We start from the raw sequence: 114576 nt of genomic DNA, 5'->3' as shown, positions 1-114576 counted from the left end.
CACCTCGATCCGCCGGATCAACCGGCAGGCGACCTCCGCGCTCCTGGAGACGTTCGAGCAGGTGAGGACCAACTTCCACCGCACCTTCGACACCCTCTTCGAGGGCGGACAGTGCGATCTCCGGTTCGAGAATCCCGATGACGCCCTTGACTCCCCGATCGAGATCTCGGCCAGCCCCCGCGGCAAGAAGACGCAACGGATCCACCTCCTCTCCGGCGGCGAACGGGCCCTGACCGCGCTCGCGCTGCTGTTCGCGATCTACCTCGCGAAGCCGAGCCCGTTCTGCCTGCTGGACGAGGTGGACGCGCCGCTGGACGAGACGAACATCCTGCGGTTCGTCCGCATGCTGAAGGAATTCAAGGAAGAGACCCAGTTCATCGTCATCACGCACAATCCGCGAACGATCGAGAACGCCGACTGGATCTACGGCGTGACGATGCAGGAGGCGGGCGTCTCCTCGATCGTCGGCGTGGAGCTCAACTCCGCCACGCAGAACTCCGCCACGCAGGTGGCGTGAGCGAGACCGAACCCGCGGGGCACGGGCCGGCCGGAAGGGCCGGGGCCGAGCTGGTCGTCGTCGGGTGCGGCACCGTCGTCCCTGAAGCGGACCGGGCCGCCTCCTCCTACTGGGTCTCGTCCCCGGGTACGGGATCCGCGGCACCCGCGCACGTCCTCTTCGACTGCGGTCCCGGAGCCCTGCAGGCGCTCGCCCGCCTCGGCCTGCCCTGGGGGGAGGTCACCGACCTCGCGATCACCCACTTTCACGCGGATCACGTCGGCGCGCTGCCGGGGCTCTTCTTCGCGCTGAAACACGGCCTTCCCCGGCCCCGCAGCCGGCCGCTCACGGTGTGGGGTCCAGCGGGCGCCCGCGGGTTCCTCGCGAGGCTTGCGGGCGCCTATGGGGACTTCATCCTGGCCCCCGGTTTCCCCGTCCTCATCGAGGAACTCCCGCCGGGCGCAGCCCGCGACCTGGGCGGAGGCCGTCGGCTCGAAGCCCACAAGACGCCGCACACCGAGGAGAGCGTCGCGTGGCGGCTGGAAGGCGAGGCGTTCAGCTTCGGGTACACCGGCGACTCGGGGCCGTCCGCGGAACTGGGCCCGTTCATGCGCGGGGTGAGCGCCCTCGTCTGCGAGTGCTCGATCCACGACTCGGAGGCGGCGGACAACCACCTGTCGCCCGCCCGCGTCGCCGAGTTGGCGACCGCCGCGCGCCCGCGCCTTCTCGTGCTCACGCACATCTACCCGCACTTCCGAACGCAGCACGACGTCGCCCGTCTCGTGGCCGAGGCCGGATACGACGGAGATGCCTGCATCGCGAGGGAGGGGCTCCGGGTCTCGTTGACGAACGGGTGACACCAGTGGAGTATCCTGCTCCTGCCGGCGCCGCGCGGAGCGGGCCGGAGGTTCACGGCCCTGCCGCGCCGCGCGCGCGCACGACGGGCGAACGTCACCCACGGGGGGAACGATGCTGGTGGTCATGAAGCACGGCGCCACGGACGGGCAGGTCCGGGACGTGGTCCGCGCGATCGAGGACATGGGATACCGCGCTCGGCCCATGCCGGGCGCCCAGCGCACGACCGTGGGCCTGGTCGGCAACGATGGACGCGTCGAGGAAAGCCGGCTCGTGGGAATCGAGGGTGTGCTCCGCGTCATTCACGTGTCGCCGCCCTACAAGCAGGTGAGCCGGGAATGGTGGCCCGAAGACACGATCATCGACCTGTCCAACGGCGTGCGGGTCGGGGAGAAGGACGTCGTCGTCATGGCCGGCCCGTGCTCCGTGGAATCGCGCGAACAGATCCTGGAGACCGCGCACCGGGTCGCGGAAGCCGGGGCGACCGTGCTGCGCGGTGGCGCCTTCAAGCCGCGGACCTCGCCCTACTCCTTCCAGGGGTTGGGGGAAGAGGGGTTGCAGTTGCTCGCGCGCGCGCGGGAGGAGACCGGCCTCGCGATCGTCACCGAGGCGCTGGACACGGAGAGCATGGGCCTCGTCGCCGAATACACCGACGTCATCCAGATCGGCGCGCGGAACATGCAGAACTACTCCCTGCTGCGCGCGGCGGGCCGGGCCGGCAAACCGGTGCTCCTCAAGCGCGGGCTCTCCGCGACGATCAAGGAGTTGCTGCTCGCCGCGGAGTATGTCGTCGCCGAGGGCGAATCACGCGTGATGCTGTGCGAGCGCGGCGTCCGCAACTTCGACACACACGCGCGGAACCTCTTCGACCTCACCGCCATCGTGACGATCCACGAGCTGTCTCACCTCCCGGTCGTGGCGGACCCCAGCCACGGCACGGGGGCCCGATCGAAGGTCGGACCGATGGCGCGGGCCGCGGTGGCGGCCGGAGCGGACGCGCTCATCCTCGAGGTCCATCCCGATCCCCCGACGGCGGCGTCGGATGGCCAACAGTCTCTCACGTTCGAGCAGTTCGATGCGCTGATGGTCGAGCTTCACGCCATCGCCAACGCCATCGGCCGCCGGATCGCGCGCGCCCGCGTCCCCGCCCACGGCTGACCGGACCCGGCGCGTCCGGGCCGCGACGAAGAGCGGCCTCGGCAGCCTGGGCGAGCGAATCGCCGCGCGTCACCTGGCGGATGAGGGGTACGAGATTCTCGAGCGCAACTGGCGCGTCGGGCGGCTGGAGATCGATCTGGTCGTCCGGATCGGGGATACGGTGGCCTTCGTCGAAGTAAAGACCCGCCGCCCCGGCGTGCAGGCGCCCGAGGAGGCGCTCTCCCGTGCCCAGCGGCGAAGAATCCGCCGCGCGGCCGGAGCATGGCTCAGCCGGCATCCCGGCGCCGCCGCGGAGGCCCGCTTCGACGTCGTGGCGGTAGAGGTCGATCACCGCGGAGGGTGCCGGGTCCGGCACATCCCGGAGGCCTTCTACGGCGAGGATGCATGAGGGTTTTTTCTGGCCGCTGCCCCGGTCGGCCGATAAGATAACGGTGCCCCAGGCCCGTGGGGCCGGAGCGCGCAAATCCCGTCAGGACCGTGAAGGTAGCAGCGGTAAGCGTGTGACGGTCGCCACGGCCCGCCTGGGGTCGTTCGCCCGATGTCGGCGTCCCCGCGTCGCGGGGCGCGGTCGCCCTCAGACCCGAAGGAGTCCAAGCCGGCCGGGACGGTGACCCGGCCGACCCAGATGGCTCACGAGCCCTTGTACCGCACCGCGCTGGCCAGAACCTACCGGCCCCGAGGTTTCTCGGAGCTGATCGGACAGGACCACATCGCGCCCACGCTTAAGGCCGCGATCGAGTCCGGGCGGGTTGGCCACGCGTATCTCTTCTGCGGTCCCCGCGGGGTCGGGAAGACGACGACCGCACGCATCCTCGCGATGGCCCTGAACTGCCCCGACCGCTCGGACGGCGAACCATGCGGCACGTGTCCCTCGTGCGAGCGGATCTGGTCCGGAGGCGCCTCGCTCGACGTAGTGGAAATCGACGCGGCGAGCCACCGGGGCGTCGAGGATGCGCGGGACCTCCGCCGCCGGGCCGCGTACGCCCCCACGAGCGAGGAGCGCTACAAGATCTACATCCTCGACGAAGCGCACATGCTCACGCGCGACGCGTGGAACGCGCTCCTGAAGATCCTCGAGGAGCCGCCGCCCCGCGTGATCTTCGCCTTCGCCACCACTGAGCCGCAGAAGATCGAGCGCGGCGCGGCTCCCGTCATGTCGCGGTGCCAGCGATTCGACTTCCGGCGGGTCTCCGTGCAGGACATCGCGAGCCGCATGGAGACGGTGCTCGATGCGGAGGGCATCCCGGCCGAGCCGGGGGCGCTGCGGGCGATCGCGCGCCGGGCCGAAGGCGGCGTCCGCGACGCACTCTCATCCCTCGACCAGGTGCTCTCTTTCCGGGGAGACGCGGTCGAACTCGTCGATGTCCGCCGCATGCTCGGGCTCGTTGACGAAGATCGATATCTCGCCTTCTTCGAGATCGCGGCGAACGGGGATCGAGCGGGCGTGTTCGCCTTCGTTCAGGCCCTGCTCGACGATGGGCACGACCCCGCGGAGTTCCTGCGCGGACTCGGCGACGCGCTGCGGACCCTCCTCGTGCTGAGGCTCGATCCGGCCGCCGAGGCGGTCGAACTCCTGCCCGAGTCGCGCGAGCGGTTCCTCGCCGCCGCCGGGGCCCTGGTTCCCGCCGACCTGCTCAGGATGCTGGCTGCGCTCAGCGAGTTCGAGGCCTCCGGCATGCTCCACCGGTCCTCGCAGCCGCGCATCCAGCTCGAGGTGCTGCTGCTCCGTCTCGTCCGCATGGAATCGACGGTCGAACTCGAGGAACTCCTGGCCGCCCTCGGCGCCCCTGCCGGCGAGCCCGCACCGCGCAGGCGAGCGCCGGAGCAGGCCCGGCGTCCGCGCGAGAAGCGTCCTTCGCCGCCCGCGCCCGCCGACCGGTCCCCGCCGCCGACGCCCCCTCAGCCCCCCGCGGCCGAGGCGGAGGAGGCCCCGGCCCCTGCGCCCGCCCCGGCCCCGGAGCCCGTCGCGGAAGGCCGCACCGGCTCGGCGCCCGCGTCCCGGGTTCGCGACGCGTGGGCCGGGGCGGTCGCCGAGGTGACGGGGCTGGGTGGAATGTCCGGTCTGGCCCTGCACGGCACGGAGGTCGACGGTCTCGTGGATGACGAGGTCCGGCTCCGCGTACAGGCCGGGCTGCGGGAGGAACTGGAGAAACTGTTCAAGGACGAGTCGCGTTCCGGCCCCCTGCGCGCGAATCTCGCGGAACGCCTTGGGCTGCCGACCGTGAAGTTCACGATCGTCGACCACAACGGCGGCCGCATGACCGCCGGGGAAGCGGCCCGGTCGCGGGTCGAACGATTGATGGACGGAAACCCGCAGCTCCGGGAAGCCGTCAAGGAACTCGACCTCACCCTGAAGGAGTAGGAGAAACCGAGTGGACGGCGTGAACATCCAGCAGTTGATTCAGCTCAGTCAACAGATGCAGTCGCGCATGAGCGAAATGCAGGAGAAGCTCGAGCGTGAGACGATGACGGCGGCTTCGGGCGGCGGGATGGTCGAAGTGACGGTGGACGGCCAGGGCAACATCAAGGGCGTCTCCATCGACCCCTCCGCGGTGGACCCGCAAGAGGTCGAGATGCTCGAGGACCTCATCGTCGCCGCGGCCTCCGCGGCGCAGCAGCGGGCGAAGGACCGCATGGAGAGCGAGATGCGCCAGGCGGCGGGAGGCCTGCCCCTGCCGGGTCTGGGTAATTTCCTCGGCCGTCCGTGAACGCGATCGAAGCGCTCGTGGGCGAACTCGGCCGGCTCCCGGGGATCGGCCGCAAGACCGCGCGGCGGCTGACCTATCACCTTCTCAAGAGTTCGAAGGACGATGCCCGGCGGCTGGCGCGGGCCATCGAACGGGTCGCGGCGGAGGTCCGCGTGTGCGGCGACTGCGGCAACCTCAGCGACATGGAGCCGTGCGAGTACTGCCGCAGTCCGAGGCGCGATCCGGGACAGGTGTGCGTCGTGGAGGAAGCCTCGGACATCCCGGCGATCGAGAATTCGGGGAACTTCGGAGGCCTGTATCATGTACTTGGCGGACGGTTGTCCCCTCTCGACGGGGTAGGCCCCGAAGACCTGAACATCCGGGCCCTGCTGCGGCGTCTCGACACGCCGGTCCGGGAGGTGATCATCGCGACGAACGCGAGCGTCGAGGGTGAGGCGACGGCGACGTACCTGCAGCGCCTGCTCGCCTCGGCCGCCGACGTCACGGTCACGCGGCTCGCCCGCGGGCTGCCCGTGGGGGGGGACCTGGAGTACGCCGATGGGGTGACGATCGCCGAAGCCTTCGCTGGCCGACGGGAGATGTAGGGAACCGATGACGACTCGAATCGAATACGAGGACGCGGACCGCCGTTCCGCGACGGGTTGGAAGATCGCGGCTGCGGCCCTGCTCGGCGCCGCCGCGGCCGTCGGTCTCGGGATTTATCTCGCGCGAGACCAGATGCGGCGCCACCGGCGCGAACTGTTCAGTCCGCATCCGCTCCGGCGCCTGGCGGCGCTCGGATACCTGAAATCGCACCCATCGGTAGACGATCTGCCGCTGCTGAGAGATTATCTGGCATGGGAGGAGCGGCCGCTCCTTCGCAAGCGCGCGATGGCGGTCCTGGAGAGTCTCGAGAGCGTGCTCGCGGGCGACGAAAACAAGCTAGAGGGCGGAGACCCACACTGAATCTCCCGAACGCGATTACCACGGGCAGGATCCTCGCGGCCCCCGTCGTGACGGCGCTGCTCCTGCAGCCCCGGCCGACGCCCCGCATGGTCGCGTTCGTCGTCTTCGTCGTCGCCGCGCTCTCGGACCTGTGGGACGGACACCTGGCCCGGGCCCGCGGCGAGGTCACGACCTTCGGCAAGATGATCGACCCGCTGGCCGACAAGCTGCTGCTCGTCGCCGCCCTCATCCCCGTCTACAGCATCAATCTCGGGCAGGCGGGAACCCCCTCCCTCCCTGTGTTCCACGTCATTCCGCTCTGGGCCATCCTCATCTTCCTGGGGCGCGAAGCGCTGATCACGCTGCTCCGGTCGTTCGCCGCGCGGCGCGGCCGGATCGTCGCGGCGCAGATCCTGGGCAAGAGGAAGGCGCTCGCGCAGAACATCTTCATCGGCTCCGCGATTCTCTGGGTTGCGTTCCTGACCCCCGGCTTCGTGGCCCCCGGCGGCTGGGCGTGGGAGGCGTTCTCCGCGTTCCACGGCTGGTTCACGACGACCTTTCTCACCCTCGCCGTGCTGCTCACCCTGGCCTCCGCCGTGACCTACCTGGGCATGTTCTCGCGCGTCATGGCGGGGCGCCATTCGTAAGCGCGGTCCGGCGCTGTTCGAGGCCGCCTCGGCGCTCATCGAAAGCCTGCGGGAGAGGGGTCACACCCTCGTGCTCGCCGAGAGTTGCACGGGCGGCCTGATCGGCGCCGCCCTCACCGCCGTACCCGGGGCTTCGGAGGTTTTGTGGGGTGGGCTGATAAGCTACGATGACGCCGCCAAGCGGGCGTTGCTGAAGGTGTCGCAGGCGTCGCTCCGCCGGCACGGCGCCGTCTCGCGGACGGTGGCGGAGGAGATGGCGGCCGGGGCGCGGCGCGTGGCGGAGAGCACCTGGTCCATCGCCGTCACGGGGATCGCCGGGCCCTCGGGCGGAACCGCCGACAAGCCCGTGGGCACGGTGTGGATCGCCCACGACGGCCCCTCTCGCGACGCGCGGCGCCACCGCTTCGGGGGGAACCGGGACGAGATCCGGGAAGCGGCCGCGCTCGAAGCGATGCGCTGGCTGAATTCACGGCTTTGACGAGCATACTCGAGGATATTCGATGGGAACGAAGGACCTGGAGCAGGAAATGAAGAGCGCGGCGCCCGAGGATGTCGCTCCGGAAGATGCCGCGCCGGAAGATGCCGCATCGGAGGCCTCCGCTGACGCGGCCGGCCGGGACGCGCCCGAGGATGCTTCGGAGACGCCCGGGCACGTAGACGAAGTCCGCCCGCCGGAGTCCGGCGATGATCCCGGGCCCGAGGGCGAACTCGCGGCGCTGCAGGACCGCCACCTCCGGCTTGCGGCGGAGTTCGACAACTTCCGGCGCCGGACGAGACGCGAGCTGGGGGACGCGGGAGAGCGGGCGCGCGCGGACCTCGCCGGCAAGCTGCTCGAACTGGTGGACGACCTGCAGCGCGTGGCCGGGACGCCACTCGAAGGCACGACGACGGAGGCGTTGCACGAAGGGATCGGGCTGGTGGCTCGGAAGTTCGCGAAGGTCCTCTCCGACGCCGGAGTGGAGCCGGTGGACCCCGTGGGGGAGCGCTTCGACCCCAACCTCCACGACGCGCTCATGATGACCCCGACCCACGACCCGGAGCAGGACGAACTCGTGTCGCAGGTCGTCCTCATCGGATACCGGCTCGGCGACCGGCTGCTCCGCCCCGCGCGCGTCACCGTCTACCGCCACGAAGCCGAAGCTTCCTGATCCGATGGCGACGCAGGCGAAGGACTACTACAAGATTCTCGGGGTCGCCGAGAACGCGAGCGCGGACGAGATCCGCAAGGCCTACCGCAAGCTCGCGAAGGAACACCACCCGGACGCGAACGCGGGCGATCCGAAGGCGACGGAGAAGTTCAAGGAGGTGTCGGAAGCCCACGGCGTCCTCTCGGACCCCGACAAGCGTACCAAGTACGATCGCGTGCGGAAGTACGGAGGTCTCGGCGCGTTCGGTCCCGGCCAGCCGGGAGGAGCCCCGGGTGGGACGGGAAGCTTCAAGTTCGAGGATCTGTCCGACCTGGGCGGCATCGGCGGCATCTTCTCCTCGATCTTCGATTTCGGGAAGAAGGCGAAGTCGGAGGAAGAGGGGCCGAAGCGGGGCCGCAACGTCGAGTATCTGGTCACGGTTCCTCTCCGCACGGCGGCGCGCGGCGGCCGGGTCGCCGTCACGGTGCCAATCAACGAGGAGTGCGCGACGTGCGACGGGGACGGGGCCGCGCCCGGCACGTCGCTGAAGCGCTGCCCCGAGTGCGAGGGCCGGGGCGAAGTCACGTTCGGGCAGGGCGGGTTCTCCGTCAGGCGCCCGTGTCCCGTGTGCGTGCGCCGCGGGATGGTGCCGGAGACGCCGTGCTCCAGTTGCTCCGGGCGCGGCCAGGTGAACACGCGGCGCAAGCTCAGCGTGAAGGTGCCCGCGGGAGTCGAGAACGGGTCGCGCGTCCGCATCTCCGGCAAGGGTGAGCGCGGTCCGGGTGGCGGCCCCGCGGGCGATCTCATCATCAGGTTCCAGGTCGACCCCGACCGCTTCTTCACCCGGGACGGGCTCGACCTCGCCTGCGAAGTGCCGATCAACGTGGCGCAGGCGATCCTCGGCTCGAAGGTGAAGGTGAGGACGATCGGCGGGAACAGGGTCGTGCTCAGAATCCCGCCAGGTACCCAGAGCGGCACCACGTTCCGGATCCGGGGCCAGGGCATCAGGCGCGGCGAGAACCGCGGCGACCAGCTCGTCAAGGTGGTCGTGGAGACGCCCGACCTCTCCGGCGAGGGCCTGCAGAAAGTGAAGGACCTCGCGCAACAGGAGGGCCTCTCCTACTGACGCGCGGCGCCGGCGGGCACGTCGCCGGCGGTCTCCCGCCGACCGTCAGTTCGAGACGATGATGCCGCCGCCGAGGACGAGGTCGTCCCGGTAGAGCACGGCGCTCTGTCCCGGCGTGATGGCCGACTGCGGGATGGGCAGCTCCAGCGAGAAGCCGGTCTGCGTCGCCTCGATGACCTCCGCGTCGACGATCGCCGCCCCATGCCGAATCCGGACGCCGAGGCGCTCGCCGGGGGCGGGAGGCTCGGCCAGCCAGTTCGCGCCCCGCGCGCCGATGCGCGAGCGCGCCAGCGAGGCCCGCGGCCCGATGATCACGTCGCGCGACTCCGGGCGGATCTCGAGCACGAACATCGGCTCGGGAAAGCCACCCGGGAGCCCCTTGCGCTGCCCCACCGTGTAGTGCGCGTAGCCCGGGTGCTCGCCCGCGTCCGAGCCGTCCTCGAAACGGATGGCGCCGGGCAAGAGGGCGGGGTGGTCTTCCGGCAGGTACCGGCGCAGCACCCCGGCGTAGTCGTTGTCGGGGACGAAACAGATCTCGAACGACTCAGGCTTGTCCGCCGTGTCGAGGCCGAGCCGCCGCGCCTGCGCCCGGACCTGCGGCTTCGTGAGCTCGCCGACCGGCAGCAGAAGGCGGTCGAGCGCCTCGCGGGGCATCCCCCACAGGAAGTACGTCTGGTCCTTGTGGTCGTCCGCGCCGAGGTGGAGTTCCGGCGGGCCGGAGCGGGGCCGGACCACGCGCGCGTAGTGCCCGGTCGCGAGCCAGCGGCAGTCCAGCGCATCCGCCCGCACGAGGAGGTCGCGGAACTTCGTGAAGCTGTTGCAGCGGACGCACGGGATCGGCGTGCGGCCGGCCGCGTACTCCGACACGAAGTCGTCGATCACGTCGCGCGTGAACTCCTCCTCCACGTCGAACACGTGGTGCGGCATGTCGAGCTGGGCGGCGACGGACTTGGCGTCCGCGATCCCGTCGAGGCCGCAGCAGGTGCGCGTCGGACCCTCGCTGCCGGTGTAGCAGAAGGTCTTCATCGTCACGCCGATGATCCGGCGGCCCTCGCGCGCCAGCAGCGCCGCGGTGAGCGAGGAGTCCACCCCGCCCGACATGGCGACGAGCACGGAGTCCGCGAGGCGGGTCGGGGCGATCATGACGTACGATCTCAGGCCGTGAGGGTGAGGACCCGCGCGGCGACCCGCGCCAGGGCGTCCGCCGCCGCATCGATGTCCGCCCGGGTCGTGTCGTGGCCGAAACTGAAGCGCACGGCGGCGTAGGGGACATCGCTCGTGATCCCGATCGCGTCCAGTACGTCGGAGCCGACGCTCGAGTCGGAACCGCAGGCCGATCCGCCCGAGACCGCGATCCCCTCGAAGTCGAGAGACACGAGCACCGCTCCGCTGTCGCACCCCGGGATCCCGACGCTGACGAGATTCGGCATCCGCAGCGGCGCGTCGCCCGCATGAATCCGGGCATCCGGGACCTCCGCCCGGATCCGCGCCTCGAGGTGGTCGCGCAGGCTGGTCCAGCGCGCCACCGCCGCCTCGCGGTCCTCGAGCGCGAGCGCGAGCGCGGCCGCGAAGCCCGTCGCGCCGATCGGATTCTGCGTGCCCGGCCACATGGACCTCTCCTGGCCGCCGCCGTAGCTCAGCGGCTCCAGCGTCACCCCCGGCCGCAGGTAGAGAAGGCCGATCCCCACGGGCCCGCCGAGCTTGTGCGCCGTCGCCGACAGGAGGTCGACCGGCGTCCGCTCCAGGTCGCAGTCCACCTTCCCCAGCGCCTGCACGGCGTCCGTGTGCACGAGCGCCCCGTATTCCTGGCCCAGTTCCACGATGTCCCCCATCGCCTGGACCGTGCCGATCTCGTTGTTCGCCCACATCACCGAGATCAGCGTCGGCGCGTCCGGGTCCGCCGCGAGTTCCCTCCGCAGCCACGCGAGATCGATCGTCCCCGAGCGATCCACGGGAATCCGCGCCGCGCGGGCCCCCTCCACGGCCCCGCGGTCCGCCGCCTCGAGGCACGCCTTGTGCTCGATCTCCGAGACGAACACGCGCGGGCTCCGCCCCGGATTCGACCGCACGAAGCCGAGGATCGCGAGGTTGTCCGACTGCGTGCCGCCGCCCGTGAAGTAGATGGATGACCGCGGGCACCCGAGCAGATCCGCGATCCGCCCGCGCGCGACCTCGAGACAGCGATGAGCCCGGCGCCCGGGGGCGTGCGCGCTCGCGGGATTGAAGCCGTGCCGCAGCTCCGCTCCCATGGCCTCCCACACCTCCGGCCGCATCGGCCAGGTCGCCGCGTAATCGAGGTAAAGCCGCTCTTCTTCCGGCTGTATCATCGTCGTTCTTCGGTCCGGATTCGCCCGCCGAGCAAGGAGGGTCTATTGTGTCGAAGCTTCAAACGACGCCGCAACTCGGGATGGAGTACATGGAACCACCTCGTTCCGCGCCGGGGGACTCCCCCCCGGCGCCAGGCCCCACAGGGCCCACGTCCGACGAGCAGAGCATACCCCCGCTCGGGGCCCCGGTGTTCCGCACCACCGTTCACGGACTCGCCTTCGAAGACCGCGCCCGCCACCTCGACGCCGTAGGCCCGAAGGAGGAACTCCTCCTGATCCCCGACCCACCCGGAGGCGACCCCGACGATGTCTGGGTCCACATCCGCGACGGCGACCCGGTCGGCCACCTCCCTCGCGAAATCGGCGCCTGGCTCGCTCCGTGGATGCGGCGGGGCGGGGCGGCGCGCGTGCAGGTGATCAAGGTGGGCGCCAGGTCCGTCCCGAGCTGGAAGCGCCTCCTCGTCGAGGTTCGCTGCGGCTGACCCTACAGCGCCTGCCTACAACGAGCGGACTCCGAGGCGCGTGACATCGCTCACGCGCATCGTCTCATCGGTGCGAAACGGTTCCCCGTGCGGCGCCCGGATCAGCGAGCCGTAGTGCCGTGACGCGGTCTCGATGCGTTCGACGAGCGGCTGTCCGGTGGGGAAGATCTCGCCCGCCGCCGTGGCGCCCTCGAACTGCGACGCGTAGCACCGCGCCGCCTCGACCTTGCGCTGGAACTGCGCTTCCGTGAGCGGGACGACGAAGGTCGGCTTCGCCGCGTCCTCCCGGTACGCCATCGCGTAGAGGATCTTCTCCGGCCGGCGCCCCGGCCCGCCCTCATACTCCCGCAGTCCCGCGAGAAAACAGGCGTCGCGCGCGAGTTCCGAGGCGACCCGGTGGTCCGGATGGCGCCCGCGCGGCCAGGGCAGGATCACGGTCGCGGGGGCGAGGTCCCGCAGGTGTCCGACGACGATCCGTCTGGCCTCCAGCGAGTTCTCGAGCCGTGCATCCGGGAGCCCGGCATTGACCCGAACCCCGACGCCCAGCACCGCCGCCGCCCGGGCCGCCTCCTCGGCCCGCATCTCGGGCGTCCCGCGCGAGGCCATCTCGCCGCGCGTCAGGTCGAGGATCCCCGTCCGGTACCCCTGTTCCGCCGCACGGGCCAGCGTCCCGCCGCAGGTGAGTTCCGCGTCGTCGGGATGCGCCGCGACGGCAAGGAGGTCCAGCGGTGGTTCGGTCATCGGGCGGTCAGCCGCTCGCTTTCAGCCGCCTACTCGTAGCGCAGCGCGTCGATGGGGTCCAACCCCGCGGCCCGCGAGGCCGGGTAGAGCCCGAAACCGATCCCCGTGAGCACCGACGCCGCAAGGGCGGCCAGGATCGACCACAGCGGCACGACCGCCGGCAGCGGCGTCAACTGGTTCACGGCCCACACGATCGCCCCGCCTACCAGCATGCCGGTCGCACCGCCGAGCAGCGTGAGCGTGGCCGCCTCGACCAGGAACTGCCACATGATGTCCCGGCGTCGCCCGCCCATCGCCTTCCGCAGCCCGATCTCCCGGGTCCTCTCCGTCACGGAGATCATCATGATCCCGATCACGCCGACGCCCCCCACCATGAGCCCGATGCTCGACAGCCCGAGCATCGCCGCAAACAGGACGTTGGTCAGTTGGCCCCAGAGATTCAGCAGCTGTTCCTGGCTCAGCACCGCGAAGTCGTCCTCCTCGCCCGGCTCCAGGCGACGGAGTTGCCGCATCCGCGCGTGCGTCGCATCGAGCGCCGTCTGAAGGTCCGCTTCGGGCTCGGGCCGCACGATGATGCTGACGGCCCGATCCCAGACGGGCAGCAGCTTGTCCGCGCTCGCGAACGGCACCCACACGTAGTGCGACCCCAGGCCGGCGAACAGGTTGGCTGGGACGCGGTACACGCCGACCACGCGGAACATGGCTCCGCGGCCGCCCTCGCCGATCCGGATCTCGCGGCCGATCGGATCGAGCGACCCGAACAGGTCGGCCGCCACGGTGGAGTCGATTACGGCGACGGGCGCCCGCCGCTCGGCCTCGGGGTGCGTGAACCAACGCCCCGAGATGATGTCGCCGCTATAGATCTCGAGGTAGTCGGCACCCACGCCGTAGAACAGGATCTCGACCCGATCCGACCCGACGCTCGCCTCGAAGGACCCCGGACCGAAATCGCCGGTCAGTTCGACGAACGGCGATGCGCTCGCGATGCCCGGGATGCGCCCGAGGTCCCTGGCCCACCGCGGATCGAGCGGCTTGTTCCTGAAGAGGTCCGGCTCCTCCTCGCCCAGGGGACCGCCACCGAAGCCCGCCGACGTGAAGTCCCAGTGCGCCACGTAGAACGTCTCGACGCCGTTCGGAGACATCGCGTCTTCGAAGCTCTCGTTGATGCCGGTGATGGCGGCCGCCATTACCATGACGACGAGCACGCCGATGGTGACGCCGAGGATCGTGAGGGCGCTCCGAACCTTGTTGGCCCGGATCGAGTCGAAGGCGACCGCGATCCCTTTCCGTGACCATCGAAAGGAACCCCATGCCGCTAGCGCACTGCACCAGGTGTACGAGCGGTCATACGCGCCTCCCCCTCGCCCGCGGCTTCCACCGCCTGCCGGAGTCAGGTCGCGCGTTCTCTGCCGCGGGAGAGATCTACTCGTAACGCAACGCGTCGATGGGGTCCAGACCCGCGGCCCGGGAAGCGGGGTAGAGTCCGAAGCCGACGCCGGTCAGAATCGAGGCGGCGAGGGCGACCACGATCGACCACAGCGGCACGACCGCGGTCAGCGGCGTGGCCTGGTTCACGACCCACACGAGCCCGCCTCCGAGCAGCATGCCGGTCGCCCCGCCCAACAGCGTGAGCGTGGCCGCTTCCACGAGGAACTGCCACATGATGTCGCGCCTGCGCCCGCCCATCGCCTTGCGCAGTCCGATCTCGCGGGTCCGCTCCGTGACGGAGATCATCATGATGCCCACGACGCCGACGCCGCCGACCATGAGTCCGATGCTGGACAGGCCGACCATCGCGGCGAACAGCACGTTCGTCAGCTGGCCCCACAGCTCCATCATCTGATCGGGGGTCATGATGGCGAAGTCGTCTTCCTCGCCGATCTCCAATCCTCGCAACTGCCGCATGCGGGCGCGGGTCGCGTCGAGCGCGGCCTGGAGCTCCGTTTCCGGTTCCGGCCGCACGATGAAGCTGATCTGTCGGTCCCACACCCGCAGCAGCTTGTCCGCCGTCGCGAAGGGCATCCACACGTAGTGCGAGACGAGGCCGGCAAAGAGGTTGGCGGGCACCCGGTAGATACCGACCACGCGAACCCTCGCGTTCTCGCTGCCCCGGCTGATGCGGATGTCGCGTCCGATCGGATCCCGGGTCCCGAACAGCCCCACCGCCGTGGCCGAATCGATCACGGTAACCGCGGCGCGCCGGTCGGCCTCCGACTGCGTGAACCAGCGGCCGGAGATGATATCGCCGCCCGAGATCTCGATGTAGTCGGCGCCCACTCCGTAGAGTCCGATCTCGACCCGGTCGCCACCGGATGAGGCCTCGTAGCCCGACCCCGCCAGGTCCACGATGGGCGCGGCACTCTGGATCCCCTCGATCCGCCCCAGGTCCTTCGCCCATTCCGGCTTGAGAGGGGGGTTCCGGAAGAAGGCATCCTCCCCTTCTTCGAGCGGGCCGCTGATCTGCATGGAGGAAAAGTCGAAGTGCGCCACCCAGAACGTGGTGACTCCCTCCGGGGCCATCAGCTCCGAAAAGCTCCGATTGACCCCGGTGATCACCGCCGCCATGACCATGACGACGAGGACCCCGATCGTCACGCCGAGGATCGTGAGGCCGCTCCGCACCTTGTTCGCTCCGAGCGAGTCGAAGGCCACGGCGATCCCCTCGGTGATCGTCCCGATGAACCCCATGCCTCGCATGCCGCGCTTGCCCGCGTTCACCGCAACCTCACTCGAACCTGAGGGCTTCGATCGGATCGAGCCGGGCCGCCCGATAGGCGGGATAGAGGCCGGAAACGATCCCTACTCCGAGCCCAAGAATGAGGGAGATGATCATCGCCGGCACCGATACAGCGGCCGGCAGCGGCGTGAGTTGTTCGACGAGCAGCGCCATCCCGAATCCGGAGCCGATACCCAATGCCGCACCCAGGATCGAGAGCGTCGACGCCTCGGTCAGGAACTGGAACAGGACATCGCGGCGCCGGGCTCCGAGAGACTTGCGGAGCCCGATCTCCCGCGTCCGGTCCGTGACCGAGAGCAGCATGATGTTCATGATCACGATGCCGCCCACCACTAGCGAGATCCCGACCAGGCCGGGCAATGCCGTCATCAGCACCCGGTTGATCGTCTCCCACGCATCGAGCAGTCCGCCCGAAGTGTCAATGCCGAAATTGTTCGGCTCGGAGGGCCGGAGGCGCCGGTTTGATCGCAGCGCGCCCTCCACTTCCGCCATCGCCGGATCCAGTTCGTCGATCGATCCCATCTTGACGGTGATCCCGTCGACCTCCAGCCGCCGGCGTGCCACGGTGCGCTGAAACGTTTCGAAGGGAACGAGTATGGCCGCATCGCGCAGATTTCCCGCGAGGCCGCCTTGCGCTTCCAGCACGCCGACGACCCTGAACCCGTGCCCACCCGCGCGGATGCGCTTGTCGATGGGCGAGGTCGTGGGGAATAGCCGTTCGGCGATCTGGGCGCCGATGACGGCGACGGGGAGCGCCTGCTGATCATCGATGGGCGTCAGCCCCCGCCCATCCACCACCTTCCACCCCTGGACCGCCTCGTACTCCGGCGACCCCCCGACCATGAGGACATTGCGCCGTTCGTACTGCCCGTAGCGAGCCGAGCCCGCGACATCTCGCGCGTAGTAGGCCAGGTATTGGGCGTCGGGCGCCGCAGCCTGCACCACCGCCACGTCTTCCATGGTGAGTTGGGGATTGCGGCGCTGTCGGCGCCGCTCGGCCTCATCGACACGGCCGGTCTGGATCTGCGGCCGCCGCACGACGGTGAACGTGTTCACGCCGAAGAGGGAACCCGCGAAGTCGTCGCGCACATAGCTGTTCATGCCCTCGACGATCGTGATCACCGCCATGAGGAACGTGATGCCGATGCTGATGCCCAGGAGCGCGAAGAACGACTTCAGCTTCTGCGACCGGACCTGTTGCAGCGACAGGCGAATGCCCTCCCAGAATCTCATCGTCGGAGAGTCGCGCGGCCGCTAGCGGCCACCATCCACGGGTGGTGTGGTCGGGGGCGCCCAGGGGTTCGAGATCGGACGCGGGGTTCCCGGGGTCGGAGGGGTCGCCTCGGGCGGCGCCGGGTCCACCGGGACCGCCGTCGGGGGCGCCACCGGGTCGATCGGCACTGCCGTCGGGGGCGGCACCGACGGAGCAATCTCCGGGGGCGGTGACGGAGCGGCTTCGCGGGGCGGTGCCGGCTCGGGCGCGGCCTCCGGTGCCGAAGCGGTCTCCGGCTCAGGAGCGCGTGCAGGCTCGGCCTCCGGGCTCGCCGGTCGCGCCGCCGCACCCGAAGCCGCCGTGGGCTGCTTGAGTCCGCGCGCCAGGTAGTAGTCCACCGACATCTGCGCCTCGACCTTGCCGTCGACGAGCGTGATCACGCGCTGGGAGCGGGCCGCGATGTCGTACTCGTGCGTGACCATGATGATGGTCTGCCCGTTCTCGTGGAGCGTGTCGAAGACATCCATGATCTCCTCGGAGGTCGAGGAGTCGAGGTTGCCCGTCGGCTCGTCCGCGAGGAGGATCGAGGGGTCGTTGACGAGCGCCCTCGCGATGGCCACGCGCTGGCGCTGACCGCCGGAAAGTTCGTTGGGTTTGTGGTCCATGCGGTCGGCGAGCTGAACGATCTCGAGCGCCTGCGCCGCCTTCTTCTGCCGGTCCCGGCTCGACACTCCCGCGTAGATGAGCGGCAGCTCCACGTTGTGTAGCGCCGTCGCCCGCGGCAGGAGGTTGAACGTCTGGAACACGAACCCGATCTCCCGGTTTCGAATCCGGGCCAGGTTGTCGTCGCTCAGATCCTGGACCGCCTGCCCGTTGAGGACGTACTCCCCGCTCGTCGGGGAGTCGAGGCAGCCGATCATGTTCATGAGCGTCGACTTGCCCGAGCCCGAGGGGCCCATGATCGACACGTACTCGTTCCGGAGAATCTCGATGTCCACGCCCGCCAGCGCGTGCACCGTCTCCGTGCCCATCACGTACTCCTTCCTCAGGTCGCGCGTGACGATGATCGACTCCATCTGTCCGTTGCCGCTCATCGTCCGTTCTCCCCGTTCTCCCCGTTGACCGCCGCGTCGTTCCCTCCGCTACCGTCCTCGCGGTTGGCGGTGGCGCCGCCGCCGGCCGGCCCGTCGATCCGGATCCGGCTCCCGTCGCCGAGTTCGCGGATCGCCTGGAACGAGCCCGAGACGACGGTCGTGCCGACTTCGATCCCGGACACGACCTCGAAGTAGTTCTCGCCGGCGATCCCGATCTGCACCGGCCGGAAGCGGACGATGTCGCCTTCCACGACGAAGACGCCCTCGATGTCCCGAGCCGCGTCGGATCGTGGAGCGCTCGGCAGATTCTCGTTCGGGATCTCCTCGTACTCATCCGCATCCATCAGCGTGAGCGCCGTAATGGGGATGCTGGGCACGTCGTCGCGGGTCGCCGTGATCACGTCGGCCGTGGCCGACAGGTCCGGCCGGATCCCTTCGGGCGGCGCGCGCAGTTCGATCTTGACCTCGAAGTCGATCGCCTGGGCCGAACCGCCGGACGTGGCGGGATTCAGGGGGACGATCGAGCTGTTGCCGATCTCGGTGACGGTCCCCACGAAGCGCCGGTTCGGGAAGGCGTCGATCTCGACGTAGGCGGAGTCGCCGATGGAGATGTCGGGCACGTCCGTCTCGTCCACCTCGATCACGGCTTCCATGACGGAGAGGTCCGCGACCGTCAGCAGCACGGTCCCCGGGTTGTTCATCGTCCCGACGATCGCGGTCTCGCCGCGTTCGACGTTGAGCCGCGTGATCCGGCCCGACATGGGCGCCCGGATGGTGGTTTTCCCGAGCCGGTCGCGCTCCTGCGCGAGATTCGCCTCGGCCTGTTCGACCTGGTACTCCGCGGCTTCGAGCAGGCGCGACTGGACATCGGCGTTCGTCACGGCCTGCTCGACTTCCGCATCGGTCACGAAGTCCGTCCCGCGCGCCTGGAGCGCCGTCATGCGGTCCGCGTCCCGCTGAGCCTGCTGGTAGGCCGCATCCTGCTGAGCCTGGCTGGCGCGCGCCTGCGCCAGCGCGGCCTCGGCCCGCTGCACGGCGGCCCGGAACAGCGCCGGGTCGATCTGGAGCAGGAGGGCCCCCTCCTCCACGTCCTGGCCCTCCTCCACCGGGAGTTCGATGATCCTCCCGGCGACATCCGTCGTAATCTGAACCTGCGTCTTGGGCTCTATGTGGCCCGTCGCGGAGACGTCGTCGACGAGATCCCGCAACCCGACGGCCTCCACGCGCACTTCGACGACGCCACGCCCCTGCCTCTGCGTGGCGAGGAATCCCATGGTCGCGAGAAGTCCAACGACGACGACCGCGATGATCGCTTTCTTCATCCTGTACAAGGACCTTTATTTCGAGACTCGGCGGGCGGTTCGGGTAGCCGCACGGCCCACGCCCGGGGGTGCATCATCGGTACGTCACGGGTACGTCGCGACGGCGTGCGCGGTTTCACCCGTTAGCCCCCCAGACCGGCGAAGAGGCCTGCGAGCATCGCGAGCGCCGCCACGAGGATCAGGTAGAGCACCAGCAGATACGTCGTTCCCGCCGCCACGGACCGTCCCGGATAAAAGCGGCTCACCGCCACCCCGAGCACCCCGCACGTCCAAACAGAGAAGATGTTGATTCCGTTTAGGAACCTGCCGATGAACCCCCCCATCTCGGGCAGGAACAGACCGGGCGTGAGGGTCAGGGTCTCGGCGCCGGTCGCCATCAGGCCGATGGAGACGATCCCTCCCGCCGTGTAGATGTACATGGCGTGCGCGCCGGCGCTGAACAGCTGCTTGAAGCTGCCCTCGCCCCCCAGGATGACGTTGAACGCGATGAGGAGGAGTCCCGCAATGAGCGACACTGGGACGAGCGCCGCGAGGACCGCGCCTCCGACGACCCAGAACGCTCCCGGAGAAACGGCTGCGTCGATCTGCTCTTCCAAAACCGCGGGATCGGTTCCCGCGGGTACGAAGTCGGCCATCCGGGCCTCGGCCGCCCTCCGCAGTATCTCTTCGGGGACGATGACCGGCGTAAGGATCTGGAGCGCTATGCTTACGCCGATCAGTGTCAGGACGGCGCCCATCCAGGCGGGCCGGTGGCGGAGGGCGTCGAACAGCTTCGCCGGCGAGACGAAGACCTGCACGATCCGCACGGGCAGGGAGGGGATCCCGTGCTCCTCCGCCGATGCGTCGGACGATTCCGGATGGTGTTCCATGCTTCTCCTCCAGTCTGTCTCGGTCCCGGTCTGCCTCAGCTTCCGGCGGGGGCGCGCAGGGCCTCGCGGCCCTCGGCGTCCAGAACGCGGAGGAGCCGGTCTTCCGCGTCGAGCCATACCCGGTGCAGGGCGCCTTCCATGTCCACGTCGTAGCGGGTCGCGTCCACCGACTCCTCGCCGAGCGAAACGCTCTCCTCCGTCCGCGCGGCGAGGCGCACGGTCACGGTCCGGCCGCCGAGGGGCAGGATCGCCTTCAACCGCCCGTCCGGCGCTTCTCTGAGCGCACGCACGAGCACGAGATAGTGGTGTGCGACCCCCGGCTCCACGATCGCGGCCGCATCCTGGACCGGGTACTGCTTCCAGCGCTCGCCCTCCGGCGTCGCGAAGTGGAAGCGGACCCGGTCGGGGAAGCGCTCCCCGCTCACGATAGCCGATACCCCCTCGCGAATCTCGTATTTCACCGGGAGCAGGTCGGGGTCCATCTGGAGCCGCACCAGCCAGGCGGTTCGCTGCACCATCTCGACGCTCGCGGCGGCGTTCACCGTGGATCCGGTCCGCCAGATCCGGAAGCGTTCGGTCCCCACGCGGCGCCCCGCTTCGCGCAGGTACAGGTGGCCCGCGTCGAGTTCCTGCGCGCTCAGCGGCGGGGGAGCCGCCAGGCCCGCGAGCAACGGACCCAGCAGGAGCACGCCCAGCAGCCCCACCGCTCTCGTCGCTGACGCAGCGTCCTGCCACGGACTCCCGGCGGCGCCGCACGACGATCTCACGCTCTTCGCCACACTTCCCTCGTTCCTGCGCTCGTTCCCGGCCGGTTTGAGAACCGGTTGAGACCGGCGCCGATCCATGATTCACGGTGAAGTTACAAGGCTGCGCGAAGGGGAGCGAAAAAGAATGGCAAAGTGGGTGGGGTCGGCCTCGGTGATGTCGGCGGCGGTGATGGGACTCGACGTGCGGCCGGTGAGCGTCGAGGTGTCGCTGATCAGGGGGACGCCGCTGATGCAGATCGTCGGCCTCGCGCAGAGCGCCGTGCGCGAGGGCCGCGAGCGGATCCGGGCCGCCGCGGCCCAACTGGGCCTTCACGTTCCCGGGCTGCGCATCACGGTGAACCTGGCGCCGGCGGATCTTCCCAAGACCGGGGCCGCGCTGGACCTGCCGATCATGCTCGGGATCCTGTGCGCGAACGGGGACCTCCCTCAGGACGCCCTCGACGGGACACTGGCGGTGGGCGAACTCGGGCTCGACGGTTCGGTGCGTTCGATCCGGGGCGCCCTTCCGATCGCTCTCTTCGCGGCCGCGAACCCGCAGGTCGCGCGCCTCCTCCTGCCGGTCGCGAACCTGCGGGAAGCATCGGCCGCGGAAGGGATCGCCGTGGGCGGCTCGGAGTCGCTGACCCACATCCTCGCCGCTCTGAACGGCGAGGCCCGCCTGCGCGGACCCATGACGCTGCTGTCCCCCTCCGTTCGGACGACGGGAAGCCGCGGACCGGACGACGGCGGGTTCGACCTGTCGGCCGTGAAGGGGCAGTCGGCCGCCAAGCGGGCGCTGGAGATCGCCGCCGCCGGCGGGCACAACGTCCTCCTGTCGGGTTGCCCGGGTGCGGGGAAGACGAGTCTTGCGCGCTGCCTCCCCGGTCTCCTCCCGGCTCTCGAGATCCGGGAGGCGGTGGACGTGACGGCGATCCACAGCGTCGCCGGCCTCGTGGCCGATGGTTCCGGGCTCAAGCGCGCCCGGCCCTTCCGGGCGCCACACCACTCCATCAGCGAGGCCGGGCTCATCGGCGGCGGGACCCGTCCGCGGCCGGGCGAGGTATCGCTGGCGCACCACGGCGTGCTCTTCCTCGACGAACTCCCGGAGTTCGGGCGCCGCACGCTGGAGGCGCTGCGCCAGCCGATCGAGGAAGGACAGGTGCGGATCGTCCGCGCGGCCGGATCGGCCAGCTTTCCCGCCGAGTTCACGCTCGTGGCCGCGATGAACCCCTGTCCGTGCGGCTTCCTGGGCACGCCGGGCCGCTGCCGCTGTCTCGAGGAAACCGTGCGGCGGTACCGCCGCCGGGTCAGCGGACCGCTCCTCGACCGGATCGACATGCTCGTCGACGTTCCGGCCGTACGCTGGGAGCAACTCGCGGAAGCGGCGTCCGGCGATACGAGCGCGGTTGTGCGGGCCCGGGTGTCGAAGGCCCGCGCCCGCGCCGCCCGCCGCCACGGAACGATCAACGCGCGGATCCCGCCCGTCCGTCTCGAGGAGGCGTGCCGCGTCGGGCGCGGTGGCCGCTCGCTCCTGCGGAAGGCCGTGACGCATCTGGGCCTGACGGCCCGTGGCTACCACCGCGCGCTCCGCGTCGCCCGAACGATCGCGGACCTCGAGGGACGGGGCCGCGTATCCGAGGACCACGTCGCCGAGGCAATCCGCTTCCGCGGACCACAATAGAGCAGATTCCCCCGGCAGAGCAGTGTCACCCGGCGCCTCGACTACGGCAGGGCGTCGGCCGGGAGTTCGGGGCAGCGGCCGGCTTCCACGGGTTCGGAGGCGGGAACGTCCCCCCTGCCGAGCGCGAGGAAGTTCCCGAGGAGATGGCGTCCCCCGGCCGTGAGCACGGCTTCCGGATGGAACTGCACGCCCCACACGGGCCACGACTCGTGTTCGAGGGCCATGACTTCGCCCTCCTCCGTGCGGGCCGTGACCCGGAGGCCGGCCCCCGGCTCGCCGGGATCTACGACGAGTGAGTGGTAGCGGGTGACCTCGAGCGGAGAGGGGAGGCCCGCGAAGAGCCCGTGCCCCTCGTGCCGGATCGCCGACAGGCGGCCGTGCATCGGGCGCGCGGCCCGGAGGACCCGTCCCCCCGTCGCCGCGGCGATACACTGATGTCCGAGGCAGACGCCCAGTATCGGCATCTCGGCGCCCACCGTCCGGACCACCTCGACGGAAGCGCCGGCTTCGGCGGGCGTGCAGGGGCCGGGGGAGATGACGATGTGAGAGAAGCCCGCGTCCCCCAGCGTCCCCGGATCGACGTCATCGTTGCGCCGCACCCGCACGGTCTCCCCAAGTTCCTCCAGATACCGCGCGAGGTTGAAGGCGAACGAATCGTAGTTGTCGATGAGGAGGATCATGGCAGGCGCAGGATATGTCTCCCCCGACGTCCGGTCGAGGCTCTTCGCGGCCGTCCTCCTCCCGGCCCCGGTTCGCGCGGACCTCACGCGCGCGACCGCGGAGCTGCGGGCGCTGGAGGGCGTGCGGCCGGTGCGCGCCGAGCAACTGCACCTCACGCTGCGTTTCATCGGGGAGGTCGACCGCGGCCTCGAGACGCCGCTCGCACGGGAGATTGCCGCCGCCACGGCAGAGCACCCAGGCTTCCCGATCCGGCTGCGGGCCGCCGGCGTGTTCCCCTCCCACCGTCGCGCGCGCGTCCTCTGGGTCGGCGTCGAAGACACGCCCGCCCTCGCGCAACTGCAACGAGCCGTGGAGGAGGCCGTGGTCCGCGCCGGCGTGGCCCCCGACCCGCGCCCCTTCCGCCCGCACGTGACGGTGGGACGAATCCGCCGCCCGCCGCCGCCCGTAGGTTTGGCGGGCGCCATCCCGCGTGTCCGCTTCGAGGCCACGGTGGACGTTCGGCGCGTGTCACTGATGCGGAGCGAACTTCTCCCCGGCGGCGCGCGGCACACGGAAGTCGCCGCCTGCCGGCTGGCCGGCGGCGGCGATGACGCCCGCCGGGCGCAGCACTAGCTTACCCTCTTTCCCCGATTCCGGTCGGAGGCGGTCGACATGGGTATCTTCCGGAAGCTCTTCAAAGGTCTGGGCTTTCTCATCTTCCTTCTGATCCTGCTGATCGTCGGCTGGATCTTTCGCGGAGACATCGAAGCGTGGCTCGCGAACGCGGGCGCGGATGAAATCGTCGTCGCGGAGTCCACGCCCGAATTCGGTCCCGAGGCGGCGGCGGAGGTGGAAACGGCTCTGCAGGAGTTGGCGGCCGGCGGCGGGGTGGCCGAGACGCGGTTCACCGAGACGGAACTCCAGAGCTACGTTCGCTACGAGCTGGTCCCCCGGCTGCCGGCCGGCGTCGGAGAGCCCGCGGTCGAACTGCGCGACTCGACCGTCGCCTTCACCCTCATGCTCGACTTCACGCAACTCCCGATCGAAGCGGACATGGCGGCGAGCCTCACGAGGATGCTCGGGGATTCCGCCCGGGTCGCCGGCGAAGTGCTCCCGCAGGTCGGAGAAAGGGGCGAGGGACGCCTCCACGTCGTGGGTCTCCAGGCGGGCATCATCCCGGTGCCCCCGATGATGCTCGGCCTGGCCGCGCAGCAACTGGGGTTGCGTGCGGACGGACGAACCGTGCTCTTCGACATCCCCGAGACCGTCGTCGACGTCCGGGTGGAGAACGAGGAGGTCGTCCTCCTCATGGATCGCTAACTCCAGGAGCGGAGTTCCTCCGGCCATGGCTGAGAAGTTCCTCAACTACATCGCGGGCGAGTGGACCGCGCCCGCCAGCGGCGAACACCTCGAGAACCGCAACCCGGCGCGCACCTCGGACCTCATCGGCCTCTTCCCGGACACCGGCGCGTCGGAGCTGGACGCGGCCGTAGCGTCCGCGCAGCGCGGCTTCGAACGCTGGTCGAGGACGCCGGCCCCGGAGCGGGGCCTGGTCCTGAAGGCGGCGGGGGACCTCCTCACGCGGCACAAGGAGGACCTCGCGCGCACGGCCACGCGCGAGATGGGAAAGGTGCTCGACGAAACGCGCGGCGACGTCCAGGAGGCCATCGACACGGCCTACTACGCGGCGGTGGAAGGCCGGCGCCTGTTCGGACGCACGGCGCCCTCCGAGCTGCGGAGCAAGTGGGCGATGTCGTTCCGGCGTCCCATCGGCGTGTTCGGGATCATCACCCCCTTCAACTTTCCGGTCGCGGTCCCGAGCTGGAAGATCTTCCCCGCGCTGCTGTGCGGGAACAGCATCATCTACAAGCCCTCGGAGGATGTCCCCCACAGCGCCCACCGGTTCGTGGAGATCCTGCTCGAGGCCGGCCTGCCGCCCGAATGCGTGCAGTTGCTGCACGGCCGCGGCGAGACGATCGGGCGCGCCATCGTCGAACACCCCGGCGTCCCCGGCCTCTCCTTCACCGGGTCCACGGAGACGGGCAGCCGGATCGGCGAAGTCGCCGGGCGCATGCACAAGCGTCTCTCCCTCGAAATGGGCGGCAAGAACGCGCAGATCGTCATGGCGGACGCGGACCTCGACCTCGCCCTCGAGGGCGTGCTGTGGGGCGCCTTCGGCACGACCGGGCAGCGCTGCACGGCGACCAGCCGCCTCCTCGTGCAGAGCGAGGTTCACGACGAGTTCGTGGAGAGGCTGTGTTACGAAGCGCGCTCCCTCCGCCTCGGCGACGGGCAGGAGGCCGGCGTGGATGTGGGACCGCTCATCCACGAGGCCGCCCGCGAAAAGTGCGAGCGCTACATCGCGATCGCCCGCGACGAGGGGGCCACGGTCGCGACCGGGGGCGGCCGCCCGCCGGAGAGCGGCCTCGCCGACGGCTGGTTCTTCGAACCGACGGTTCTCGCGGGCGTCGACCGGGCACACCGGGCCGCGCGCGAGGAGATTTTCGGGCCGGTACTCTCCGTGATCCGCTTCGACACGATCGACGAAGCCTTCGATATCAACAACGAAGTTCAATACGGGCTCTCGTCGTCGATCTACACGCGGGATGTGACGGCGTCTTTCCGCGCCGTGGAGGAACTCGACAACGGGATCACCTACGTGAACGCGCCCACCATCGGCGCGGAGGCGCACCTCCCCTTCGGCGGCGTAAAAAACACGGGCAACGGGCACCGTGAAGGGGGGTGGGAAGTCTACGAGTTCTACTCGGAAACCAAGGTGGCGTACGTCGATTACAGCGGCACGCTGCAGCGCGCGCAGATCGACGTCGACTGGTGAGGCCGGACGGTGAGACCCCGTTGAGGTCCCCCCTTACATCTTAGGGTACGGGACCCGGATTGAGGCACGGGACCCGAAACGGGGTCGCACGCGGGACCGCCAATCACCGGCTTGTGGAAACAGGGAAGGATGGGATGGAGGAACGATCGACTGAGGGAGCCGCTTCCGGAACCGAACGGGAAGGCGTGGAAGAGGGCGCGGCGGCGGAGCGGCGAGTCCGCAGGTTTCGCGCACCCACGGTCCGGGCGCGCCGGGGTCGCGACGCGTCCGTCGGCCGGTGGATGTGGGAGTGGACGAAGTCCATCTTCGTCGCCCTGGTCCTGTTTCTCTTCATCCGGACCTTCGTGGTGGAAGCCTTCCAGATCCCGACCGCCTCGATGGAGAATACGCTCCTGATCGGCGACTTTCTGCTCGTCAACAAGATGGTGTACGGAGCCGAAATCCCCGGTACGGACCTGGAGCTTCCGGCGTTCGGCGAGCCTTCGCGCGGCGACGTCGTCGTGTTCGAGCCGCCGGCGTCCGCCGAACAGCCCCCGCGCACGAACTACGTGAAGCGAATCGTGGGCATGCCGGGGGATACGCTGCGCATGCGGCGGGCGAGACTTTTCCTGAACGGGGCTCCGTTCGAGGAACCCTACGTGAAGGCCTCTTCGAACTTTCCCGACGCCCCGAGCCCGAAGTTCGCGTGGCAGCGCCGGTTCCTGACCGATGGCGCGCGCCGCTCCGGCGCCATAACGACGCGAAACAACTGGGGTCCGCTCGTCGTGCCCGAGGACAGCTACTTCGTCATGGGCGACAACCGGTCGAACTCCGAGGATTCCCGCTACTGGGGCTTCGTGCCCCGGGATGCGATCCGGGGCCGGCCCTTCCTCGTGTACTATTCGTACGCTCGCGAGCCGGAGGGCCCCTGGGCCTGGCTCACCGAGATCCGCTGGGGCCGGATTCTGCGCGGCGTCGACTGAGGTCGACCGGAATGGTCCGCATATTCGAACGCTACCTCGCGGACATCCGCCGCGAGAGTCTGCTCGACGCGGAAGCCGAAGTGGAACTGGCGCGGCGGAGTCGGGCCGGCGACCAGGCGGCGCGCGTACGGCTCGTCAACGCGAATCTCCGTTTCGTCGTGTCCGTCGCGCGTGGCTACCGCGGCCGCGGCGTCCCGCTGGCCGACCTGGTGAACGAGGGGAACCTGGGGCTCGTGCGCGCCGCGGACCGCTTCGATCCGGAGCGCGGCGTCCGCTTCATCAGCTACGCGCACTACTGGGTGCGGCGGGCCATGATCCAGGCGATTGCCGACCACGGCGCTCAGCGGCCCCCCGGCGGCCCCGCCGCGCACCGCGTTTCCCTCGACGAGCTGGCCCCGGGGAGCACTTGCACCTTCGAGGAACTCCTGCCCGACGAACAGGCGCCCGAACCCGGGGCCGGAGTGATTCGGGAGCGGCTGCAGGACGCGGTCGAGGCGAGTCTGGCAGACCTCCCACCGCTCGAATCGGAGGTCGTGCGCCGCTACTTCGGCCTGGGCTACGAGAGACCGCAGACGCCGGCCGAGATCTCGGCGGCCCTCGACGTGTCGTGCGAGCGGACGCGCCAACTCAAGGCACGCGGACTTTCGCGGCTGCGCGCGGGCGCCGAACGGTCCGGGCTCGTTCGCTTCGTCAACGATGGCGCCCCCGGGGCCGGAAGCGCCTCCGCTCGGGCCGCGCCGCTCTCCCGTTCCGCTCGGAGAAATGCGCCTCCGCCCGCGATTGACTTCATACGAGGCCTTGAATAGCTTCACGGGCTATCATTTTCACGCGCTCGGCATCCGTCCCGCCGGGCGGTTTTTTTGAGGTGGGCAGAACGCATGAAGACGTACTCGGTGAAGGCGGGGGAGATCGAACGGGACTGGTACGTGGTCGACGCCGCGGATCAGGTTCTCGGCCGTCTCGCGACGCGGATCGCGACCGTCCTTCGCGGAAAGCACAAGCCGATCTACAGCACGCACCTCGACACCGGCGACTATGTCGTCGTGGTGAACGCGGAGCGGGTGCGGCTGACCGGAAACAAGGCGGATCAGAAGGAGTACTTCCGCCATTCCGGCTACATGGGCGGAGAGCGCTTCATCCCCTTCCGGCGCATGCTCGACCGGCACCCGGACCGGGTGATCAAGCTGGCCGTGAAGGGCATGCTGCCGAAGAACACGCTCGGCCGGCAGATGCTCGGAAAGTTGAGGGTGTACGCGGGGCCGGAGCATCCGCACGCGCCTCAGCACCCCCGCCCCTTCGACACGATCCCGGAATAGCGACACAGCGCACGGGGACTGCCAGGGAGACGAGAGTTGGCGGAAACGGAACAGGTCCAGTCGGTCGGACGTCGGAAGAAGTCGGTGTCGCGCATCACGATGAAGCGTGGCGTGGGCGTCGTGAACGTGAATGGCCGGGCGTTCGAAGAGTACTTCACGATCCCGCGGCACCGCTCGCTCGTTGCGGCGCCCCTCGATGTCACCGGAACGCGGGCGTCGTACGACATCGCCGTTCGGGTGCGCGGTGGAGGGATCACGGGCCAGGCGGAGGCCACGCGCCTCGGCATCGCTCGCGCCCTCCTGGCGATGGATGAAGACCGCCGTCGGACCTTGCGGTCTCACGGCATGTTGACCCGCGATCCCCGCATCGTCGAGCGGAAGAAGCCGGGTCGTCCCAAGGCGCGCAAGCGCTTCCAGTTCTCCAAACGATAGCGGGAAGGCGGAAAGCCGAACGCATGGGCGTCGAGCTGCAGGACCTCTTGAAGGCGGGCGTACACTTCGGGCACCAGACACATCGCTGGAACCCGAAGATGCGGAAATACATCTTCGCCGAGTGCGGCGGGATCTACCTCATCGATCTCAAGAAGACGCAGCGCGAGCTCGAACGGGCACACGAACTCGTGCGCCAGACGATCGTAGAGGGCAAATCCGTGCTCTTCGTGTGCACCAAGTCCCAACTCGCCCGCGTGGTGCGGGGGGAGGCCGAGCGGTGCGGCTCCTTCTACGTCACGGAACGCTGGCTCGGCGGGATGCTCACCAACTTCCAGACGATCAAGAAGAACATCGCGCGACTGAAGGAACTCGAGCGGGGCGTCGAGGAAGGGGCGTTCGAGTTCTACACGAAGAAGGAGCGGCTGCTCCTCGAGCGGGAGCGCGAGAAGCTCGACCGCTACCTGTCCGGCATCAAGGAGATGACGCGGCTGCCGGGGCTCGTGTTCGTGGTGGATTCGACGCGCGAGGAGATCGCGGTGCGAGAGGCGAACCGCCTCGGCATCCCGGTCGTCGCGATCGCGGACACGAATGCGGATCCCGATCTCCTCACCATCGCCATCGCGGGCAACGATGACGCGATTCGCTCCGTTTCCCTGATCACGCGCTCGATCGCGGACGTCGTGGAGGCGTCGCGGCGCGAGATTCCGGAGGCGGGCCGGGAAGAAGCCGAGTCGCAGGCGTACACGTATTCGAGCGACGCCGGCGGGGTCGCCGACGCCGCGGGCGGTTCGCGCCGCCGGAGGCCGAGGCGAAAGCCGCGTCCCGAGGTCATCGCGCAGCGACTGCACCATCCGGCCGTGATAGAGAGCGCCGACGGGGACGGCGAGCCGGCCGAGAGCGATGCGAAGGCCGAAGCGGCCGACAACCCGGAGCCCGCGGCGGATGCCGGATCGGAGGATGCCGAAGCGGCAGTGGCCGGAGAGGTGGAGTCGGAAGAGAAGTGACCGCAAGGGGCCACTTCGGTGGCCCTTTTTTTTGGGAAGGAGACATGGAGACCATGACGCAGATCACGGCCGGGGCGGTGAAGGCTCTCCGCGACCGGACAGGTGCCGGGATGATGGACTGCAAGCGCGCGCTCATCGAATCGGAGGGGGATTCGGAGCGGGCCATCGACCTGCTCAGGAAGGCGGGCGCGGCGAAGGCGGCGAAGCGCGAGGCGCGCACGGTGTCGGAGGGCACGATCCGCATCGCGGTGCGTGACGGGTCCGCCTCGATGGTCGAGGTGCTGAGCGAAACGGACTTCGTCGCGCGCAGCGAGGCATTCGAGGACTTCTCGCGGCACCTGGCGGAGCGGCTGTTCGACCTCCCGGTGCCGGACGGGGAGACCGTGCGCGGCGACGCGCTGCTTCGACTCGCGGGGGGAGACGCCATCGAGAGCCGCCTCAACGAACTCCGGGTCCAGGTCGGAGAGAACGTCCAGGTGGGACGCGCCGTGCGCTATGACCTCGGCGCGCACGGAGCCTTCGCGTCCTACGTCCACTTCGGGAATCGCATCGGCGTGCTGCTGGAGGTTTCGGACTCGGACGACGCGGCGCAGGAGGCGGCCCGCGGGATCGCGATGCATGCCGCGGCCACGAACCCCCGGGGCGTGTCGCCGGACGACATTCCGGAGGAGGAGGTCGAACGGGAGCGCAAGCTGCTGACCGAGCAGGCGCTGGAGCAGGGCAAGCCGGCCTCTATCACCGAGAAGATCGTGGAGGGCCGCATGCGCAAGTTCTACGAGGAGAACGCGCTGCTCTGGCAGGCCTACGTGCGGGATCCGGACCTGACGGTGAAGGACGTCCTGCGCGAGGCGGGAGACGATGTGGCGGTTCGGCGGTTCGTCCGCTTCGAGGTGGGCGGCTGAGTTCCGCCGGCCGGATTCCCGGGGGGGCGGGCGACCTGAAATACGGCCGCGCCCTCGTGAAGCTCTCCGGCGAATCGCTCGCCGGGAATCGGGGTTTCGGCATCGACCCGCCCGTCATCGAGGAACTCACGCACGAAATCCGTCGCGTCCACGAGAGCGGCGTGAGCCTCGGGCTCGTCGTGGGCGGCGGGAACATCATGCGCGGCACGGTGGCGAGCGCGCGCGGCATGGACCGGGTGAGCGCGGACTACATGGGCATGCTCGCGACCGTGATCAACGCGATGGCGCTTCAGGACATGCTCGAACAGTCCGGCGTGGAGACGCGGGTGATGTCCGCCATCAGGATGGAGGAACTCGCGGAGCCCTACATCCGGCGCCGCGCGCTGCGCCATCTGGAGAAGAGAAGGGTTGTGATCTTCGCAGGAGGTACGGGGAACCCGTATTTTTCCACCGATACGGCGGCCGTGCTCCGGGCGATCGAGATGGAGGCCGACGTGATCATGAAGGCGACGCGGGTCGATGGCGTGTACACGGCGGATCCGGAGACCGACCCGGAGGCCTCGCTCATTGACGAGATCGGCTATCTCGAGGTGATGACCCGGGAACTCGGCGTCATGGACGCGGCGGCGATCTCGCTGTGCAAGGACAACTCGCTGCCCATCGTCGTCTTGAACATCAAGCGCCCGGGTGCAATCCTGGCAGCGTTGCGAGGCGAGAGGATCGGGACCCTCGTCGCGTAACTCCCGGGTCCCGACGGATTCGCGAAGATCGGAGGGGACGGTGCCGGAGGAGACGCTGGAGAATGCGGTCCTGGCGATGGAAAGCGCGATCGAGGCGATCGCGCGGGAATTCGCCACGGTGCGTACCGGAAAGGCGACGACGGCGATCCTCGACGGCGTGAGGGTCGAGGCGTACGGCTCCGTCGTGCAGTTGCGGCAGGTGGCGAACGTCAGCGCCCCCGAGCCGACGATGCTCCTGGTGCAGCCGTACGATCCGAACATCGCCCGCGACGTGGCCCGCGCGATCCAGAGCGGCGACCTGGGGCTGAACCCTTCCGTGGACGGCGCGGTGGTCCGGGTGCCCATCCCGCCGCTGACCGAGGAGCGCCGGCGCGAACTCGTCAAGGTCCTCCACCGAATGGCGGAGGAGGGGCGGGTGTCGATACGGCACGCGAGGCACGACGCGCGCGACCGGCTCCTGAAGATGCAGCGGGACGGGGAGGTCGGCGAGGACATCTGCCGCCGCACGATGGCCGAGGTCCAGACGCATACGGACGACTACGTGAAGAAGATCGACGCGATGCTGGCGCGCAGGGAAGCGGAGGTGATGGAGGTTTGAACGGATCGAAGAATGTCGCCGACGCTCTGCGGGCGTACGTGGCCGGGCGGGACCGCGTCTGGGAGCACGGGCGCAAGCTCGGCCGGTCCGGGCTCGCCTCCGCAGACCCCTCTCCCGACCCTCCAGCGGAGATCGCGTTCGGAGAACTGCCGGCGCGGCCGAGGTTCGGCGTCGCCGTGGCCGAGGAACTGGACTTCCGCCGCGGCCCGGCGGCGTGGCGCGACCGCCCCCCGCAAGGAGAGTCCTGACACCCGGCGCCGCCGCCCCGCCGGTCGCGGGCGCCGGCGTGGAAACGCGCCTGAGGGCCGCGCTCCAGGCGGCTCCGGAGCTTCTGCCGCGAGGTTCGTGCGTCGTCGTGGCCTTCTCCGGCGGATCGGACTCGCTGGCGCTCCTGCACCTCCTCCGCGCGCTGGGCGAGTCCTGGCCCTTGAAGCTGTGCGCGGCCCACTTCGACCACGGACTCCAGCCGGAGAGCGCCGCATGGGCCGCGAGGGCCGCGGACCTCTGCCGCCGGATCGAAGTGCCGTGCGACGTGGGCCGGGCGACCGGACTCACGGGCGGCCCGGCCGAGTGGCGGGCGGCCAGATACGCGTTTCTTGCCGAGGCCCGGCGTCGGGCCGGAGCGGATCGCGTCGCCCTCGCACACCAGCGCGATGACCACGTGGAGACGGTGTTGCTCAACCTCCTGCGCGGCCCCGGCTTTCGCGGACTGGCCGGCATCCCCGCCCGCCGCGGCGCCTTCGTGCGTCCGCTGCTCGGCTTCGCGCGCGAGGAACTGAGAGGCTATCTGCGGGCCTCGGGACGCGAGTGGGCGAGGGATCCCGCGAACCGGAATCCTCGTTACCGGCGCGCTCGGGTGCGGTACGGGCTGCTCCCGGCGCTGGCCGGCCACGAGCCGTCCATCCGCCGCCAGCTGACGGAACTCGGACGGAATGCCGCCGTGGCCGAGGGGGGGCTGGAAGCGGGCGTCCGGCGGCTCCTCTCCAGCGCGGGATACGGGAAAAGCGCCGGCGGGGCGCAAATTGCCCGGTCCCTGTTGCTGGGGTATGATCGGGCGGCTCGCGGGCGCATGTTGCGGCGGGTCGCCCGGGACATGGGTTTTCTGCTGTCCCGGCGCGGAACCCGCGCGGGCGCATCCTTCATCGACACGGCGAAGAGCGGGCACGGAGTGGACATCGCGGCGGGTCTGCGGGTCGAGCGGGAGTTCGACCGGATTCATGTACGGCGCGTGCGCGAGGCGCCGCCCGACCGCGAGTTCGATATCGACGGGGTGCGGGCGGGACGGGAGCCGGTCCGCCTCGGCGGACGCGACTACGAGGTGCGCTGGGGCGCGCTGGAGGGCACCGAGCGGTGGGCCACCGCGCTCCCCGTCGACGGGATCCGGTTCCCGATCCGGGTACGGGGGCCGCAGCCCGGAGACCGGATCCGCACGCGGGCCGGGTCGCGGAAAGTCGCGAAGCTCCTGATGGAGCGCCGCGTGCCGGCCTCGGATCGTTCAGGCGTGCCGGTCGTCGCGGACGCCGACCGGAGAGTGCTGTGGGTGGCCGGGCACTCCCGGACGGCGGTGGAGCCGGCCCACCCCGGAGGAGCGTGGTTCGCCATTGGATTCACAGAGCGCCGACACCGGCACCATGACAGCCGCGGAACGTGAGTTCACGGAGTACACGGGGGGCGAGCCCCTCGGACGCATCGTCTACTCCGCGTCGGACATCGCGGCCCGCGTCGCCGGCATGGGAGCGGAGATCGCCGCCGCCTACCCGCCGGACGCCGACATCCTGCTGCTCGGACTGCTGAAGGGATCGTTCGTGTTCCTCGGCGACCTGGTCCGCCAGATCCGGCGTCCGCTGCAGGTCGACTTCCTCGTCGCGTCCAGCTACGGCAGGGGCACGAAGAGTTCGGGCCACGTGGAACTGCTCTACGACCCGCGAGCCCCGATGACCGGCCGGCACATCATCATCGTCGAGGACATCGTCGACAGCGGCACCACGCTGAACCAGTTGTGCGGCGGGATCGCCGAGCGACGTCCCGCTTCGCTGGAGATCTGCGCGCTCCTCCACAAGCACATCGCGCCGGACCTCGGGTGGGAGCCGCGGTGGGTTGGCTTCGATGCACCAAATGAGTTCCTTGTGGGGTATGGATTGGATCAGGCGGAGGATTATCGTCACCTTCCGTTTATCGCGTCTCTTCGTACGTGAGCCGTACGCGAGGCGGCCGGAGTCGAGACATCGGACCTTGAACAGGTCGGAATAGATCAAAATGAGACAAGAACAGCCGCAGAAGCCGGACGGCAGCGATCCCTCGGGGCGCATGCACCGATGGCTCAGGACGGCGTCGTTCTGGGCCCTGTTGATTCTGATCCCGGTCGCCCTCCTCCAGTTCATGGGAGGCGCCAGGGAGGCCCGGGAGACGCTGAGCTACACCCAGTTCCGGGAGCAGATCGAGCAGCGGAACATCGAGTCGATCCAGGTGCGCCTCGGCACCGGCGAGGTGGAAGGCACGCTCCGGAGCGCGATCCCCGTCGACGAGGCGGAGATCGCGAACTTCCATCTTCTGCTGCCGACGCTGGAGATCGGCGATGCCCTCATGAGCGAACTGCTCGAGGCCGACATCACGATCGAGACGCTCCCCGCCCGCAGCAACTGGCTCAACGTATTCATCTCGATCCTTCCCTGGATCTTCATCATCGGGCTCTGGCTCTTCGTCATCCGACAGATGCAGGCCGGAGGGTCGCGGGCGTTCAGCTTCGGGAAGTCGAAGGCCCGGCTCCTGAGCGGAGACACGCCGAAGATCACCTTCGCGGATGTCGCGGGTTGCGATGAAGCGAAGGACGAACTGCAGGAGATCATCGAGTTCCTCAAGGATCCGCGGAAGTTCTCGCGGCTGGGCGGGCGCCTGCCGAAGGGCGCGCTGCTCGTCGGCCCGCCGGGGACCGGAAAAACGCTTCTCGCGCGAGCTGTCGCCGGGGAGGCCGGCCGGCCGTTCTTCTCGATGTCCGGCTCGGACTTCGTGGAGATGTTCGTCGGCGTGGGCGCCTCCCGCGTGCGCGACCTCTTCGAACAGGGGAAGGCCCAGGCCCCCTGCATCATCTTCATCGACGAGATCGATGCGGTGGGACGCCACCGGGGGGCCGGCCTCGGAGGGGGGCACGACGAGCGCGAACAGACCCTGAACCAGTTGCTCGTCGAGATGGACGGGTTCGAATCGAACGAGGGAGTGATCCTCCTCGCGGCGACGAACCGGCCGGATGTGCTCGATCCCGCGCTCCTGCGCCCCGGTCGCTTCGACCGCCAGATCGTGGTCGACAATCCCGATATCAAGGGACGCGAGGGGATCTTCCAGGTGCACACGCAGGACATCCCGCTCGCCGACGATGTCGACCTCGCGGTGCTCGCGAAGGGGACCCCCGGACTGTCGGGTGCGGATATCGAGAACGTCGTGAACGAGGCCGCGCTCATCGCGGCGCGGGACGACAAGGATCGCGTCTACATGGAGGAGTTCGAGCGGGCCAAGGACAAGGTCATGCTAGGCACCGAGCGCCGGAGCATGGTGATCTCCGAGGAGGAGCGCCGCGTCACGGCCTACCACGAGGCGGGGCATGCCGTCGTCGCCCTCCGCGTCCCGGGCCTGGATCCGCTCCACAAGGTGACGATCGTCCCGCGCGGGCGGGCCCTCGGGATCACGGCTTCGCTCCCCGAGGAGGACCGCCACAACTACACGAAGGAATGGCTCGAGGGTCAGCTCAAGATGCTCTTCGGCGGGCGCGTGGCCGAAGAGATGATGTTCGGCGCCGGCAAGATCACGACCGGCGCGGGCAACGACATCGAGCGCGCGACGGATCTCGCGCGCCGCATGGTCACGCAGTTCGGGATGTCCCCGGCCGTGGGCGCGATGTCCGTGGGGGACCGCGAACAGGAAGTCTTTCTGGGGCGGGATCTCTCCCAGCGCCGCGAGGTCAGCGAGAAGACGGCCGAACTCGTGGACGGCGAGATCAAGCGCATCCTGGATGAGTCGTACGCCGCCACGGGCACCGTCCTCGAGGAGAATCAGGCGCTGCTCGAATCGATCGCGGAGGCGCTGCTGGAGCGCGAAACGCTCGATGCGGAAGACATCAAGCTGCTCGAGGAGGGCCGGGAGCTGCCGGCTCCGGCTCCGGAACCCGCGCCGCCGCAGCCGCAGCCGGCGGCCCTGGAGCCGGCGCCGCAGCGCGAGCGTCCGCTGGAGGGTGCGGGGGGCGAACCCGCCCCGGCCCCCGCCTAGCCGTCCGTGGCGGAACCCGGGCGAGCGGGATGAGCCTCTCGGCGGTGGGGTCGGCGCGCGCCTGGCGGGCCGGCGATCGGGGGATCTCTCTTGAATCGCCCGTGATCGCGGGAATCCTGAACGTCACGCCCGATTCGTTCTCGGATGGGGGCCGGTTCGAGGAGCCTCGGAAGGCGATCGCGCGAGGCCGGGAGATCGCGGAAGAGGGAGCGGCGATCCTCGATATCGGGGCCGAGTCCACCCGCCCCGGCGCCGATCCGGTGCCGGCGGACGAGGAATGGGCCCGGCTCGAACCCGTGCTCCGCGGCCTGCGCGACCTCCCGATCCCCATCTCCGTGGACACGCACAAACTCGAGGTGGCGGAGCGGGCGGTGGACGCGGGCGCCGCGGCGATCAACGACGTGACGGCCCTGCGCGCCGATCCGGGGCTGGCGAGGCTCGCGGCCCGGACGGGCGTCGGACTCGTCCTCATGCACATGCGCGGCACGCCCCGCACCATGCAGCTCGACACCGCCTACGGCGACGTTGCGGCGGAGGTCCGCGGCGCGCTCGCCAACGCGCGGCGGACGGCGCTGGACGCGGGCTGCGAGCCGGACCGGATCGCGGTCGACCCGGGGCTTGGCTTCGGCAAGTCGCTGGAAGGCAATCTCGAACTGCTGGCCCGGCTCGACGAGATCGCGTCGCTCGGGGCGCCCGTGTGGGTCGGCCCGTCGCGCAAGTCCTTTCTCGGGGCGCTGCTCGATCTGGGGCCGGCCGAGCGCGTCACCGCCTCCGTGGCCGCGTGTCTGGCCGCGGCGCGGCGCGGCGCCGATGTGCTCCGGGTGCACGACGTCCGTGAGACGCGTCAGGCCCTCGACGTCGAGCACGCGATCGATGCCGGCCGCGGTGGCGACGTTCGCGACGCCCGCACGTTGGTCCGCCCGCGGGCGGCCGGAGGGGGCAGCTGATGGGCGCGCTCTGGAACTACGTGGGCCTACTCGAGATCGACCTCCTGGACGTCTTCGAGATCACCGTCGTGGCGGTCCTCATCTACCGGGTGCTCATCCTCTGGTCGGGCACCCGTGCGTTCCAGATGCTGTTCGGCCTCGTCCTTCTCGTCGCGGTGTACGCGGCGGCGGGATGGCTCAGCCTCGACCTCATCCGGTCGATCCTCTCGCAGGCCTTCACCTACGGCGCCTTCGCCCTCATCGTCGTCTTTCACCCCGAGCTGCGGAACGCGCTCGCCCGGATCGGCCGCAGCCGGGTGCTGAGCGCGCTGACCCGGCTTCAGGAGCGTAGCGAGGCGGTCGCGGACGAGATCGCGAAGGCGGCGGCCGAACTGTCCCGCACGCGGACGGGGGCGATCATCGCGCTCGAACGCGAACTGTCGCTCGAAGAGTACATCGAGAAGACCGGGACGCGCCTCCGGGCCGACGTATCGTCCAGCCTGCTCGTGTCGCTGTTCACGCCGAAGTCGCCCCTCCACGATGGGGCGGTCATTGTGCGCGACGGGCAGATCGTGGCCGCCGGCGTCCACCTGCCGCTCACGCAGTATCCTCTCAGCGACCGGACGCTGGGGACCCGGCACCGGGCGACGCTCGGCCTTTCGGAGGAGACCGACGCCTACGTCGTGGTCGTGTCCGAGGAGACGAGCCAGATTTCTCTCGCCCGTCGCGGTGTCCTGCGCCGGAACCTCGCGGCGCAGCAGCTCCGGGACCACCTGGCGGCGGACGTCCCGGCGCCCGAACTGAGCCGCCCCGGCGCGGATCGGGACGTGGAGTCGGCGGATCGGCCGGACGGGCCCCAGCGGTTTGACGAGGCTCCGTCCGTCCCCTAAACTTTTCAAGATACACCAGGCCGGGACCGGGCGACAAATCCCTCACGGGCAGGCGATATGGGCAATCAGTACGAGCTGCTGACGCTGTTCACCGATGGCGGGTTCATGATGTACCCGCTTGTCCTCTGCTCGCTGATCGCGATCGGCGTGATGCTGGCCAAGGCGTGGACCCTCTGGATTGCCCACCGCGACTCCAGGAAGCTGCTTGACGAGATCGAGAACCTCGGAGTCAGCGGCCGCCTCGGTGAAGCGATTACGACGGCGGAAGAGACGCGGGGGCCGGTCGCGGCGATCCTCCTCGCCGGTCTGCGCCGGCTCCGCGACCGCGGCAGCGATGCGCGCTCCGACGGTAAGGACATCCAGAAGGCGATCGCGACGACGGGCGTGATCGAACTCGATTTCCTCGAACGCGGCCTGACCGTGCTGGGTACGATCGCCAACGTCGCCCCGATGCTGGGGTTCCTCGGAACCGTGATCGGGATGATTCTCGCCTTCCAGGCCATCGAGATCGCCGGACAGGTGGAGCCGGGACTCGTCGCCGGCGGCATCAAGGTGGCGCTCATCACGACCGCCACCGGCCTCTCGATCGCGATCCCCGTCAACATCGGCTACAACTTTTTCGTCACCCGCATCGATCGTCTCATCCTCGACATGGAGGAGGGGGCGCAGGAGGTGCTCGGGCTCATCTGGGACCTCGAGGACCGGCGCGCCTAGGCGGCGGGCCGGGATCGTATCCCGGAAGGCAAACGGAGAAAGAAGTCCACAATGGCGATCATGAAGCGCAAGCAGAAGGTGTCGGATGAGATCCCGACCTCTTCGATGGCGGACATCGCGTTCCTCCTCCTGGTCTTCTTCCTCACGACCACGGTGTTCAACGAGGAACGGGGACTCCCGATCGTGCTCCCGGAGCAGGCCGAGGAGCAGGATGTTTCGGGAAGGAACCTGATCTTCTTCATCGTGCAGCCGGACGGCCGCGTCATCGTGCGCCGGGGCGAGAGCGAGCAGGAACAGGTCGTGGCGCACACGCAGGTGGCGAACATCCTGCGCACCGAACTGGCGGGCAACGAGAATCTCATCGCCGCCATTCAGACCCACCCCGAAGCGCCCTACCGTCACATGGTCAACGTGCTCGATGAGGTGAAGCTGGCGGGCGCCGAGCGAATCTCGCTTCAGGAGATGGAGAACTAGATGGCCATCAAGGACAGCGGCTTCAAGAAAAAGTCCGGGTCGGACGGGTCGATCCCCACCTCATCCATGGCCGACATCGCGTTTCTCCTCCTCATCTTCTTCATGGTGACGACCGTCTTCCGGAAGGACCGGAACCGGCAGATCGAGTGGACGACCGCCGAAGCCACCGAGAAGATCGACGAGAAGCGGCAGAACATCCTCCATCTCTGGGTCCAGCGCGACGGTTCGGTCTGGATCAACGACGTGCTGACGCCGTTCGAGGACATCTCGGAAACGGTTCGGCCCATCTACGCGGAGAACCGGGAACTCGTGGTCGCGATTCGCGGCGACTCCGAGGTGCCCTATCAGCAGATCAATACGATCACGGAAGAACTGCAGGCGTCCGGCGCGGTCCGCGTCACCTTCGCCACGCGACTCGAGCAGCGCGCAATGCGGGCTCGGCGCTAGCAGACACACGACGGGTTTCTGGAGACCGGGAGAGAACGATGGAAGAGACCGGAATTCGGCTCACCGCGAACGATCAGTTCAAGCGAGCGAGCACCAACTGGACGCAGATCGGCCTCATGGTTGCCGTCACGCTCCACTTCGGGCTGTTTGTCCTCGTGCGCCCGTTCGAGGCCGCGGATCTCGGGTTCGTGGCCGAGGAGATCGAAGCCGTGGCGCTGCCGCCCGAGGTGAAGATCCCGCCGCCGCCGGAGCAGATCGCCCGTCCGGCCACGCCGCGGGTCGCTTCGGTCGACATCTCCGAGGACATCACGATCGCGGAAACGACGTTCGAGTCGTTCACGACGGACAACGCGCTGCCCCCGCCTCCCGAGACCGGGAGCCCGGCGGACCGGCCGTCCTTCATCGCGTACGATACGCCGCCCGTGATGCTGAACGGGGGTGAGATTCAGCAGATTCTGGAGCGGGAGTATCCGCGCACGCTGAAGGATGCCGGCATCGGCGGCCGCGTCGAACTCTGGCTCTACGTGACCGAGGATGGAGCCGTCGAGAACTTCGAGGTGAAGACCTCTTCCAATAACGGCCTGCTCGATGAGGCCGCGGGGAAGGTCGTGCAGCAGATGAGGTTCACGCCCGCGAAGAACCGTGACAAGGTCACGGCGGTCTGGGTCTCCCAGTGGGTGACGTTCCAGGTGATCTAGCCCGTCCCACGGATCTGAGGGAGCAGCAAGCGCCCGGCGACGCCCAGAGCGACGCCGGGCGCTTTTTTCCGTCCCGTCGCGCACGGCCCGGAACTCCGGCGGAGCGGCTCGCATCGCCGGACGCGCGCCCCTAAACTGTGCCGCGTGACGAAAGATCAGGTCGAGGCCCGGCTGGCCAGGGTGACCGAGCGCATCGACGCTGCGGCGAGGCGGGCCGGACGGCGTGCGAGCGACGTCGAGATCCTTCCCGTGACGAAGGGACATCCCGCCCGGGGAATCGAGATCTTGAACGCCCTGGGCGTGGGCCGGATCGGCGAAAACCGGGTGCCGGAGGCCGAGGCCAAGCGGTCGGAGCTGGGACCGACGCCCGGTGTCGCGTGGCACCTGATCGGCCGGCTGCAGCGCAACAAGGCGCGACGCGCGGTTCGGCTGTTCGATGTCGTGGAGTCCGTGGACAGCGTGCGGCTCGCGGGCACGCTGAGCCGGATCATCGGGGAGGAGCGGTGCGGACCGATCGAGGTGCTCGTGCAGGTGAACACGTCGGGGGAGGCTGCGAAGGCCGGCTTGGGTCCGGATGCCGCGCCCGATGCCGTCGCCGAGATCTGCGAGCTGCCGGGTCTGCGCGTGGCCGGACTGATGACGATGGCGCCCTTTACGGGGGACGAAGCCGTGGTGCGACCCGCGTTTCGAGGCGCCGCACGGCTGCTGGAGCGCTGCCGGGCGGAGGTTCCGGACTTTGAGGGCCGGGCGCTCTCGATGGGGATGAGCAACGATTTCGAGATCGCGATCGAGGAGGGGAGCACGCGGGTGCGGCTCGGCACGGTGCTACTGGGGGAACGATGATCGACCTGACGCCGTTGGACGTCCGCAAGAAGAAGGACGATTTCAGGCGTTCCGTGCGCGGGTACGATGCACAGCAGGTCGATGCGTTTCTGGCGGTTGTGGCGGACTGCCTCGAACGCCATGTGCGCGAGCACGTCGTGCTCAGCGACCGGATCGAGCAGCAGAAACACCAGTTGGAGAGCTACAGGGCTCGCGAGCGAGCCCTGAACGAAGCGCTCCTGGCCGCGCAGGAGTTGCGCGAGGAAGCCCGCCTGCAGTCCGAGCGCGATGCGACCGTGCGGGTCCGCGAGGCCGAGATGCGCGCGGAGGCGGTTCTCTCCGACGCGGAGCGAGCCGTCCGCCTCTGCCACGACAAGGTCGAAGACCTGAAGGCGACGCGGGGCCGCTTCCTCGCCTCCCTGCGAAAGCTGTTCGAGCGTTTCGAAGAGTACCTCGACTTCGAGGATGAACGGTTCGGGGATGGAGCGAGCGATGTCGATCGGTTCATCGAGCGGTTGCGGGGCATGAGCGGAGGCTCCGAGCCGGTCGAGCCGACCCGGGACGGGGCTCCCGCTGCGGCCGGGGACGCCTCCCCCCCGCCTCCATCGATTAGCCGGGTCGACGTCGGCGGTTCGGGCGCCGCGTCGACCTGACCGCGGCGCCCGGCCGCGCCCGCCCGCCGTTCCGACGACTGCGTCGGCGATCCAGGACATCACCAGACGGGGTACCTCCATGGCCTACCGGCCAATACCGGAGTCCGTACGCGGGCTCGAAACCGAAGTCCTCGCACGCTGGGAGGAAGAGGAGACCTTCGAGCGCAGCCTCGCGGCCCGGGCGGCTGCGCCCGATTTCGTGTTCTACGAGGGGCCGCCGACCGCGAACGCCGCTCCCGGCGTCCATCACATCCTTGCCCGCACGATCAAGGACGCGCTGGCGCGGTACCGCACCATGTCCGGTTACCACGTGCCGCGGAAGGCGGGCTGGGATACCCACGGGCTGCCGGTGGAACTCGAAGTCGAACGTACGCTCGGCATTTCCGGCAAGCCGGACATCGAGCGCTACGGGATCCGGAAGTTCAACGACGTGTGCCGGAACAACGTGTTCCGCTACCAGGACGCCTGGGAGCGGTTGTCCCGGGACATCGGCTACTGGCTGGACTACGGCGCACCCTACGTCACGTACTCGCCCGAGTTCATCGAGTCGGGCTGGTGGGCGCTCTCGGAGATCGAGAAGCAGGGCCTGCTGTACCGGGGATATCGCGTCATACCGACGTGTCCGCGCTGCGGCACGGGCCTCTCGAGCCACGAGGTGGCGCAGGGTTACCGGGACGTCACCGAGCCGGCCGTCTACATCAAGTTCCACCTCGTGGACGACCCGGACGACGCGCGAATCCTGAGCTGGACCACGACCCCGTGGACGCTTCCCGGCAACCTCGGCCTCGCGGTCGGGCCCGACATTCCGTATGCCCGCGTCCGCGTCCTGCCCGAGGGCGCGGACGGCGCCATGGCCCCCGCGCGGGCGCACGACGGGCCGGGCGGGGCCTCGCCCGGTGAAGTGCTCATCCTGGCCCGCGACCGCGTCTCCGAGGTTCTGCGGCACCCGTATGAGATCGTCGGGGAAATGCGCGGGGACGAACTCGCGGGGCGGAGCTACCTGCCCCTCTTCCCGGGCGCGGTGGACCGGGCCGGCTCCACCACGGCGTGGACGGTGCTCGAGGCGGACTTCGTCACGGTCGACGAAGGGACGGGTGTCGTCCACACGGCGGTGATGTACGGGGAGGACGACTTTCGGCTCGGCGAGGCCGCGGGGCTGCCGATGCAGCATACGGTCGGCGGGGACGGACGATTCCTCGACGCGGTGCCGGGCGGACTCGCCGGGATGCACGTCAAGGATCGGGAGACCGAGCGCGCGCTCCGCGACTGGACCGTCGCGCACGACCAGCTGTACGTGCGCGAGATGTACGAACACAGCTATCCGCACTGCTGGCGCTGCGACAGCGCGCTCCTCTACATGGCGCGCGATTCCTGGTATATCCGGACGACCGCGGTGAAGTCTCGCCTGCTCGAGCACAACGCGTCCATCGACTGGCATCCGCCCGAGACGGGATCCGGCCGCATGGGCGAGTGGCTGCAGAACAACATCGACTGGGCGCTCTCACGCGAGCGGTACTGGGGGACCCCTCTCCCCATCTGGCTCTGCTCCGAGGACTGCGGGCGACGGGAGGTGCTCGGCTCCTTCGCGGAGCTGGGGCGCCGCGCCGGCGGCCTCCCGGAGGACTTCGATCCCCATCGGCCGGGGATCGACGGATACGAGTGGAAGTGCGGCGTCGACGCGTGCGGCGGGACGATGCGGCGCGTGCCGGAGGTCGCCGACGCGTGGTTCGACTCCGGCTCCATGCCCTACGCCCAGTGGCACTATCCGTTCGAGAACCGCGACACCTTCGAGCGCTACTTCCCGGCCGACTACATCGCGGAGGGCGTGGACCAGACGCGCGGCTGGTTCTACTCCCTCCTCGCCCTCTCGACCATCCTCTTCGACCGCGCGCCGTTCCGGGCCGTCGTCGTCAACGACCAGGTGCTCGACGCCAAGGGGCGGAAGATGTCGAAGTCGCGCGGCAACGCGGTGGACCCGCGCGACGCCCTCGACAGCTACGGAGCCGACGTCACGCGCTTCTACTTCCTATCGGGGTCCAACCCGTGGGTGCCGAAGCGGTGGGACCCGTCGGCGCTGCGCGAGACCGACCGCAAGCTGTTCGCCACGCTCCGCCACACGTATCGCTTCTTCGCCCTCTACGCGAACGAGGAAGGGTGGTCCCACACCGCCTCCGCGCCGACCCCGGTCTCCGACCGAAGCGACCTCGACCGCTGGGTGCTCGCGCGCCTCGACCGGGTCGCGCGGATCGTGGGAGGGGCGCTCGACGCGTTCGATCTCACGGCCGGCGCGCGCGCCATCCAGGAGTTCGTGCTCGACGACGTGTCGAACTGGTACGTGCGCCGCAGCCGCGACCGCTTCTGGGCGACGCAGCCGGGGGCCGCGGCCGCGAGCGCCGACGCGTTCGCGACGCTGCACGAGTGTCTCGCCACTACCGCGCGGCTGCTCGCCCCGTACGCCCCGTTCATGTCCGATTGGCTGTATCGGGCGCTCACGGACGACACATCCGTCCACCTGGCGGACTTTCCGGAGCCGGCGGGACGTTCGGAGCCCGAACTCGAACAGGCAATGGAGGACGTGCGGCGGCTGGTGGCCCTGGGCCGCGCCGCGCGGGAAAAGGCGGGGGTCCGGATCCGGCAGCCGCTGCGCATGCTGCACGCCGTGCTGCCCGAGGGGCGGGCGCTTGCGGACCCCATGGCGGCACTGGCGATGGAAGAACTCAACGTAAAAAAGGTTGTGTCGCTGGAGGACAGTGAAGATCTTACCCGGCTGTACGCCAAGCCGCGGTTCGGGGTCCTGGGTCCGAAACACGGCGCGCGCACGCCGGCGGTCGCGGCCGGCATCGCGAACCTGGACGCTGCTGCCCTGAGAACGCTCAGGGACGGGGAACCGCTCGACATCGAGATCGGGGATGAACGGGTTCGGGTGACGCCCGAAGACCTCGTGATTCAGGAGGAGACGCTCACCGATCTCGCCGTGGCGACGGGGGGCGGTTACCTCGCCGCCGTGGACACCGATATCGATGATGCGTTGCGCGCCGAAGGTTACGCGCGGGAGATCGTGAACCGCGTGCAGCGGCTGCGGCGCGACGCGGGGCTCGAGGTCGCCGACCGCATCCGCCTCGGCGTGGCGGGTCCGCGGGAGCTGGAACGGGCCGTGTCGACACATGCGGACTACATTGCCGGCGAGACGCTGGCAGTGGAGGTGCGAACCGGGTCGGCCCCGCGGGGAGGCCTGAATGAAGCTGTGGTGAAGATCGACGACGTCGAGGTCCTCATCGGAATCGGCGGCGTCGGCGAAGGCGCCCGAGAAGGATGAACGCGGAACAACGGAAACACATCGAGAAGAGGCTGCTCGAGGCCCGGGCGCGCGCGACGCGGGAGCTGGGGCAGTACGACGAAGAGTTCACGAGCTCCCTTCAGGGGGCGGACAGCGACCTGGCCGCGTACAGCTTCCATATGGCGGACCAGGGGACGGACGCCATGGAGCGCGAGAAGGCGTTCCTGTTCGCGAGCAAGGAGGGTCGGCTGCTCTACCACATCGACGAGGCGCTGAGGCGGCTCTACCGGAACCCGGAGCAGTTCGGAAGGTGTGAGCACTGCGGCGACGAGGTCAGCTTCGAGCGGCTCGATGCCCTCCCGCACGCGCGGCTTTGCATCCGGTGCAAGGAAAAGGAAGAGACCGGTGCCTGAAGCCGCCGGGCACGTGGACGACGCCACCCCCGAACAGGAGTCGCCCGGGTTGCCGGGCAACGGCGATCGCGCCGCGCGACTCTGGCTGACGCTCGTTCCGATCGTCGTCATCCTCGCGCTGGACGTCGCGACCAAGGCGTGGGTCATGAACACGTTCGAGTTGTACGAGCGAACGCCGGTGATCGGCGACTTCTTCCGCCTCACCTACACGCACAACCCGGGAGCCGCCTTCGGGCTCAACATCGGCGAGCATTCGCGGGTCTTCTTTCTCGTCCTCTCCCTGATCGCGCTCGGCGTCCTCGGCGTCCTCTACCGCGGCACGCCGTCCTCCGACCGACTGCGCGTCCTCGCCATCTCGCTCGTCGCCGCCGGCGCGCTCGGCAACATCTGGGATCGCATCCGGCTGGAAGCAGGGGTCGTGGACTTCCTCGACTTCGGCATCGGCACGAGCCGTTTTCCCATCTTCAACGTCGCGGATTCCGCCGTGACGGTCGGCGCGGTGCTGTTGCTGATCTCGTTCTGGCTCGAGGGCCGGCGCGAGCGGGAGATGGCGGCCGCGGCGGCGGAGGCGGCGGCCCCCGAGTGACGTGAGTCCGCCCGAGTCCGACGCGGAGGGTGCGGGCGAGCGGCGGCGCATCGAGATCGGTGAGGACGCGGCCCTCGACCGGCTCGACCGCCTGTTGGCCGAACGCCTGTCCCTGAGCCGGGCCCGGGTCGCGCAACTCATCTCCGACGGCCGGGTCACCATCGGCGGACAGGCGGTGCGGAAGCGGCATCGGCCGCGGCCTGGAGACCGGATCGAGATCGAACTGCCGCCCCCCGTCTCCACCCGGTTGGAACCCGAAGACATCCCGGTGGAGATCCGATACGCGGACGACGACCTCGCGGTGGTCGAGAAACCGGCCGGCCTCGTCGTCCACCCGGCGCCCGGCCACCCGGGAGGCACGCTCGTGAACGCCCTCCTGTTTCACCTCGGCGGCCTGTCGAGCATCGGGGGCGACCGCCGGCCCGGGGTCGTGCACCGGCTGGACAAGGACACGAGCGGGCTCATGCTCGTCGCGCGCCGGGACGAAGTGCATCGAGCGCTGTCGGCGGCGCTCCGCCGCCGCGAGGTCGAGCGGGGCTACGTCGCCGCGACCTGGGGCCACCTCGACGAGGAGCGCCTCACGGTGGACCGCCCGATCGGGCGCGATCCGCGCGACCGGAAGCGGATGGCCGTGCACGAGGCCGGCCGGCCCGCGGTGACGCACTTCAAGCGCCTCGAACGCTGGAACGCCGCGGAACTGCTCGCCGTGCGGCTCGCCACGGGGAGGACGCACCAGATTCGGGTGCATCTCGGATCGCTCGGGCACCCGGTCGTCGCGGACCCGATTTACGGGCCGGACTGGGAACGGGGGTTCGGTGGCGCCGGGGGGCGCTGGGCGGAGGCGCTCCGGCGCCGGGCCGGGCGACTCTTCCTGCACGCCGCGCACCTCGCGTTCGAGCACCCCCGGACCGGCGAGGCGCTGTCGTTCGCCTCGCCGCTGCCCCCACCGCTCCTGGAGGCCGCGGAATGGGCCCGGGCGACCTCGTGAGGTGCTCCCGGAGGGCCGCGGACGCGCCCGCGTAACGGTTGACGCATGTCGGAGGGACGTCTAGCGTCCCCGCATGAACCAGGGAAGACGAGACCGGCGGGGCGGGGACGCTCCCGCCCGGGGCCTCCAGTTCGGATTGGCCAACTACGCGGCGTTCGCGCTCGGCCTCACGTCGATCGCCGTTGGGTACGTGCTGCTCGACCGTGGATCCGTGACGGCCGCGCCGCTCCTGCTCATCCTGGGCTATGCGGTGTTCCTGCCCGCCGGACTGATCCTGGGCTGGCGCAAGCTCGGCTAGGGACACGACACCAGGGGACCCGGCCCGCGGAGGACCCGTCACAAGTCTGCGCGGCTGGCGGCGATTCGGGGCGAATAGCTCAGCCGGTTCAGAGCGCCTGCCTTACAAGCAGGAGGTCGGGGGTTCGAATCCCTCTTCGCCCATTGAACTTACGCGATCCGGAGGGTATTTCGCCCCTCCACCAGACCATCCCGGGAGAACTCTCATGAAGTCGCCGCGCAGCGCATTCCGGCTCGCCCTCGCACTCTTCGCCGTTCTCGCCGCCACACCGGCCCAGGCCCAAAGCCCCGCCGCCATCTCGGCTGCGCTGGGCGACATCGAGTGGCGACACATCGGTCCCGTGAACATGGGCGGACGGGTGTCCGCCATCATGGGCGTGCCGGGCGATCCGCGGACCTTCTGGGTCGGAGCGGCCAACGGGGGCGTCTGGAAGACGACCAACGGCGGCGTGACCTTCGAGCATCAGTGGGACGACGAGAACACCTACTCGGTCGGGGCGCTGACGCTTGCCCCCTCCGACCACAACGTCGTATGGCTCGGCGCCGGCGAGGGCGACCCGCGCAACTCGGTCTCGTACGGTGACGGCGTGTACCGTTCGACCGATGGCGGCGCCACCTGGACCCACCTCGGCCTCGACGACAGCGAACGCATCAAGCGCATCGTCGTCGACCCGCGCGATCCCGATGTTGCCCTGGTCTGCGCGATGGGCCACGAATGGGGCCCCAACCGGGAGCGCGGCGTCTTCCGTACGACCGACGGTGGCCGGACCTGGGACCACGTGCTGTTCATCGACGAGGACACGGGGTGCTCGGACATCGACATCGACCTGACGAACCCCCGCAACGTCTACGCCGGCATGTGGACCTTCCGCCGCCTGCCGTGGCGTTTTGACGACGGTGGCAGGGAGACGGCGCTTTACGTCTCGCGCGACGGCGGCATCTCGTGGAAGAAGATCGCGACGACGCCGGACGAGCCCATGGCCCGCATCGGCATCAGCGTGGCGCAGTCGCGTCCGAACATCGTCTACCTGATCACCGAATACCCCACCGCCGGCACGCTCTTCATGTCCGACGACTACGGCGAGACCTGGGAGATGGTCAACGACAACAAGAACCAGCTCAACTTCCGGCCCTTCTACTACTCCGACGTCTACGTCGACCCGTCCGACCACGAGACGCTGTACACGCTCTCGGGCGGGCTGTCGAAATCGACCGACGGAGGCCGGACCTTCGACCGCATCGCCAACGACGTGCACGGCGACCACCAGGCGTACTGGATCGACCCGGAAGACGGCGAGCGGATCCTCTCGGGCTCGGACGGCGGCATGCAGGTGTCGTACGACGGAGGCGCCAACTTCCACATCTTCCGCAACTTCAGCCTTGCGCAGTACTACCACATCTTCGTCGACGACCGCGACCCGTACTACGTGTGCGGCGGGCTGCAGGACAACGGCAACTGGTGCGGGCCGAGCCGGCTCAACGACCGCCGCGGCATCCTGCCCGGCTATTTCTACACCGTCTCCGGCGGCGACGGCTTCTACACCGTGCCGGTGCCGGGCCAGCCGAACCTCATCTACTCGAACGCGCAGGGCGGCTACTTCCGCATCACGGACACGAACTCGGGGCAGATGCGGTCGATCGAGCCGTGGCCGCTCATGATCGGCTCGGTGGGGCAGGGCATGTACCAGGCGAGGTACCGTTTCAACTGGGACGCGCCGATCGTCATCTCGCCGCACGACCCGGCGACGGTGTACTGGGGCGGCAACGTCGTCTTCCGCAGCAACGACTACGGCCACTCGTGGGACGTGATCAGCCCCGACCTCACGACCGACGACCCGGAGAAGCAGCTCGATTCGGGCGGCGAGATCTACCTGGACAACACCGCGGCCGAATTCCACACCACGATCCTCACCATCGCCGAGGACGAGTTCGAGCCGGGCGTGATCTGGGTCGGCACCGACGACGGCAACGTGCAGATCACGCGCGACAACGGCGCGACGTGGGCGAACGTCCGCGACCGCGTGCCCGGCCTGCCCGCCGAGACCTGGATCGGCAACATCGAGGCGTCGCCCACGGATGCCGGCACCGCGTACATGGCCGTCGACAACCACCGCCTCGACGACTTCACCCCGCACCTGTGGGAGACGCGCGACTACGGGCAGACGTGGCGAGACATTTCCGCCGGGCTCCCGCAGGACGACTACGTGAAGGTCGTGCGGCAGCACCCCTCGAACCCGGATCTGCTCTTCGTCGGCATGGAGCGCGGCATCTTCGCGTCGTGGGACCGCGGCGACACGTGGGTGGACATCCGCGGCAACCTTCCGCGCGTATCGGTGCGGGGCGTGAAGATCCAGCGCCAGTACAACGACCTCGTCATCGGCACGCACGGGCGGGGCGCGTTCATCCTCGACGACATCCAGCCCATGGTCGAGCTGACCGAGGCCATCGGCCAGGACGCCCACCTCTTCGACATCCGCATGGCGACGGAGTGGGAGATGTGGGGCCGCACCAGCAACTTCGGACAGAGCCGCTTCGCGGGGGAGAACCCCGCCCCCGGCGCGTGGATCCACTTCCATCTCTCGGAGGATGCCGCCGAGGCTGCGGGCAACTCGGTCGATGTACGTATCACGGACCGCAACGGCACGCTCGTGCGCGAGTTCCAGCACCGTGACGTCACGCCGGGCGTCAACCGCGCGATCTGGGACCTCCGCTGGACCGGCGCGGAACCGATTCCGGGACAGGGTCCTCCGGGTGGAGGGTTCTTCTTCTTCGGCCCGACCGGCCCGCCCGCCGTCCCGGGCACCTACACGGCGACGATCGATGTGGGCGGCACGGAGCTGTCGAAGGACTTCCGGCTCCGCGGCGACCCCAACGTGGCGGCCTCGCAGGCCGTGTACGACGAGCGCTTCACCGCGGCCATGCGCGCACGCGACCTCGAGACGCGCCTCAATGAGATGATGGGGACGATCATCGATCTGGACGGACAGATCGACGGACTCCTCGAGTCCATCGAAGGCAAGGAGCTGTCCAACGAAGAACAGGTGAGAGCCGTCGCCGACGATGCTCAGAGCCAGCTGACGGCGGTGTCGGGCGAAGTGCGGCGTCCGCCGGGATCGATGGGCTACCGCGACTGGCCGCGCCTCATCGAGCAGCTTCGCAACATCTCCCGCGCGGTCTCCGGCCCGCAGGCGCGACCGACGGTCGGGCAGATGGAGGTGCTGACGGAGATCGAAGCCGGCGCCGCCCAGCGGGCCGAGGAGCTCTCCGGCATAGTGAACGGCGTGATCGCCGACCTCAACGACCTCCTGGAGGACGCGCCGAAGATCATTACGAACTGGCGGCGGGTGGTGATCAGCTGATCGCATGTGGTTCCTGATCGGCACGCTCTCGCGCTGGGCGCTGTTCGCGGGCCTCCTCGTCGCGGTGGGCGTGGTGGCCTTCAAGCTGGTCGTTCTCAGGCGTTTCCCCGGGTTCGAGCCGGAGGGGGACGATGCCGCCGGCGCGATGCCCGAGCGGCTGGCCGCGCGGATCGGGGGGCTTGCCGTACTGCTGGCGGGTGCGGGCGCCCTGGGCCGACTCGCGGCGGAGGTGAGCGTCTTTCGCGATCCGTTCGAACCGCTGGGGGCCGAGGTTCGCCTGCTCGTGACCGCCACTTCCTGGGGTCGGGCGTGGCTCGCGCAGATCGCGGCGGTCGTGCTCTCCGGGCTGGCGTTCGCTCTCGCGGCCGCGCGGGGTCCGCGGGCGGAGTTCGGCTGGATGGCGGGCACGGCGGGGGTGGTCCTCCTCGCGTACACGCCCGCGTTGGCCGGGCACGCGGCCGGCGCCGAACACTTTGTCACTCCGGCGGTTACCGCTCACGTCTTCCACATGGTGGCGGGAGGTGCGTGGCTGGGTACGCTGGCTGTGATAGCGGGAGTCCTGGTTCTGGGACGGCACCGGGGGATTCCGATCTCGAAGCGCCGCATCATTGACTGGATCTCGGCCTTCTCTCCGCTCGCGCTGGGCTCGGCGGCGGTCATCGCGGTCACGGGGCTCTTCCAGGCGTGGCTCCACGTCGGCACGGTCTCGGCGCTCTGGACTGAACCCTACGGCCGGACGTTGAGTCTGAAGCTCCTCGTCGTCCTCGGAGTCGCGGGTTGCGGCGCTTACAACTGGCGCCGCGCTCCCGGCCGGGTCGCGGACGCAGGAGATCCGCCCCGGCTCCCACCGACCGTTGCCGTCGAATTGGGCGCGGCGGGTCTGCTCCTCCTCGTCACGGCCATCCTCACCGGTACGCCACCCCCGGTCCATTGAAGCCGATGGGAAGCCCGGCGGGACGCGCGTGGGCCGGTCCCGAACCGTGACCGCGATCTCGGAACTCCGGGTGAACGGAGACCGGCTGTGGGGACGCATCGAGGAGATGTCGCGCATCGGAGCGACGCCGGCCGGGGGCGTCCACCGCCTGGCCCTGAGCGAGGAGGACCGTCGGGCGCGCGACCTCTTCCGGGCGTGGGCCGAATCGCTGGGCCTTGCCGTGTCGGTCGACGGGATCGGCAACATGTTCGCCCGCCGGGAAGGAACGGGTGTTGCCGCCGGGAGCCGGCCCCCTCTCGTGCTCGGGAGCCACCTCGACAGCCAGCCGACGGGCGGACGGTTCGACGGGCCGCTCGGCGTGCTCGCGGCGCTGGAGGTCGTGGAAACGCTCGAGGAGCACGGAGTGCGGACGGCGCGTCCGATCGAAGTGGTGAACTGGACGAATGAGGAAGGCGCGCGTTTTCCGCCCGCCATGATGGGCTCGGGCGTGTTTTCGGCCCGCTTCGAACTCGCGGACGCCCTCGGCGCGGCGGATGCGGACGGGACGACGGTATCCGACGCCATCGACCGCATCGGCTATCGCGGCGCGCTCCCCGTCGGGGGTCGTCCGATCGCCGCCGCGCTCGAGCTGCATATCGAGCAGGGTCCGGTTCTCGAGGAGGAGGGATGCGAGATCGGCGTGGTGACCGGCGTGCAGGGTGCGCGCTGGTTCGACCTGTCGCTCATGGGTGACGAAGCGCACGCGGGGTCGACGCCGATGTCGCGGCGAACGGATCCGGTGGCGGCGCTTGGGCGGTTCCTCGTCGACGCGTATCGCCGCGTCGAACGCGACTTCGCGCCGCACGGACGCCTGACCTTCGGGGTCCTGGCCGCCGAGCCGGCATCGCGGAACACCGTGCCCGGGCGCGTGACGGTCAGCGTGGACCTCCGGCACCCCGACGCCCCCACCCTCGACGACATGGAAGACGCTCTGCGCGAGGCGGCGACCGACGCCTGTCTCGAACGGGGCGCGGCATGGCGGCTCGACGACGTTTGGCGCTCGCCTCCGGTCCGGTTTTCCGGCCGGTGCATCGACGCGGTTCGCGCGGCGGCGGATCTGTGCGGCTATTCCTCGATGCCGCTCATGGCCGGCGCCGGCCACGACTCCGTGCACACCAACGACGTCGCGCCGACAGGGATGATCTTCGTCCCCTGCGAAGGCGGCATCAGCCACAACGAGGCGGAGAACATCACGCCCGCACAGGCGGAGGCGGGCGCCAACGTCCTCCTCCAGGCGGCGCTCAGGCTCCTGGACCCACCGCCGGCTGATATGTTGTCCGCGCCGACGAACCAAGTGTAGCGCGACACTACGCCAGGAGGCGCCGCGTGACCGCCACGACGAACCCCGCTACGACGAACCCTGCTACGTCGACCCCCGCCGGAACGGCCACGGCTCAGTGGCAGGACCTCGACCGACGCCATCACGTGCACCCGTTCATCGACCCCCGGATCGTGGCCGAGAAGGGGACGCGCGTGATCGTGGGCGCGGAGGGCCGCCACCTCATCGACTCCGATGGCCGGCGCATCCTCGACGGCATGGGCGGCCTGTGGTGCGTGAACCTCGGCTACGGGCGCGAGGAACTCGCGAGGGCGGCGTACGACCAGATGGTCGAACTGCCCTACTACAACACGTTCTTCCGTTCCGCGCCGCCGGCCACGATCGAGCTGTCGCGGGTGCTCGCGGAACTCACGCCCGGCCCGATCGCGCACACCTTCTTCTCGAGTTCGGGTTCCGAGGCGAACGACACCATCGTCCGGCTCGTCCGCCGGTACTGGGATCTCCGCGGAAAACCCGCCAAGAAGACGTTCATCAGTCGGACCTACGCGTATCACGGCAGCACGATGGCCGCCGCCAGCCTGGGCGGCTTCGAGGCCATGCACGCCATGGGCGACCTGCCGCTGCCCGGCTTCGAGCACGTCATGCCCCCTTACTGGTTCGCCATGGGGGCGCCCGGCGAGACGCCGGAGGAGACCGGCGCGCGGGCGGCGCGGGCGGTGGAGGAGAAGATCGCGGAACTCGGCGCGGACCGCGTGGCGGCGTTCATCGGCGAGCCCGTCATCGGCGCCGGAGGCGTCATCGTGCCGCCGGACAACTACTGGCCCGAGATCCAGCGCATCTGCCGCGAGAACGACGTGCTCATCGTCTGCGACGAGGTCATCACCGGCTTCGGCCGCACCGGGGAGTGGTTCGGCGCGCAGAAGTTCGGCATCGAGGCCGACCTGATGACGATCGCCAAGGGACTCACCTCCGGCTACCTGCCGATGTCCGCCGTGCTCATGACCGACGCGGTATACGGCGTTCTGGCCGAGGGGGGAGTGATCCCGCACGGATACACCTATTCGGGCCATCCGGTCGCGGCCGCCGTCGCCCTGGAGAACCTCCGGCTTATGAAGGAGGAGGGCGTCGTCGACCGGGTGAGAGAGGACACCGGACCCTACTTCCAGGCGCGGCTGAGGGAGTTGAACGATCACCCGCTCGTGGGCGAGGTGCGCGGCGTCGGACTCGTGGCCAGCGTCGAACTCTCGAAGGACAGGGCGACCCGGGAACTGTTCGAGCCCATGGGCCAGGTGGGGGCGCTCTGTCACGAGCACCTCTACGACGAGGGGGTCGTGTTCCGCGCCATGCGCGACGTCATGTGCACGAGTCCGCCGCTCACGATCACGCGCGACGAAATCGACGAACTCGTGACGAAGGCCCGCGCGGGCATCGACCGGACGGCGCGGGACCTCGGCATGATGTAGCGCCGAGCGCCGCGCCATCACGCGCGGGACGCTTCAGACGCCTTCGAGCGTCTCCGCCATGAGGTGCCGGACCACGGCCCGCGTGTCGCCGGTCTCTTCGTACACGGCGAGTTGCCGCTGCGAACTCGACCCTTCCCGGAGGATCCGGAGCGCGTATTCCACCTCCGCGCGGGTGCCGAGTTCGTCGACCACGTCATCGAGGAACCACTCGACGATCTCGATGATCAGATCCGCCGCCGGGTGCTCGGTCTGCCGCCCGAAGTCGATGAGCTTTCCGGTCAGCCCGTATCTGGCCGCGCGCCACTTGTTCTCGGCGAGCAGGACCTCGGGGTACTGGCGGAAGGTGAGGTTGTCGCGCCGCAGCTTCCACAGCTTCGCCACGATCCCCTGGAAGATGGCGGCGATGCACACGACTTCCTCCACGCGCGTGCACATGTCGCACACGCGGAACTCGAGTGTCGGGAACTTGTGATTGGGACGGACGTCCCACCAGATCTTGCTCGAATCCGCGATCGTGTTCGAGCGGACCATCGTCTCGATGAAGTGCTCGTACTCGTTCCAGCTTCCGAAACTCATCGGGATGCCGGTGCGCGGGAAATTCCGCCAGATGATGCTGCGGTAGGAGTGCAGCCCCGTCTTCGACCCCTCCCAGAACGGGGAACTCGTGGAGAGCGCCAGCAGGTGGGGAAGGAAGTACCGCGAGACGTTCATCGCGTCGACCATGAAGTCCCGGTCCTCGATGCCCACGTGGATGTGGGTGCCGAAGATCAGGTTCCGTTCGGCAACCTGCTGCAGGTCCTCCCGCAGTCCGACGTAGCGGTCGAGCGGCGTGATGTCCTGCTGCTCCCAGGTCGAGAAGGGATGCGTCCCCGCGGCCACGATGGCGAGTCCCTTCTCGGCGACCGTGCCGCTGACGAGGCGGCGCATGCGCACCACCTCCTCGCGCGCCTCCGCCACATCCCGGCACACCTCGCTTGCCGTCTCCACGCAGGCCTGGTGAAGCTCCGGGTGGATCTGCTCGCGCGTCTCCTCATCCCCTTCGAGAATCTCGGTGATGAACGACGTGAGTTCGCCGGTCTCCGGATGGACGACCTGGTATTCCTCTTCGATCCCGAGCGTAAGTGAAGGCGCTTTCATGTGACCCTCTCCGGGGAGCGTTCGAAGCCGCGGGGGCAAGCCGGCGTAGCCGCGGGGGCAAGCTACTTTCGAGGATCGCCGGAGGCCATGTATGTTCCTCCGTCCCCGACCGACCCGTTTTCCCGACACGGAGGCACCATTGATGGACTGGCTCTACGCAACCTGCATCTTCTGGATTGTGGCTGCGATCTTCTTCGGCGGCATCTACGACGCGGAGACCGGCTCGCCCGGACGCCAGGCACTGGGGCTCGTGCTGAATCTCGCTGTGTTCCTCGGCATCTTCTCGGTGCTGCGGCTGGCCCTCGGCGGCCTGGGCGGAGAGAGCGCGTTCATGAACCTCGTGTGGGGACTTGCCGTGCCCGCGGCCGTGCCTACGATGCTGCTCGGCCGGATCGGGAACGTGGTCTTCAAGCTCGTGGGCGTCACGATGACACGGAAAGTCTTCTCCGCGGACGCCCACTAGCCGGCTGCCGGCAGGACCCTTCCCGGGGCGAGATCGCGCGCCACACTTGCAATCCGGCGATGGTGCGCGAATTATGCGCCCGGATCGCTCGTCGGAGCTTACTTTCAACAGGGAGAACCCAAGATGACCAAAGACGATTTCGCGGCGAAGCTCGCCTCGCAGGCCGGCTTGAGCAAAGCGAGCGCGCGGGATGTGATCGACTGCATTTTCTCGACGGATCCCGGCACGGGCATCATTGCAGGCGAGCTTGACGCCGGCCGCGACTTCACGGTCACCGGCTTCGGCACGTTCGGAACCCAGCACCGCAAGGCGCGCATGGGTCGGAACCCGCAGACCGGCGCGTCGATTCAGATCGCGGCCATGAACGTCCCCACGTTCAAGGCGGGCAAAGGGCTCAAGGATCGGGTCCGAGCCTAGAACGATAGCGCGGCGGGACCCGGAATCGCCCGGGTCCCGTTCGCGGTCGCCTTCCAACTCCGTTTCTTTCTTCTCCAGTCACAACCTGAGCAGCCCCGGGAGCGTCCTCAGCGCTTCGAGGCTGTGCCCCGACTGGAAGTAGTCCACGTACGGGAGCGCGGTGCGCATGCCCCGGGCTTCGGGCGCGTAGCGCGAACTCTCGAGCAGGGGATTGAGCCAGATCACGCGGCGCGCGCGGCGCTGAATCCAGCCCATGGCGCGCCGCAGCGGTTCGACTTCGCCCTGGTCGAGTCCGTCGGAGAGGATGATGACGAGCGTTCGCCGGCCGAGCATCCGCTGCCCGTGCAGGGTCACGAACGCCTCCAGGCACTCGCCGATCCGCGTCCCGCTCGACCAGCCGCGGGCCCGCAGGCGGTCCAGCGCGGGGTCGATCTCTTCGCCGGCCAGCCAGGGCGTGAGGTGCGTGAGACGCGTGCTGAACGCGAAGGTCTGGATGTCGCGGGCGCGCCCGCACCCCAGGAGGAAGCGCAGCAGGAAGCGGCTGTAGCGCTCCATCGAACCGCTCACGTCGCAGAGGACGACGAGCTGCGGCGGCACGTGTCGTCGCCGCCGCCTCGCCAGGCGGACGAGTTCGCCCTCGTGCGCGACGAGCGACCGCAGCGTCCTCCGCACATCGATCGGCCCGCGGCGGCCGCCCGGCTCGAGTCGGCGGCTACGGCGCGTGGACAGCCGTACCATCAGCCGTTCAAGCCAGACGTCGACCTCGCGCAGTTCCTCGTCGCCGATCGAGGCGAAGGAACGCCGCGCGAGCGAGTGCGCGGCGCTGTACACGGCGCCGATCGGACGCTCCCGGGCGTCCCCCTCGTCGGTCGCCTGCTCCACCAGGTCTTCGCGGGCCGCCGCGAGCCCGTCCGGTCCGGAAGGCGCGCCGGGCGTCGGCCGGTCCCCCCGGCCCGACGCGGCCTTCGACAGGAGATTCTCGACGGCGGATGACGGCCGCGCTCCCCGCCACCACGCGGGGAAGCAGCGCTCGAAGACCTCGAGGTCCGCGGCGCTGGAGCAGAACGCCGCCCGGAGGCCCGCCCGGACGTCCTCCACGTCCTCCGCATCGAGATGCGTTAGCGCGGCGACGGCCGTCGTGGACTCCGACAGCGCGCACGCCACGCCTTCGCCGCGCAGTCGGCGGCCCAGGTCGACGACGCGCTCGGGCGTCAACTCCCCCCGTCCCCCGACGAGGCGAGCAGCTCGCCCAGTCTTTCCTCCGTAAGGCCGGCCAGGTCGTTCGGGTCCTTCACGAGCGCCCCGATGGCGTCACGCGCGGTCGCCGGTCGCAGAGGGTCCGCCCCGAGGTGTTCGAGGGCCGAGGCGAAGTCCAGCGTCTCCGCGACACCGGGAGGCTTCGCGAGCCGCTCCCGCCGCAGCCGCTGGGCCAGTTTAACGGCCTCCCGGGCCCGGGCGGCGGCGATGTCCGGCCGCCGCCGCCGCAGGATCTCCACCTCCCGCGCCGCGTCGGGGTAGTCGATCCACAGGTAGAGGCAGCGCCGCCGCAGCGCGTCCGACAGCTCGCGCGTCCCGTTCGAGGTGAGCACGACGACGGGTCGCGTCCGGGCCTCGACCGTGCCCAGTTCCGGGATCGAGACCTGGAAGTCCGACAGGAGCTCGAGCAGGAACGCCTCGAACTCCTCGTCCGCCCGGTCCACCTCGTCGATGAGAAGGACCGGCCGCGTCTCGCAGCGAATCGCGCGCAGGAGCGGCCGCTCGAGCAGGAAGTCCGGCCCGAAGATCGTGCGCTGCACCGCCTCGGCATCGCCGCCGCCGTCCTGCAGGCGGATGTGGAGGAGCTGCTTCTGGTAGTTCCACTCGTAGAGGGCGGTGGGAAGGTCGAGCCCCTCGTAGCACTGAAGGCGAATGAGTTCCGCTCCGAGCCATGTGGCGACGGCCTTGGCGATCTCGGTCTTGCCGACGCCGGCGGCCCCCTCGACGAGGAGCGGCTTCTCCATGGCGAGGCCGAGATGGACCGCCGTCGCGATCCCCCGGTCGGCGATGTAGCCCGCCGCTTCGAGCTCCTCGATGATCTTCGCGATGTCGGGTTGCAAGGCGGCGACCTCCCGGTTGCGGGTGCGACGCGGCCGTCTCAGCTTCCGGTGGAAGCCGATCCGCGGTAGAGCCGCTCCCGGCAATATAACCGTTCCCACGGAGACGACGCCCGACGCGGCCGCCAACCGGCGATCCCCCCCCTGTCCGGCTCCGCTCCGCACACGCAGACCCCCGAGGACCGAAGATGGCGATCGAGATAGAGAAGAGTTTCGATGTCCCGCAGTCCGTGGACGAGGTGTGGAGCTTCCTGACGGATCCGGAGCGGATCGTCGAGTGTCTGCCGGGCGCGACCCTCCTCGAAGCGGTCGACGAGCGTACGTACCGGGGGGAGATCGGGCTCAAGCTCGGCCCCATCGGGACGCGCTTCCTGGGCGAGATCCGCTTCGACGAACTCGACGCGGGGCGCCATCACATGAAGATGACGGGAGAGGGACGGGATCGACGCGGCAGCGGCAACGTGAGAATGACGATGTTGAGCCATCTCCAGTCTGTAGAAGCGGGGGAGGGCGAGGAGGGAGGCGGAGGCGGGACCCGCATCTGGGTGTCGCAGTCCATCGCGCTGACCGGACGGCTGGCGTCGTTCGGGCGCGGCGGCGTGATTCAATCGGTCTCGAATGTTATGTTCAACCGCTTCACGGGATGTGTGCGTGAGAAGCTGGCGCAGTGATCGGCGGAGCGCGGCTGCGGGGCGCGACTTGCGCACGGCGGCGGCTTGCATTAATCGACCTTGAACCCCTTGTTTCGAAGTGATACCGGTTTTGGTGTGTCGCACGGCCCTGTGATCCGTGCGCCGTCTGTTGCACGAACGGTCCGAGGTACTCCATGAGAAGCACGCGGAACATTCTCCCGTGGGTGGCGGCCGGAGTCGCCGTCCTCTCCCTGCCGGCGGCGCCCCGGGCGCTCGAAGCGCAGACGAGCGACCTGCTGATCCTCGTCGCCCCCGTCGCGGTGACCGAGCCGGTGGACCGCCGTTTCGGCGAGCGCATCGCCGAGGAAATCCGGGACGGGCTCAAGATCTTCCCCGGCTACATCGCCATCGAACGCGACGATGCCCGGGATCTGATCGACGATTACGATCTCGATGAGAGAACGATGTCCGCGATCGAGTGGCAGCAGTTGGGGATGCAGATGAACGCCGCCCTCGTCATGGTCGGGACCGCGGTCGCGGTCCCCGGCGGGGTTGAAGTCGACGTCAACTTCCTTGAGCCCAACAGCGGGGACCGGCTCCCGATGGTGGCGTTCACGGTGGCGGACGACGACTCCCACGAAGTGGCGGGCGCCCAGATCATGGGACAGCTCGGGCAGGGGGTCGAGTACCTCCGCTCGCTCGCGTTCTGCGGCGACTACCTCGCCTCCGAACAGCCCATGGACGCGATCTCGAACTGCAACGCGGCCCTGGCGCTCAACCCCGCCAGCGACCGGGCGCACTATCTGCGCGGCCGCGCGCACATGCTCAACGAGGCTTGGGGGGAGGCGGCCGCCGACCTGCAGGGTGTTGTCGACAACAACGCGTCGGACACCGACGCCCTGGAATCCCTCGCGTTCACGTACGCCCAGTTGGGCGACGGCGCCGCGTCGCTGCGCTACTACCAGCGGTTTCTCGACTTCCGGCCGGACGATGTCGACACGCGGCTGCGGATCGCCTACGAGCTCACGCAGGCCGAGCGCTGGACCGAGACGGTGCAGCTCCTCCAGGACGGCGTGGAGCGCGCGCCGGACAACGTGGGCCTGCTCGAATACCTGACGGCCGCGTCGCTGGAGGCCGGGCAGACCGCCGGGGAAGTCACCGATCCCGCCATGATCCGGGTCGCCGTCGATGCGTCGGGCAAGCTCGTGGCGCTGCAGGGCGACGCCGTGAACCCCTCGACGCTCTCCAACGCGACGAACGCGTACATGCTCCTCGAGGAGTACGACAACGCGCTCGCCTTCTCGGATCAGGCGCTCGCGGCGATTTCGAGTTCCGACGGCAGCGGCGAAGGCGAGATGTCCCGCGAGGAGTTGCTCGCCCAGGTGCACGCTTCTCGCTCAACGATCTACGATCGGATGGAGAATCCGGAGATGGGCGTGGCGGAGCTGGAGCAGGCGCTGGCGTACAACCCGAACGTGCCGAACGGACGGCAGCGCCTTGCGGCGCTCAAGATGAAGGCAGGTGACACGGAGGGGGCCGTGGCGGACTTCCGCGCCGCCGTTGCAGCCGGGGCGGATGCGAACCAGGTGGGCAACGCGATCTTCAGCCTGGGATACAACAGCTATTATGTCCCGCAGACCCGAGTTGAATACGGCTCGATCGACCTGGGTGAACTCAATACGGCGCTGGATCTGCTCGACGTGGCCACGGAATTCGTCCAGGATACGGATCTCTCGCAGCAGATCCACTTCTTCCTGGCGTACGGGTACTTCCTCCGGGGGAGCGCCTTCGACAGCCGCAATGAGGCGGACATGGCCTGCGCGCCGGCGCGCACCGCTCTTGGCGCCTTCCAGCGCGTGAGTCCGCACTTGGCGCAGGCGGGTACCGTGCAGGCGGCCAACCAGGAGCAGATCCGCGTAGCGATCGATCAGCAGTTGTACCGCCAGGAGTCGATCATCGAGGAGTCCTGCAGCCGCTCGTAGCCCGGCGGCGCCCGCCCTGGGCGCACCCTGTTTCGAGGCCCTCGCGCCCGGTTCGCTTCACCGCGGCCGGGCGCTTTTTTCTCCTTGTGATGGGATAGAATGGGGAGAAAAGGGGTTGACACCCATCACCAGGACGCATAAGGTGGGTTTCGGTGGGTGGAAACGGGTCGTTCTGGGAGGGACACCCTTGGCGAATGTCGAAGGCACGATTTGCCAGGCTTTCTGGGGAGTTATCGACATCAACTCGACTCTCAGGGTCGGGTCAGCCTGCCGGCGCCTTTTCGAAGGGGCCGGGAGCGGGAGCCGTTCGTCCTCCTCAAGACGCAACCCGACGCGCTGTCGCTCTATCCGGACGAGGCCTGGGCAGACGTGCAGGACGAACTCCGGGAGATGTCGAGACGGGAACCGCGCTTTCGCCCCCAGGTGCTTCGCGTGACGGCGGACGCCGTTCAGGTCTCGCCGGACGCGCAGGGAAGGATCCTGATTCCGGAGAGGATGAGAAAGGCGGTCGCGCTCGGCAGCGAGGCTCTGGTCGTGGGCGCGATCAACCACGTCCAGATCTGGAATCCGGAGACGTTCGAGAGCGTGACGAGTGCGACGGACGAGGACTTCGATCGACTGATAGAGACGGTATTCGCCTGACGAGTTTTCCGATCGCGGCACGGTGGGGGGAGTCGAGGAAGCCGACGGAGTGACAGAGGAGACGTTTCGGCACACGCCGGTCATGCCGGATGAGGTGCTGCGGTGGCTTCGCCCGGAGTGCGGAGGCGTTTTCCTGGATGCGACGGTCGGCGGTGCGGGGCATGCGATCCGGCTGCTGGAAGCAGGATCGGCCGTGCGCGTGATCGGGATCGACCGCGATGCGGAGGCGATCGAGGCCGCGAAGCGGCGGCTCGCCTCGGCGGGCGAAAGGGTGAAGCTGATACAGGCGAACTTCAGGGACGTCGCTCGTCCGGAGTTCGCCGCGGAAATGGACGGTCTGGCGGGAGCCCTGATGGACCTGGGCGTCTCGTCGCACCAGATCGACACACAGGAGCGCGGTTTTTCGTTCCGCCCGGGTACGCCGTTGCGGATGCGGATGGACGAAGGGGCGCGCGAGACAAGGTCCGCGGCCGAGCTGTTGAATCGGGCGGACGAACGCGAGTTGGGCCGGGTCTTCCGCGATGGGGAAGAGCGTAGGTGGCGGACGCTCTCACGTGAGGTGGTGCGGCGGAGGAAGATCCGGCCCTTCAGCACAAGCGACGACCTCGTGGCGGCGTTGTCCGCGGTGCTGGGTCGTTCGGCACGGGAGAAGCAGAAGGCCAGGCTGTTCCAGGCTTTGCGGATCGCGGTCAACGACGAGCTGGCCGCGCTGAACGAGGGGCTGGAAGGGATACGAGTCCGGCTCGCACCGGGTGGGCGGCTGGCGGTGCTGTCGTACCACTCGCTCGAGGACCGGTTGGTAAAGGACGCGTTCCGGAGCTGGTCCGCCGACTGCCGCTGTCCTCCGGGTCTCCCGGAGTGCCGGTGTGGGGGAAGGTCGCTGGGGCGGGCGCTGACGCGCCGGCCCTTGCGCCCGTCGGCCGAGGAGGTGGCCCGGAATCCGCGGGCGCGCAGCGCGCGACTCCGGGTGTGGGAGAAGCGCGGCACGGACGAGCGGGCGGGCGGCGCATGAACCACTGGAGCGGGAGCGTACGGAGGGTCCGCCGCAGAACGCTGGTGCGGTGGATGACGGCCGCGGCGGCCGTCCTCGCGCTGGCGGCTTCGCTGGTGAGCGTGGTCCGTCGGGGCGAGGATGGGCGGAGGTTGATGGCCGAGCTTCGAGGGCTCGAAGCGGAAGACCGGGTCGTCACGGACCGGATCGACGCGGCTCGGACGAGAGTCGATTCGCTCGCGGCGCCGGCCCGGATAGAACGCGCGGCGGAGGCACTCGGGCTGCAGCAGGCAAGCGAAGAGCAACTGCTGCAGGTCGACGCCGGGTACTCGCCGGACGAAGAGGAGAGGGGAGTCGCCGGCAGGGGAGGGGAGAGGTGACGCGTTTCGGCATTCACAGCACGACGCAGGTCGAGGGCGCGGCGGGCGATGCGCGGGAGGCGGCGCTCGTGCGCACGCAGCGCGTCCGGCATCGTGCGCTGGGCATCGCGTTCACCGTCGTGGCGTTGGCGTACACCGTGCGTTTGGGCGACCTCCAGATCCTGGAGAGCGAGGCGCATCGCGCGAGACAGGTCGCGCAGAGCGCGGAGTGGGAGTTGTTGCCCGCCGTACGAGGGCGGATTCTGGATCGTCGCGGCCGGGTCCTCGCGGCGCCGGACACGCGATACCAGGTCTTCCTTGCCGTCGACGAACTGCGGGTCGACCGGGCCGGAGCCATCGAGGCCGTCGCCTCGGTCGTGCCCGTCGCCGCGGAGCGCCGTCGCGCCGTCGCGCAGGCTGAGGGCGGCTGGTCTCTCGTTGCGGGCGACGTGAGCGATGAAGAGCGTGTTCGACTGCAACGGACGGTCGGACGGGGAATCTACTTCGAGAGCCGATCGGCGAGAGAATACCCCCGCAGCATGGGCCGCCGCCTCATCGGGGCCGTCGGGGCCGATGGCCGGGGCGGAACGGGTCTTGAAGCCGACCTCGACGCCTGGTTGGTCGGCGAGCCCGGCCGCGCGGAGGTTCGGCTCGATGGCCATCGCAACGCCTACCGTCCACCCGGCGGACAGGTCGTCGAGGCGGTGCCCGGACACGATGTCGTGCTCACGCTCGACGCCGAACTGCAGCGGATCGCCGAGAACGAACTTGCGCGCGCGATCGCCAAGACGGGGGCGGGCGGGGGCGACATCGTCCTCCTCGACCCGCGCACCGGCGAAATCCTCGCGCTGGCGAGCGAGCGCACCGACGGGGCGGTCGACCGGATCTCGGGCCTCAGCGATCCGTACGAACCCGGCTCCACGCTGAAGCCCTTCCTTCTCGCGTCGCTCCTCAGCGAGGGTGTCGTCGACCTGGACGAGATCGTGGATGTGGAGGACGGCAGGCTGCGGATCGGCTCGAGGGTGATCTCGGACGTCCACGGCTACGACACGCTCAGCGTCCGCGGGATCATCTCGAAGTCGAGCAACGTGGGGGCCGCGAAGCTGTCCGCCCGCCTGACGCCCGCGGTCCAGCACCGCTACCTGCGGGACTTCGGCTTCGGCATGCGGACGCAACTGGGGTACCTGTCCGAGTCGCCGGGGCGCCTCGGCCGGCCGGAGTCGTGGACCTCGCTGAGCCCCGCTTCGCACGCGATCGGGTACGAGATCTCCGCCACGTCCCTGCAGCTCGCCATCGCCTACGGCGCCATTGCGAACGGCGGCGTGCTGATGCGGCCGCGCCTCGTCCGGGAGATACGGGACCCGTTCGGGCACCTCGTGCAGCGCTTCGACCCGAGTCCCGTGCGGCGCGTCATATCCGAGGAGGTCGCGGCCGCGGTTCGCGGGGTGCTGGAGGAGGTCGTCCGCGAGGGTACCGGAACGCTCGCGAGCATGGCGCGCTTCGCGGTGGCCGGGAAGACCGGAACGGCCCGCCTCGCCGTGGACGGCCGCTACGCGCCCGGCCGCTACCGCGCCTCCTTCGTCGGCTTCGCGCCGGCGGATGACCCGCGGCTCGTCATCCTCACGCGACTCGAAGACCCGAGGGGAGGCGTCTATTACGGGGGCGCGATCGCGGCCCCCACCAGCCAGGCGACCCTCCGGGCGGCGCTCGCGGCCGATGGCGTGCAGGTGGATCCGCGGCTGGTCGTCTCCGACGCCCGTCCCCGGCCCTGGTCCGGCGGTCCGGCGGCCGGCGCGCCGGAAGGCGCCGTCGTCTTCGTCTCCAGCGGGACGGGCGCGACCGGCGCGGCCGCCGGCGGGACCGACGTGAGCCGGCGGGGCGTCGTCGCGCTACCGGACCTGTCGGGACTCGCCGCGCGGGCGGCCGTCGCGCGCCTGCACGCGCTCGGCCTCCGCGTCGAATGGCGCGGACAGGGGAGCGTCGCGGGACAGAGCCCCGCTCCCGGGAGCGAGCTGTCCCGGGGTGCAACCGTCGTCTTGAGATAGCCGAGAGGCCGCGCGCGCCGGATTCCGGGACGGAGGGGTGAACGATGGCGAGTCTCGGGAATACAAGATTGGAGGGAGGTTAACCACCGGACTTTGCCGCAGCAGACAACGACGAATCGACAGGTCGAGCGCAGGCTCGACGAAGCGGGCCTCGAGCCGCGGTGGAGAGGGGTGCCTCCCGCGGAGTTTCCCGCGTTGCGTTCGGACTCCCGCCTGGTCGGCGCCGGTGACCTATTCTGCGCGATTCCCGGGACGCGGGTCGATGGCCACGCGTTCGTCGAAGCCGCGCAGCGTGGCGGGGCCGGCGCCGCCGTGGTCGAGCGTGTCGCCGATGTCGACCTGCCGCAACTGGCCGTCCGCGACGCCCGGGCGGCCGTATCGCATCTCGCCGCGCTCTTCGCGGGCGACCCCGGCGACGCGCTCCGCCTCATCGGCATCACGGGAACCAACGGGAAGTCGACCACCGCGTGGCTCACGCGCTGGATCCTGGACGACGTGGGACCCGCCGCCGCGTTGGGCACCCTGGGCACCGTATCCATCGACGGTGAGATCGGAGCCCCGGGGCTGACGACGCCCGACCCGATCGACCTGGCCCTCGAACTCGCCGCCCTGCGAGCCGGCGGCGCCGAAGCGGCGGTGCTCGAGGTTTCGTCGCACGCGCTCGACCAGCGCCGCGCCGATGGCTGCTCGTTCGATGCCGTGGGTTTCACGAGTTTCAGCCGCGAGCACCTCGAATATCATCCGGATCTGGAAGCGTATCGGGCGGCCAAGCTGCGCCTGCTCGATCTGCTCGCGCCGGAGGGCGTCTGCGCGGTGAATGACGACGAACCTGCCTGGAAGGAGGTCGCGCCGCCGAACGCCACGACGCTCCGCTACGGCTTCGAGTCGACGGCCGACCTGTGGCCGGATCGACTCGTCCTGCACGCCGGGGGGGCACACTTCACGCTGCGCGCGCCGGGTGAAGCCGCCGCCGTGTCCCTTCCGCTTCCCGCCGATTTCAACGTGCGGAACGCCCTCGCGGCCGCCGCCATCGCCCGGGGCCTCGGCGTGCCGCTCGAACGAATCGCCGCGCGACTCTCGGAGGCGCCGTCCGTGCCCGGGCGCATGGAGGTGATCTCGCGGGAGCCGGTCCTTGTGATCCGCGACTTCGCGCACAATCCGGACTCGTGCGAGCGGGCGCTGTCCTCGTTGCGGGCGATCGTGCCGGGCCGGGTCATCGCGCTGCTCGGCTGCGGTGGCGACCGGGACCCCGGCAAGCGGCCGCAGATGGGGAGCATCCTGGCCCGCCTGGCGGATGTCGCGATCGTCACCAGCGACAATCCCCGGACGGAAGATCCGTCGGAGATCTGCCGTCAGATGGTCGTCGGGCTCCCGCCGGACAGCTACGAGATCGTCGTCGACCGACGGGCGGCGATCGCGCGGGGACTCGCCGAGGCGGGGCCGGCCGACGCGGTCGCGCTCCTCGGCAAGGGACACGAGACGGTCCAGGTCATCGACGGGAAGCGGCTCCCGTTCGACGAGCGCCGCATCGTGGAGGACCTCCTGCCGGCGCTCGCCGGAGCGTCCGGGCTCCGCGGAGGGGCGGCGTGACGGCGGCCACGCAGGCCCCGGCGCTGCGTTCGGACTGGCTTCGGGCGGCGCTCGGCCTCGACGCCGGCGGCGCCGGGAGCCCCGGCGGCCCGGGAGGGCGGGCGTATACCGGGGTGTCGTGCGACTCGAGAACGTTGGAGCCCGGCGAGCTGTTCGTCGCGCTCGCCGGGGCGCGTCACGATGCCGCCGACTTCCTCCCCCAGGCGGCGGCCCGGGGCGCGCCGGGCGCGCTGGTGCGCGCCGGACGGGAAGATCCGGCGCTGGGGATGGAGTACTTCGCCGTCGCCGATCCTCTGAGGGCGCTCGGCGATCTCGCGGCTCGGGCCCGGCGCGAATCCGGCGCCACGGTCGTGGCGATCACGGGCAGTTCGGGCAAGACGACCGTGAAGGAGATGATCGCCTGCGCCCTCTCCGAGTCCCGCCGCGTATACCGCACCGAGGGGAACTACAACAGCCAGGTGGGGCTCCCGCTCACGATCCTGCGCGCTCCCCCCGACGCGGACGCCTGGGTCCTGGAAGCAGGCGCGAGCGAGCCCGGGGAGATGGCGCGGCTGGCGGAGATCGCCCGGCCCGATCACGTCGTCATCACGACCGTCGGCTCCGCCCACCTCGAGTGCTTCGGCGATGTGGACGGGGTGCTGCGGGAAAAGATGGCGCTGGCGCACGGCGCCTCGGACCGGGGCGCGCTCATCGTGGGAGAGGAACCCGCCATCCTCGCGGAGGCCGCCCGGGCCCACCGGCCCGACGCGATCGTGGCCGGCTTCGGCCCCGGGGCCGACTTCGCACCCAAGGCGTACACGGTCGAAGCGGACCGGATCGAGTTCCGCCGCGGCGGATCGCGCGTCGCGCTGGGCGTGGGCGGCGAGCATCACCTGCGGGACGCTTTGATCGCGGCGGCGCTGGCGGAATCGCTGGACGTGCCGTCCGACGCGGCCGCCCGGGGGCTGTCGCGCTACGAACCGCTCGGCCTGCGCGGCGCGCTGCGCCGCATCGGGCGCCTGACGGTGCTGGCCGACTGCTACAACGCCAACCCGGACTCGTTCCGCGCGGCGATCGCCCAGACGCGCGACCTGCTCCCGGGCCGCCGCCGTGCCGTGTTCGCGGGCTCGATGCTCGAACTCGGCTCCGAGGAGGCGAAGGCGCACCGCGAGATCGGCGACGAGATGCGGGCCGCGGGGTTCGACGTCATCGCCGCCACGGGCCTCTTCTGCGACGCGCCGTTCGACGGCGTGCACGGTCACGCCCTGATCCGGGCGGAGGACCCCGAAGCGGCCGTGCGGCCGTTTGCCGACGCCCTGGAAGGCGATGAGGTCGTGCTCGTGAAGGGTTCGCGCGGCGTCCGGCTCGAGCGGGTCATCGACGAACTGGAAGCCCGCTTCGGAGGGGGCGCCTGATGCTCTACCGCTTCCTCTTCCCGCTCGCGGACCAGCACATCCTGTTCAACGTGTTCCAGTACATCTCGTTCCGCGCGGCCGGCGCCATGGTGACGGCCCTCCTCACCGCGTTCATCATCGGACCGGGCGTGATCCGCAGGCTCAGGAAGCACGGCATCGGCCAGATCGTGCGGGCCGAGGGGCCGGCCACGCACCTCGTGAAGGCGGGTACCCCGACCATGGGCGGCATCATCATCCTCACCGCCTGTATCCTGCCCACCCTCCTCTGGGCACGCCTTGACAACACGTATGTGTGGGTCGCCCTCGTCGTCACCGCCTGGATGGGCGCGATCGGCTTCATGGACGACTACCTGAAGATCGTGCGGCGCCACTCGCGCGGCCTGATCGCGCGGTACAAGCTCATCTGGCAGTTCGTGCTCGGCCTGGCGCTCGGCGGCTTCCTCCTCTGGCAGCCCCTCTCCTCCTTCGGGGCGACGCAGACGATGCTCCCGTTCTTCAAGGACCTGACCGTCGTCCTCGCCCCGGCGATCTTCCCGCTGTTCGTCGCCATCGTCGTGGCGGGAAGCGCGAACACCGTGAACCTGACGGATGGCCTCGACGGGCTGGCCACGGGCCTGGCCGCGATCGCCGCCCTCACCTTCGGCGCCTTCGCCTACGCGATCGGCCGGGTCGACACGTCGGCCTACCTCGGCGTCCTGTACCTGAACGGGGCCGGGGAGCTGTCCGTGTTCTGCGCGGCGCTGGCGGGCGCTGCCATCGGTTTCCTCTGGTTCAACGCCCATCCGGCGCAGGTCATCATGGGCGACACCGGGTCCCTCGCGCTCGGAGGCGCGATCGGCGCCGTCGCCGTGCTCCTGAAGTCGGAGTTCCTCCTCGTCATCGTCGGGGGCGTGTTCGTCCTCGAAGGGCTGTCCGTGATGCTGCAGACCGGATGGTTCAAGTTCAGCCGCCGGCGGTGGGGCGAGGGCCGCCGCCTCCTCCGCATGGCCCCGCTCCATCACCACTTCGAGAAGCTCGGCTGGCCCGAGACGCAGGTCGTCGCGCGCTTCTACATCATCGGCGTCATCTGCGCGCTCCTCGGCCTCGCGACGCTCAAGATCCGCTGATGGCCGAAGACCGTCGTCCCCCGCTCTTCGGGCCCGGCGAGCCCGTGGCCGTCCTCGGACTCGGGGTGTCGGGGACGGCCGCCGCGCGGCTCCTGCACGCGCTCGGAGCGGACGTGTACGCGAGCGACGCGTTCGAGGGTCCCCGGCAGCGCGAGGCCGTGGCGGCGCTGGCCGCCGAGGGCATCGACGCGGAGGTGGGACGGCATGACGTGGAGCGAATCCTGAACGCCGACCTCGTCGTGACGAGTCCCGGGATTTCGCCGACCGCCGAGATCCGGCGCACCGTGGCGGAAGCCGGGGTGCCCACCGTGGCCGAAATCGAGGTCGCCTATCGCCACCTCCGCTCGCGGGTCATCGGCATCACGGGCACGAACGGCAAGACGACGACGACCGCGCTCTGCGGGCACCTGCTGCAGCAGGCGGGCGTGGACGCGCTCACCGCGGGCAACATCGGCCGCCCGCTCTCCGGGATTCCGCTGATGAAGCGGCAGCCGGACTGGCTCGTGGTCGAACTGAGTTCCTTTCAGCTCGCCGATCTCCAGGCGTTCCGGCCCGAGGTCGGCGTGCTCGTCAACCTCGCCGCGGACCACCTCGACTGGTATCCGAGTCTCGAGCGCTACTACGAGGACAAGGCGCGGCTGTTCGCGAACGCCGATGAGGATAGCCGCTGGGTCCTGAACGGAGATGACGACGCGGTGCTCTCCATGGCGGAACCGGCGGCCGGGCGCCGCTACCTCGCTTCCATCGAGCCGCACAGGGCACCGGGGGCATGGCTGGACGAGGCCGGGAGAATGGTTCAGCGTCTCGAGGCCGGGGGGGCGCCGCAGCCGTGGGTCGCGGCCGCCGACCTGCAGTTGGTCGGCGTCCACAATGTCATGAACGCGCTCCTGGCGGGTCTCGGGGCGGCGCTCGCCGGATGCGAGGCGGAGGCGATCGGAGCGGGGCTCGCTTCCTTCCAGGGGCTTCCCCATCGCCTCCAGAGAGTCGGCGAGTTCGAGGGCGTCCTGTGGATCAATGACTCCAAGGGAACGAACGTCTCGGCCACCCGCGTCGCCCTCAATGCGTTCGACCGACCCCTCGTGGCGCTGCTCGGAGGCCGGCACAAGGGCGAGTCCTACCGGTCGCTGGCGCCGGCGCTGAGCGAGAACGCGCGGGCGGTGGTCGCGTTCGGAGAAGCCGCGCCGCAGATCGTCCGGGAGCTGGGCGATGTGGCGCCGGTCGAAGTCGCCGGCGGATTTCCGCAGCTCGTACGTCTCGCTCGCGGGGCCGCCCAGGCCGGCGATGTCGTTCTCTTCTCCCCGGCCTGCTCCAGCTACGACATGTTCCCGGACTACCGGCAGCGCGGCCGGACGTTCGAGCGGTGCGTCCGCGAATCGTACGAAGGCGCCGGGGAGCGGGCGACGTGACGGACCGCGCCATCTCGCGGGAACTCCCGCGCGTTCAGGAGTTCGCCGGTTCGCCGGCGTGGGTGCGGAATGCGCTCATCGGGATCACGCTGGTCCTCGTCGTGTTCGGGCTCCTCTCCGTCTATTCCGCGAGTTCGTTCGCGGCACAGCAGAGCGGACTGCCGGGGAACCACGTGCTCATGAGCCAACTGGCTCGCGCCGCCGTCGGTATCGTGGCGCTGATCGTGGCCGCCTTCGTCGATTATCGCGTGTACCGCCGGTTCGCGTGGCCGATCCTCGGCGTGGCCGCGGTCCTTCTCGTCGTCATGGTCCTCCCCTTCACAACGGAGATCGCGCCCGTCCGGAACGGGTCCCGCCGCTGGCTGATGCTCGGGCCCGCGACCTTCCAGCCCTCCGAGCTGGCCAAGGTCGCGGTGGTCTTCTGGACGGCCTCGCTCGCCGTCCGCAAGCAGCGGAGCTTCGGCAGCTTCCTCAGCGGGGTGCTCCCGTTTCTCCTCATCCTCGGCCCCCTGCTCGTCCTCATCGCCGCGGAGCCGCACCTCTCGGCGACGCTGATCACGGCCGCACTGGCGGCGGCCGTGCTCTTTGCCGCGGGGATGCGCATCCGGCATTTCCTCCTCCTCGCGCTGCCCATCGGCGCCGGCGTGTGGTGGCTCGTGCGCTCGAACAGCTACCAGCTCACGCGGATCCTGGCGTTTCTGAATCCGGAAGCGGACACCTCCGGGGCCGGCTATCAGCTGCAGCAGGCGCAGATCGCGATCGGTTCGGGCGGGATCCTCGGCGCGGGCTATGGTGAGAGCACGCAGAAACTCCACTATCTGCCGGAAGCGCAGAACGACTTCATCTATCCGATTATCGCGGAGGAATGGGGGTTCGTGGGCGCGGTGACGATGCTCACTCTCTTCCTCGTGTGGACACACCTCGGACTGCGGATCGCGAAGTCCGCCCCGGACCTGTTCGGGCGCCTGATTGCGATCGGGCTCACGGCGATCGTCGCCATCGGGGCGTTCGGACACATCGGGATCACGATGGGGCTGCTGCCCACGACGGGAGTGAGTCTCCCCTTCATCAGTTCCGGCGGCACGGGGCTCGTAATCGCGCTCGGCGTCACGGGCATCCTGCTCAACGTGGCTTCGCGGCGGAGATGTTGACGCATGGCGTCGACTCGTATCCTGCTCGCGGGAGGCGGCACGGGCGGCCACCTGTACCCCGCCCTGAACCTGGCCGCAGCCTTTGGCCGGCTGGCCCCCGAAGTCGAATGTGTGTTCCTGGGGGGACGGCGGGGGTTGGAGGCTCGCGTGCTGCCGGACGCGGGGTACGAGTTCCGGCTCCTGCCGCTGCAACCGCTGTACCGGCAGCGGCCATGGCGAAACTGGCGGCTGTTCGCGTCGGCTCCGACCGTCATTGCCGGTGTGCGGCGGGCGTTCCGGGATTTTGATCCGCGGCTCGTCGTGGGCACGGGGGGATACGTGTCGGGGCCCGCGCTCGCGGGAGCCCGGCTGCGCCGCGTCCCCGCGGCGATCCAGGAACAGAACGCGGCGCCCGGGCTCGTGACGCGCCTGTTCGCGCCCGGCGTCGATCAGATCCACCTCGGATACCCGGAGGCTGAGGCCCGGCTCCGTGTCGGGGGCCGCACGCGCCTGAGCGCACTGGGAAACCCGGTCGCACCCGGGGTGGGCGGCGCGGTCGGCGGCGCCGCGGACGGCTCGGCTCCGGCCCGCTTCGACTGGCCGCGGGGTCGGAACCTCCTCGTCTTCGGCGGGAGCCAGGGCGCGCTCGGCCTCAACCGCGCCTTCCTGCGAGACCTGGAATGGGCGGCGCGGGATGCCGCGGCGTGGCCGGACGGCGTTTCGGTCGTGTGGATCGCCGGGCCGGCCCATGCGGCCGAACTCTCCGCGCGGACGTCGGAGCTTCCCTTCGCGGACCGTGTGCGCGTCGTGCCTTACATCGATGATCTGGGGCGGCAGCTGGATCGGGTGGCGCTGGCGCTGTGCCGGTCGGGCGCGATGTCGCTGGCCGAGTTGTGTGCCGCGGGGCGGCCGGCCGTGCTCGTGCCGCTCCCGACCTCGGCCGGGGGACACCAGCTGACGAACGCGCGGGCGCTCGCGGAGGCGGGGGCCGCGGAGGTTCGTGAGGAAGGGGGACTCGAGGCGGGCGAGTTGTGGTCGCTGTGCCGCGACATCCTCACCGACGACCGGCGTCTGACCCGGATGTCGGAAGCCGCCGCGAGCCGCGGCCGGCCCGGTGCGGCGTTCGACATCGCCCGCGAGATGCTCACGCTCCTGGACCGGTGCGCGGCATGACCGGGGCGGCGGTGGGGGCGCCTCGTCCGGCCGCAACCGCGGATCTCCCCGCCTCCGGAGCGCACGTCCATCTGATGGGGATCGGCGGCGCCGGCATGCGCGGGCTCGCGCTCCTCCTCGACAGCTCCGGCTACGTCGTGAGCGGGTGCGATCGCGCCCCGGCGGACGCCCTCGGCGACCTTGCCGAGAAGGAGATCCGGGTCGAGCGGGGACACTCCACCTCCCACCTGTCGGGGGTCGAGCTGCTGGTTCGAAGCTCGGCCGTGCCGGTAGACGAGCCGGAGGTCGTCGGGGCGAAAGTCGCCGGCATACCGGTGATGCGCCGGGCCCGGGCCCTCGGCGCCCTGCTCAACGGGAGGCCCCTCGTCGGCATCGCCGGGACGCACGGGAAGACGACGATCACCGCGATGACCGGGCACGCCGCGGCCGCGGCCGGCCTCGATCCCCTCGTCCTCGTCGGCGGCCGGGTCGAGGCGTGGGACGGATTCACCAGGCTGGGCGATGGTCCGGCCGTCGTGGAAGCCGATGAATTCGACCGTTCCTTCCTCGAGCTTCATCCCACGCTCGCGGTGATCAGCTCGCTCGAGCCCGAACATCTCGACACCTATGGCAACTGGGAACGCCTCCGTGCCGCGTTCGCGGAGTTCGCCGGGCGGACGCGACGCGCCGAAGGCCTCATCTACTGCCACGACGACGAGGGTGCCCGCGAACTCGCGGAGGAGTGCGGTTTCGCCGGAGCGGAGCACGGATTCGGGTACGGTTTCGGCGACGGGGCCCGGTACAGGCTCGAAGAGGCGGGGCGGCGCACGGTGCGTCTCTCCTGGCCGGACGGAACGATCGATCTCACGCTCCGCGTGCCGGGGCGCCATAACCAGCTCAACGCCGTGGCGGCCTTTCTCGCCACGTTGCGGCTTGGCGGGGATCCGAGGGCGGCGGCGCGCGGGCTCAGCGACTTCCGCGGCGTGGCGCGCCGGCTCGAGGTGATCGCGGCGTGGCCCGACCTCACCGTCTTCGACGACTACGCGCACCATCCGACCGAGGTTGCGGCGTCGCTCGCCGCCGTGCGAGGAGCGTATCCCGATGCCCGGCTGACGGTCGTCTTTCAGCCGCATCTGTTCACCCGGACCCGCGACTTTGCGGAGGCGTTCACCCGCGCCCTCACGACCGCTGACGAAGCGCGCGTGCTTCCCATCTATCCCGCGCGCGAAGCGCCGCTTCCGGGCGTGACCTCGGAGCTGATCACCGGCCGGGCCGGCGGGACCGCGGCGCCGATCGACCGCGAAGACGCCCTGGACCTCGTTCCGCCGGAAGTCGGCGCCGGGAAGGCGGTACTCGTCTTCATGGGCGCCGGGGACGTCACCGACCTCGCGCACGCGGCGGTCCAGCGGCGGGTGGGCGATGCGGTGGGAGCGTGATGTCCCGCTCGCGCCGCTGGTCCGCTACCGGATCGGCGGGCCGGCCGCCCGGCTCGCGCGGCCGCGGTCGATCGCGGAACTGGAGGCCGCGCTGCGCGAGACGCCGGGCCGCGGGTGCCGCGTGCTCGGGACCGGCGCGAACCTCCTCATCGGGGACGCCGGGGTGCCGGAGCCCGTCCTCATCCTGGAGGGAGATTTCGTGGCCATCCGGGTCGACGAAACCGCCATCGAAGCCGGGGCCGGCGCCCGCCTGCCCGCTCTCGCCCAGGCCGCGCGCCGCCACGGTCGGTACGGCTTCCATTTCCTGGAGGCGGTTCCCGGCACGGTCGGCGGAGGCCTGCGGATGAACGCCGGGTCGAGGGACGAGGGGATCTGGGATCGCGTCGAATGGGCGGAAGCCGTCACGCCGGGGGGGGAACTCGTGCGGGTCCGCCCCGAGGAGGCGCGGCCCGCGTACCGCCACGTGAGCGTGCCGGCCGACTGGGTGTTCGTGCGCGCGCGTCTCGACGCGGCGCCCGCCGAGGTGGACGCCGTCCGCGAAGCGCACCTGAGTTTCCGCGCGCGAAAGGTCCGGGATCAGGTGTACGATCTGCCCTCGGTCGGATCGACATGGAAGAACCCGCATCCGCCGCATCCGCCGGCCTGGAAGGTCGTCGACCGGGTGGAGATGAGAGGGGCCCGGGTCGGAGGCGCCCAGATTCACGAGCGGCACGCGAATTTCATCGTCAACCTCGGCGATGCCCGCGCCGCCGACGTGATCGGACTCATGACGGAAACTCGCCGCCGCGCCCTGGCGCGTCTCCGCGTGGCGCTGGAGCCGGAGATCCAGTTGTGGGGGTTCGACCCCGCTCAGCTCGCGCGCGTGGGGGCCGCATGATCAGGCGCCGGTCGTCACCACCCGGCCGCATCACCCGCCGCGGACGCCGCCGGCTCCTCCTCGCCCTGATGGTCGCCGCGATCGGTCTGTCCGTCCCCGTGTGGGCGCCGTCCCTCCTCGCGACGCTGCCCGCGTTTCAGATTTCGGAGCTCCGCGTGGTCGGGACCGATCACATCTCGCCCGAAGAGATCCGGGCGCTGGCTCTGACCCCGGACGCGTCCGTGTGGGACGAGCCGGCGAGGTGGGAGGCGCGCGTTCGGGCCCATCCCATGGTTCGCGAGGCCACGGTCCACCGGGAGAGCTTCCGCACCCTTGAAATCGCCATCGTGGAGCGGCGCCCGGTCGCGCTCGTCGCGACCCCGGAACTGCGTCCGGTGAGCGGAGATGGCTACGTGCTGCCCCTCGAACCCTCCGCCGCGCCGCTCGACCTGCCGATCGTCCAGGGTCCGGTCGAGACGGAGGGCGGTTTCGTGGCGGACACGGGCATGCGGGAACTCATCTTCGCTCTGTCGCGCATGGATCGCACGCGGAGCGACTTCATGTCCCTCGTCTCCGAGGTCGGGCCCGCGGCGGAGGGGGGATACCGGTTCCTGCTCCTTCCCGGCGCCGGCGCGGATGTCGTGTTTCTGCCGCGGGAGGAGCCCCTGCGCGCCCTCGACCGGGTATCGATCGCGCTTGGACAGATCGAGGATCGCCGCGTCACACGTGCGGATGCGCGTTTCAGAGGCCAAGTTGTACTGACGCGCGTGGAGGAGCGATGATTCAGGGGGCGGGCATTGTCGGGGTGGATGTGGGGTCGACCAAAACGTGTGCGGTCGTCGCCGCGGTGCATCCGGGCCGCAAGCCCACCGATCCGCTCGAGATCCTCGGCCTCGGCGTCACCCGGTCCGAGGGCATGAACGGCCCGAACATCGGGAACATCGAGGCGGTGACGCAGGCGGTTCGCACCGCTGTCAGACAGGCGGAAGCCACGGCCGGCCGCGAAGTCGAGGCCGCCTACGTGAGCGTGCCGAGCGGAAGCGTGCGGACGTCCCGATCGAAGGGCGTGCTTCAGGTCTCCGGCTCGGAGGTCACGCCCGCCGACGTCAAGCGCGCGCAGGAAGTGGGCCGGGCCGTCCCGATTCCGCCCGGCCACGAGTTGATCCACGCCCTGTCCCAGCGGTACGCCGTCGACCATCGTGACGGGATCCGGGATCCCGAGGGCATGGCCGGAACCCGTCTCGAGGCGGACCTCTGCATCGTGACCGCGGAGGTGGCGATCTGCCACGACCTCGCGAAGGTGGTCGACCGGGCGGGATACCGGCCGGACGAGTTGGTCATGGCGCCGCTGGCCACGGCGCTCGCCGTGCTCGAGGACAGCGAGCGCGAGGCTGGCGTGGCTCTGGTCGAGATCGGGGGCGCGACGACCGACGTACTCGTGTACGGAGGACACCGTCTCCTTCACGCCGCCACGCTGCCGTGGGGCGGATCGATCGTGACGCGGGACATCGCGCGCGGCCTCGGCGTTCACGAAGACGAGGCCGCGCAACTCAAGGAGCGACACGGCGGAGCGCTGCGCGACCGGGCCGATTCGCACGAATTGCTCGACGTCTCGGGGGCTCGCCACGGACGCGCCCGACGTGTGTCGCGCGAGCTGCTGCTGCACATTATCGAACAACGGCTGGACGAGATACTCGGACTGGTGTACGAGGAACTGGAGTCGAGCGGAACGTTGCGAGGACTCGAGGCGGGGATCGTGCTGAGCGGTGGCGGGGCTTCGCTCGCGCACACGGAAGACCTGGCTCGCTCGGTCTTCAATCTGCCGGTTCGCACCGGTATTCCGTCACTCGGCCTCACGGGCATGGCGGAGGGTCTCGCGCGTGGGTCCTACAGCACGGCCGCGGGGCTGGTGCTGTACGGTGCGTCGCGGGCCTCGGCCGGAGGGTTGGTGGGAGCGACCCGCGCCTTCGCGAGAGTCGGCGGGTGGCTACGAGAGTTTTTCTGACGGGAGGAGGGGAGACATGGTCTTTGCATTCGACGAAAGCGGTGTGCGTAACGCGAAAATGAAGGTCGTCGGCGTGGGTGGCGCCGGCGGCAACGCCGTCAACCGCATGATCGATGAGGAACTCGAAGGCGTGGAGTTCATCGCGGTCAACACCGACGCCCAGGCGTTGAAGGAATCCGGCGCTCACCTCAGAGTCCAGATCGGGAAGGAACTCACGCGAGGCCTCGGGGCCGGCGCCCGTCCCGAGATCGGACGGCAGGCGATGTCCGAGAGTGCCGAAGAAATCCGATCGGTGATCGAGGGCGCGGATCTCGTCTTCGTCACGGCGGGGATGGGCGGAGGCACGGGCACCGGCGCGGCCCCGATCATCGGCGGCATGGCGCGGGAGATGGGATCGCTCTGCATCGCGATCGTGACCCGCCCCTTCCACTTCGAGGGCAAGAAGAGGATGCGGTACGCGGAGATCGGGCTGCGGGAACTGCGGCGCGCGGTGGACACGATGATCGTCGTGCCGAACGAGCGTCTGCTCGCGGTCGTAGGGAAGGAGATGACCTTCCGACAGGCGCTCAAGAAGGCGGACGAGGTCCTCCTCCAGGCGACCCAGGGGATCTCCGACCTGATCTCCGTGACGGGCGAGGTGAACGTGGACTTCGCCGACGTCCGCACGGTGATGTCGAACCGCGGGGCCGCCCTTATGGGAACCGGAACCGCGTCGGGCGAGGATCGCGCGGTGGAGGCGGCGCAGCAGGCCATTTGCTCGCCCCTCCTCGACAACGTATCCATCAACGGCGCCACGGGCGTCCTCATCAACATCAGCGGCGGTCCCGACCTGACGATCGACGAAGTCACGACGGCCAACTCCATCATTCAGGAGGCCGCGGGCGACGAGGGCGAGATGATCTTCGGAGTCGTGCACGATCCGCAGCTCGAGGGCAAGATCCGCGTAACGGTGATCGCGACGGGCTTCGGAGACATGGAGGGAGACGAGCCGGCGCCGATGGCCGAGCGGGTGATTCCCGCGACCAAGGCGCCCGGGCCCCGCGCCGCGCCGGTCGTCATCGGCTCGAAGTACGGCGGTCCGAGCGTGCTCGACGATCGCTCCGCCCCGACCGCGCCACCGGAGCCCGAACCCGTGGCGCCCCCCCTGGAGGTGAGGCGGGCGGGCATCGCGTTCGAGGCGCTGGCTGCGGAGGCGCCGACGTCCGAGCCCGGGCCCGAGGCGACGTCGGAGCCGGTGTCCGAGGCGACGGCAGCGCCGGTGTTCGAGGCCGCGAACGAAGCCGCGCCGGAACCGGCGCCGGCACTGGCGGAGGAACCGGCGCCGGAAGCCGCGGAGCAGCCGGTGTCGGAAGAGGTGACGCCGGACCTGGAGCCAGCGCAGCCGGACGGCGAGTCGTGGACCGATGCCCGCGTCGAGTTCGAGGATCTCGAGATCCCGACCTTCATACGGCGACAAATGGACTGAGCGCTTGAGAACAAGACTCTTTACCGCGGTTGGGTTAGCCCTCGCCGGGATTCTGGTCCTCGGCTGGGCCGCGTTCGGCTCCCGCGCTGAGCGGTCGGGGGACGTCAAGGTCGTCGACGTGCCGACGCCGCCCGCGCCCATCGCGCTCGTGCATCGTCTGCAGCGGGGCGAGACGCTGGGGGATGTGTTCGAGGACCACGGCCTGGGTCCCGCGGCCACGCACGCGATCGCGGAGGCGATGGGCGAATTCGAGAGTCCGCGCCGGCTGCGGCCCGGCGTTGCGATTCACTTCGTGCGCAGACTCGGCGAACCTCCGGCGCGCATCCGTGTCGACCTCGACGCGGACCGCATCCTCCATCTGTGGTCCGCCGGCGATGCCGCGCCGCGGTGGTCGGCCCGGCTGGATTCGGTGCAGGTCGTACGCGACACGCTTCTCCTTGCCGGTCTCATCCGCTCGAACCTGTTCGACGCGGAGTTGTCGGGCGACGTGGAGACGCTCGGCGACGCGGAACGCTTCGATGTGGCGTACCGGATCTCGCAGGTGTTCGCGTGGCAGATCGACTTCTGGCGCGACCTGCGGCAGAACGATGCTTACCGGCTTCTCATCGAGCGCGAGGTGCGGCCCGACGGATCCGTGCGGGACGCCAGGGTGCTCGCCGCGGATTTCCGGAACGACCGGCGCGTCCTCACGGGGGTGCGGTTCGAACAGTCCGGGGCGGAACGCGCGGAGTACTACGACGAAGCGGGCGAAGCCCTCCGGGGCCAGTTTCTGCTTGCGCCCCTTGACATCGTCCGCGTGACGAGCGGCTTCAACCTGAGGCGGTTCCACCCGGTGCTCCGGCGTACTCGACCGCACCTCGGCGTCGACTACGGGGCGGCGCGGGGCACGCCCGTGCGCGCGACGGGCGCGGGACGCGTGACCCGGGCAGGGTGGTGGGGGAACTACGGGAACGCCGTCGAGATCCGTCACGCGAACAACATCCGCACCCGATATGCGCACCTGGCCAACGTCGCGCGCGGCGTCGCGGCCGGGACCCAGGTGGAACAGGGACAGGTCATCGGGTATGTGGGCGACACCGGTCTCGCGACCGCGCCTCATCTTCACTACGAGTTTCTCCGGAACGGCGCGCAGGTGAACCCGGCCCGTCTGCAGTTGCCCAGGGCCGAGCCGGTCGCCGCTGAGTCGCGCGAGCGGTTTGCGGCGCTTCGGCACGTCGTGCTGTCGCGGTTGCGGAGCCTTCCGATGCCTGTACAACCCACTCAGCGCGCTCGCCGCACACAGGATTGAGCCCGGGCCTCTGGTTTCTCGTCGCGCTTGGCGCGGTCGTACTCGCCGGCTGGGCCTATGGCGCGCGCGAGGAGCGCGTGGCGGGGCGCGCCGGTCCCGCCGCCGTCCGGGCGGTGGCCGTCTTCCTGATTCTCGGCGCCCTCGCGCTGCCCGCGTTGCGCGACAGCGGCGTCGGGGCCCCCGAGCGCGTCGTCCTGCTCGACATCTCGCGCAGCATGACGCTGCCGGTTCGCGCCGGAGATGCCGGCGGGGCGACGCGGCTCGACTCGGCCCTGGCCCTTCTTCCCGGACTCGCTCCCGACCGGATCTACCTGTTCGGCGACCGCCCCGTCCCCGCCCGGCTCGATTCGCTGGAGGCGCTCGGCGCGACGCACGAGGCGAGCCGGCTCGAACCGGCGCTGCAGGCCGCGCGGCTCGGCGGAGCCGACAGCGTCTGGGTGCTCACCGACGGAGAGTGGACGGACCGCGGCGCAGCCCGTGAGACGGCTACGGGTCTGGGCCTCGGGGTGCGCGAACTCCGTGTCGCCGCCGCCGAGCCCCGCGTCGCGCTCGCGGCGCTGCGGGCGCCGGAGCGCGTCCGGGCCGGCGACACCGTCCGCGCCACGCTCGAGTTTCACGCCGGCGGCGGATCGGGCGGCGAGGGCGAGCTGCCCGACACCGTGAGCTTCCAGCTCGAGCATGAGGGGGCGGTGGTCGCGACCGGGCGCGCGCCCCGACCCGCTCCCGGGCGGACGGGCCGCGCTCAAATCCCCTTCGTCCCGCACGACGGAGGCGCCGGGCCGGCCTGGCGACGCTACGAAGCCGTGCTCACGGATCCGCCGGACCCCTTCGGAGTCTCCGGCCGGACAGGTACCTGGATCGAAGTCTCGGAGTCCTCCGCCGGAGCCGTACTCGTGTCGCTGGCCCCCGACTGGGAAGCTCGCTTCCTCGTCCCCGCCCTCGACCGACTCGTCCTGGGAGGCGCGCGCGGCTATCTGCGCCTTGCCGACGACCGCTTTCTCGAGATGGGCTCCGGTCCCCGCGTCGTCGAGGCGGCCCGGGTACGCGAAGCGGTACGGGGCGCCCGGCTGCTTGCGGTCCAGGCCTCGCCGGACGACCTCCCGCCGTGGCTGGCCGGCGCGCTGAGGACGCACGCACGGACGCTCTTCTTCGCCGGGGGGCCGGGTGACGTGCCGGGGGTGGGGGCGCGCGTCACGGGTCCCCTGCCCGGCGAGTGGTATGCCGCCGGGCCGGTGCCCGCGAGCCCCTCGGCGGCGCTCCTCGCCGAGGCCGACCTGGATCTCCTGCCTCCCGTCCGCGAACTCTATGCCGTGGAACCGGCCGGGACATGGTCGGTGGTCAACGCGAGCCGGAACCGGCGCGGAGAGGGACGGCCGCTCCTCACGGCGGGGGAGGACGGGACGCGCCGGTGGGCGCTTTCTGCGGCCTCCGACTGGTGGCGCTGGGCGCTACGGGGGGACGAGCCGCGCAGGGTGTACGAGGGCGTGTTCAGCGGCATCGTCGGCTGGCTCGTCGAGGACGCGACACCCCGGCTGGCATCGCTCGTGCGGACGCCCGCGCCCGGCGAGCCGCCGGCGTGGCGCATCCGTCCCGGATCTTCCGACCTCGCGATCCAGGTGCTCGATGAGGCGGGCGCGGAGGTGTGGAGCGAAACCATCGCGGATCCTCCGGCCGAAGTCGTGGGTGCCGCTCTCCCGGCGGGCCGCTACGAGGTCCTCGTGACCGCGACCGGCCCCGAAGGTCCCGTCGAACTCCGCCGGCCCGTCGACGTCGAGCCCGATCCCCGGGAGTTTCTCCCCGGGCCCCCGTCCGAACCGCTGGCCATCGCGGCGCAGCCCTCTCCCCGACCGCCGGTCGACGTGCGCTCGCCCCGGCCCGTGTGGCCCTTTCTCCTCGCGGTTCTCCTGCTGTGCGGGGAGTGGGTGTGGCGGCACCGGATCGGACTCCGGTGACCGGTACGCTCCGCCGCCCGAGACGCGGCCTGTGGCGGCGGATCGTCGACTTCGCGCTCACGGATGTGAACACGCTCGTCGACGGCGGGCTCGACGGCGCCGCCATCGAACGGCTGGAGGAAGTCCTGCTCGAAGCGGATTTCGGGGTCGACACGACGCTCGAGCTGGTCGAGGCGCTCGAGCGGGCGGCGAACCGCGGCGCCATCGCGACGGAAGGCGATCTGCGCGATACGCTGAGGGCCCGGCTCGCCGAGACGCTGGCCGCCGCCGCGCCTCCCGCCGGCGGGTCGCCCACCGACTCGCCCCCGCGCGGCGACGGGCCGGCGGTCCTCCTCCTCGTGGGCGTGAACGGCGTGGGGAAGACGACGACCGCGGCGAAGCTCTCCGCGCGCCTGCAGGCCGAGGGCGGGCGCGTGCTGCTCGCCGCGGCGGACACGTTCCGAGCCGGGGCGCAGGAGCAGCTCCGGGCGTGGGCTGAACGGCTGGGGGCCGATTTCGTCGGGGGAACGCCCGGAGCGGACCCGGCCTCGGTGGCGTTCGACGCGGTGGCGGCGGCGCGCGCGCGGGATGCCGACTGGGTACTGGTCGACACGGCCGGCCGGCTGCATACGCAGGACGATCTGATGCGCGAACTGGTCAAGATCGATCGCGTGCTCGGCCGACAGGTGGAGGGCGCGCCGTACGAGCGGCTGCTGGTCGTCGACGCCACCTCGGGGCAGAACGTGATGAATCAGGCGCGACAGTTCGGGGCGTCGCTCGACCTCACGGGCCTCGTGCTCGCGAAGTTCGACAGCACGGCGCGCGCCGGCACCGTCGTCTCCGTCGTGCGCGAACTCGCCGTCCCGGTCCGCTACCTCGGCGTCGGGGAGTCCCCGGAAGACCTCGAAGCGTTCTCGCCCGACCGGTACCTCGACAAGATCCTGGCCGCGGAGCCGTGATCGCGTGACGGCGGGGCGCTCCATCCTGCGGGGATCCGTGCAGTACCTGAAGGGCGTGGGCCCCCGGCGGGCGGAGCGCTTCGCGAAACTCGACGTTCATACGGGACGCGACCTTCTCTATCACCTCCCGTACCGGTACGAGGACGCGACGACGGTCGACGCGATCTCCGAGCTGAAGGTCGGCCAGGATGCGACGGTCATCGGGCGCGTGGTCTCGAAGGGCGTCATCCCCACGCGCCGCCGGCTGCGCGTCTTCCGGGCCGTGCTCCGAGACGGGAGCGGCCACATCGAATGCGCCTGGCCGGGACGCCCGTGGCTCGACCGCACGATAGACAAGGGCGACCTGCTGCTCGCCTCCGGACCCGTGCGCTTCTACCACGGCCGACAACTCCAGCCGCGCGAACACATCGTCCTGAGCCGGGCCTCCGACGATCGAGCCGCCGCGGCAGAAAAGTCCGCCGAACGCTCGGCGTCCCCTGAGACGCGTCCCGCCGCGGAGCGTCCCGCCGCCGGACGGGTGTTCCCCGTCTACTCCGCCACCGAGGGGCTCACGCACCGGCAGATCCGCGCCGTCATCCACCTGAACCTCGCAAGTCTCCTCTCCGACCTCGGAGACGAAGACCCGCTTCCCGGCGGCTGGCTCGAGGAACTCTCCCTCCCCCCGCTCGCGGAGGCGCTCCGCACGCTGCACCGCCCGCCCGCCGTCTCCCGGGTCGAGCCCTGCCGCCGGCGCCTCGCCTTCGAGGAGCTCTTCTTTCTCCAGCTTCTCCACGCCCGAGCCCGGGCGCGTCTTCGCCACGAAGTCCGCGGCGTCGCCTTCGACGCCCCGTCCACGCTCACGCGCTCGCTCCTGAAGGCCCTCCCCTTCAAGCTCACCGCGGCCCAGCGCCGCGCCTGGTCCGAGATCGAAGCCGACATGGCCCGGCCCGCGCCGATGAACCGCCTGCTGCAGGGGGATGTGGGGAGCGGGAAGACGGTCGTTGCCGCGCTCGCCATGCTCAAGGCGGTCGAGGCGGGGCGCCAGGCGGCGATCATGGCCCCGACGGAACTGCTGGCGGAGCAGCACCGGCGGACGTTCGAGAAGATGCTCGGGCCGCTCGGCGTGGAGCCCGTGCTCCTGACCGGCGCCGTCACGGGGAAGGCGCGGCGGGAGACCCTGGAGCGGATCGCGGCCGGCGACGCCCGCCTCATCGTCGGCACGCACGCCCTGATCCAGGAAGGCGTCGAGTTCGCAGCCCCGGGGCTCGTCGTCATCGACGAACAGCACCGCTTCGGCGTGGAACAGCGCCGCCGGCTGCGCGAGAGCGGCGAGGCCCCCGACGCCCTCGTGATGTCCGCGACGCCGATCCCCCGCAGCCTCGCCCTCGTCCTCTACGGCGACCTCGACCTCTCGATCATCGACGAACTTCCCCCCGGGCGCCGGCCGATCCGAACCGCCGTGCGCGGCCCCGAGAGCCGCGATGCCGCCTTCGACTTCCTCGGCGACCAGCTCGCCCAGGGCCGCCAGGCGTACGTCATCTACCCTCTCGTCGAGGAGTCCGAGGCCCTCGAGGCCCGCGCCGCCACGGTCATGTTCGAGCAGCTCCAGGCCCGTTTCCCGGACATCGCCGTGCGGCTCCTGCACGGACGCCTCTCCTCCGCCGAGAAGGACGAGGCGATGCGGAGCTTCCTCGCGGGCGACACGGGCCTCCTGGTCGCGACCACCGTCATCGAGGTGGGGATCGACGTCCCCAACGCGACCGTAATGATCATCGAAGACGCCGAGCGTTTCGGCCTTGCCCAGCTCCATCAGCTGCGGGGCCGCGTCGGGCGGGGCGCCGAGCAGTCCTACTGCATCGTCTTCCACGCTTCCGAGACGCCGTCGGAGCGGCTCGTCGCCTTCGAGAAGAAGACCGACGGCTTCGAACTCGCCGAGGAGGACCTCCGGATCCGCGGCCAGGGCGACCTGTTCGGCAAGGAGCAGCACGGCGCCGTCCTCCTGAGGTTCGCGCAACTGGACCGCGACTTCGACCTGCTGGAAACCGGGCGCCGGCGGGCCCGCGCCATCGTCGAGGCGGACCCCGGGCTCTCGAAGCCGGCCCACCGCCGGTTCCGCCACGAACTCGATCTCCGTTACGCCCGGCGCGAGGCGCTCTACCACGTCGGCTGACCCGGCCGGCACCGCGGCGGCCGCGTTCGCCCCGTCCTGCGTTTGCCCCGTCCCGAACGGAGCCGCAACTTGTCGCCGCACATGTCCGAACACACCGTCACCATAAGCGAGTTGCCCGCCCGCATCGGGGACGAAGTCCGTCTCCGCGGCTGGGTCCGGCGCCTCCGCTCCAGCGGCAAGATCTCCTTTCTCGTGCTTCGCGACGGCACGGACGAGGTCCAGTGCGTCTTCGTCCGCAACGAGATCCCGCCCGAGACATGGGAACCGCTGACCACGGTGGGGCACGAGGCGTGCGTCGCCGTGACGGGCGTCGTGCGCGCCGATGCTCGCGCCCCCTCCGGCGTCGAACTCACCGCGTCGGGTTTCGAGGTGCTGGGGCCGTCGACCGACTTCCCGATCCAGCCCAAGGAGCACGGCGTCGATTTCCTCCTCGAGAACCGCCACCTCTGGCTGCGGAGCGCGCGGCAGATCGCGATCATGCGCATCCGCGACGAAGTCATCCGCGCAATCCACGACTTCCTCCACCACGAGGGGTTCGTCCACGTCGACACCCCCATCCTCACCGGCGCGATCGGCGAGTCGGCGGGCACCCTGTTCGAGACGGAGTACTTCGATCTCGGCACCGCGTACCTCGCGCAGACGGGGCAGCTCTACGTGGAGGCCGCCGCCGCGGCGCTCGGCAAGGTGTACTGCTTCGGCCCCACCTTCCGGGCCGAGAAATCGAAGACGCGCCGGCACCTGACCGAGTTCTGGATGGTGGAACCCGAGGCCCCCTGGATCGACTCCGACGGGAACATGGCGCTCCAGGAGCGCTTCGTCTGCTGGATCGTGAAGCGCGTCCTCTACAACCAGCGCGATCAGCTCGAAGCGCTCGGCCGCGACATCTCCAAGCTCGAGGCCATCCAGCCACCGTTCGACCGCATCAGCTACACCGACGCCGTCGCCTTCCTGCAGTCGAAGGGAAGCGACATCGAGTGGGGTTCGGACCTCGGGGCCACGGCCGAGACGCTGCTCGTCGAGGGCCGGGACAAGCCGCTCTTCGTGTTCGACTATCCGAAGGGGGTCAAGGCCTTCTACATGAAGGAGAACCCGGAGGATCCCCGCACGGTGAAGTGCAACGACATGCTCGCGCCCGAGGGATACGGCGAGGTGATCGGCGGCAGCCAGCGGGAGGACGACCACGACAAGCTACTCGCGCGCATCCGCGAGGAAGGACTCCCGGAGGCGTCCTACGACTGGTATCTGGACCTCCGAAAATACGGCACTTTCACGCACAGCGGGTTCGGGCTGGGCGTCGAGCGCACGGTGACGTGGATGTGCGGCATCGACCACCTGCGCGAGACGATCGCGTTCCCCCGCATGATGACCCGCATCACGCCATAAACTTGCGACAGGCTTCGAAGGAGGAGAAATGACCAGGAAACAGCTTCCCGCCAAGGCTCTCGCGCTCGCCGCGGTTCTTACGCTGCTCGGGACGGCCCTCGTGCCCGCGACGCCGCTCGCCGCGCAGGAACACGCCGAGATGGCCGAGATGATGCACTCCGTCGAGTACCTGGGCGGACGGCCCAACTCCCCGTTCTCCGAGGCCGTGCGGGTGGGGAACGTCCTCTACCTGGCCGGCAAGCTCGGCACCGTGCCCGGCGAGGGGCTGGTCGAGGGCGGGATCATCCCCGAGACGCAGCAGACGATGCGCAACATCGAGGACGCCCTCGAGCGCTACGGCTCGTCGCTGGACGAGGTCGTGAAGTGCACGGTCTTCCTGGCCGACATCGCGGATTTCGGAGACATGAGCCGCACGTACATGGAATTCTTCCCCAACGACCGGCCGGCGCGCAGCGCGCTGGCGGTGGGCGGCCTGGTGCTGAACGCGCGCGTCGAGATCGAGTGCATCGCCACCGTCGGCCTCCCCGGCGGCGACGACGGGGACGGCGGCTCATAGCGGCCCGGCGCGGCCCTCTGATTCGGCGCACCGCCCCGTGATCCGGCTCACCTGGCTCGGCTTCGTCGTCGGCGCGGTCGTGTTCGCGGCGCTCGGGATGTGGATGAACATCCAGATCAGCGCCCCGATGTTCTCGAACCCCGGCCCGGTCGGCATCCTCGCCCTCATCGGCGGCACGACGTCGGCCCTCGTGAGCCCCCTCCTCCTCCGCCGCCTCGAAGCCCGCCGCCGCCGCCGTCGAAAACGATGAAGAGGATGCGAACCGCCTTCCCGGGACCTGGAGGGATTGCCCAAAGTCAACCGATGATGAGGGGTCTACTTCTCGGATACGCGCTGGCGCTTGGTGTCGCTCCGGTATCCGGCCAGGTCTCGGGCCGGATACCGGAGTGGACGCTGGAGCGTGGCGTAACGATCGGGAGTGTTGACGATCCGGTTTATGGACTGTCACGGGTCGGCGGGGTTGTCGCAGATGCCGAGCATGTATTCGTGCTGCAGCCGCAGGACGGCACGGTGCGGGTTTTTTCGCGCGCCGGGGAATTCGTTCGCGACCTCGGCCGTCGAGGGGAGGGGCCCGGCGAGTTAATGCGGCCGAACCGGATGGGGTGGCATGGATCGCGACTTTGGGTCACGGATCCGATGTCGCGGCGGCTTACGTTCTTCGACGTAGCGACCGGCGAAGCGGAAACGATCCAGTACCGGGCCGACGTCCCGGGATCGATTCAGCGATGGATCCCGTTCGCCGTACTCGCCAACGGCCAGGTTGTCGCATCTGCCGAAGTCACGACGGCCCCCGGGGGCCTGATGGCGGCTTCGGAAGTCCCCTTCATCGTCACGGAGCTCGATGGGGCCCTGCGCGACACGCTAGCTCGACAATCGATTGTCGGCCTCATCCGCAAGATCACCGCCGGGATGGCTAGTGGCCAGTCATGGGTCGTTTCGCCGATTCAGGACCAGGACTTGATAACCTTCGCTCCGGACGGATCGAGCGGCGTTGTGGTGAAGCGTCGGAGCTGGGACGGGGGCACGGCCCCCGCGGAGTTCGAAGTTACGAGAATCGACCTTCACGGCGACACCGTGTACCGGCGAAGCTTCGAATATGAGCCCCGCCCCGTGCCACCGGACTTCTTTGATGACCAGATCGCCAGCTCCATAGATAGGCCAAGCATCAACAATCGGAGAGCCCACGCCCGCGCCCTGCGCGAGTTCTACGAGCAACACCGCTACTTTCCCCCCGTGGCGTCTGTCGTGCTGGGTAACGACGGAACCACCTGGCTGGCAGGATTGAGAGAAGAGGACGGTGAGCGCGAGTGGCTGGTGCTCGATGGCTCGGGATCGGTCATCGGCCGGCTTCGACCTCCCGGTGGAATCTGGTTCGCGGATCTGACGGAGTGCTGGGTCGTGGAAAGGGATGCCTTCGACATCCCGTATGTGGTTCGGTACGACATTGTGCGGCAACCCCCGCCCTAGTCGGGGCGGTGGCGGCGGTGCCTTATCCCGTTCCACCGGGCTCGGCGAGGCGCCGCAGGGGCCCGGCGTCGAGGCGGTGGCCGCCGGGATAGGTGTGGGAGGTGAAGGCGACGCCGGCCGCGCGTAGCCGCGCCTCGTGGGCGTCGATTGCGGCGCGGTCGTAGTACTCATCCTCGTCGCCGACGACGAGATGGAGGTCGGCGGCGGAGAGCGCGTGGCCGTGCTCGCTCAGGTCGAGGTCGGGCGGGACGGTGGCACCCCACAGGATCGCGCGGTCGATGCGGGCGCGGCCGAAGGCGAGCCAGCGGCAGAGGGTGTGGACGCCCTGCGAGAAGCCGAGTCCGACGATTCGCGGGGGCGCCGAGCCGCCTGACGTCTGCCGGGACTCCTCGGCGAGGACGTGCGCGTGGAGGCGGTCGAGGTAGCCGACGTAGTCCTCTATGTCCGTGAGACGATCTTCGCTCGTCATCCACGAAGCGCCGACCTTGCGCGACTCGTGGTCGATGTAGTGACGGTGCAGGCCCTCGGGCGCGACGATGCACCGCGCGCCCCTTTGGATAGGCTGGAAATGGCGCAGGAAGCGGTGAGCGAGCTGGTGGTATCCGTGCAGGGCGAACCAGATCTCGGTCGCCGGCCGCACCTGCGGCTCCAGCACGGCGAAGCGCACCCGCCGCTCGATCGTGATGTGCCTCGGTTCAACCGACACTGCGCCTCCCGGCCCGCCGACCCTGGTGTCGTGACCAGATCGCGGGCTGCCAGGGTTCGAAGGGGTGATAGATTGCCGCATGGCTTCCGAGTTCGTCTACACGCGGCGCGTGGAGTTCGCGGATACGGACACCGCGAACCTCATCCATTTCACGGCGCTCCTGAAGTTCATGGAGGAGGCCGAGCACGCGCTCTACCGCTCGTTCGGCCTCGTCGGCTTCCGCTGGAGCGAGGATTCCGTGTTCGGGATGCCGCGCGTCTCCGTCTCGTGCGATTACCTGGGCGCCGTCCGTTACGGCGACGAGGTCGAAGTGAGACTTCGGGTGCGTGAGGTGCGCCGCAAGGCGATCCGCTACTCCGCTGAGTTCACGGTCGACCGCTCCGGGGAGGGGGAAGTCGTCGCCCGCAGCGACTGGACCGTCGTCTGCGCCCGCCGCGAGCACGGCAGCCGCGACTGGCGGGGGATCGAGATCCCGCCGCTGCTCAAGAAGCGCCTCCAGACGATGTCCGCCCTCCCCGAATCCAACATCCCAGGACGGTAAGGGGGGCAGAGTGGGCTGGTTCCGTCGTGTCGGCGTCGCGTTGTTCGCCGGCGGGATGTTCCTGATCCCGGGCTGCGGCTCCGAGTCCGGTGAACCCGTGACCGCAGGCACGGCGGGACCGACGCTCACTGCCGTCGACAGTATTCTACTGCCGGAAGGCGACACGCTGTACATCGGCAACCCATACGCTCTGGTCGTCGACCCCCTCGACGGGTCCTTCTACATATCGGACATCTTTTCGGCACGGGTCCTCCGGTTCCGCAGAGACGGCAGTCTGATGCTCGTGTACGGACGGCCGGGAGAGGGGCCGGGAGAGTTTCGCGGCGGCCCAGGGGTTCCGATGGTGCTCGACGACTCGACCGTAGCCGCACAGGTTACAAGCTCGCGACGAGTGAACATCTTCGACCGAAACACCGGAGAGACCATTCGAGTTGTGGACTTTCCCGCGCTGGGCGGAATCACTCCCCCGGTGGTGATCGGCCAGGACGTCTGGATGACGGATTTCGAGCTCCAGCGCGAAACATCGCTGACTCGTTGGCGACCGGCCACGGACGAATTCGCGAGTATGGGCGGACTCCCGGAGCAGTACGTTGCGTCCATCAAGAGCGGCAACTGGTCCTATGCGACTCTTTTTTCGATCAGTTCTCTTGCGTACGCCGACGGACGGTTCGTGCAGGGCAGGTCCGGACTAGACGAGATGTTCGTCTTGAACCTGCGGGGCGAGGTGGTGGACACGCTGGACATCCCGGTGGCGCGGAGGAAGGGCGTTCCGGCCGACCTCAGGGAACGCATCGACATCGAGCGCATCCCGTACCGCGAGCAGTTGGAGGAGAGTTCGCGACTGCGCCAACTTTTCCCGCGGCCGGGCGGCGGTTTCCTGTTCACCCACCACGACCAGACGGCACTGAAGATGGAACCGATGCCGGTGCTCACCGCCAAGACCTGGGTCGGGATCCTCTCGCCAGACCTCTCACAAGCGTGTGTGGACACCCTCGTGCCGCACGACTTCGACATTCGACCGATGGAGACCTTCAGGGGCGATACGCTATTCGTCCTGGACCGGCGAATCGACGAGTCGGAGAAGCTTCAGACCTGGATCTTGATGTACCTGGTCTCGGACGAGGATTGCGACTGGATGAGCACACGGCCCGGAGGGTAACTCGCGTCGTGGCCCGCAGCGACTGGACCGTCGTCTGCGCCCGTCGCGACCACGGCAGCCGCGACTGGCAGGGCATCGAGATCCCGCCCCCGCTCAAGGCGCGCCTCCAGTCGATGTCGGCCGTCCCCGAATAGTCCGCCCGCCGAAGTCGAGACGGATCCCGTCAGGCGTCCGCGCTGAACACCGTGCCCCCGGCCTCCGCCGCGGCCATCGCGAGCTTTCGATCCAGCGTCGCAAGGGGACAGTTCAGCCGTAGCGCCAATTCCAGGTACATCGCGTCGTAGACGGTCAGGTCGTGCTCCCGTGCGATCCGGAGAACCATGGCTCCACTCGGCGTGCGGTCCAGCACGATGGGAAGGTCGTCAAGCGCCGCGAGCGCCGCATCCGTGCCCGCAGGCGGAACGCGGCCCCGCCTCTCGGCCGCGAGAAGAGCGTTGCGCAGCTCCGCCCACCAGATCTGCGGCGCCACGCCGCCCCAGGCCCTCAGCCGTTCCAGCGCCGCGTCAGCCAGGGTAGACGATTCGTCCAGCATCGTCCAGGCGATTGCGGTGGAGCAGTCGACGACAAGCGATCTCATCGGCGGCCTTCGTCTCGATAGGCGAGGATCTCGTCGACCGAGAGGGTGCCGAACTGCTCGCGGAGATTCTTCAGCCTCGCGACGGCCGCGTCCACCGTCTGGAGATCGGAAGTCTTCGGCGGAACGAGCCTCGCCATGGGACGTCCTCGCTTCGTGATCATGATCGTCTCGCCGGCTGCTACCGATTCGAGCAGCGCCGAGAGGTGCGTCTTCGCCTCGAACGTGCCTACCTCGCGCATCCTGCCATCCTCCGTCCGCTGATAAACTAGTCAACAATCTAGTTATATACGGCGATGTGTCAAGCCCCCAAGGCGTGTACGTTCCTTGCGGCCCAGCGTCTTGGGGTTCATATTGCGCTCCGTCGGGTCCGTTTCTCCTCCCGGCAATCCCGATGGTGAACAACCTCGGCTTACGACTGACAATGACCCAATTGGCGAACATTTCAGGACGTGCACACGGCGTAGCGGCTACTTGTCGGTTCGCCGCGTGGACTGCGGTAGCCGGTTGCAACATGGACCATGCCTCGGACGCCATGGATTGGACGCTCTCGGACGGTACTACTCTCCGGGAACTGACCCAAAGCGAGCCGACCGTCGTCGTGGTGGTCGATCCCAGCCAATGCCTCCGGTGCTCGTCCGTGTTGGCCGAATGGCTGGACCGGGAGCGGATGTCGGGGGTGAACGTGGAGTTGTTGCTCGCTCGTGAACCGGAAGACAACGAGAGGAGGATTCTGCTCACGACTGGGGTAAGGACGGACGGATACCTCAGGGGCGTGCAGATCGAGCCTCTGCGCACGCCAATTGAATTGGTGGTTGACTCCGGTGGTGGTGTCCTCTTTCGTGCCGAGCGCGTCTACGGGCCGTCAAGCCCTCTCCTCGACGCTCTGGAAGACGGACGTTCGTTGCGAGAGGCCGTGGACGCGTTGTCGGTATTGGAACACGAGGCGAATCAACAACAGAGGGAGATGGAGTAGGGCGGAACGCGGAGCTGCAGCCACCCAACACAAGGAGCGGCTAAAATGAAGAGACGCAATCTGGTCACCGGGGCGCTCGCCATCGTGGCGCTGATGGGGGTTCTGGCCGTCGTGCCTTTCGGGGCCACGGCGCAGCGCCCGCCGCAGGTGCTTCTCAGCTTCAACAACTTCGAGTGCCCCGGCGCGTGCGCGGCCGGCGCGCCCGTCTGCTGCTACGTGGCGCCCCCCATCGTCGTCGTCATTGACGACGATTAAGGGACAGTAGTGGGCTGGTCCCGTCGTGTCGGCGTCGCGTTGTTCGCCGGTGGCATGTTCCTGATCACGGGCTGCGGCTCCGAGTCCGGCGAACGCGTGACTGGGGACGCGGCGGGGCCAACCCTCACTGCCGTCGACAGCCTTCTGCTGCCGGAAGGCGACACGCTGTACATCGGCAACCCATACGCTCTGGTCGTCGACCCCCTCGACGGGTCCTTCTACATATCGGACATCTTTTCGGCACGGGTCCTCCGGTTCCGCAGAGACGGCAGTTTGATGCTTGTGTACGGACGGCCGGGAGAGGGGCCGGGAGAGTTTCGCGGCGGGCCCGGAGCTCCGATGCTCATCGACGATTCGACCGTAGCCGCCCAGACCACAGGGTCGCGGCGAGTGAACGTCTTCGACCGAAACACCGGAGAGACCATTCGGGTTGTGGACTTTCCCGCGCTGGGCGGAATCACGCCCCCGGTGGTGATCGGCCAGGACGTCTGGATGACGGATTTCGAACTCCAGCGCGAAACATCGCTGACTCGTTGGCGGCCGGCCACGGACGAATTCACGAGCATGGGCGGACTCCCCCGGGAATACGTCGCGTCGCTCAGCACCGACAACTGGTCCTATGCGAGCCTTTTTAGTATCGGTTCTCTTGCGTACGCCGACGGACGGTTCGTGCAGGGCTGGTCCGGGCTGGACGAGATGTTCGTCTTGAACCTGCGGGGCGAGGTGGTGGACACGCTGGATATCCCGGTGGCGAGGCGGAAGGGGGTCCCGGCCGACCTCCGGGAACGCATCGACATCGAGCATATCCCGTACCGCGAGCAGTTGGAGGAAAGTTCGCAACTCCGGCAACTATTCCCACGTCCCGGCGGCGGTTTCCTGTTCACCCACCACGACCAGACGGCACTGAAGATGGAACCGATGCCGGTGCTCACCGCCAAGACCTGGGTCGGGATCCTCTCGCCAGACCTCTCACAAGCGTGTGTGGACACCCTCGTGCCGCACGACTTCGACATTCGACCGATGGAGACCTTCAGGGGCGATACGCTATTCGTCCTGGACCGGCGAATCGACGAGTCGGAGAAGCTTCAGACCTGGATCTTGATGTACCTGGTCTCGGACGAGGATTGCGACTGGATGAGCACACGGCCCGGAGGGTAACGCCGGATCACCCGTCTCCCTTCACTCGTCCGTGCCGAGGATTGCGATGCGTCAAGGAGGGAAAGCTGCGGCGTCGAGCACGTTGACGACGTGGCGGCCGGTGGCGTTGGCGAGGTCGGCGACCTGGTGGCGGCAGCTTGTGCCGTTGGCGATGAGCCATTCGTCGTCGCGCAGTTTGCGGACGGTGGGGAGGAGTTCGAGTTCGGCGACGCGGCGGGAGACCTCCGCGTGTTCCGCCTCGTAGCCGAACGAACCCGCCATCCCGCAGCAGCCGGCGGGGATGGGTTCGACCTCGAGGTCGGGGATCGCGCGGAGGACGTCCAGCGTGGGGCCGTCCGCGCCGAAGGCCTTCTCGTGGCAGTGGCCGTGGACGCGGACGCGCCGGACGGGGAGGGGCGCGAGGTCCAGCCGGTCGAGCGCCGCCGCTTCGACGAGCCATTCGGTCAGCAGGCGGGCCCGGTCCGCGACTTCGGCCGCCTCGGGTCCGGAGTCAAGCACCGGCAGTTCGTCGCGCAGCGTGAGCAGGCATGACGGTTCGAGTCCCACCACCGGAATCCCCCGCGCCACGAAGCGGCCCAGCGCGCGGACGGTGCGGTCGAGTTCGGTCCGCGCCTCTTCCACCAGGCCCGCGTTGAGGAAGGTGCGCCCGCAGCAGAGCGGCCGGCCCGCGGTCACGGCCTCCTCCACGCGATAGCCCGCCCGCGCCAGCACTCGCACAGCCGCGTGAGCGTTCTCCGGCTCGAAATAGCGCGTGAAGGTGTCGACGAAGAGCGCGACCCTCGGCGCGCCGTTATCCCGGGCGGGAAGCCCGGCGGGAAGCCGGGAGGGCAGGGAAAACGGCTGCGACGACCAGCGCGGGAGCGGCCGGTCGGCCGCCAGACCCCCGACGCGTTCCCCGAGGCGGGCGAGCGCGGGGATCCGGTTCCGCAGGTTGACGAGCGGGGCCGCGCGCGAGACGAGCGGCGCGTAGCGCGGTAGGTACGCGAGCGCGCGGTCCCGGGGCGAGAGCGGTTGCTCGGCGCGCAGGCGGTGCAGGAACTCCACCTTCATGCGCGCCATGTCCACGCCCGTCGGACACTCGCGGCGGCAGCCCTTGCAGCCCAGGCAGAGGTCCATCGCCTCGTACAGTTCCGGCGATGTCCACGGGTCCTCGCCCAACTGCCCCGACAGCGCGAGCCGCAGGGCGTTGGCGCGACCGCGCGTGGAATGCCGCTCGTCGCTCGTGGCGCGGAAGGAGGGGCACATCACCCCCGGACTTCGCTTGAGACAGGTGCCGTTGTTGTTGCACATGTCGACGGCCGGCGAGAAGCCGCCCCACGCTCCCCAGTCGAGCGCCGTCGGCAGCTTCCGGGTCTCCAGTCGGTACCGGGCCCGCAGCAGCGTGGGGTCGTTCATGCGGGGCGGGTCGATGATCTTCCCGGGGTTCAGGCGGTCCTCCGGATCGAAGCGGCGCTTGATCTCGCCGAAGGCGGAGACGAGGCGCGCGCCCAGCATCGGTTCAAGGAACTCCGACCGGATCCAGCCGTCTCCGTGCTCGCCTGAATGAGATCCGCCCAGTTCGCCCGCGAGCGCGAAGGCGTCCACCGCGATCGCGCGCAGCCGCTCCACATCGTCCCCGTCGCGCAGGTCCAGCGCCGGCCGCACGTGGAGGCAGCCCACGGACGCGTGCGCGTACCACACGGCGTGCGTGGCGTGGCGGTCGATGATCTCCGTGAGCCGGCGGTACCACTCGGGCAGCCGTTCGAGCGGGATCGCGCAGTCCTCGATGAAGGCGAGCGGTTTGCGGTCGGCGGGCTGGGACATGGAGATGCTCAGCCCCGCCTTGCGCATGGCCCAGATGCGGGCCTGGAAGACGGGGGACTCCGCGCGGGTGACGCCCACGGCGATCCCGCCCAGCGCGGACTCGAGCTGCGAGAGGGAAGCCGAGACGGCGTCCGGATCGTCCCCGGCGAACTCGACCACGAGGATGTCGCGCGGCGGGCCGCTCCCGTCCTCCCCGAGCTGCCGGAGCACCCGCTCGAAACTCGGCATCTGCGCGGCCAGCCCGAGCACGGTCGCGTCGAACAGTTCCACCGCCGTCGGTTCGATCTGGACGATCGCCGGGACCGCGGCCAGCGCCTCGCCGGTCCCGTCGAAGCGGCACACGCCGAGCGCGCGCACGGAGGGGATGGGCTGAAGGTCGAGTTCGAGCGCGGTGAAGAGCGCGAGCGTCCCCTCCGAACCCACGAGAAGATCCGACAGCCCGGCGCCCTCCCGGCCCAGGCGGTGCAGCGCATAGCCGGCCACGTGCCGGGGGACGTCCGGCACCCGCCGCGCCAGTTCCTCGGCCTCGCGCCGGTAGAGCGCCCGCATGTCGGCTTCGAGGCTGTCCCCGGAGGCCCCGGACGCCGCGGAGGCCCCGAACGCCCCTTCCGGCCCGGCCTCGCGGCGGAACTCGGCGCGCCGGCCGTCCGCGAGCACCGCCTCGATGCCCCGGACGTGCTCGACCATGTGACCGTACCGCACCGACCGCGACCCCGCGCTGTTGTTGCCGGCCATCCCCCCCAGCGTGGCGCGGCTCGACGTGGCCACGTCGATGGGGAAGAAGAGCCCGTGCGGCCGCAGGAACGCGTTCAGCCGGTCCAGCACGATCCCCGGTTCGACCACGATGCGCCGGGCGGCCGGATCGAAGTCGAGCACCCCGTCCAGCCCCCGGCTCGTGTCGAGGATCACGCCGCGCCCGATCGACTGCCCGCTCTGCGACGTCCCCGCCCCGCGCACCACGACCGACGTCCCGTGCTCGCCCGCCAGTTCCACCGTCCGCCGCACGTCGCCAGCCGATTCCGGGAGAACGACCCCCAGCGGCTCGACCTGGTAAATCGACGCATCCGTGCTGTACAGCCCGCGCGTGAAACGGTCGAACCGGACCTCTCCCCGGAGCCCCGCCCGAAGTCGAGCTTCGAGCCGGGCCTCGCGTCGAGCGTCGGGTCCGGGCCGGGGCCGTTGCGAACCGGCGCGGTCGTGAGAGATTGGGCGGGTCACGAGCCAAGTTGTATCGGCGGAAGCCCCGACCTGACAAGAGCGAGCCACCCTTGACCTACCGCAGCGGCAGACACTTCCTCCAGCTTCCGGGCCCGACCCCGGTGCCCGAGCGCGTATTCCGGGCCATGAACCGGTCCGTCATCGACCACCGCGGACCCGAGTTCGGCGAGATGACGCTCGGGTTGTTCGACGGGTTGAAATGGGTGTTCGGCGACCCCGCGCACGTCTTCATCTTCCCCTCCTCCGCGACCGGGTGCTGGGAGAGCGCCCTCGCCAACGCCATCTCCCCCGGCGACCGCGTCCTCCTCTGGAACAACGGGTTCTTTGCCTCGAAGTGGGGAGAGGTGGGACGGGCTCTCGGGCTGCGGGTGGAGGCGATCGACGGAGACTGGCGGCGCCCTGCGGATCCCGCCCGCATCGCCGCGCGTCTGGCGGAGGATTCGGGGGATGGAAAGCGGGGCATCCAGGCCGTGCTCGTCGTCCACAACGAGACCTCGACGGGCCTCACGAGCGACATCGCGGCCGTGCGGAAGGCGCTCGACGAAGCCGGCCATCCCGCCCTCCTCATGGTCGACGCCGTCTCCTCCCTCGCCGCCACGCCATTCCAGCAGGCCGAATGGGGCGTGGACGTCACGGTGTGCGGCTCCCAGAAGGGTCTCATGCTCCCGCCCGGCCTCGGGTTCTGCGCCGTGAGCGAGAAGGCGCTCGCCCGCCACCGCGCGGGCCGCGGGACGCCGCGTTCGTACTTCGACTGGACGGCGATGCTGAGCGACAACGAGGGCGGCTACTTCCCCTATACCCCGCCCACGACGCTCCTCTACGGGCTCGAGGCGTCGCTCGCGATGCTGCGGGAGGAAGGGGCCGACGCCACCTTCGCCCGCCACGCGCGCCACGCCGAGGCCACGCGCCGGGCCGTCGCCGCTTGGGGTCTGCGCAACTACTGTCAGGATCCGAAGGCGGTGTCGAGCGCCGGGACGACCGTGATGGTGGGAGACGGGGAGGACGCAGATGCGTTCCGTCTCGCCGTGCTCGAACGTTTCGACATGTCGCTGGGGACGGGTCTCGGCCCCCTCAAGGGGAAGGTGTTCCGGATCGGGCACCTCGGGGATCTCAACGAACTCACGCTGATGGGAGCGCTGGCCGGGGTGGAGATGGGACTGAAGACCAGCGGAATCGCGCACGAACCCGGCGGTCTGGTGGCCGCCGCCGACTTCCTGGCCGGGGCATGAGAGGCATCATGCGAGGCATGAAGCGGCCCGCGGGACGGACTTCGAGGCTCGCCAGGGCGTCGGTCGCGGCGTCGGTCGCCGCGACGCTCGCCGGCTTCGGGTGCGGCGGAGGGGGCGGGGAACCGGGGGTCGTCGAACTCTCGCTGGGCCACGTCGGCTCCCCCGGCTCGCTCTACGACGTGACGGCCAACGAGTTCGCGCGCCGCGTGAACGAACGGCTCGCCGGCCGGGCCGAACTCCACGTCTACGGCGCGAGCCAGCTCGGCGGCGACGACGCGATGCTGCAGCGGCTGCGGCTCGGCACGCTCGACATGTCCATCCCCTCCACGATCATGTCCTCGATGGTGGACGCGTTCGGCCTGTTCGAGATGCCGTACCTCGTCCGCGACCGCGACCACATGAGGCGGATCGAGGAGGCCGTCGTGTGGCCCGAACTCGCGCCCCGCGCGGAGGAAGCCGGTTACCGGATCCTGGCGGTGTGGGAGAACGGGTTCCGTCACATCACGAACTCCCGCCGACCCATCCACGGGCCGGAGGACCTGGACGGGATCAAGCTGCGGACGCCGCGCGGCGTGTGGCGCGTGAAGCTCTTCCAGGCGCTGGGCGCGAACCCGACGCCGATGCCCTTCTCCGAAGTCTTCGTCGCGCTCCAGACGGGGGTGATGGACGGACAGGAGAACCCGCTCACGCAGGTGACGAGTTCCAAGCTGCACGAGGTGCAGGACTACCTTTCCCTCACGGGGCACGTGTACAGCCCCGCCTTCGTCACGACGGGCGCCGGGCGCTGGGAGCGCCACCCGGAGGACGTGCGCGCCGAGGTGGAGGCGATCGCGCGGGAGATGCAGGCGTTCGTGTACGAGACGGCCGCGCGCATGGACGGCGAGTTGCTCGCCGAACTCGAGGCCACGGAGATGGAGATCAACGAGGCGGATCCGGCCCGCTTCGAGTCCGCCAGCGAGCCCGTGTACGACGAGTTTGCGGCGACCGTCGAGGACGGACAGTCCCTCATCGACCGGGCGCGGGCGGCGGGATCGCCCGCGGCCGCTCCGGAGGCGGGATCGGAGGCGGGATCGGAGGCCGGGTCGCCGGCAGGATCGGCGGAGACCGGATCGCCGGAGACCGGCTCATAACCGGCCCGACCGCCGGGTCGCGATTCCCATGATGAGGACGGGCGTCCGGCGCTTCCTCGAGGGGGCGGTGCTCGTCCTCCTCGCGGCGCTCGCCCTGGTCGTCGTCGTGGGAGTCGGCTTCAGGAAGGCGGGGGCGGCGCTCGTGTGGTACGACGAGGTGGCGTCGATCCTCCTCGCGTGGCTCACCTACTACGGGGCGGCGCTCGCGGCGCTGCGCCGGGCGCACATCGGCGTGCCCACGCTGACCCAGCACTTGACGGGGCGCGCGCGGCTTGCCGTCGTGCTCGCGGCCGAGGGCGCGATCATCGCCTTCTTCGCCGCGGTCGCGTGGGCCGGCTGGCAGGTCGTCCGCGTGCTGGAGGGGACGACGCTCGTGAGCCTGCCCTCCGTGCCCGCGGCGCTGGCGCAGTCGGTGATCCCGATCGGGGCCGTCCTCTTCATCGTCGCGCAGCTGCTGGGACTGCGGGACGCGCTTTCCCCGGGGGACGCCGGCGCGGAGGAGACGGTCCCAGCCGGCGAGGGCGAGCCGTGACGCTCCTCGTTCTCTTCCTCGGCCTGGTGCTTCTCATCGCCATTGGCGTCCCCATTGCGGTCGCGCTCGGGATCGTCGCGCTCGTCGCCATCGTCGCCTCGGGCGGCGTCGCCATGCTCCCGAACGCGGGCCTCGTGCTGTTCGACGGGGCGACCTCGTTCCCGCTCATCGCCATCCCGCTCTTCATCCTCGCGGGCGCGATCATGAACGCGACCGGGATCTCGCGCCGGCTCATCGCCTTCGCCTCCGCGCTCGTCGGGTTCATCCGCGGCGGCCTCGCGATGGTCGGCATTTCCGCCTCGCTCTTCTTCGCGGAGATCTCGGGCTCCGCCGTGGCCGATGTCGCCGCGCTCGGCTCCATCCTCATCCCCGCCATGAAGAAACGCGGCTACCGGACGCCCTTCGCCGCGGCCGTGACGTCTTCCTCGGCCACGCTCGCCGTCATCATCCCCCCGTCCATCCCCATGATCCTGTATGGCGTCATGGCCGAGGCCTCGGTCGTCGAGCTGTTCGTCGCCGGCATCGTGCCCGGGGTGCTCGGCGGCTTGCTGCTCATGTTCGTCGCCTGGCTCTACGCCCGTCGCCACGACTTCCCCGTGGAGGGCCGGTTCGAACTCCGCCGCGTGTGGACGACGGCGCGCGAGGCCGGGTGGGCCCTCCTCCTGCCCGCGATCATCCTCGGCGGGATCTTCAGCGGCTGGGTGACGGCGACGGAGGGGGCCGGGCTCGCCGTTGTCGCGTCGCTCGTCGTGGGCGGGCTCATTTACCGCGAACTCGACCTCGCCCACCTGCGCGAGGCGATGCTCGAGGGCGGCGTGCAGACGGCCGTCGTCATGCTGCTCGTCGCGACCTCCGCCCTGCTCGGCGACTACCTCACCGAACAGCGGCTCCCGCAGCAGGTCGCGGCGGGGATCATGGGGCTCACGGAGAACAAGTGGCTCATCCTCGCGCTGCTCAACGTCTTCTTTCTCGTCATCGGCCTCTTCCTGCACTCGGCCGCGGCGATCATCCTCGTCGTCCCCATCGTGATGCCGCTCGTGCGCGCGGCGGGGATCGACCCGGTCCACTTCGGCCTCGTCGTCACCCTCAACCTGGGCATCGGCCAGCAGACGCCGCCGGTGGCGAGCGTGCTCGTGACCGCGTGCTCCGTCGCCAAGGCGGACATCTGGGAGGTGAGCAAGGTCAACCTCCGCTTCGTCGCCGTCCTCGTCGCCGTCCTCCTCCTCGTGACGTACGTCCCCGCGATCCCCCTCGCCCTGGTGAACGTCTTCTACCACTGACGTCGTTCGACGCGTCGGAGGGCGTCCCGGGAGGATCCTCCGGCACGCCGAGGCGTATGGCTAGGAGAGTCGCGGTATCTCGGGGCGAGGGACGCCAACGGGCGGGCACCGCGACGAAGGGGGAGGCGACGTGAGAAGACGCATCATCGCGACCGGCATCCTGCTGGCCGCGCCGCTAGCCGCACAGGAGGACGTCGCGCTCCGAGCGGGTATCGGTATGGGATCCATCGTGGGAAACGGAGGCGAATCGATCACCGTCCCCACGGTCGGTGTGGACTTCGGGTTCCCGTTGGGATCGGGCCTCTCCCTGCGTCCGGGGGTGTCGTACGCGCGAATGGGAACGGACGTCAGGTATTACGCCGGCGGGCTAGAGTGGACGGGTAGCCGCTCGATCGATTACGTGCAGACCTCGTGGCTCCTCGCCCGGCCCCGGATCATCGGCAGCGGGAGGCTGTCTCTCGGCGTTCAGGCGGGACCATGGCTCGGGATCAAGGTCTCATGCGATAACTCCGGCACCTTTGGCCCCGGGCTCTGCGAGGGTGCGGATCCGGGCGCCGAGGTCACGGACTACGGCCTCATGGGCAGGTTGGGGCTTTCCCACGGAATCACGGACGACGTCCGCGTCAGCATCGATGCGCTCTACCAGGTGGGGCTCAAGGACGTCATCGACTACCCTCCCCCCGAGATCGGCATCACGGTCGAGGGTAAAGAGTACACGCGCCTCCTGGCCTTTCAGCTGGGTGTTGTATTGAAGACGTGAGGGGGGTGTTGGGACTGGCGAACGTCTTACATGGCTGGCGTCTTCCGACACGAATGTGACGTTCTTCCGATCCGTGCAGTCCGGGAGCCGTACGCTGCATCGTGGAGCAGGGCGAACCCGCGCAGAGAGTGTGGCCCATGGTCGAAGCGAGACCAGCAGCTGTCGTTCCCCTCTTCTTCATCCTCGCCGCCGTTCCGACCGGCCCGGTCCTGGGGCAGGAGGACGGTTGCCGCGACCGGCCTTCGCTTCAGGTGACGGTCGTCGACGAGTCCGGCAACATCCCGATCCCCGGCGCCACGCTCGTGGTCCACTGGTCCGACGTCGAGGAGATGGCGCTGCGAGAAACGGCCGGGGCGGAGGGCCTCCTTCTGCTCTGCGCCCCTGCGGAGGCGACAGAAGCGGTGCTGTGGGCGGAACTGGGGGACGCTTCGAGCACGGAACGGCTGGTCGTCATCGTGCCGGGGTCGAGGCACGACGTGGAACTCCGGCTGCTGCTCGATGACGTGGAGACGGGCCGCCTGGTTGGTCAGGTGCTCGACGGGAGGACCCACCGACCCGTGGCTGCCGCCGAGGTCTCCGTCCCGGACCGGGCCGCGGTGGTCACCAGCAACCGCATGGGCCGCTTCGTCCTGAGCGGGGTACCCGTCGGATCGCACGAACTCTCGGTCCGGCACATCGGCTACGCTCCGCTCACGCATGCGGTCTCGGTCAGGCCGGGGATCACCACCGAGGTCGAGATCGGTCTGTCCACGGATCCCGTGGAACTGGCACCGCTCGTGGTCACCGTGGAGAGGCCTCGTCGCCTGGAGATCAAGGGCTTCTACGAGAGAAAGCACTGGGGTGAACTGCTCGGCCTCGGAACGTTCATTACCGAAGAGGACATCGAACGCTGGCGCCCCCTTCGAGTCAGCGATCTTGTCAGCATGCTGGTCCCGAGCGTTGCGCCAGGGATGCTGAATCGGAGAGGCTCTTCGGGATTGAATCGGACCTGCCGCATGGCCGTGTACCTGGACGGTTTCGCGGTCGGGCGCAATCTGGACTTGTACGTGAAGCCGATAGAGGTTGGAGGGATCGAGGTTTACAAGGGGCTGGCGAGTACGCCGGCCGAGTTCGCCAGCCGGTGTGGCGCCGTCGTCGTGTGGACCAAGTAGACGTGGCGAGCATTGCCCATGGACTGGAGATGACTCGCGTGGCACCGATGACGATCGCGGTGGTATCCCTGCTGGCGGTCGCCGTGCCTCCGGCGGCCGGACAGGACGGGGAGGAGTGTGGCGACCGGGCTGCGCTTCGCGTCGCGGTCCTGGACGAATCCGGGACGGTCGCCCTGCCCGGGGCCACCGTGGTGCTCCGCTGGAACGAGGCGAGGCGCAGGCCGGTGCGCGAAGCCGCCGATCCCCAGGGCCGTTTCTTCCTATGCGCCCCCCGTGACGCGCGAGAGGCGACGCTGTGGGCCGAGTTGGGGGACGGGTCGAGTGAGCAGGCCGTCGTTGCCTTCGAACCCGGAGACGTACATGAGGTGGAACTCCGGGTCCTCATCGGTACGGTCCGCGCGGGGCGGATCATCGGCCGGGTATACGATGGCGTGACCGGCGATGCCGTGGCCACGGCCGCCGTATCCGTCCGGGGTCGGGGCAGGCAGGCCCAGAGCAACCGGCGCGGCAGGTTCGTTCTGTCCGCCGTCCCCGAGGGGCAGCATGAACTGGAGGTAGGACACATCGGCTACGCGTCGCTTGGCCACGCCGTGACGGTGACGCGCGGGCTCACCACGGAAGTGGAGATCGGGCTCGCGCCGACGCCGGTCGAAATGGAGCCGCTCGTGGCGACCGTGACGAGATCTCGCCGCCTGGAGATCAAGGGGTTCTACGAGCGAAAGCTGTGGGGTGAACTCGTGAGCGGAGGCACGTTCTTCACCGAAGCCGACATCGAGCGTCGGCGACCGCAGCGCATCAGCCACATGATCGCCGACATGTCGGGAATCAGGCTGGGACGAGACGGTAGGTTCTACAGCACGAGATTGTCGGCCGGGTTTTCAGGGGGCGGCTGCAGAATCAAGACGTTCCTCGACAATGTCGATGTGACCGATGCACCCCTCCACACTCTCGTCCTTCCGGTGGAGGTCGCGGGAGTCGAGATATACAAGGGGCCGGCATCGCTTCCGGCCGAGTTCGGCGGCTCCGACACACGCTGCGGCGCCATCGTGATCTGGACGAAGTAGGGCGCGATGTAAGGTTTTTTGAGCCGGAGGCGTTTGTGTTACCGGGAGCGCCGTTTTCTGGTGCGCTTTCGGTGACGAACGACAAGCCTCAAAGGAGAAAAACATGCGACCCGACCACGTCCGCGGCGTGATCCGTCTCGGTTAGGCCCGCCCGAACGACGGCTCCCTGGGGAGCCACGCGAAGCGTACGGCTGGCCTGCCCCGTTGGCTCGGGGCAGGCCGCCGTGCGTCACACCGCGGGAGCCAGTGAGCGCTGCCGACACGTCGAGTTGGTCCGTCATTGTCAGAGGGTCAACGGCAGCGAGCGCCTTCCGATTTCCGATGATCGTTTTTGAGAAAATCATATCTGTAATAAATTGTCAACACACTAGTTATCGATTCCAAAATACTCGTTAACAGCTCACGTCCATGAAGGTTGCCCGCACGACCCGAACGAAGTTTTGCCCTTGGGAGGCATATAAGATGTAGGGGGAGGATTCACGCCGGCTCCATCGGCCCCGGCGCAGGGGCCCGACGACGAGAAAGAGATTCTCCGTGGACAGGGGCAAGAAAGCAGGTCTGGCTGCGCGAGGTGGCGCGGTTTGATGACGGTGGCCCAGGAGCGGCGATTGTCGCGCAGAGCGGCGCGCGGCGATCGCCGCGCGTTGCACGCCTTGTACGAGGAGTACTCGGAGCAGTTGTTCGCCGTGGCGTACCGCTTGACGGAGTCGTCCGCCGATGCTCGGGACGTGATGCACGATGTCCTTGCCGACCTTCCCGAGCTGCTTCGGCGCTTCGATGGCAAGCGGCCGCTGGGCCCGTGGCTGCGTTCCGTGACGGCCCGCACCGCGCTCCAACACGTCCGGTCGGAGGGGAGACGACACGAGATTACCACCGCCTTGGCGCCCGACGAAGGGGACGTCGTCGCGTCGCCGGAATCCCCCATCCTGGATTCGATCGCACTGGAGCGCGCGCTGTCTTCGCTCACGGAGGAACGGCGGACGGTCGTCGTCCTCAAAGAGATCGAGGGGTATTCGCACCGCGAGATCGCCGAGCTTCTCCAGATCGAGCGCTCGACCTCCCAGGGCCGGTTGTACAAGGCGCGGAAGCAGCTTCGCGCCGAACTGTTCGAGCGGTAGGGAGCAGCAAGATGGAGTTCTGCACGCAGATCGACGAGTGGACGCTGAACCGCTACGCGGACGGGGAGCTGCCCGAACCGCATGCCGCTGCCGTGCGGGAACACCTTCGTTCGTGCGCGGTCTGTCGACGCGAGGTCCGGCTCATTCGCGAGTTGAGTGCCGCGATACGGACCCTCCCGACGCCGAAGCCGCCCGATGGACTGTTCGAAGAGATCTTCCCCGCGGAAGCGGGCAGTGCCGCCCTCATCCCGTTCGCCCTTGCACAGGCGGAGCCGGCAGGGTTCTCCCGGAGACGGGTTGCGGGCTCCCGAGCCCTGACGGTCTCGGCGGGGGCCCTCATGCTGGCCGTGATCGCGGCGGTTCTCCTGTTGACGGTCGGGCCCGAGCGGGCCATGGCGGGCGCGAGCACCCTGCGGTTCCACGGTGAGGAGCCGGGCGCGCTCACGCTCCGGTACGAGACGATTTCGCCGCTCGCGGCGGAACCCGGCGTCCGGGCGCGGCTGCGATACTGGGTGCCCGACTCGCTCCGCTTCGCGCAAACCGAACCTGGATACCGCGTGGTCGAACTCTCCCGGGATGACCCCGGCGTCTTCTCCGGAACCGTCGATCTGCCCCCCGGCGCCGTGTACGCGGCCGCCGCCGTCGAAGACCTGGACGGAGACTACATCGACAGCGACTTCGGCCGGTCCTGGGAGTATCTCGAGACGGACGCGGACGGCCGATCGACGCTCGACGCCCGCCTGTACCAGGTGCTGGCCACCGCGGACCTGAGCCCCGCGAGGGCCGTCGCGGTGACCGAACAGGCGCTGTCGGAGTACCCCGAGCGCCCCGAGCTATGGGCAGCCCTCCTCCTGTATGGTCGAGGTGCCCTGCCCGAGGACTCCGGTGAGATGCCGCCAACCGCGCACCTGGAACGCCTTAAACGGATGGACGCGGCCGCTCGGCCAAGGGACCCCGGGGCGGGCGAGATGCACGCGCTGAGCCTCTACGCCCGCCTCCTCGGCCGGGAGGGTATCGAGGCCTATTGGCGGAGCGAGCTGACCGCCGAACATCCCCGGCACGAGTACGCGTCGCAGGCTCGCCTCGAGACCATCCTGCTGTCGGCGACGTCGCATGCCGAAAAGATCGATGCGCTGGACCGGAGTTGGACGCTCGCACCGATGCCCTCAGTAGCCCAGGTCGGGCTGCAGCTCTCCTATGAGGTCGCCGATCCGGCACTTACCCGAGTCTGGCTCGAGAGGTACGCAGCCGACGCCGTGATTCGAGACACCCGGCTCGATGTCGAAGTGACGGAACGCATGGTTGAAGTATCGGCTCTTGGGGCGATCGCCGAGGAGTGGATCCTGCAACAGTTGAACGGGCGGCCGGACTGGCTCGGCCGGGATCGGCCGCTCGCCGGGACGCGAGCCAACTTCGAGGCGGAGGCCGCCGAAAGTCTGGCCCGCCTGCATGTGCTCCTAGGACGGCTGCGGATGGCTCGAGGGGACCGGGCAGGGGCGCTCGATGCCTTCGAGCGCGCCGCCGAACTCAGCTGGGATCCCCGTGTGTTCGTGGAGTTGGCAAGGTTCCACGCGGAGACCGGCTCTTCGACTCGCGCGGCCCAATTGCTGGCGCTCGCGCAGGCCGACCCCGTCATCCCGCTCGAACCCTACGGGCCCGAAGGAGAAGACTGGGTGACCGCTCCGACCGAGGCCCGTTTGGCTGTAGCCCGCGCGGCATGGCGGGAGCATCTGTCATCGTCACTGCTCGATGAATGGGTCAACGTGGGCGCCACGCTCGAAACTGCCTCTGGAGAAGAGAGGGCGTTGCACGAAGTGACCGGTGGCGACGTAACGCTGATCATCCAGTCCCTTCGACCCAGCTACGTCTCCGAGGAGACCCTGGATCTGCTGAGGGCCAATGGTCCGAAACTGGCGGCGGCTGACGCGCGAGCGTTGCTGGTCACGGTCAATCCTGATTCTCGGGACGAGGATCAGCCCGCCGCTGAGGGCGGCACTCCTGAGCTACCCCCCTTCCTCCATGACAGGCGATCCGAAGTCTGGGAAGCCCTCGGTGCCTGGAGGGAGGTGCAGTTCTTCGTCGTGGACCGCGGCGGCACCCTGCGATATCGCGGGGAGGCTCTCGCACCCGCGCTCCGTATCGCACTCATGTTGGAAGATCATCCTCGGGCGTCGGTCAGATAGCCGGCAACACTCGATTCTGGAGGGAAGATGATGAGCTTGAAACGTTTCTTGGCCACGGCAGCGTTCGCGGCGATCGTGGCGGTCGTTCCCGTCACGGCAGATGCGGATGCCCCCGCCCGTCTTGGGTTGTCCGCCGCGTCGTGTACGCAAGAGGGGTGCGGCAGCATATCCAAGATGGACTGCATCTGTCCGGATATGCAGGAGAGAAACCGCAAACCGCGCTGTGTTGAGCCTTAGCGGAGTCGCGGTGAGGCGGTCAGCGATCGGGGTGTCGGTCGCCGCGGTTCTGGCGGTCGGCGCCTGTCGTCAGGCGGAGCCGGCCACGATCGACGCCGACAGCCCTGCCGAGTTGACGCCGGACGCCGTGTTCGCGGACGACTCGCTGGGGTGGATCGTCGAGATCGGGTTGGCCGGGGACCGCGTGGTGGCGCTGGACGCGATGCTGGAGCCGTCGGTTCACGTCGTCGATCTCGAGACACCGGGGCGCCTCGGTTCCTACGGCCGCCAGGGCGACGGGCCGGGCGAGTTCAAGGACCCGGAGCAGGTCGTGATCGGGGCTGCGGCATCGCCCGACGAGGTCTGGATCCTCGATGGCATCCATCAGCGCCTCACGCGGTTGTCCCTGCCGGAGATTGAAGCGGGTGCGGAAGTGAACCCCGAAACCGTCCCGCTGAACGGCCCGATCGCCGGTGCGCTCGTGCGCGCCTCCGACGGGACGTGGTTCGCCGGCGGATGGATCACGGAGGGTCGTATCGGTCGCTACCACGCGGACCGGAGCTACGACCGCACCATCCTGGGTTTCCCGCCCAACGTGGCGGAGGCGCCGGGAACGACGCTCCCGCAGGCCTACGAGAGCTGGGTCGTGGCGGATCCCGAGGGGGAGCGTCTGGCCGCCGCGACGCTTCTCGGCGGGCTGCTCGAGATCTTCGACCGTGACGGCGTTCCGATCGCCCGGGCGGCGGTGCCCGATCCCTTCCAGCCCGCGTGGGCCCAGGGAAAATCGAGCAACGGGCGGGGCGTCATGGCCATCAGCCCGGAGACGCGTTACGGCTTCACGGACCTGGCCGCTACGCAACGCTACCTGTACGGCGTCTTCTCGGGACGGAGAGTGGATGAGGACGGACCCGTCTGGGCGTCACAGGAGGTACAGGTCTACACCTGGGACGGCGCATACGTGAAGACGCTACGCCTCGACCGCGCCGCGGAGGCCATCGCCATCGACGTCTCCGACACGTGGCTCTACGCGAGCGGACTCGAGCCCACGCCGTGGATCGGCCGCTTCCGGCTCCCGGAGTTCAAGCAATGAAGACGGGTATCTCCTACGCCGACTGGCTGGACTGGCTCGCGTTCGAGCTGACCTTCGTCGAACTCTACAAGTCGGCGACTTCGTCGCAGAAGCAGAAGATGAAGGCGACCCTCCGCCGGCTCGGCGAAGGCATCGACGAAGCCGCAGTCGATGCCTTCGTATCGCAGATCCCGAACTTCGAGCAGGCGCTCAGCTGTTACTCGTCCGAGGAACGGGAAGCCTTCGTGGATCAGCTCAAGGTGGCCGTCACCGAATTCTCCCAGCTCCTGGTCAGCGCCGCCGGAAAACGGGATTGAAGCCGCCTGCCCCGGAGCCGCCACGACCCGCCGTCGCAAGCGACCGGGCAGGACGGTTGCGTGCACCATGGCCAAAGCTTGCGGCAACTCGTGCATCAGCCGGAGCTACACCCGCCACAACAGGCGGATTACCCGCACCGCTAAGGAGAGAGATGACACAGGAACCGATACCGCCGCCCCGGGGTCAAGGCTCAAGGCTGTTCCGAGACGAGGAATGGTACGTCCTCGTCAAGCGCCTCGGGCTCTCTCGCCGCGAGGCGGAGATCGTCCGGCTCGTCTTCGACGACCTTTCCGAGCCCGAGATCGCTCGCCGTTTGGACCTGGCTCCGTCCACGATCCACACCTATCTGGGTCGCCTCTACCGTAAGCTTGGCGTGAAGAGTCGCGGTGAGCTCATGACCTTCGTCTTCTTTGAGTTCCTGGAGGGTCGTGTTTTGCACGGCCTGCACGCCTCCCTTAGTAACGCTTGACACGCGACCTCATCGGAATCTGCGTTTGACGCCGCCGTCATCTGATTGACTGACATCCGATCAGATGTCATCTATCCGGAGATTTGTGGCCGAAGAGTCAGTCAATAGCATAGGTGATTCACGGATCAAATGTCCCTTACACGGAGACAGGACGATGCTGAATCGCACGAAGGTCAGTACCGGGATCGTGGCGCTGGCGCTGCTGATTGCCGCACCACTCGAGGCGACCGAGACTCCCGAAGCGGACGCGCCATACGCGGCCCTGACGCTGGAAACCGCTGCGCCAGCGGCTTGTGCCGAGTTGGCGAGCGTGACGGGCGAGGTTGGGGCTACGATGTCGCTGGGTATCTCGATGTGCCCTGACGAAGTTGTGGCGGCTGCGGCGCTGGACGCGGGATGGGAATGTTGGCAACACGGCCAAATCGTTGATGAACTTGAAATCAACTGCTTTTATCTGGGAGGTGGATACTGGAGCTACAGTGCGCGGGTCTCATGCAAAGTACCACCCTCCAACACATGGTAGGGGAGTCTCGGCTTGCGGCCGTCACGGTTCTCGTTTCGGTGCTCTGCGCGGGGTCGCTGGCCGCGCAGAACGCCGAAATGCACTTGGCGGAGGAGCTACGTTTGGGCCGGATCCAAGGATCTGGCCCCGACGTGTTTGCGGACATCCATGACCTCGCGGTCGATCCCGAAGGCCGGATCTACGTGGTGGACGTGGGTTGGAAGGAGGTACGGCTCTTCGACCGCGACGGGCGATTCGTCAGACGGCTCGCACCCGAGGGTGGGGGACCCGGAGAAAGGCAATACTGGAACATCGGGTCGACTCGGGCCACATGGGACGCGCACAGGGATCGGCTGTGGATCGATGATGGACTGCAGCGCCTGGTGCTCGATTCGCTGGGAACCGAGTATGCGCGCGAGGTTCGGGCACCGAGTTTCGTCCCGCCCAACACGGCGCCCGTTGGTACGGTGGTCGGAGTGGATCCGCAGGGTCGCCTGTACCAGTTCCTGTGGGGTCCATCTCCGAACCGGGATTCGACGTACCGCTACGCCGCGCGCGGTACGGTCGATTCGGAGTACGCGATCACACATGACGCCATGCTCGTGGTCGAAGCGGCAGCCGATAGCGAGGGTGTACCACGAACCAGCACTACCGGCGCTGGTTCAGTGACGGTGGTTGTCACGCGGACAGAAGCTCCGAAGACCGTCGGGGCGGTGTCCCCCGGCGGTGAGTTGTGGGTGGGAAGCATCAACGAAAGACGCCTGCAACAGCTGTCATTTGCGGGTGACACGCTACGCACGATCTTGCCCGCAGGAGCAGCGGGCGAAACCGAGTGGGCGGAATTGGACGTCTCGCCGGAGGGTTGGTTCTGGATCCGGCGGCAGCCCGACTCCGATGCAACCAGTACCTGGGATCTCTTGGACAACTGCGGCGCGTACCGCGGCTTCGCATCGGTACCGCACCGTGTGGCTCTGACCAAGGTCGGGTCGGATGGCCGCATCCATGTCGTGGCGTCCGGGGCCTTGGACTTCGAATACATCCTGCGCCTGCGGCTCGAAACGGACGTCGTGCAAAAGGTCTGCTAGTTGTGCGGCTGAACTTGCATCGGTAACCGGGGCGTCCGCACGCGCCTAACGGCTGACGCGTTGGGGTCGCGCACGGCAGCGTCACCCCTCGGAACGTGGTAGCTTGCCGGGTTTCTGTGTTCGAGGTTCGACTGCTGGCATCTCGGCGGCGGAGTTTGGTACTTCTCGGCGCGGTACTCATGCACTCGCGAAATCATAGAAAAAGTCTAGGCCTCACGGTCCTCGTTTCGGCGTTCTGCGCGGGGTCGCTGACCGCGCAGAGCTCCGAACTGAGGCTGGTCGAGGAGTTGCGGCTGGGCCGGGTCGACGGGTCGGGCCCCGACGTGTTCGCCAACATCGACGACCTTGCCATCGATGCCCACGGTCGGATCTATGTGGCCGACGTAGGGTGGAGGGAGGTCCGGCTGTTCGACCGTGGCGGACGATTCGTGCGGAGCCTGGCGCCCGAGGGCGACGGACCGGGTGAGAGGCGGTACTGGCCTGCCGCTGTGTCGACACGGATTACGTGGGACCCACACCGGGCCCGGCTGTGGATCGATGACGGTTTACACCTTCTCGTGCTGGATTCTCTGGGAGCGGAGTACGCGCGTGAAACGCGGGAACCGGGTTTTCTCCCGGGCAACAGGGAACCCATGGGGAAGGTGTTCCGAGTCGATGCTCGGGGTCGCCTGTATGAAATCCTGCAGGGGCCTTCCGGGCGCGATTCGACCCACGTTTACTTATCACGCGGAACGGCGGATTCCGAGTACGCGTTTGTACCCGAGCGTACACTTCGGATCGAGGCGCGAGGGATCATCCGGGGACCGCCACAGACGCGGCGAATCGGGCGAGGCACACTGACCGGTACTCTCAACGAACACGAGCCTCCGCAGACGGCCTGGGCGGTCTCGCCCGCCGGCGAACTGTGGGGCGCCGGGATCGAAGAGCCGCGGGCGTGGGAGCTGTCGTTCACGGGCGATACGCTGCGCACGATGTCGTTGGCCGGCGAGGCCGGCTCCAAACGGATGGAACTGGACATCTCGCCGGAGGGTTGGTTCTGGCTGCGGCGCGAAGCCAGCTCCGGTGCAAGCAGTACGTGGGACCTGCTCGACAACTGCGGTGCGTACCTCGGCTCCGCATCGGTGCCGCACAACGTGTCGATGACCGAAGTTGGCGCCGCCGGCCGCATCCATGTCGTGGCATCCAACGCACTGGGCGTCGAGTACATCCTGCGCCTGCGCTTAGAGACCAACGTCGAGCCGCGACGCTGCTAAGCGCTAGTACCTTTGCTGATCGGAAGGGTGGGATTCACTCACTTGAAGCTAGCAACGTTGCGCCAGCGATCCTACGAGACGGTCGTTCTCGCGCTCTTGGTCGGCTGTGCCGTGTGGGTCGGGAAGCTGGTCTCCCAGCACCGGGAACTGGCGGTAATGGTTGCGGCGACCGGCTCACTCGCGGAGCGATCAAGTGTGAGGGACCGTTTGGTCGGCGCCGTGCTGCCGTTGTCGTTCCTGAAGATCGACGAAGCTGAGAGCGGAGGCGACCACCTGGTTTGGATCGTTGATGTCGAACGCTGCCGGACATGCGTGGAGGGAAACGTCGGCCCCTGGAACGCCCTCGCGGAAGACATGTCATTACAACGCCACGTCGTTCTGTACGGAGACCAAGGGCTGCCCGCGGTCGCGCAACGGGCACTGCGTGGCACGACAGTCATGTCGGCAACTCGGGAGTTAGCCTCGGCACTCGGACCAATACTGCCTAGTACGAAGCTTCTTATCGATGGCAGCGGAACCATCATAATGGCCGATGCAAGGGATGACGCCTCTGTGTGTGGCTGGAGCTTCGAGGCTCAGGTTGGTTCCCTGCGTGGGGTCTTCTCTACGGACGTCATTCGGAGTCAGCGCTTAAGTCCTTAGGCAGGATCAGAAACGGGAGGAAGTTCAATGAATCTGTTCACGCGATCGGTCCGGGTCGGTATCGTTTTCGCGCTGGGGATCATCCTAGTGATGACCCACACCGCGATCGAGTCGATTTCGCTGGAGGCCCAGCAAGAGGAAGAGTGCATCGAGAGTCTGGGGCCATGCGTCGACCTCAGGTACCATTACGAGCACGTATGCGAGGGCTCCATATGCTACACGGCCCTCGAAATGTGCTGTCTCGAGGACATCGTCGTGAGGTGACTCCGCTCGTCCGGTGTACATACACGTTGCGGGTTCTCGCCGTTATCACGTGCCTCGCGGGTGTCGCGTGCATGTCCGATGCCACGTCTGATCGACGGCCGGTTCGGACGACGCTGGATGAGGTATTCGCGACCGAGACCGTAATCACGCTGGGGGAAGATCAGCAGGACTCCATTTCCATTCCAGGAATCTGGAAGGAACGACGGCGTGGCGGCTTCCTGCTGAGTGACGGTCATCTCCCCAGAATCCGAAGCTATGACGAAGACGGCCGACTTGAGGCGGCGTTCGGGCGGTTCGGCCGGGGTCCGTTCGAGTTTCAGCGGATCGGCAGCGTCACCGAGACGCCCGAAGGGCGTGTCGTCGTGGCAGACGGTGGTCAAGCCGGACTGACCTACCTAACGAGCGACCTGCGGCCGGATACCCTGGTGGCGTTTCCCGGCGTTCCGCGGCGGGTCGAATCGCTGGGCGATGACCTGCTCGTGCGAATGAATCTACTCTCCGAATGGACGGAAGACGCCTCACGCTTCTTCCGGCAGCCCCTGTTGCTGCATCGCGTGAAGCGACAGAGCGTTGTCTGGAGCGCTCACACCTTGCCGTTCGTGCCCATCGAAAGACCCTACTGGATGTCGATGATCGGTTTCCCGTTTGCGGTAGCGGGCGACTCGATCTACGTGGCTTCGTCTCTCCGATACCCGATGGCCATCCTCAACGCCGAGGGCGATTCGGTCGGCGAGATCGGCGCGCCTTCCGAGACGTTCAAGCCGGTGCCCGTATTCGAGCCGGGTGCTCTGACGCCCGGCCAGTACAGCACAGGGAGTTCGAATGTGCTGGCGGGATATAACACGATCTCCCGCATCGATGCGGTGGGTTCCCACCTCATTCTGACGCACGGGCAGTATGACAGCGCCCGCTTCCTGCGCAGCCTGCACTCGACCGTGGACATCTACGACCGGCATGGAGGCGTGAAGCTGTATGAGGACGTACCGCTGCCGGAGCGTTCGCGGATCCTGGGCGGGGGCCGCTACCTCTACATGCTGCTGGACACGGATTTTCCGCCCTGGCGAGTGGCGAAGCTTCGATTCCGAGATCGAGCGACGCGCCGGCCCTAGCGTGTCCTAATCAGGAAGCCGGGCACGGTCGACACCGCCATCCCGGTCGAGTTGATGCCGGACGCCGTCTTCGCGGACGACTCACTAGATCCCCGCGACCCCCGCCCCCGAGTAGTACGGTTCTTCGACCGCGGCGTGCAGTTCGTCAGACGAGGATTGGTTCTGGATGAGACGCGAGCCGGAGGCCGATGAATCCAGCGAATCCAGCACTTGGGAACCCGCTGGACAACTGCGGGGCCTACCGTGGCTCCGCGTCGGTACCGTGCCGCGTATCTCTGACCAGCGTCGGCCCGGCGGTCGAATCCTTGTCGTGGCGTCCGGAGCCTTGGACGTCCTGCGCCTGCGGCTCGAAACCGACGTCTTGGAAGAGGTCTGTTAGTAGCTGGACACCGATTCTCCGCCAGCCGTAGCGCCGCACTCACCGCCGTCGACCGGGCCGAGGTGGTACTCCGAGGGTGCGGCGCATGCGGCACGAGCCGCGACGGCGATGCTGCGGCTCTAGCTCTAGCCCGGATTTCTCACACGCTGCCCGGAGCGCCGTCGTAGGCGCGGTTCGGGG

114 protein-coding genes, 1 tRNA gene, 1 other RNA gene and 1 pseudogene (1 of these 117 only partly in view) are annotated in these 114576 nt (G+C 69.2%); 98 read left to right on the top strand and 19 right to left on the bottom strand.

Annotated features, from left to right (window positions below):
- From smc to dnaJ, 13 genes and pseudogenes are all read left to right on the top strand, one after another.
- Positions 1-517, top strand: the 3' end of a protein-coding gene (gene smc / locus RN743_RS01130; RefSeq protein ID WP_310775365.1) for a chromosome segregation protein SMC. Its footprint begins 3014 nt before the window's first position; 517 of the gene's 3531 nt are visible here — the last part of the coding sequence; its start codon lies off the left edge, out of view; it ends in the stop codon at positions 515-517.
- Positions 514-1353 (top strand): MBL fold metallo-hydrolase, encoded by an 840-nt coding sequence (locus RN743_RS01125; RefSeq protein ID WP_310775363.1) that lies wholly within the window; start codon positions 514-516, stop codon positions 1351-1353. The genes smc and RN743_RS01125 overlap by 4 nt, the downstream gene beginning before the upstream one ends.
- 112 nt (positions 1354-1465) lie before the next feature.
- Positions 1466-2509: a 3-deoxy-7-phosphoheptulonate synthase gene (aroF, locus tag RN743_RS01120; RefSeq protein ID WP_310790089.1), complete on the top strand. Its 1044-nt coding sequence runs from the start codon at positions 1466-1468 to the stop codon at positions 2507-2509.
- A gap of 28 nt (positions 2510-2537) precedes the next feature.
- Positions 2538-2897 (top strand): annotated as a pseudogene (locus RN743_RS01115) (YraN family protein); the annotation flags it as partial.
- Positions 2898-2943: 46 nt separating this feature from the next.
- Positions 2944-3039, top strand: an RNA gene (ffs, locus tag RN743_RS01110) — signal recognition particle sRNA small type.
- A 95-nt stretch (positions 3040-3134) separates the two neighbouring features.
- Positions 3135-4871, top strand: coding sequence for a DNA polymerase III subunit gamma/tau (gene dnaX / locus RN743_RS01105; protein ID WP_310775359.1), 1737 nt, complete (start codon positions 3135-3137; stop codon positions 4869-4871).
- Positions 4872-4881: 10 nt separating this feature from the next.
- On the top strand, positions 4882-5217 hold the full coding sequence (locus tag RN743_RS01100; protein WP_310775357.1) for a YbaB/EbfC family nucleoid-associated protein: 336 nt from the start codon (positions 4882-4884) through the stop codon (positions 5215-5217).
- Positions 5214-5801 (top strand): recombination mediator RecR, encoded by a 588-nt coding sequence (gene recR, locus RN743_RS01095; protein ID WP_310775354.1) that lies wholly within the window; start codon positions 5214-5216, stop codon positions 5799-5801. Before RN743_RS01100 ends, recR begins: the two co-directional genes overlap by 4 nt.
- Before the next feature lie 7 nt (positions 5802-5808).
- Complete coding sequence (locus tag RN743_RS01090; RefSeq protein WP_310775352.1) at positions 5809-6162, top strand: hypothetical protein; 354 nt, start codon at positions 5809-5811, stop codon at positions 6160-6162.
- A gap of 47 nt (positions 6163-6209) precedes the next feature.
- The gene (locus RN743_RS01085; RefSeq protein ID WP_343218970.1) at positions 6210-6788 is read left to right on the top strand and encodes a CDP-alcohol phosphatidyltransferase family protein; all 579 of its coding nucleotides are present in this window, start codon (positions 6210-6212) and stop codon (positions 6786-6788) included.
- Entirely contained in the window at positions 6781-7266 is a 486-nt protein-coding gene (locus RN743_RS01080; protein WP_310775486.1) for a CinA family protein, read from the top strand. Before RN743_RS01085 ends, RN743_RS01080 begins: the two co-directional genes overlap by 8 nt.
- A 22-nt stretch (positions 7267-7288) precedes the next feature.
- Positions 7289-7936 (top strand): nucleotide exchange factor GrpE, encoded by a 648-nt coding sequence (locus tag RN743_RS01075; protein WP_310775348.1) that lies wholly within the window; start codon positions 7289-7291, stop codon positions 7934-7936.
- A gap of 4 nt (positions 7937-7940) precedes the next feature.
- Positions 7941-9041: a molecular chaperone DnaJ gene (gene dnaJ, locus RN743_RS01070; RefSeq protein WP_310775346.1), complete on the top strand. Its 1101-nt coding sequence runs from the start codon at positions 7941-7943 to the stop codon at positions 9039-9041.
- A 45-nt stretch (positions 9042-9086) separates the two neighbouring features.
- Here dnaJ and mnmA read toward each other — a convergent pair whose 3' ends face one another.
- Positions 9087-10184, bottom strand: a complete 1098-nt coding sequence (gene mnmA / locus RN743_RS01065; protein ID WP_310775344.1) for a tRNA 2-thiouridine(34) synthase MnmA — start codon at positions 10182-10184, stop codon at positions 9087-9089.
- 11 nt (positions 10185-10195) lie between these two features.
- Entirely contained in the window at positions 10196-11368 is a 1173-nt protein-coding gene (locus RN743_RS01060) for a cysteine desulfurase family protein (protein WP_310775342.1), read from the bottom strand.
- A 47-nt stretch (positions 11369-11415) separates the two neighbouring features.
- Here RN743_RS01060 and RN743_RS01055 point away from each other — a divergent pair, with 47 nt between their 5' ends.
- Positions 11416-11850 carry a hypothetical protein gene (locus RN743_RS01055; RefSeq protein ID WP_310775340.1) on the top strand — a complete coding sequence of 145 codons (435 nt, stop codon included), beginning with the start codon at positions 11416-11418 and terminating at the stop codon, positions 11848-11850.
- A 15-nt stretch (positions 11851-11865) separates the two neighbouring features.
- Here RN743_RS01055 and bshB1 read toward each other — a convergent pair whose 3' ends face one another.
- The 8 genes from bshB1 to RN743_RS01015 all read right to left on the bottom strand — a co-directional run bounded on the left by bshB1 (position 11866) and on the right by RN743_RS01015 (position 20593).
- On the bottom strand, positions 11866-12591 hold the full coding sequence (gene bshB1, locus RN743_RS01050; protein ID WP_310775338.1) for a bacillithiol biosynthesis deacetylase BshB1: 726 nt from the start codon (positions 12589-12591) through the stop codon (positions 11866-11868).
- A gap of 29 nt (positions 12592-12620) precedes the next feature.
- Positions 12621-13817, bottom strand: coding sequence for an ABC transporter permease (locus RN743_RS01045; protein WP_310775484.1), 1197 nt, complete (start codon positions 13815-13817; stop codon positions 12621-12623).
- A 196-nt stretch (positions 13818-14013) separates the two neighbouring features.
- Entirely contained in the window at positions 14014-15309 is a 1296-nt protein-coding gene (locus RN743_RS01040; RefSeq protein WP_310775336.1) for an ABC transporter permease, read from the bottom strand.
- 7 nt (positions 15310-15316) lie between these two features.
- On the bottom strand, positions 15317-16561 hold the full coding sequence (locus RN743_RS01035; RefSeq protein ID WP_310775334.1) for an ABC transporter permease: 1245 nt from the start codon (positions 16559-16561) through the stop codon (positions 15317-15319).
- Between the two features lie 21 nt (positions 16562-16582).
- Positions 16583-17635, bottom strand: coding sequence for an ABC transporter ATP-binding protein (locus tag RN743_RS01030; protein WP_310775332.1), 1053 nt, complete (start codon positions 17633-17635; stop codon positions 16583-16585).
- Positions 17632-18957 (bottom strand): efflux RND transporter periplasmic adaptor subunit, encoded by a 1326-nt coding sequence (locus tag RN743_RS01025; protein WP_310775330.1) that lies wholly within the window; start codon positions 18955-18957, stop codon positions 17632-17634. The genes RN743_RS01030 and RN743_RS01025 overlap by 4 nt, the downstream gene beginning before the upstream one ends.
- Positions 18958-19079: 122 nt before the next feature.
- Positions 19080-19826 carry a YIP1 family protein gene (locus RN743_RS01020; RefSeq protein ID WP_310775327.1) on the bottom strand — a complete coding sequence of 249 codons (747 nt, stop codon included), beginning with the start codon at positions 19824-19826 and terminating at the stop codon, positions 19080-19082.
- Positions 19827-19861: 35 nt separating this feature from the next.
- The gene (locus tag RN743_RS01015; RefSeq protein WP_310775325.1) at positions 19862-20593 is read right to left on the bottom strand and encodes a hypothetical protein; all 732 of its coding nucleotides are present in this window, start codon (positions 20591-20593) and stop codon (positions 19862-19864) included.
- Positions 20594-20717: 124 nt separating this feature from the next.
- Here RN743_RS01015 and RN743_RS01010 point away from each other — a divergent pair, with 124 nt between their 5' ends.
- Positions 20718-22253 (top strand): YifB family Mg chelatase-like AAA ATPase, encoded by a 1536-nt coding sequence (locus RN743_RS01010; protein WP_310775322.1) that lies wholly within the window; start codon positions 20718-20720, stop codon positions 22251-22253.
- Positions 22254-22294: 41 nt separating this feature from the next.
- Here the strand turns inward: RN743_RS01010 and RN743_RS01005 are convergent, their stop codons facing one another.
- On the bottom strand, positions 22295-22933 hold the full coding sequence (locus tag RN743_RS01005; protein ID WP_310775320.1) for an aminodeoxychorismate/anthranilate synthase component II: 639 nt from the start codon (positions 22931-22933) through the stop codon (positions 22295-22297).
- On the opposite strand from RN743_RS01005, the gene thpR reads away from it, so the two are divergent.
- The 33 genes from thpR to RN743_RS00840 all read left to right on the top strand — a co-directional run bounded on the left by thpR (position 22932) and on the right by RN743_RS00840 (position 54219).
- A complete protein-coding gene (thpR, locus tag RN743_RS01000) occupies positions 22932-23546 on the top strand; it encodes an RNA 2',3'-cyclic phosphodiesterase (protein WP_310775318.1) in 615 nt (204 codons plus the stop codon). The two genes, RN743_RS01005 and thpR, sit on opposite strands and share 2 nt — an antisense overlap.
- A 39-nt stretch (positions 23547-23585) precedes the next feature.
- The gene (locus tag RN743_RS00995) at positions 23586-24233 is read left to right on the top strand and encodes a hypothetical protein (protein ID WP_310775316.1); all 648 of its coding nucleotides are present in this window, start codon (positions 23586-23588) and stop codon (positions 24231-24233) included.
- A gap of 25 nt (positions 24234-24258) precedes the next feature.
- Positions 24259-25749 (top strand): aldehyde dehydrogenase family protein, encoded by a 1491-nt coding sequence (locus RN743_RS00990; RefSeq protein ID WP_310775314.1) that lies wholly within the window; start codon positions 24259-24261, stop codon positions 25747-25749.
- Between the two features lie 134 nt (positions 25750-25883).
- Positions 25884-26711: a signal peptidase I gene (gene lepB, locus RN743_RS00985; RefSeq protein ID WP_310775312.1), complete on the top strand. Its 828-nt coding sequence runs from the start codon at positions 25884-25886 to the stop codon at positions 26709-26711.
- Between the two features lie 11 nt (positions 26712-26722).
- Positions 26723-27517 carry a sigma-70 family RNA polymerase sigma factor gene (locus RN743_RS00980; RefSeq protein ID WP_310775310.1) on the top strand — a complete coding sequence of 265 codons (795 nt, stop codon included), beginning with the start codon at positions 26723-26725 and terminating at the stop codon, positions 27515-27517.
- Between the two features lie 72 nt (positions 27518-27589).
- On the top strand, positions 27590-28027 hold the full coding sequence (gene rplM, locus RN743_RS00975) for a 50S ribosomal protein L13 (protein ID WP_310775308.1): 438 nt from the start codon (positions 27590-27592) through the stop codon (positions 28025-28027).
- A gap of 36 nt (positions 28028-28063) precedes the next feature.
- Positions 28064-28459 carry a 30S ribosomal protein S9 gene (gene rpsI / locus RN743_RS00970; protein ID WP_310757585.1) on the top strand — a complete coding sequence of 132 codons (396 nt, stop codon included), beginning with the start codon at positions 28064-28066 and terminating at the stop codon, positions 28457-28459.
- 23 nt (positions 28460-28482) lie between these two features.
- Positions 28483-29463, top strand: coding sequence for a 30S ribosomal protein S2 (rpsB, locus tag RN743_RS00965; RefSeq protein ID WP_310775306.1), 981 nt, complete (start codon positions 28483-28485; stop codon positions 29461-29463).
- A gap of 53 nt (positions 29464-29516) precedes the next feature.
- Entirely contained in the window at positions 29517-30365 is an 849-nt protein-coding gene (gene tsf, locus RN743_RS00960) for a translation elongation factor Ts (RefSeq protein WP_310775304.1), read from the top strand.
- Between the two features lie 56 nt (positions 30366-30421).
- Positions 30422-31105: a UMP kinase gene (gene pyrH, locus RN743_RS00955; RefSeq protein ID WP_310775302.1), complete on the top strand. Its 684-nt coding sequence runs from the start codon at positions 30422-30424 to the stop codon at positions 31103-31105.
- Between the two features lie 40 nt (positions 31106-31145).
- On the top strand, positions 31146-31703 hold the full coding sequence (frr, locus tag RN743_RS00950; RefSeq protein WP_310775300.1) for a ribosome recycling factor: 558 nt from the start codon (positions 31146-31148) through the stop codon (positions 31701-31703).
- Positions 31700-31951, top strand: coding sequence for a hypothetical protein (locus RN743_RS00945; RefSeq protein ID WP_310775298.1), 252 nt, complete (start codon positions 31700-31702; stop codon positions 31949-31951). Before frr ends, RN743_RS00945 begins: the two co-directional genes overlap by 4 nt.
- A 38-nt stretch (positions 31952-31989) precedes the next feature.
- A complete protein-coding gene (gene tilS, locus RN743_RS00940) occupies positions 31990-33354 on the top strand; it encodes a tRNA lysidine(34) synthetase TilS (RefSeq protein ID WP_310775296.1) in 1365 nt (454 codons plus the stop codon).
- A complete protein-coding gene (gene hpt, locus RN743_RS00935) occupies positions 33335-33898 on the top strand; it encodes a hypoxanthine phosphoribosyltransferase (RefSeq protein ID WP_310775294.1) in 564 nt (187 codons plus the stop codon). The genes tilS and hpt overlap by 20 nt, the downstream gene beginning before the upstream one ends.
- A gap of 61 nt (positions 33899-33959) precedes the next feature.
- Positions 33960-35960, top strand: coding sequence for an ATP-dependent zinc metalloprotease FtsH (ftsH, locus tag RN743_RS00930; RefSeq protein ID WP_310775292.1), 2001 nt, complete (start codon positions 33960-33962; stop codon positions 35958-35960).
- Positions 35961-35989: 29 nt separating this feature from the next.
- The gene (gene folP, locus RN743_RS00925; RefSeq protein ID WP_310775290.1) at positions 35990-36907 is read left to right on the top strand and encodes a dihydropteroate synthase; all 918 of its coding nucleotides are present in this window, start codon (positions 35990-35992) and stop codon (positions 36905-36907) included.
- A complete protein-coding gene (gene cdaA, locus RN743_RS00920; protein WP_310775288.1) occupies positions 36907-37776 on the top strand; it encodes a diadenylate cyclase CdaA in 870 nt (289 codons plus the stop codon). The genes folP and cdaA overlap by 1 nt, the downstream gene beginning before the upstream one ends.
- Before the next feature lie 57 nt (positions 37777-37833).
- Complete coding sequence (locus tag RN743_RS00915; protein WP_310775286.1) at positions 37834-38490, top strand: MotA/TolQ/ExbB proton channel family protein; 657 nt, start codon at positions 37834-37836, stop codon at positions 38488-38490.
- A gap of 51 nt (positions 38491-38541) precedes the next feature.
- Entirely contained in the window at positions 38542-38964 is a 423-nt protein-coding gene (locus RN743_RS00910) for a biopolymer transporter ExbD (protein WP_310775284.1), read from the top strand.
- Positions 38965-39411: a biopolymer transporter ExbD gene (locus RN743_RS00905; protein WP_310775282.1), complete on the top strand. Its 447-nt coding sequence runs from the start codon at positions 38965-38967 to the stop codon at positions 39409-39411.
- A gap of 38 nt (positions 39412-39449) precedes the next feature.
- Positions 39450-40109: an energy transducer TonB gene (locus RN743_RS00900; protein WP_310775281.1), complete on the top strand. Its 660-nt coding sequence runs from the start codon at positions 39450-39452 to the stop codon at positions 40107-40109.
- Positions 40110-40253: 144 nt separating this feature from the next.
- Entirely contained in the window at positions 40254-40952 is a 699-nt protein-coding gene (locus RN743_RS00895; RefSeq protein WP_310775280.1) for a YggS family pyridoxal phosphate-dependent enzyme, read from the top strand.
- On the top strand, positions 40949-41584 hold the full coding sequence (locus RN743_RS00890; protein WP_310775278.1) for a DivIVA domain-containing protein: 636 nt from the start codon (positions 40949-40951) through the stop codon (positions 41582-41584). The genes RN743_RS00895 and RN743_RS00890 overlap by 4 nt, the downstream gene beginning before the upstream one ends.
- Before the next feature lie 79 nt (positions 41585-41663).
- Positions 41664-44900: an isoleucine--tRNA ligase gene (gene ileS / locus RN743_RS00885; protein WP_310775276.1), complete on the top strand. Its 3237-nt coding sequence runs from the start codon at positions 41664-41666 to the stop codon at positions 44898-44900.
- Positions 44897-45274, top strand: coding sequence for a TraR/DksA family transcriptional regulator (locus RN743_RS00880; RefSeq protein ID WP_310775274.1), 378 nt, complete (start codon positions 44897-44899; stop codon positions 45272-45274). Before ileS ends, RN743_RS00880 begins: the two co-directional genes overlap by 4 nt.
- Positions 45267-45860, top strand: coding sequence for a signal peptidase II (lspA, locus tag RN743_RS00875; protein WP_310775272.1), 594 nt, complete (start codon positions 45267-45269; stop codon positions 45858-45860). The genes RN743_RS00880 and lspA overlap by 8 nt, the downstream gene beginning before the upstream one ends.
- A gap of 1 nt (position 45861) precedes the next feature.
- Positions 45862-46848 carry an RluA family pseudouridine synthase gene (locus RN743_RS00870; RefSeq protein WP_310775270.1) on the top strand — a complete coding sequence of 329 codons (987 nt, stop codon included), beginning with the start codon at positions 45862-45864 and terminating at the stop codon, positions 46846-46848.
- A 73-nt stretch (positions 46849-46921) separates the two neighbouring features.
- Positions 46922-47146, top strand: coding sequence for a hypothetical protein (locus tag RN743_RS00865; protein ID WP_310775268.1), 225 nt, complete (start codon positions 46922-46924; stop codon positions 47144-47146).
- 68 nt (positions 47147-47214) lie between these two features.
- A tRNA-Val gene (locus RN743_RS00860) sits at positions 47215-47289 on the top strand.
- Positions 47290-47351: 62 nt separating this feature from the next.
- Positions 47352-50504, top strand: coding sequence for a hypothetical protein (locus RN743_RS00855; protein WP_310775266.1), 3153 nt, complete (start codon positions 47352-47354; stop codon positions 50502-50504).
- 4 nt (positions 50505-50508) lie between these two features.
- Positions 50509-51438 carry a CopD family protein gene (locus tag RN743_RS00850; RefSeq protein WP_310775264.1) on the top strand — a complete coding sequence of 310 codons (930 nt, stop codon included), beginning with the start codon at positions 50509-50511 and terminating at the stop codon, positions 51436-51438.
- A gap of 28 nt (positions 51439-51466) precedes the next feature.
- Positions 51467-52777: a Zn-dependent hydrolase gene (locus RN743_RS00845; RefSeq protein ID WP_310775262.1), complete on the top strand. Its 1311-nt coding sequence runs from the start codon at positions 51467-51469 to the stop codon at positions 52775-52777.
- A gap of 26 nt (positions 52778-52803) precedes the next feature.
- A complete protein-coding gene (locus RN743_RS00840; protein WP_310775260.1) occupies positions 52804-54219 on the top strand; it encodes an aspartate aminotransferase family protein in 1416 nt (471 codons plus the stop codon).
- Between the two features lie 33 nt (positions 54220-54252).
- Here RN743_RS00840 and RN743_RS00835 read toward each other — a convergent pair whose 3' ends face one another.
- The gene (locus tag RN743_RS00835; RefSeq protein ID WP_310775259.1) at positions 54253-55356 is read right to left on the bottom strand and encodes a carboxylate-amine ligase; all 1104 of its coding nucleotides are present in this window, start codon (positions 55354-55356) and stop codon (positions 54253-54255) included.
- A 142-nt stretch (positions 55357-55498) separates the two neighbouring features.
- Here RN743_RS00835 and RN743_RS00830 point away from each other — a divergent pair, with 142 nt between their 5' ends.
- Both RN743_RS00830 and RN743_RS00825 read left to right on the top strand, forming a co-directional pair.
- A complete protein-coding gene (locus RN743_RS00830) occupies positions 55499-55819 on the top strand; it encodes a hypothetical protein (protein ID WP_310775257.1) in 321 nt (106 codons plus the stop codon).
- A 123-nt stretch (positions 55820-55942) separates the two neighbouring features.
- Positions 55943-56236: an HU family DNA-binding protein gene (locus tag RN743_RS00825; RefSeq protein WP_310775255.1), complete on the top strand. Its 294-nt coding sequence runs from the start codon at positions 55943-55945 to the stop codon at positions 56234-56236.
- A 78-nt stretch (positions 56237-56314) separates the two neighbouring features.
- On the opposite strand, the gene RN743_RS00820 is transcribed toward RN743_RS00825, so the two are convergent.
- Both RN743_RS00820 and RN743_RS00815 read right to left on the bottom strand, forming a co-directional pair.
- Complete coding sequence (locus RN743_RS00820; RefSeq protein ID WP_310775253.1) at positions 56315-57451, bottom strand: VWA domain-containing protein; 1137 nt, start codon at positions 57449-57451, stop codon at positions 56315-56317.
- Positions 57448-58332, bottom strand: coding sequence for a MoxR family ATPase (locus RN743_RS00815; protein WP_310775251.1), 885 nt, complete (start codon positions 58330-58332; stop codon positions 57448-57450). Before RN743_RS00815 ends, RN743_RS00820 begins: the two co-directional genes overlap by 4 nt.
- Positions 58333-58517: 185 nt before the next feature.
- Here RN743_RS00815 and RN743_RS00810 point away from each other — a divergent pair, with 185 nt between their 5' ends.
- The 25 genes from RN743_RS00810 to RN743_RS00690 all read left to right on the top strand — a co-directional run bounded on the left by RN743_RS00810 (position 58518) and on the right by RN743_RS00690 (position 88253).
- Positions 58518-59000 carry an SRPBCC family protein gene (locus RN743_RS00810; protein WP_310775249.1) on the top strand — a complete coding sequence of 161 codons (483 nt, stop codon included), beginning with the start codon at positions 58518-58520 and terminating at the stop codon, positions 58998-59000.
- A gap of 155 nt (positions 59001-59155) precedes the next feature.
- Complete coding sequence (locus RN743_RS00805; protein WP_310775247.1) at positions 59156-60943, top strand: tetratricopeptide repeat protein; 1788 nt, start codon at positions 59156-59158, stop codon at positions 60941-60943.
- 210 nt (positions 60944-61153) lie between these two features.
- Positions 61154-61585 (top strand): hypothetical protein, encoded by a 432-nt coding sequence (locus RN743_RS00800; protein ID WP_310775245.1) that lies wholly within the window; start codon positions 61154-61156, stop codon positions 61583-61585.
- A gap of 49 nt (positions 61586-61634) precedes the next feature.
- Positions 61635-62597, top strand: a complete 963-nt coding sequence (gene rsmH, locus RN743_RS00795; protein WP_310775243.1) for a 16S rRNA (cytosine(1402)-N(4))-methyltransferase RsmH — start codon at positions 61635-61637, stop codon at positions 62595-62597.
- Complete coding sequence (locus RN743_RS00790; RefSeq protein ID WP_310775241.1) at positions 62594-62956, top strand: hypothetical protein; 363 nt, start codon at positions 62594-62596, stop codon at positions 62954-62956. Before rsmH ends, RN743_RS00790 begins: the two co-directional genes overlap by 4 nt.
- Positions 62953-64980 (top strand): penicillin-binding transpeptidase domain-containing protein, encoded by a 2028-nt coding sequence (locus tag RN743_RS00785; RefSeq protein WP_310775239.1) that lies wholly within the window; start codon positions 62953-62955, stop codon positions 64978-64980. Before RN743_RS00790 ends, RN743_RS00785 begins: the two co-directional genes overlap by 4 nt.
- Before the next feature lie 195 nt (positions 64981-65175).
- A complete protein-coding gene (locus RN743_RS00780; protein WP_310775237.1) occupies positions 65176-66570 on the top strand; it encodes a UDP-N-acetylmuramoyl-L-alanyl-D-glutamate--2,6-diaminopimelate ligase in 1395 nt (464 codons plus the stop codon).
- Positions 66567-67964: a UDP-N-acetylmuramoyl-tripeptide--D-alanyl-D-alanine ligase gene (gene murF / locus RN743_RS00775; protein WP_310775235.1), complete on the top strand. Its 1398-nt coding sequence runs from the start codon at positions 66567-66569 to the stop codon at positions 67962-67964. The genes RN743_RS00780 and murF overlap by 4 nt, the downstream gene beginning before the upstream one ends.
- On the top strand, positions 67964-69070 hold the full coding sequence (gene mraY, locus RN743_RS00770; protein ID WP_310775233.1) for a phospho-N-acetylmuramoyl-pentapeptide-transferase: 1107 nt from the start codon (positions 67964-67966) through the stop codon (positions 69068-69070). Before murF ends, mraY begins: the two co-directional genes overlap by 1 nt.
- Positions 69070-70476, top strand: a complete 1407-nt coding sequence (gene murD, locus RN743_RS00765) for a UDP-N-acetylmuramoyl-L-alanine--D-glutamate ligase (RefSeq protein WP_310775231.1) — start codon at positions 69070-69072, stop codon at positions 70474-70476. Before mraY ends, murD begins: the two co-directional genes overlap by 1 nt.
- Entirely contained in the window at positions 70473-71627 is a 1155-nt protein-coding gene (locus tag RN743_RS00760; protein WP_310775229.1) for a putative peptidoglycan glycosyltransferase FtsW, read from the top strand. The genes murD and RN743_RS00760 overlap by 4 nt, the downstream gene beginning before the upstream one ends.
- Before the next feature lie 3 nt (positions 71628-71630).
- Entirely contained in the window at positions 71631-72779 is a 1149-nt protein-coding gene (locus tag RN743_RS00755) for a UDP-N-acetylglucosamine--N-acetylmuramyl-(pentapeptide) pyrophosphoryl-undecaprenol N-acetylglucosamine transferase (RefSeq protein ID WP_310775227.1), read from the top strand.
- On the top strand, positions 72776-74194 hold the full coding sequence (gene murC, locus RN743_RS00750; protein ID WP_310775225.1) for a UDP-N-acetylmuramate--L-alanine ligase: 1419 nt from the start codon (positions 72776-72778) through the stop codon (positions 74192-74194). The genes RN743_RS00755 and murC overlap by 4 nt, the downstream gene beginning before the upstream one ends.
- Positions 74178-75071, top strand: coding sequence for an FAD-binding protein (locus RN743_RS00745; RefSeq protein WP_310775223.1), 894 nt, complete (start codon positions 74178-74180; stop codon positions 75069-75071). Before murC ends, RN743_RS00745 begins: the two co-directional genes overlap by 17 nt.
- The gene (locus RN743_RS00740; protein ID WP_310775221.1) at positions 75068-75832 is read left to right on the top strand and encodes an FtsQ-type POTRA domain-containing protein; all 765 of its coding nucleotides are present in this window, start codon (positions 75068-75070) and stop codon (positions 75830-75832) included. Before RN743_RS00745 ends, RN743_RS00740 begins: the two co-directional genes overlap by 4 nt.
- Entirely contained in the window at positions 75829-77055 is a 1227-nt protein-coding gene (gene ftsA, locus RN743_RS00735; protein WP_310775219.1) for a cell division protein FtsA, read from the top strand. Before RN743_RS00740 ends, ftsA begins: the two co-directional genes overlap by 4 nt.
- Positions 77056-77098: 43 nt before the next feature.
- Complete coding sequence (ftsZ, locus tag RN743_RS00730) at positions 77099-78520, top strand: cell division protein FtsZ (RefSeq protein ID WP_310775217.1); 1422 nt, start codon at positions 77099-77101, stop codon at positions 78518-78520.
- Positions 78521-78524: 4 nt separating this feature from the next.
- Positions 78525-79808 carry a M23 family metallopeptidase gene (locus RN743_RS00725; RefSeq protein ID WP_310775215.1) on the top strand — a complete coding sequence of 428 codons (1284 nt, stop codon included), beginning with the start codon at positions 78525-78527 and terminating at the stop codon, positions 79806-79808.
- Positions 79805-81760: a hypothetical protein gene (locus RN743_RS00720; protein WP_310775213.1), complete on the top strand. Its 1956-nt coding sequence runs from the start codon at positions 79805-79807 to the stop codon at positions 81758-81760. The genes RN743_RS00725 and RN743_RS00720 overlap by 4 nt, the downstream gene beginning before the upstream one ends.
- Entirely contained in the window at positions 81757-82698 is a 942-nt protein-coding gene (gene ftsY / locus RN743_RS00715; RefSeq protein ID WP_310775211.1) for a signal recognition particle-docking protein FtsY, read from the top strand. The genes RN743_RS00720 and ftsY overlap by 4 nt, the downstream gene beginning before the upstream one ends.
- Positions 82699-82702: 4 nt before the next feature.
- Positions 82703-84847 (top strand): ATP-dependent DNA helicase RecG, encoded by a 2145-nt coding sequence (gene recG, locus RN743_RS00710; protein WP_310775208.1) that lies wholly within the window; start codon positions 82703-82705, stop codon positions 84845-84847.
- Positions 84848-84928: 81 nt separating this feature from the next.
- Complete coding sequence (gene asnS / locus RN743_RS00705) at positions 84929-86230, top strand: asparagine--tRNA ligase (RefSeq protein WP_310775206.1); 1302 nt, start codon at positions 84929-84931, stop codon at positions 86228-86230.
- A 28-nt stretch (positions 86231-86258) separates the two neighbouring features.
- Positions 86259-86786 (top strand): RidA family protein, encoded by a 528-nt coding sequence (locus RN743_RS00700; protein ID WP_310775204.1) that lies wholly within the window; start codon positions 86259-86261, stop codon positions 86784-86786.
- Between the two features lie 37 nt (positions 86787-86823).
- Entirely contained in the window at positions 86824-87036 is a 213-nt protein-coding gene (locus tag RN743_RS00695; protein ID WP_310775201.1) for a hypothetical protein, read from the top strand.
- 5 nt (positions 87037-87041) lie between these two features.
- Entirely contained in the window at positions 87042-88253 is a 1212-nt protein-coding gene (locus RN743_RS00690; protein WP_310775199.1) for a 6-bladed beta-propeller, read from the top strand.
- Positions 88254-88275: 22 nt separating this feature from the next.
- Here RN743_RS00690 and RN743_RS00685 read toward each other — a convergent pair whose 3' ends face one another.
- Complete coding sequence (locus RN743_RS00685) at positions 88276-88959, bottom strand: hypothetical protein (RefSeq protein ID WP_310775197.1); 684 nt, start codon at positions 88957-88959, stop codon at positions 88276-88278.
- A gap of 79 nt (positions 88960-89038) precedes the next feature.
- Between RN743_RS00685 and RN743_RS00680 the strand changes: the two genes are divergently transcribed.
- From RN743_RS00680 to RN743_RS00670, 3 genes are all read left to right on the top strand, one after another.
- Complete coding sequence (locus RN743_RS00680; protein WP_310775195.1) at positions 89039-89500, top strand: thioesterase family protein; 462 nt, start codon at positions 89039-89041, stop codon at positions 89498-89500.
- A gap of 97 nt (positions 89501-89597) precedes the next feature.
- The gene (locus RN743_RS00675) at positions 89598-90659 is read left to right on the top strand and encodes a hypothetical protein (RefSeq protein ID WP_310775193.1); all 1062 of its coding nucleotides are present in this window, start codon (positions 89598-89600) and stop codon (positions 90657-90659) included.
- Positions 90660-90667: 8 nt separating this feature from the next.
- Positions 90668-90793 (top strand): hypothetical protein, encoded by a 126-nt coding sequence (locus RN743_RS00670; protein WP_310775191.1) that lies wholly within the window; start codon positions 90668-90670, stop codon positions 90791-90793.
- A gap of 29 nt (positions 90794-90822) precedes the next feature.
- Here RN743_RS00670 and RN743_RS00665 read toward each other — a convergent pair whose 3' ends face one another.
- The gene (locus RN743_RS00665) at positions 90823-91236 is read right to left on the bottom strand and encodes a type II toxin-antitoxin system VapC family toxin (protein ID WP_310775189.1); all 414 of its coding nucleotides are present in this window, start codon (positions 91234-91236) and stop codon (positions 90823-90825) included.
- The gene (locus tag RN743_RS00660) at positions 91233-91475 is read right to left on the bottom strand and encodes a type II toxin-antitoxin system prevent-host-death family antitoxin (RefSeq protein WP_310775187.1); all 243 of its coding nucleotides are present in this window, start codon (positions 91473-91475) and stop codon (positions 91233-91235) included. Before RN743_RS00660 ends, RN743_RS00665 begins: the two co-directional genes overlap by 4 nt.
- Before the next feature lie 293 nt (positions 91476-91768).
- Between RN743_RS00660 and RN743_RS00655 the strand changes: the two genes are divergently transcribed.
- From RN743_RS00655 to RN743_RS00645, 3 genes are read left to right on the top strand one after another with little or no spacing between them, the layout of a single operon-like run.
- On the top strand, positions 91769-92209 hold the full coding sequence (locus RN743_RS00655) for a hypothetical protein (protein ID WP_310775185.1): 441 nt from the start codon (positions 91769-91771) through the stop codon (positions 92207-92209).
- 45 nt (positions 92210-92254) lie between these two features.
- The gene (locus RN743_RS00650; RefSeq protein ID WP_310775183.1) at positions 92255-92464 is read left to right on the top strand and encodes a hypothetical protein; all 210 of its coding nucleotides are present in this window, start codon (positions 92255-92257) and stop codon (positions 92462-92464) included.
- Between the two features lie 54 nt (positions 92465-92518).
- Positions 92519-93622: a hypothetical protein gene (locus RN743_RS00645; RefSeq protein WP_310775181.1), complete on the top strand. Its 1104-nt coding sequence runs from the start codon at positions 92519-92521 to the stop codon at positions 93620-93622.
- 51 nt (positions 93623-93673) lie between these two features.
- On the opposite strand, the gene RN743_RS00640 is transcribed toward RN743_RS00645, so the two are convergent.
- A complete protein-coding gene (locus tag RN743_RS00640) occupies positions 93674-96643 on the bottom strand; it encodes an FAD-linked oxidase C-terminal domain-containing protein (protein WP_310775179.1) in 2970 nt (989 codons plus the stop codon).
- 50 nt (positions 96644-96693) lie between these two features.
- On the opposite strand from RN743_RS00640, the gene RN743_RS00635 reads away from it, so the two are divergent.
- The 11 genes from RN743_RS00635 to RN743_RS00585 all read left to right on the top strand — a co-directional run bounded on the left by RN743_RS00635 (position 96694) and on the right by RN743_RS00585 (position 108692).
- Positions 96694-97872, top strand: coding sequence for an aminotransferase class V-fold PLP-dependent enzyme (locus RN743_RS00635; RefSeq protein ID WP_310775177.1), 1179 nt, complete (start codon positions 96694-96696; stop codon positions 97870-97872).
- Between the two features lie 8 nt (positions 97873-97880).
- A complete protein-coding gene (locus RN743_RS00630; RefSeq protein ID WP_310775175.1) occupies positions 97881-99002 on the top strand; it encodes a TRAP transporter substrate-binding protein in 1122 nt (373 codons plus the stop codon).
- Positions 99003-99030: 28 nt separating this feature from the next.
- Positions 99031-99534, top strand: a complete 504-nt coding sequence (locus RN743_RS00625) for a TRAP transporter small permease subunit (RefSeq protein ID WP_310775173.1) — start codon at positions 99031-99033, stop codon at positions 99532-99534.
- On the top strand, positions 99531-100814 hold the full coding sequence (locus tag RN743_RS00620; RefSeq protein WP_310775171.1) for a TRAP transporter large permease: 1284 nt from the start codon (positions 99531-99533) through the stop codon (positions 100812-100814). The genes RN743_RS00625 and RN743_RS00620 overlap by 4 nt, the downstream gene beginning before the upstream one ends.
- A gap of 130 nt (positions 100815-100944) precedes the next feature.
- Positions 100945-101574 carry a hypothetical protein gene (locus tag RN743_RS00615; RefSeq protein ID WP_310775169.1) on the top strand — a complete coding sequence of 210 codons (630 nt, stop codon included), beginning with the start codon at positions 100945-100947 and terminating at the stop codon, positions 101572-101574.
- 137 nt (positions 101575-101711) lie between these two features.
- A complete protein-coding gene (locus tag RN743_RS00610; protein ID WP_310775167.1) occupies positions 101712-102725 on the top strand; it encodes a carboxypeptidase regulatory-like domain-containing protein in 1014 nt (337 codons plus the stop codon).
- Between the two features lie 47 nt (positions 102726-102772).
- Complete coding sequence (locus RN743_RS00605; RefSeq protein WP_310775482.1) at positions 102773-103789, top strand: carboxypeptidase regulatory-like domain-containing protein; 1017 nt, start codon at positions 102773-102775, stop codon at positions 103787-103789.
- A 608-nt stretch (positions 103790-104397) separates the two neighbouring features.
- Positions 104398-104907: a sigma-70 family RNA polymerase sigma factor gene (locus tag RN743_RS00600; RefSeq protein ID WP_310775165.1), complete on the top strand. Its 510-nt coding sequence runs from the start codon at positions 104398-104400 to the stop codon at positions 104905-104907.
- Between the two features lie 11 nt (positions 104908-104918).
- Entirely contained in the window at positions 104919-107090 is a 2172-nt protein-coding gene (locus RN743_RS00595; protein ID WP_310775163.1) for a zf-HC2 domain-containing protein, read from the top strand.
- A gap of 247 nt (positions 107091-107337) precedes the next feature.
- A complete protein-coding gene (locus RN743_RS00590; protein WP_310775161.1) occupies positions 107338-108396 on the top strand; it encodes a BF3164 family lipoprotein in 1059 nt (352 codons plus the stop codon).
- Positions 108393-108692, top strand: a complete 300-nt coding sequence (locus tag RN743_RS00585; protein WP_310775159.1) for a hypothetical protein — start codon at positions 108393-108395, stop codon at positions 108690-108692. The genes RN743_RS00590 and RN743_RS00585 overlap by 4 nt, the downstream gene beginning before the upstream one ends.
- Before the next feature lie 191 nt (positions 108693-108883).
- Here RN743_RS00585 and RN743_RS00580 read toward each other — a convergent pair whose 3' ends face one another.
- A complete protein-coding gene (locus tag RN743_RS00580; RefSeq protein WP_310775158.1) occupies positions 108884-109132 on the bottom strand; it encodes a hypothetical protein in 249 nt (82 codons plus the stop codon).
- Between the two features lie 184 nt (positions 109133-109316).
- Between RN743_RS00580 and RN743_RS00575 the strand changes: the two genes are divergently transcribed.
- The 6 genes from RN743_RS00575 to RN743_RS00550 all read left to right on the top strand — a co-directional run bounded on the left by RN743_RS00575 (position 109317) and on the right by RN743_RS00550 (position 114017).
- Positions 109317-109685, top strand: coding sequence for a hypothetical protein (locus RN743_RS00575; RefSeq protein ID WP_310775156.1), 369 nt, complete (start codon positions 109317-109319; stop codon positions 109683-109685).
- A gap of 131 nt (positions 109686-109816) precedes the next feature.
- Positions 109817-110749, top strand: coding sequence for a hypothetical protein (locus RN743_RS00570; protein ID WP_310775154.1), 933 nt, complete (start codon positions 109817-109819; stop codon positions 110747-110749).
- A 179-nt stretch (positions 110750-110928) separates the two neighbouring features.
- A complete protein-coding gene (locus tag RN743_RS00565) occupies positions 110929-112002 on the top strand; it encodes a hypothetical protein (RefSeq protein WP_310775152.1) in 1074 nt (357 codons plus the stop codon).
- Between the two features lie 42 nt (positions 112003-112044).
- Positions 112045-112644, top strand: coding sequence for a hypothetical protein (locus RN743_RS00560; protein ID WP_310775150.1), 600 nt, complete (start codon positions 112045-112047; stop codon positions 112642-112644).
- 27 nt (positions 112645-112671) lie between these two features.
- Positions 112672-112908 (top strand): hypothetical protein, encoded by a 237-nt coding sequence (locus tag RN743_RS00555; RefSeq protein WP_310775148.1) that lies wholly within the window; start codon positions 112672-112674, stop codon positions 112906-112908.
- Between the two features lie 71 nt (positions 112909-112979).
- Positions 112980-114017 (top strand): hypothetical protein, encoded by a 1038-nt coding sequence (locus RN743_RS00550; protein WP_310775146.1) that lies wholly within the window; start codon positions 112980-112982, stop codon positions 114015-114017.
- The last annotated feature ends 559 nt before the right edge of the window (positions 114018-114576 follow it).

The organism is Candidatus Palauibacter scopulicola (assembly GCF_947581915.1).
GTDB lineage: Bacteria > Gemmatimonadota > Gemmatimonadetes > Palauibacterales > Palauibacteraceae > Palauibacter > Palauibacter scopulicola.
This window is presented reverse-complemented; position numbering and strand designations above follow the sequence as displayed.

Coding starts and splice junctions, on each gene's coding strand:
- aroF (WP_310790089.1), top strand. CDS start 1,466: ATGCTGGTGGTCATGAAGCACGGCGCCACGGACGGGCAGGTCCGGGAC.
- dnaX (WP_310775359.1), top strand. CDS start 3,135: ATGGCTCACGAGCCCTTGTACCGCACCGCGCTGGCCAGAACCTACCGG.
- RN743_RS01090 (WP_310775352.1), top strand. CDS start 5,809: ATGACGACTCGAATCGAATACGAGGACGCGGACCGCCGTTCCGCGACG.
- RN743_RS01075 (WP_310775348.1), top strand. CDS start 7,289: ATGGGAACGAAGGACCTGGAGCAGGAAATGAAGAGCGCGGCGCCCGAG.
- dnaJ (WP_310775346.1), top strand. CDS start 7,941: ATGGCGACGCAGGCGAAGGACTACTACAAGATTCTCGGGGTCGCCGAG.
- mnmA (WP_310775344.1), bottom strand. CDS start 10,184: ATGATCGCCCCGACCCGCCTCGCGGACTCCGTGCTCGTCGCCATGTCG.
- RN743_RS01060 (WP_310775342.1), bottom strand. CDS start 11,368: ATGATACAGCCGGAAGAAGAGCGGCTTTACCTCGATTACGCGGCGACC.
- bshB1 (WP_310775338.1), bottom strand. CDS start 12,591: ATGACCGAACCACCGCTGGACCTCCTTGCCGTCGCGGCGCATCCCGAC.
- RN743_RS01035 (WP_310775334.1), bottom strand. CDS start 16,561: ATGAGATTCTGGGAGGGCATTCGCCTGTCGCTGCAACAGGTCCGGTCG.
- RN743_RS01030 (WP_310775332.1), bottom strand. CDS start 17,635: ATGAGCGGCAACGGACAGATGGAGTCGATCATCGTCACGCGCGACCTG.
- RN743_RS01025 (WP_310775330.1), bottom strand. CDS start 18,957: ATGAAGAAAGCGATCATCGCGGTCGTCGTCGTTGGACTTCTCGCGACC.
- RN743_RS01020 (WP_310775327.1), bottom strand. CDS start 19,826: ATGGAACACCATCCGGAATCGTCCGACGCATCGGCGGAGGAGCACGGG.
- RN743_RS01010 (WP_310775322.1), top strand. CDS start 20,718: ATGGCAAAGTGGGTGGGGTCGGCCTCGGTGATGTCGGCGGCGGTGATG.
- thpR (WP_310775318.1), top strand. CDS start 22,932: ATGGCAGGCGCAGGATATGTCTCCCCCGACGTCCGGTCGAGGCTCTTC.
- RN743_RS01005 (WP_310775320.1), bottom strand. CDS start 22,933: ATGATCCTCCTCATCGACAACTACGATTCGTTCGCCTTCAACCTCGCG.
- RN743_RS00995 (WP_310775316.1), top strand. CDS start 23,586: ATGGGTATCTTCCGGAAGCTCTTCAAAGGTCTGGGCTTTCTCATCTTC.
- RN743_RS00990 (WP_310775314.1), top strand. CDS start 24,259: ATGGCTGAGAAGTTCCTCAACTACATCGCGGGCGAGTGGACCGCGCCC.
- lepB (WP_310775312.1), top strand. CDS start 25,884: ATGGAGGAACGATCGACTGAGGGAGCCGCTTCCGGAACCGAACGGGAA.
- RN743_RS00980 (WP_310775310.1), top strand. CDS start 26,723: ATGGTCCGCATATTCGAACGCTACCTCGCGGACATCCGCCGCGAGAGT.
- rplM (WP_310775308.1), top strand. CDS start 27,590: ATGAAGACGTACTCGGTGAAGGCGGGGGAGATCGAACGGGACTGGTAC.
- rpsB (WP_310775306.1), top strand. CDS start 28,483: ATGGGCGTCGAGCTGCAGGACCTCTTGAAGGCGGGCGTACACTTCGGG.
- tsf (WP_310775304.1), top strand. CDS start 29,517: ATGACGCAGATCACGGCCGGGGCGGTGAAGGCTCTCCGCGACCGGACA.
- hpt (WP_310775294.1), top strand. CDS start 33,335: ATGACAGCCGCGGAACGTGAGTTCACGGAGTACACGGGGGGCGAGCCC.
- ftsH (WP_310775292.1), top strand. CDS start 33,960: ATGAGACAAGAACAGCCGCAGAAGCCGGACGGCAGCGATCCCTCGGGG.
- folP (WP_310775290.1), top strand. CDS start 35,990: ATGAGCCTCTCGGCGGTGGGGTCGGCGCGCGCCTGGCGGGCCGGCGAT.
- cdaA (WP_310775288.1), top strand. CDS start 36,907: ATGGGCGCGCTCTGGAACTACGTGGGCCTACTCGAGATCGACCTCCTG.
- RN743_RS00915 (WP_310775286.1), top strand. CDS start 37,834: ATGGGCAATCAGTACGAGCTGCTGACGCTGTTCACCGATGGCGGGTTC.
- RN743_RS00910 (WP_310775284.1), top strand. CDS start 38,542: ATGGCGATCATGAAGCGCAAGCAGAAGGTGTCGGATGAGATCCCGACC.
- RN743_RS00905 (WP_310775282.1), top strand. CDS start 38,965: ATGGCCATCAAGGACAGCGGCTTCAAGAAAAAGTCCGGGTCGGACGGG.
- RN743_RS00900 (WP_310775281.1), top strand. CDS start 39,450: ATGGAAGAGACCGGAATTCGGCTCACCGCGAACGATCAGTTCAAGCGA.
- RN743_RS00890 (WP_310775278.1), top strand. CDS start 40,949: ATGATCGACCTGACGCCGTTGGACGTCCGCAAGAAGAAGGACGATTTC.
- ileS (WP_310775276.1), top strand. CDS start 41,664: ATGGCCTACCGGCCAATACCGGAGTCCGTACGCGGGCTCGAAACCGAA.
- RN743_RS00880 (WP_310775274.1), top strand. CDS start 44,897: ATGAACGCGGAACAACGGAAACACATCGAGAAGAGGCTGCTCGAGGCC.
- RN743_RS00865 (WP_310775268.1), top strand. CDS start 46,922: ATGAACCAGGGAAGACGAGACCGGCGGGGCGGGGACGCTCCCGCCCGG.
- RN743_RS00855 (WP_310775266.1), top strand. CDS start 47,352: ATGAAGTCGCCGCGCAGCGCATTCCGGCTCGCCCTCGCACTCTTCGCC.
- RN743_RS00850 (WP_310775264.1), top strand. CDS start 50,509: ATGTGGTTCCTGATCGGCACGCTCTCGCGCTGGGCGCTGTTCGCGGGC.
- RN743_RS00835 (WP_310775259.1), bottom strand. CDS start 55,356: ATGAAAGCGCCTTCACTTACGCTCGGGATCGAAGAGGAATACCAGGTC.
- RN743_RS00830 (WP_310775257.1), top strand. CDS start 55,499: ATGGACTGGCTCTACGCAACCTGCATCTTCTGGATTGTGGCTGCGATC.
- RN743_RS00825 (WP_310775255.1), top strand. CDS start 55,943: ATGACCAAAGACGATTTCGCGGCGAAGCTCGCCTCGCAGGCCGGCTTG.
- RN743_RS00810 (WP_310775249.1), top strand. CDS start 58,518: ATGGCGATCGAGATAGAGAAGAGTTTCGATGTCCCGCAGTCCGTGGAC.
- RN743_RS00805 (WP_310775247.1), top strand. CDS start 59,156: ATGAGAAGCACGCGGAACATTCTCCCGTGGGTGGCGGCCGGAGTCGCC.
- RN743_RS00790 (WP_310775241.1), top strand. CDS start 62,594: ATGAACCACTGGAGCGGGAGCGTACGGAGGGTCCGCCGCAGAACGCTG.
- mraY (WP_310775233.1), top strand. CDS start 67,964: ATGCTCTACCGCTTCCTCTTCCCGCTCGCGGACCAGCACATCCTGTTC.
- murD (WP_310775231.1), top strand. CDS start 69,070: ATGGCCGAAGACCGTCGTCCCCCGCTCTTCGGGCCCGGCGAGCCCGTG.
- RN743_RS00755 (WP_310775227.1), top strand. CDS start 71,631: ATGGCGTCGACTCGTATCCTGCTCGCGGGAGGCGGCACGGGCGGCCAC.
- murC (WP_310775225.1), top strand. CDS start 72,776: ATGACCGGGGCGGCGGTGGGGGCGCCTCGTCCGGCCGCAACCGCGGAT.
- RN743_RS00745 (WP_310775223.1), top strand. CDS start 74,178: ATGCGGTGGGAGCGTGATGTCCCGCTCGCGCCGCTGGTCCGCTACCGG.
- RN743_RS00740 (WP_310775221.1), top strand. CDS start 75,068: ATGATCAGGCGCCGGTCGTCACCACCCGGCCGCATCACCCGCCGCGGA.
- ftsA (WP_310775219.1), top strand. CDS start 75,829: ATGATTCAGGGGGCGGGCATTGTCGGGGTGGATGTGGGGTCGACCAAA.
- asnS (WP_310775206.1), top strand. CDS start 84,929: ATGTCCGAACACACCGTCACCATAAGCGAGTTGCCCGCCCGCATCGGG.
- RN743_RS00700 (WP_310775204.1), top strand. CDS start 86,259: ATGACCAGGAAACAGCTTCCCGCCAAGGCTCTCGCGCTCGCCGCGGTT.
- RN743_RS00690 (WP_310775199.1), top strand. CDS start 87,042: ATGCGAACCGCCTTCCCGGGACCTGGAGGGATTGCCCAAAGTCAACCG.
- RN743_RS00680 (WP_310775195.1), top strand. CDS start 89,039: ATGGCTTCCGAGTTCGTCTACACGCGGCGCGTGGAGTTCGCGGATACG.
- RN743_RS00665 (WP_310775189.1), bottom strand. CDS start 91,236: ATGAGATCGCTTGTCGTCGACTGCTCCACCGCAATCGCCTGGACGATG.
- RN743_RS00660 (WP_310775187.1), bottom strand. CDS start 91,475: ATGCGCGAGGTAGGCACGTTCGAGGCGAAGACGCACCTCTCGGCGCTG.
- RN743_RS00655 (WP_310775185.1), top strand. CDS start 91,769: ATGGATTGGACGCTCTCGGACGGTACTACTCTCCGGGAACTGACCCAA.
- RN743_RS00650 (WP_310775183.1), top strand. CDS start 92,255: ATGAAGAGACGCAATCTGGTCACCGGGGCGCTCGCCATCGTGGCGCTG.
- RN743_RS00645 (WP_310775181.1), top strand. CDS start 92,519: ATGTTCCTGATCACGGGCTGCGGCTCCGAGTCCGGCGAACGCGTGACT.
- RN743_RS00630 (WP_310775175.1), top strand. CDS start 97,881: ATGCGAGGCATGAAGCGGCCCGCGGGACGGACTTCGAGGCTCGCCAGG.
- RN743_RS00625 (WP_310775173.1), top strand. CDS start 99,031: ATGATGAGGACGGGCGTCCGGCGCTTCCTCGAGGGGGCGGTGCTCGTC.
- RN743_RS00610 (WP_310775167.1), top strand. CDS start 101,712: ATGGTCGAAGCGAGACCAGCAGCTGTCGTTCCCCTCTTCTTCATCCTC.
- RN743_RS00605 (WP_310775482.1), top strand. CDS start 102,773: ATGACGATCGCGGTGGTATCCCTGCTGGCGGTCGCCGTGCCTCCGGCG.
- RN743_RS00595 (WP_310775163.1), top strand. CDS start 104,919: ATGGAGTTCTGCACGCAGATCGACGAGTGGACGCTGAACCGCTACGCG.
- RN743_RS00585 (WP_310775159.1), top strand. CDS start 108,393: ATGAAGACGGGTATCTCCTACGCCGACTGGCTGGACTGGCTCGCGTTC.
- RN743_RS00575 (WP_310775156.1), top strand. CDS start 109,317: ATGCTGAATCGCACGAAGGTCAGTACCGGGATCGTGGCGCTGGCGCTG.
- RN743_RS00565 (WP_310775152.1), top strand. CDS start 110,929: ATGCACTCGCGAAATCATAGAAAAAGTCTAGGCCTCACGGTCCTCGTT.
- RN743_RS00555 (WP_310775148.1), top strand. CDS start 112,672: ATGAATCTGTTCACGCGATCGGTCCGGGTCGGTATCGTTTTCGCGCTG.
- RN743_RS00550 (WP_310775146.1), top strand. CDS start 112,980: ATGTCCGATGCCACGTCTGATCGACGGCCGGTTCGGACGACGCTGGAT.